General features: G+C 41.9%; 114 protein-coding genes and 2 tRNA genes (1 of these 116 running past the window's edge). 29 read left to right on the forward strand and 87 right to left on the reverse strand.

The features are described 5' to 3' along the window. Positions 1-516 precede the first annotated feature (516 nt). From ACIGBM_RS00005 to ACIGBM_RS00015, 3 genes are all read right to left on the reverse strand, one after another. Complete coding sequence (locus ACIGBM_RS00005; protein WP_397476370.1) at positions 517-3,666, reverse strand: ESPR-type extended signal peptide-containing protein; 3,150 nt, start codon at positions 3,664-3,666, stop codon at positions 517-519. 624 nt (positions 3,667-4,290) lie between these two features. Next, positions 4,291-5,205 carry a CDP-diacylglycerol--serine O-phosphatidyltransferase gene (pssA, locus tag ACIGBM_RS00010; RefSeq protein WP_397476371.1) on the reverse strand — a complete coding sequence of 305 codons (915 nt, stop codon included), beginning with the start codon at positions 5,203-5,205 and terminating at the stop codon, positions 4,291-4,293. 26 nt (positions 5,206-5,231) lie between these two features. Continuing rightward, complete coding sequence (locus ACIGBM_RS00015; protein ID WP_057758888.1) at positions 5,232-6,119, reverse strand: 23S rRNA (adenine(2030)-N(6))-methyltransferase RlmJ; 888 nt, start codon at positions 6,117-6,119, stop codon at positions 5,232-5,234. A gap of 141 nt (positions 6,120-6,260) precedes the next feature. Here ACIGBM_RS00015 and ACIGBM_RS00020 point away from each other — a divergent pair, with 141 nt between their 5' ends. Beyond that, positions 6,261-7,016 (forward strand): 2OG-Fe(II) oxygenase, encoded by a 756-nt coding sequence (locus ACIGBM_RS00020; RefSeq protein WP_397476372.1) that lies wholly within the window; start codon positions 6,261-6,263, stop codon positions 7,014-7,016. A 62-nt stretch (positions 7,017-7,078) separates the two neighbouring features. Continuing rightward, a complete protein-coding gene (dapE, locus tag ACIGBM_RS00025; protein ID WP_397476373.1) occupies positions 7,079-8,296 on the forward strand; it encodes a succinyl-diaminopimelate desuccinylase in 1,218 nt (405 codons plus the stop codon). 141 nt (positions 8,297-8,437) lie between these two features. On the opposite strand, the gene ACIGBM_RS00030 is transcribed toward dapE, so the two are convergent. From ACIGBM_RS00030 to ACIGBM_RS00055, 6 genes are all read right to left on the reverse strand, one after another. Continuing rightward, a complete protein-coding gene (locus ACIGBM_RS00030) occupies positions 8,438-8,941 on the reverse strand; it encodes a GyrI-like domain-containing protein (RefSeq protein WP_397476374.1) in 504 nt (167 codons plus the stop codon). A gap of 65 nt (positions 8,942-9,006) precedes the next feature. Then, on the reverse strand, positions 9,007-9,216 hold the full coding sequence (gene iscX, locus ACIGBM_RS00035) for a Fe-S cluster assembly protein IscX (RefSeq protein WP_021812734.1): 210 nt from the start codon (positions 9,214-9,216) through the stop codon (positions 9,007-9,009). Between the two features lie 162 nt (positions 9,217-9,378). Then, positions 9,379-9,915, reverse strand: coding sequence for an acyl-CoA thioesterase (locus ACIGBM_RS00040; protein ID WP_397476375.1), 537 nt, complete (start codon positions 9,913-9,915; stop codon positions 9,379-9,381). Between the two features lie 277 nt (positions 9,916-10,192). Then, a complete protein-coding gene (locus tag ACIGBM_RS00045; protein ID WP_397476376.1) occupies positions 10,193-11,593 on the reverse strand; it encodes an NAD(P)(+) transhydrogenase (Re/Si-specific) subunit beta in 1,401 nt (466 codons plus the stop codon). Then, positions 11,590-11,928 (reverse strand): proton-translocating transhydrogenase family protein, encoded by a 339-nt coding sequence (locus tag ACIGBM_RS00050; protein WP_197707696.1) that lies wholly within the window; start codon positions 11,926-11,928, stop codon positions 11,590-11,592. The genes ACIGBM_RS00045 and ACIGBM_RS00050 overlap by 4 nt, the downstream gene beginning before the upstream one ends. 115 nt (positions 11,929-12,043) lie before the next feature. Beyond that, complete coding sequence (locus tag ACIGBM_RS00055; protein ID WP_397476377.1) at positions 12,044-13,195, reverse strand: Re/Si-specific NAD(P)(+) transhydrogenase subunit alpha; 1,152 nt, start codon at positions 13,193-13,195, stop codon at positions 12,044-12,046. Between the two features lie 497 nt (positions 13,196-13,692). Between ACIGBM_RS00055 and yaaA the strand changes: the two genes are divergently transcribed. Further along, the gene (gene yaaA / locus ACIGBM_RS00060) at positions 13,693-14,505 is read left to right on the forward strand and encodes a peroxide stress protein YaaA (protein WP_397476378.1); all 813 of its coding nucleotides are present in this window, start codon (positions 13,693-13,695) and stop codon (positions 14,503-14,505) included. Between the two features lie 94 nt (positions 14,506-14,599). Here the strand turns inward: yaaA and ACIGBM_RS00065 are convergent, their stop codons facing one another. From ACIGBM_RS00065 to ACIGBM_RS00080, 4 genes are all read right to left on the reverse strand, one after another. Continuing rightward, on the reverse strand, positions 14,600-16,204 hold the full coding sequence (locus ACIGBM_RS00065; protein ID WP_397476379.1) for a hypothetical protein: 1,605 nt from the start codon (positions 16,202-16,204) through the stop codon (positions 14,600-14,602). 494 nt (positions 16,205-16,698) lie between these two features. Beyond that, a complete protein-coding gene (locus tag ACIGBM_RS00070; RefSeq protein ID WP_397476380.1) occupies positions 16,699-17,367 on the reverse strand; it encodes a glutathione S-transferase family protein in 669 nt (222 codons plus the stop codon). 25 nt (positions 17,368-17,392) lie between these two features. Beyond that, complete coding sequence (locus ACIGBM_RS00075) at positions 17,393-18,571, reverse strand: aromatic amino acid transaminase (RefSeq protein WP_397476381.1); 1,179 nt, start codon at positions 18,569-18,571, stop codon at positions 17,393-17,395. A gap of 18 nt (positions 18,572-18,589) precedes the next feature. Continuing rightward, the gene (locus tag ACIGBM_RS00080; protein WP_397476382.1) at positions 18,590-19,507 is read right to left on the reverse strand and encodes a DMT family transporter; all 918 of its coding nucleotides are present in this window, start codon (positions 19,505-19,507) and stop codon (positions 18,590-18,592) included. Positions 19,508-19,654: 147 nt separating this feature from the next. Here ACIGBM_RS00080 and ACIGBM_RS00085 point away from each other — a divergent pair, with 147 nt between their 5' ends. Next, a complete protein-coding gene (locus tag ACIGBM_RS00085) occupies positions 19,655-20,110 on the forward strand; it encodes an Lrp/AsnC family transcriptional regulator (RefSeq protein ID WP_397476383.1) in 456 nt (151 codons plus the stop codon). A 172-nt stretch (positions 20,111-20,282) separates the two neighbouring features. Here ACIGBM_RS00085 and ACIGBM_RS00090 read toward each other — a convergent pair whose 3' ends face one another. From ACIGBM_RS00090 to groES, 3 genes are all read right to left on the reverse strand, one after another. Continuing rightward, positions 20,283-20,975, reverse strand: a complete 693-nt coding sequence (locus tag ACIGBM_RS00090; protein WP_397476384.1) for a DUF6988 family protein — start codon at positions 20,973-20,975, stop codon at positions 20,283-20,285. 288 nt (positions 20,976-21,263) lie between these two features. Next, complete coding sequence (gene groL / locus ACIGBM_RS00095) at positions 21,264-22,913, reverse strand: chaperonin GroEL (RefSeq protein ID WP_101204842.1); 1,650 nt, start codon at positions 22,911-22,913, stop codon at positions 21,264-21,266. A 123-nt stretch (positions 22,914-23,036) separates the two neighbouring features. After that, on the reverse strand, positions 23,037-23,327 hold the full coding sequence (groES, locus tag ACIGBM_RS00100; RefSeq protein WP_057758860.1) for a co-chaperone GroES: 291 nt from the start codon (positions 23,325-23,327) through the stop codon (positions 23,037-23,039). A 478-nt stretch (positions 23,328-23,805) separates the two neighbouring features. On the opposite strand from groES, the gene ACIGBM_RS00105 reads away from it, so the two are divergent. Then, positions 23,806-24,585, forward strand: a complete 780-nt coding sequence (locus ACIGBM_RS00105) for a DUF3108 domain-containing protein (RefSeq protein WP_397476385.1) — start codon at positions 23,806-23,808, stop codon at positions 24,583-24,585. 109 nt (positions 24,586-24,694) lie between these two features. On the opposite strand, the gene ACIGBM_RS00110 is transcribed toward ACIGBM_RS00105, so the two are convergent. Then, complete coding sequence (locus ACIGBM_RS00110) at positions 24,695-25,144, reverse strand: hypothetical protein (protein WP_238052268.1); 450 nt, start codon at positions 25,142-25,144, stop codon at positions 24,695-24,697. Between the two features lie 157 nt (positions 25,145-25,301). Next, a complete protein-coding gene (gene wrbA / locus ACIGBM_RS00115) occupies positions 25,302-25,916 on the reverse strand; it encodes an NAD(P)H:quinone oxidoreductase (RefSeq protein ID WP_397476386.1) in 615 nt (204 codons plus the stop codon). A gap of 256 nt (positions 25,917-26,172) precedes the next feature. Between wrbA and ACIGBM_RS00120 the strand changes: the two genes are divergently transcribed. The 3 genes from ACIGBM_RS00120 to ACIGBM_RS00130 all read left to right on the forward strand — a co-directional run bounded on the left by ACIGBM_RS00120 (position 26,173) and on the right by ACIGBM_RS00130 (position 30,794). Beyond that, positions 26,173-27,756 (forward strand): YihY/virulence factor BrkB family protein, encoded by a 1,584-nt coding sequence (locus ACIGBM_RS00120; RefSeq protein ID WP_397476387.1) that lies wholly within the window; start codon positions 26,173-26,175, stop codon positions 27,754-27,756. After that, complete coding sequence (locus tag ACIGBM_RS00125) at positions 27,749-29,365, forward strand: DUF2254 domain-containing protein (RefSeq protein ID WP_397476388.1); 1,617 nt, start codon at positions 27,749-27,751, stop codon at positions 29,363-29,365. The genes ACIGBM_RS00120 and ACIGBM_RS00125 overlap by 8 nt, the downstream gene beginning before the upstream one ends. A 154-nt stretch (positions 29,366-29,519) precedes the next feature. Beyond that, positions 29,520-30,794, forward strand: a complete 1,275-nt coding sequence (locus ACIGBM_RS00130) for a sodium:proton antiporter (protein ID WP_101204848.1) — start codon at positions 29,520-29,522, stop codon at positions 30,792-30,794. Positions 30,795-30,872: 78 nt separating this feature from the next. On the opposite strand, the gene ACIGBM_RS00135 is transcribed toward ACIGBM_RS00130, so the two are convergent. Genes ACIGBM_RS00135 through ACIGBM_RS00145 form a run of 3 tightly spaced genes read right to left on the reverse strand, consistent with a single transcriptional unit; the run spans position 30,873 to position 33,757 of the window. Beyond that, positions 30,873-31,358 (reverse strand): DUF2127 domain-containing protein, encoded by a 486-nt coding sequence (locus ACIGBM_RS00135; RefSeq protein ID WP_397476765.1) that lies wholly within the window; start codon positions 31,356-31,358, stop codon positions 30,873-30,875. 55 nt (positions 31,359-31,413) lie between these two features. Further along, positions 31,414-32,625: a dihydroorotase gene (locus tag ACIGBM_RS00140; protein ID WP_397476389.1), complete on the reverse strand. Its 1,212-nt coding sequence runs from the start codon at positions 32,623-32,625 to the stop codon at positions 31,414-31,416. Positions 32,626-32,683: 58 nt separating this feature from the next. Then, the gene (locus ACIGBM_RS00145) at positions 32,684-33,757 is read right to left on the reverse strand and encodes an aspartate carbamoyltransferase catalytic subunit (protein ID WP_397476390.1); all 1,074 of its coding nucleotides are present in this window, start codon (positions 33,755-33,757) and stop codon (positions 32,684-32,686) included. A gap of 389 nt (positions 33,758-34,146) precedes the next feature. Between ACIGBM_RS00145 and ACIGBM_RS00150 the strand changes: the two genes are divergently transcribed. Together ACIGBM_RS00150 and ACIGBM_RS00155 are read left to right on the forward strand one after the other, a co-directional pair. Then, positions 34,147-35,127, forward strand: coding sequence for a class 1 fructose-bisphosphatase (locus tag ACIGBM_RS00150; RefSeq protein WP_397476391.1), 981 nt, complete (start codon positions 34,147-34,149; stop codon positions 35,125-35,127). A 109-nt stretch (positions 35,128-35,236) separates the two neighbouring features. Further along, positions 35,237-36,031 (forward strand): TrmH family RNA methyltransferase, encoded by a 795-nt coding sequence (locus ACIGBM_RS00155; protein WP_397476392.1) that lies wholly within the window; start codon positions 35,237-35,239, stop codon positions 36,029-36,031. A 211-nt stretch (positions 36,032-36,242) separates the two neighbouring features. On the opposite strand, the gene ACIGBM_RS00160 is transcribed toward ACIGBM_RS00155, so the two are convergent. From ACIGBM_RS00160 to ACIGBM_RS00195, 8 genes are all read right to left on the reverse strand, one after another. Then, positions 36,243-37,175 (reverse strand): electron transfer flavoprotein subunit alpha/FixB family protein, encoded by a 933-nt coding sequence (locus ACIGBM_RS00160; protein ID WP_201569465.1) that lies wholly within the window; start codon positions 37,173-37,175, stop codon positions 36,243-36,245. Positions 37,176-37,327: 152 nt separating this feature from the next. Next, the gene (locus tag ACIGBM_RS00165) at positions 37,328-38,077 is read right to left on the reverse strand and encodes an electron transfer flavoprotein subunit beta/FixA family protein (protein WP_057758837.1); all 750 of its coding nucleotides are present in this window, start codon (positions 38,075-38,077) and stop codon (positions 37,328-37,330) included. A 449-nt stretch (positions 38,078-38,526) separates the two neighbouring features. Then, positions 38,527-39,096: a DUF421 domain-containing protein gene (locus ACIGBM_RS00170; protein WP_397476393.1), complete on the reverse strand. Its 570-nt coding sequence runs from the start codon at positions 39,094-39,096 to the stop codon at positions 38,527-38,529. Positions 39,097-39,363: 267 nt separating this feature from the next. Next, on the reverse strand, positions 39,364-39,576 hold the full coding sequence (locus tag ACIGBM_RS00175; protein WP_057758834.1) for a cold-shock protein: 213 nt from the start codon (positions 39,574-39,576) through the stop codon (positions 39,364-39,366). 363 nt (positions 39,577-39,939) lie between these two features. Next, positions 39,940-40,371, reverse strand: a complete 432-nt coding sequence (locus ACIGBM_RS00180; RefSeq protein ID WP_101204855.1) for a hypothetical protein — start codon at positions 40,369-40,371, stop codon at positions 39,940-39,942. A gap of 297 nt (positions 40,372-40,668) precedes the next feature. Further along, a complete protein-coding gene (gene ilvC / locus ACIGBM_RS00185; protein ID WP_101204856.1) occupies positions 40,669-41,685 on the reverse strand; it encodes a ketol-acid reductoisomerase in 1,017 nt (338 codons plus the stop codon). A 134-nt stretch (positions 41,686-41,819) separates the two neighbouring features. Next, entirely contained in the window at positions 41,820-42,317 is a 498-nt protein-coding gene (gene ilvN / locus ACIGBM_RS00190; protein ID WP_057758828.1) for an acetolactate synthase small subunit, read from the reverse strand. After that, positions 42,317-44,029: an acetolactate synthase 3 large subunit gene (locus ACIGBM_RS00195; protein WP_197411831.1), complete on the reverse strand. Its 1,713-nt coding sequence runs from the start codon at positions 44,027-44,029 to the stop codon at positions 42,317-42,319. The genes ilvN and ACIGBM_RS00195 overlap by 1 nt, the downstream gene beginning before the upstream one ends. 990 nt (positions 44,030-45,019) lie before the next feature. Here ACIGBM_RS00195 and ACIGBM_RS00200 point away from each other — a divergent pair. Beyond that, positions 45,020-45,517, forward strand: a complete 498-nt coding sequence (locus tag ACIGBM_RS00200) for a DUF4124 domain-containing protein (protein WP_296207630.1) — start codon at positions 45,020-45,022, stop codon at positions 45,515-45,517. A gap of 21 nt (positions 45,518-45,538) precedes the next feature. Here ACIGBM_RS00200 and ACIGBM_RS00205 read toward each other — a convergent pair whose 3' ends face one another. Continuing rightward, positions 45,539-47,362: an NAD(P)H-hydrate dehydratase gene (locus ACIGBM_RS00205; protein ID WP_397476394.1), complete on the reverse strand. Its 1,824-nt coding sequence runs from the start codon at positions 47,360-47,362 to the stop codon at positions 45,539-45,541. Between the two features lie 245 nt (positions 47,363-47,607). On the opposite strand from ACIGBM_RS00205, the gene queG reads away from it, so the two are divergent. Beyond that, the gene (gene queG, locus ACIGBM_RS00210; protein WP_397476395.1) at positions 47,608-48,765 is read left to right on the forward strand and encodes a tRNA epoxyqueuosine(34) reductase QueG; all 1,158 of its coding nucleotides are present in this window, start codon (positions 47,608-47,610) and stop codon (positions 48,763-48,765) included. Positions 48,766-48,911: 146 nt separating this feature from the next. Here queG and lysM read toward each other — a convergent pair whose 3' ends face one another. The 6 genes from lysM to ACIGBM_RS00240 form a co-directional block, all read right to left on the reverse strand. Continuing rightward, positions 48,912-49,421 (reverse strand): peptidoglycan-binding protein LysM, encoded by a 510-nt coding sequence (lysM, locus tag ACIGBM_RS00215; RefSeq protein ID WP_057758817.1) that lies wholly within the window; start codon positions 49,419-49,421, stop codon positions 48,912-48,914. A gap of 282 nt (positions 49,422-49,703) precedes the next feature. Beyond that, positions 49,704-49,940 (reverse strand): acyl carrier protein, encoded by a 237-nt coding sequence (gene acpP / locus ACIGBM_RS00220; RefSeq protein ID WP_057758815.1) that lies wholly within the window; start codon positions 49,938-49,940, stop codon positions 49,704-49,706. Positions 49,941-50,210: 270 nt separating this feature from the next. After that, entirely contained in the window at positions 50,211-50,939 is a 729-nt protein-coding gene (gene fabG, locus ACIGBM_RS00225) for a 3-oxoacyl-ACP reductase FabG (RefSeq protein WP_057758813.1), read from the reverse strand. After that, positions 50,936-51,904 (reverse strand): ACP S-malonyltransferase, encoded by a 969-nt coding sequence (gene fabD, locus ACIGBM_RS00230; RefSeq protein ID WP_191114795.1) that lies wholly within the window; start codon positions 51,902-51,904, stop codon positions 50,936-50,938. Before fabD ends, fabG begins: the two co-directional genes overlap by 4 nt. A 425-nt stretch (positions 51,905-52,329) precedes the next feature. Further along, positions 52,330-52,512 carry a 50S ribosomal protein L32 gene (gene rpmF, locus ACIGBM_RS00235; protein WP_057758809.1) on the reverse strand — a complete coding sequence of 61 codons (183 nt, stop codon included), beginning with the start codon at positions 52,510-52,512 and terminating at the stop codon, positions 52,330-52,332. 318 nt (positions 52,513-52,830) lie between these two features. Next, positions 52,831-53,424: a YceD family protein gene (locus ACIGBM_RS00240; RefSeq protein ID WP_397476396.1), complete on the reverse strand. Its 594-nt coding sequence runs from the start codon at positions 53,422-53,424 to the stop codon at positions 52,831-52,833. 182 nt (positions 53,425-53,606) lie between these two features. Here ACIGBM_RS00240 and ACIGBM_RS00245 point away from each other — a divergent pair, with 182 nt between their 5' ends. Both ACIGBM_RS00245 and ACIGBM_RS00250 read left to right on the forward strand, forming a co-directional pair. Beyond that, complete coding sequence (locus ACIGBM_RS00245) at positions 53,607-54,350, forward strand: elongation factor P hydroxylase (RefSeq protein ID WP_397476397.1); 744 nt, start codon at positions 53,607-53,609, stop codon at positions 54,348-54,350. 232 nt (positions 54,351-54,582) lie between these two features. Next, a complete protein-coding gene (locus ACIGBM_RS00250) occupies positions 54,583-55,203 on the forward strand; it encodes an L-threonylcarbamoyladenylate synthase (RefSeq protein WP_397476398.1) in 621 nt (206 codons plus the stop codon). A 130-nt stretch (positions 55,204-55,333) separates the two neighbouring features. On the opposite strand, the gene rplQ is transcribed toward ACIGBM_RS00250, so the two are convergent. The 33 genes from rplQ to ACIGBM_RS00415 all read right to left on the reverse strand — a co-directional run bounded on the left by rplQ (position 55,334) and on the right by ACIGBM_RS00415 (position 75,191). Further along, positions 55,334-55,693, reverse strand: a complete 360-nt coding sequence (rplQ, locus tag ACIGBM_RS00255) for a 50S ribosomal protein L17 (RefSeq protein ID WP_021813387.1) — start codon at positions 55,691-55,693, stop codon at positions 55,334-55,336. A gap of 19 nt (positions 55,694-55,712) precedes the next feature. Then, positions 55,713-56,720 (reverse strand): DNA-directed RNA polymerase subunit alpha, encoded by a 1,008-nt coding sequence (locus ACIGBM_RS00260; RefSeq protein WP_021813386.1) that lies wholly within the window; start codon positions 56,718-56,720, stop codon positions 55,713-55,715. Between the two features lie 80 nt (positions 56,721-56,800). Then, positions 56,801-57,442, reverse strand: a complete 642-nt coding sequence (gene rpsD / locus ACIGBM_RS00265; protein WP_057758723.1) for a 30S ribosomal protein S4 — start codon at positions 57,440-57,442, stop codon at positions 56,801-56,803. Positions 57,443-57,490: 48 nt separating this feature from the next. Next, entirely contained in the window at positions 57,491-57,880 is a 390-nt protein-coding gene (gene rpsK, locus ACIGBM_RS00270; protein ID WP_010196728.1) for a 30S ribosomal protein S11, read from the reverse strand. Between the two features lie 20 nt (positions 57,881-57,900). After that, positions 57,901-58,257 (reverse strand): 30S ribosomal protein S13, encoded by a 357-nt coding sequence (rpsM, locus tag ACIGBM_RS00275; RefSeq protein WP_021813384.1) that lies wholly within the window; start codon positions 58,255-58,257, stop codon positions 57,901-57,903. A gap of 247 nt (positions 58,258-58,504) precedes the next feature. Beyond that, on the reverse strand, positions 58,505-58,621 hold the full coding sequence (rpmJ, locus tag ACIGBM_RS00280; RefSeq protein ID WP_010196721.1) for a 50S ribosomal protein L36: 117 nt from the start codon (positions 58,619-58,621) through the stop codon (positions 58,505-58,507). Between the two features lie 31 nt (positions 58,622-58,652). After that, the gene (secY, locus tag ACIGBM_RS00285) at positions 58,653-59,984 is read right to left on the reverse strand and encodes a preprotein translocase subunit SecY (protein ID WP_166739245.1); all 1,332 of its coding nucleotides are present in this window, start codon (positions 59,982-59,984) and stop codon (positions 58,653-58,655) included. A 19-nt stretch (positions 59,985-60,003) separates the two neighbouring features. Beyond that, on the reverse strand, positions 60,004-60,444 hold the full coding sequence (gene rplO / locus ACIGBM_RS00290; RefSeq protein ID WP_057758719.1) for a 50S ribosomal protein L15: 441 nt from the start codon (positions 60,442-60,444) through the stop codon (positions 60,004-60,006). Beyond that, on the reverse strand, positions 60,444-60,623 hold the full coding sequence (gene rpmD / locus ACIGBM_RS00295; protein ID WP_057758718.1) for a 50S ribosomal protein L30: 180 nt from the start codon (positions 60,621-60,623) through the stop codon (positions 60,444-60,446). The genes rplO and rpmD overlap by 1 nt, the downstream gene beginning before the upstream one ends. A gap of 20 nt (positions 60,624-60,643) precedes the next feature. Continuing rightward, complete coding sequence (gene rpsE, locus ACIGBM_RS00300) at positions 60,644-61,159, reverse strand: 30S ribosomal protein S5 (protein WP_057758716.1); 516 nt, start codon at positions 61,157-61,159, stop codon at positions 60,644-60,646. Positions 61,160-61,161: 2 nt separating this feature from the next. Continuing rightward, positions 61,162-61,512 carry a 50S ribosomal protein L18 gene (gene rplR / locus ACIGBM_RS00305; RefSeq protein WP_057758713.1) on the reverse strand — a complete coding sequence of 117 codons (351 nt, stop codon included), beginning with the start codon at positions 61,510-61,512 and terminating at the stop codon, positions 61,162-61,164. 11 nt (positions 61,513-61,523) lie between these two features. Then, complete coding sequence (gene rplF / locus ACIGBM_RS00310; RefSeq protein ID WP_057758710.1) at positions 61,524-62,057, reverse strand: 50S ribosomal protein L6; 534 nt, start codon at positions 62,055-62,057, stop codon at positions 61,524-61,526. A gap of 176 nt (positions 62,058-62,233) precedes the next feature. Next, a complete protein-coding gene (gene rpsH / locus ACIGBM_RS00315; RefSeq protein ID WP_101204864.1) occupies positions 62,234-62,632 on the reverse strand; it encodes a 30S ribosomal protein S8 in 399 nt (132 codons plus the stop codon). 11 nt (positions 62,633-62,643) lie between these two features. Beyond that, positions 62,644-62,949, reverse strand: coding sequence for a 30S ribosomal protein S14 (gene rpsN, locus ACIGBM_RS00320; protein WP_010196705.1), 306 nt, complete (start codon positions 62,947-62,949; stop codon positions 62,644-62,646). A gap of 12 nt (positions 62,950-62,961) precedes the next feature. After that, positions 62,962-63,498, reverse strand: a complete 537-nt coding sequence (rplE, locus tag ACIGBM_RS00325; protein ID WP_101204865.1) for a 50S ribosomal protein L5 — start codon at positions 63,496-63,498, stop codon at positions 62,962-62,964. 21 nt (positions 63,499-63,519) lie between these two features. Continuing rightward, positions 63,520-63,837: a 50S ribosomal protein L24 gene (rplX, locus tag ACIGBM_RS00330; RefSeq protein ID WP_101204866.1), complete on the reverse strand. Its 318-nt coding sequence runs from the start codon at positions 63,835-63,837 to the stop codon at positions 63,520-63,522. Positions 63,838-63,845: 8 nt separating this feature from the next. After that, complete coding sequence (gene rplN / locus ACIGBM_RS00335) at positions 63,846-64,214, reverse strand: 50S ribosomal protein L14 (RefSeq protein WP_010196702.1); 369 nt, start codon at positions 64,212-64,214, stop codon at positions 63,846-63,848. Positions 64,215-64,397: 183 nt separating this feature from the next. Beyond that, on the reverse strand, positions 64,398-64,673 hold the full coding sequence (gene rpsQ, locus ACIGBM_RS00340; protein ID WP_021813375.1) for a 30S ribosomal protein S17: 276 nt from the start codon (positions 64,671-64,673) through the stop codon (positions 64,398-64,400). Next, complete coding sequence (gene rpmC / locus ACIGBM_RS00345) at positions 64,670-64,867, reverse strand: 50S ribosomal protein L29 (RefSeq protein WP_025644397.1); 198 nt, start codon at positions 64,865-64,867, stop codon at positions 64,670-64,672. The genes rpsQ and rpmC overlap by 4 nt, the downstream gene beginning before the upstream one ends. Beyond that, the gene (gene rplP, locus ACIGBM_RS00350) at positions 64,867-65,280 is read right to left on the reverse strand and encodes a 50S ribosomal protein L16 (RefSeq protein ID WP_025644399.1); all 414 of its coding nucleotides are present in this window, start codon (positions 65,278-65,280) and stop codon (positions 64,867-64,869) included. The genes rpmC and rplP overlap by 1 nt, the downstream gene beginning before the upstream one ends. Positions 65,281-65,283: 3 nt before the next feature. Then, positions 65,284-66,006 carry a 30S ribosomal protein S3 gene (gene rpsC / locus ACIGBM_RS00355; protein WP_057758704.1) on the reverse strand — a complete coding sequence of 241 codons (723 nt, stop codon included), beginning with the start codon at positions 66,004-66,006 and terminating at the stop codon, positions 65,284-65,286. Positions 66,007-66,009: 3 nt separating this feature from the next. Beyond that, complete coding sequence (gene rplV, locus ACIGBM_RS00360; RefSeq protein WP_021813373.1) at positions 66,010-66,339, reverse strand: 50S ribosomal protein L22; 330 nt, start codon at positions 66,337-66,339, stop codon at positions 66,010-66,012. Between the two features lie 10 nt (positions 66,340-66,349). After that, positions 66,350-66,625, reverse strand: coding sequence for a 30S ribosomal protein S19 (gene rpsS / locus ACIGBM_RS00365; RefSeq protein ID WP_010196682.1), 276 nt, complete (start codon positions 66,623-66,625; stop codon positions 66,350-66,352). A gap of 12 nt (positions 66,626-66,637) precedes the next feature. Then, positions 66,638-67,465, reverse strand: coding sequence for a 50S ribosomal protein L2 (gene rplB, locus ACIGBM_RS00370; RefSeq protein ID WP_057758702.1), 828 nt, complete (start codon positions 67,463-67,465; stop codon positions 66,638-66,640). Between the two features lie 11 nt (positions 67,466-67,476). Beyond that, the gene (gene rplW / locus ACIGBM_RS00375) at positions 67,477-67,827 is read right to left on the reverse strand and encodes a 50S ribosomal protein L23 (RefSeq protein ID WP_057758700.1); all 351 of its coding nucleotides are present in this window, start codon (positions 67,825-67,827) and stop codon (positions 67,477-67,479) included. Continuing rightward, the gene (gene rplD, locus ACIGBM_RS00380) at positions 67,824-68,426 is read right to left on the reverse strand and encodes a 50S ribosomal protein L4 (RefSeq protein ID WP_057758698.1); all 603 of its coding nucleotides are present in this window, start codon (positions 68,424-68,426) and stop codon (positions 67,824-67,826) included. Before rplD ends, rplW begins: the two co-directional genes overlap by 4 nt. A 14-nt stretch (positions 68,427-68,440) precedes the next feature. Further along, a complete protein-coding gene (gene rplC, locus ACIGBM_RS00385; RefSeq protein WP_057758696.1) occupies positions 68,441-69,079 on the reverse strand; it encodes a 50S ribosomal protein L3 in 639 nt (212 codons plus the stop codon). A gap of 49 nt (positions 69,080-69,128) precedes the next feature. After that, positions 69,129-69,440 carry a 30S ribosomal protein S10 gene (gene rpsJ / locus ACIGBM_RS00390; protein ID WP_010196670.1) on the reverse strand — a complete coding sequence of 104 codons (312 nt, stop codon included), beginning with the start codon at positions 69,438-69,440 and terminating at the stop codon, positions 69,129-69,131. A 410-nt stretch (positions 69,441-69,850) separates the two neighbouring features. Further along, on the reverse strand, positions 69,851-71,452 hold the full coding sequence (locus ACIGBM_RS00395; protein ID WP_397476399.1) for a ribonuclease E/G: 1,602 nt from the start codon (positions 71,450-71,452) through the stop codon (positions 69,851-69,853). 120 nt (positions 71,453-71,572) lie between these two features. Continuing rightward, the gene (locus ACIGBM_RS00400; protein ID WP_397476400.1) at positions 71,573-72,256 is read right to left on the reverse strand and encodes a Maf family protein; all 684 of its coding nucleotides are present in this window, start codon (positions 72,254-72,256) and stop codon (positions 71,573-71,575) included. A gap of 105 nt (positions 72,257-72,361) precedes the next feature. Next, positions 72,362-72,847 (reverse strand): rod shape-determining protein MreD, encoded by a 486-nt coding sequence (gene mreD / locus ACIGBM_RS00405; protein ID WP_335731574.1) that lies wholly within the window; start codon positions 72,845-72,847, stop codon positions 72,362-72,364. A 141-nt stretch (positions 72,848-72,988) separates the two neighbouring features. Continuing rightward, the gene (gene mreC / locus ACIGBM_RS00410) at positions 72,989-73,849 is read right to left on the reverse strand and encodes a rod shape-determining protein MreC (protein WP_102077941.1); all 861 of its coding nucleotides are present in this window, start codon (positions 73,847-73,849) and stop codon (positions 72,989-72,991) included. A gap of 313 nt (positions 73,850-74,162) precedes the next feature. Beyond that, a complete protein-coding gene (locus tag ACIGBM_RS00415) occupies positions 74,163-75,191 on the reverse strand; it encodes a rod shape-determining protein (RefSeq protein ID WP_082624553.1) in 1,029 nt (342 codons plus the stop codon). A 691-nt stretch (positions 75,192-75,882) separates the two neighbouring features. Between ACIGBM_RS00415 and gatC the strand changes: the two genes are divergently transcribed. The 6 genes from gatC to ACIGBM_RS00445 all read left to right on the forward strand — a co-directional run bounded on the left by gatC (position 75,883) and on the right by ACIGBM_RS00445 (position 81,979). Beyond that, complete coding sequence (gatC, locus tag ACIGBM_RS00420; protein ID WP_057758683.1) at positions 75,883-76,197, forward strand: Asp-tRNA(Asn)/Glu-tRNA(Gln) amidotransferase subunit GatC; 315 nt, start codon at positions 75,883-75,885, stop codon at positions 76,195-76,197. 81 nt (positions 76,198-76,278) lie between these two features. Then, positions 76,279-77,775 (forward strand): Asp-tRNA(Asn)/Glu-tRNA(Gln) amidotransferase subunit GatA, encoded by a 1,497-nt coding sequence (gatA, locus tag ACIGBM_RS00425; RefSeq protein WP_397476401.1) that lies wholly within the window; start codon positions 76,279-76,281, stop codon positions 77,773-77,775. Next, positions 77,775-79,301 carry an Asp-tRNA(Asn)/Glu-tRNA(Gln) amidotransferase subunit GatB gene (gene gatB / locus ACIGBM_RS00430; protein WP_102092404.1) on the forward strand — a complete coding sequence of 509 codons (1,527 nt, stop codon included), beginning with the start codon at positions 77,775-77,777 and terminating at the stop codon, positions 79,299-79,301. The genes gatA and gatB overlap by 1 nt, the downstream gene beginning before the upstream one ends. A gap of 114 nt (positions 79,302-79,415) precedes the next feature. After that, positions 79,416-79,492 (forward strand) — tRNA-Pro (locus tag ACIGBM_RS00435). A 142-nt stretch (positions 79,493-79,634) separates the two neighbouring features. Continuing rightward, a complete protein-coding gene (locus tag ACIGBM_RS00440) occupies positions 79,635-80,189 on the forward strand; it encodes a hypothetical protein (RefSeq protein WP_397476402.1) in 555 nt (184 codons plus the stop codon). An 812-nt stretch (positions 80,190-81,001) separates the two neighbouring features. After that, positions 81,002-81,979 (forward strand): DUF1853 family protein, encoded by a 978-nt coding sequence (locus ACIGBM_RS00445; protein WP_397476403.1) that lies wholly within the window; start codon positions 81,002-81,004, stop codon positions 81,977-81,979. Positions 81,980-82,060: 81 nt separating this feature from the next. On the opposite strand, the gene ACIGBM_RS00450 is transcribed toward ACIGBM_RS00445, so the two are convergent. The 7 genes from ACIGBM_RS00450 to ACIGBM_RS00480 all read right to left on the reverse strand — a co-directional run bounded on the left by ACIGBM_RS00450 (position 82,061) and on the right by ACIGBM_RS00480 (position 90,311). Continuing rightward, positions 82,061-82,591, reverse strand: a complete 531-nt coding sequence (locus ACIGBM_RS00450) for a DUF2726 domain-containing protein (protein ID WP_101204933.1) — start codon at positions 82,589-82,591, stop codon at positions 82,061-82,063. A gap of 249 nt (positions 82,592-82,840) precedes the next feature. Continuing rightward, a complete protein-coding gene (locus tag ACIGBM_RS00455) occupies positions 82,841-84,046 on the reverse strand; it encodes a LysM peptidoglycan-binding domain-containing protein (RefSeq protein WP_397476404.1) in 1,206 nt (401 codons plus the stop codon). A 258-nt stretch (positions 84,047-84,304) separates the two neighbouring features. Continuing rightward, positions 84,305-85,678 (reverse strand): bifunctional tetrahydrofolate synthase/dihydrofolate synthase, encoded by a 1,374-nt coding sequence (gene folC, locus ACIGBM_RS00460; protein ID WP_397476405.1) that lies wholly within the window; start codon positions 85,676-85,678, stop codon positions 84,305-84,307. Between the two features lie 199 nt (positions 85,679-85,877). Next, positions 85,878-86,825, reverse strand: coding sequence for an acetyl-CoA carboxylase, carboxyltransferase subunit beta (accD, locus tag ACIGBM_RS00465; RefSeq protein ID WP_180952657.1), 948 nt, complete (start codon positions 86,823-86,825; stop codon positions 85,878-85,880). 382 nt (positions 86,826-87,207) lie between these two features. Continuing rightward, a complete protein-coding gene (gene trpA / locus ACIGBM_RS00470) occupies positions 87,208-88,032 on the reverse strand; it encodes a tryptophan synthase subunit alpha (protein ID WP_397476406.1) in 825 nt (274 codons plus the stop codon). A gap of 142 nt (positions 88,033-88,174) precedes the next feature. Further along, positions 88,175-89,449 carry a tryptophan synthase subunit beta gene (gene trpB / locus ACIGBM_RS00475; protein WP_057758619.1) on the reverse strand — a complete coding sequence of 425 codons (1,275 nt, stop codon included), beginning with the start codon at positions 89,447-89,449 and terminating at the stop codon, positions 88,175-88,177. A gap of 160 nt (positions 89,450-89,609) precedes the next feature. Beyond that, the gene (locus ACIGBM_RS00480; protein ID WP_397476766.1) at positions 89,610-90,311 is read right to left on the reverse strand and encodes a phosphoribosylanthranilate isomerase; all 702 of its coding nucleotides are present in this window, start codon (positions 90,309-90,311) and stop codon (positions 89,610-89,612) included. Between the two features lie 171 nt (positions 90,312-90,482). Here ACIGBM_RS00480 and ACIGBM_RS00485 point away from each other — a divergent pair, with 171 nt between their 5' ends. Continuing rightward, complete coding sequence (locus ACIGBM_RS00485; RefSeq protein ID WP_397476407.1) at positions 90,483-92,132, forward strand: cryptochrome/photolyase family protein; 1,650 nt, start codon at positions 90,483-90,485, stop codon at positions 92,130-92,132. A 7-nt stretch (positions 92,133-92,139) separates the two neighbouring features. On the opposite strand, the gene ACIGBM_RS00490 is transcribed toward ACIGBM_RS00485, so the two are convergent. Beyond that, on the reverse strand, positions 92,140-92,880 hold the full coding sequence (locus ACIGBM_RS00490) for a DUF4230 domain-containing protein (protein ID WP_397476408.1): 741 nt from the start codon (positions 92,878-92,880) through the stop codon (positions 92,140-92,142). Between the two features lie 593 nt (positions 92,881-93,473). Here ACIGBM_RS00490 and ACIGBM_RS00495 point away from each other — a divergent pair. After that, entirely contained in the window at positions 93,474-95,192 is a 1,719-nt protein-coding gene (locus tag ACIGBM_RS00495) for a proline--tRNA ligase (protein WP_397476409.1), read from the forward strand. A 98-nt stretch (positions 95,193-95,290) separates the two neighbouring features. On the opposite strand, the gene queF is transcribed toward ACIGBM_RS00495, so the two are convergent. From queF to ACIGBM_RS00515, 4 genes are all read right to left on the reverse strand, one after another. Further along, positions 95,291-96,178 (reverse strand): NADPH-dependent 7-cyano-7-deazaguanine reductase QueF, encoded by an 888-nt coding sequence (queF, locus tag ACIGBM_RS00500; protein WP_397476410.1) that lies wholly within the window; start codon positions 96,176-96,178, stop codon positions 95,291-95,293. Positions 96,179-96,246: 68 nt separating this feature from the next. Further along, positions 96,247-97,020, reverse strand: coding sequence for an ABC transporter permease (locus tag ACIGBM_RS00505; protein WP_397476767.1), 774 nt, complete (start codon positions 97,018-97,020; stop codon positions 96,247-96,249). Between the two features lie 29 nt (positions 97,021-97,049). After that, on the reverse strand, positions 97,050-98,012 hold the full coding sequence (locus ACIGBM_RS00510) for an ABC transporter ATP-binding protein (protein ID WP_397476411.1): 963 nt from the start codon (positions 98,010-98,012) through the stop codon (positions 97,050-97,052). A gap of 317 nt (positions 98,013-98,329) precedes the next feature. Then, the gene (locus tag ACIGBM_RS00515; RefSeq protein ID WP_057758606.1) at positions 98,330-98,986 is read right to left on the reverse strand and encodes a cytochrome c5 family protein; all 657 of its coding nucleotides are present in this window, start codon (positions 98,984-98,986) and stop codon (positions 98,330-98,332) included. A gap of 352 nt (positions 98,987-99,338) precedes the next feature. On the opposite strand from ACIGBM_RS00515, the gene ACIGBM_RS00520 reads away from it, so the two are divergent. Beyond that, positions 99,339-99,415 (forward strand) — tRNA-Arg (locus tag ACIGBM_RS00520). Positions 99,416-99,713: 298 nt separating this feature from the next. Here ACIGBM_RS00520 and ACIGBM_RS00525 read toward each other — a convergent pair. From ACIGBM_RS00525 to ACIGBM_RS00540, 4 genes are all read right to left on the reverse strand, one after another. Continuing rightward, on the reverse strand, positions 99,714-104,393 hold the full coding sequence (locus ACIGBM_RS00525) for a hypothetical protein (protein ID WP_397476412.1): 4,680 nt from the start codon (positions 104,391-104,393) through the stop codon (positions 99,714-99,716). Positions 104,394-104,530: 137 nt separating this feature from the next. Next, positions 104,531-104,851: a hypothetical protein gene (locus ACIGBM_RS00530; protein ID WP_397476413.1), complete on the reverse strand. Its 321-nt coding sequence runs from the start codon at positions 104,849-104,851 to the stop codon at positions 104,531-104,533. A gap of 31 nt (positions 104,852-104,882) precedes the next feature. Then, on the reverse strand, positions 104,883-105,161 hold the full coding sequence (locus ACIGBM_RS00535) for a hypothetical protein (protein ID WP_397476414.1): 279 nt from the start codon (positions 105,159-105,161) through the stop codon (positions 104,883-104,885). A gap of 225 nt (positions 105,162-105,386) precedes the next feature. Continuing rightward, complete coding sequence (locus ACIGBM_RS00540; RefSeq protein ID WP_397476415.1) at positions 105,387-105,596, reverse strand: helix-turn-helix domain-containing protein; 210 nt, start codon at positions 105,594-105,596, stop codon at positions 105,387-105,389. Positions 105,597-105,732: 136 nt separating this feature from the next. Between ACIGBM_RS00540 and ACIGBM_RS00545 the strand changes: the two genes are divergently transcribed. From ACIGBM_RS00545 to ACIGBM_RS00565, 5 genes are all read left to right on the forward strand, one after another. After that, positions 105,733-105,948 carry a hypothetical protein gene (locus ACIGBM_RS00545; protein ID WP_147221161.1) on the forward strand — a complete coding sequence of 72 codons (216 nt, stop codon included), beginning with the start codon at positions 105,733-105,735 and terminating at the stop codon, positions 105,946-105,948. Positions 105,949-105,950: 2 nt separating this feature from the next. Further along, complete coding sequence (locus ACIGBM_RS00550; protein WP_397476416.1) at positions 105,951-107,126, forward strand: Arm DNA-binding domain-containing protein; 1,176 nt, start codon at positions 105,951-105,953, stop codon at positions 107,124-107,126. Between the two features lie 118 nt (positions 107,127-107,244). Beyond that, on the forward strand, positions 107,245-109,782 hold the full coding sequence (locus ACIGBM_RS00555) for a hypothetical protein (RefSeq protein WP_397476417.1): 2,538 nt from the start codon (positions 107,245-107,247) through the stop codon (positions 109,780-109,782). Next, positions 109,782-112,847: a tyrosine-type recombinase/integrase gene (locus ACIGBM_RS00560; protein WP_397476418.1), complete on the forward strand. Its 3,066-nt coding sequence runs from the start codon at positions 109,782-109,784 to the stop codon at positions 112,845-112,847. Before ACIGBM_RS00555 ends, ACIGBM_RS00560 begins: the two co-directional genes overlap by 1 nt. Next, positions 112,844-113,437, forward strand: coding sequence for a hypothetical protein (locus ACIGBM_RS00565; protein WP_057758583.1), 594 nt, complete (start codon positions 112,844-112,846; stop codon positions 113,435-113,437). The genes ACIGBM_RS00560 and ACIGBM_RS00565 overlap by 4 nt, the downstream gene beginning before the upstream one ends. Before the next feature lie 209 nt (positions 113,438-113,646). Here ACIGBM_RS00565 and ACIGBM_RS00570 read toward each other — a convergent pair whose 3' ends face one another. Further along, positions 113,647-114,036 (reverse strand): DUF6122 family protein, encoded by a 390-nt coding sequence (locus ACIGBM_RS00570; RefSeq protein ID WP_025652669.1) that lies wholly within the window; start codon positions 114,034-114,036, stop codon positions 113,647-113,649. A gap of 411 nt (positions 114,037-114,447) precedes the next feature. Between ACIGBM_RS00570 and ACIGBM_RS00575 the strand changes: the two genes are divergently transcribed. Continuing rightward, positions 114,448-114,783: a hypothetical protein gene (locus ACIGBM_RS00575; protein WP_397476419.1), complete on the forward strand. Its 336-nt coding sequence runs from the start codon at positions 114,448-114,450 to the stop codon at positions 114,781-114,783. 40 nt (positions 114,784-114,823) lie between these two features. Here ACIGBM_RS00575 and ACIGBM_RS00580 read toward each other — a convergent pair whose 3' ends face one another. Continuing rightward, a protein-coding gene (locus ACIGBM_RS00580) for a hypothetical protein (protein ID WP_397476420.1) crosses the window boundary here: on the reverse strand, positions 114,824-115,343 show its 3' end. It continues 773 nt past the right edge of the window; only the last 520 of its 1,293 coding nucleotides appear in the window; its start codon lies off the right edge, out of view — the gene reads right to left on this strand; the stop codon is at positions 114,824-114,826.

Raw genomic sequence — 115,343 nt, forward strand, 5'->3', positions numbered from 1 at the left:
AAAGATAGTCAACTTTATTTTTTAGCATTCTGAATCAGCAAAAATCCACACAAGTTGTTCTTTAGTTATGCTTTTAAATAATGTCTGACACTGTCATCCAGTGCTAGTATTTCAAACTAAATAAGTCAGCCAATGTGGCTTATCCTATTTAGCGAGCTGACCATCATATCATGTTTTAATAGTCTGTCAACTTCTTTTTTTAATTTGTTTCAACAAGTTAACTGGGTTATTAATGTGTAATCTACACACTAGCTACTTCCAGCTCGTCTTGATGAGGTGCGTATTATAGACGCTATATTTATTTAGTCAAGAAGTATTTGCTATTTAATTTAAACAATTTGCATCGTCCAAATCAGTAATCCACTTCCCTTTCGACTGGGTGGCATTATACGGAGTTTTAGATAGAAAACAAGAAGAGTTTTCAAAAACATTTTAACTTGATGAATTGAATTGATTGAGCCTACTATTAAAGAAAATAGTAGGCTCAAGTATTTCTCTATTTCTTAGATCTACATATTAGTCGAAAGTATAGCTTACGCCAACATTGCCACCATTTTGGCTGCCACTACCACCAAAAGCACTACTGATAGAAAACTGTCCGTCAGATGTAGTGTAACCGACACCAAATGCGTACCCTGTCTCACCTTCCCATGTACCACCGCCCAGACCAACACTTACTTTACCTGGCGTGTTGGGATAACGTAGAGCACCGAAAGCAAGCGCACCCGCTACTGCTGAGTGAGTCTCACCTTCTAAATCATTTATTCTTCTATCTGTATAACCAAAGGCTTCGGCACGATTTTGGTTAAGCTGAGAAACGTTAACTGCATCATTTGAATTAATACCAGCGGCAACATTGGTAATTCGGCGCTGGTTGTTTGCACTGCCTACCGATACGGTATTATCTGCCGTTGATTGTGAGTTTGCTCCTAATGCTACCGCATTGCTATGAGTCGCACTGCTATTAGCACCGATAGATACTGCATTAGCTGCTTGGACGTTCACCGACTCACCGATAGCAACAGAGTTTGAGGCGTTAGTCTCGTTAGCAAAGGTTGGTGCACTATTAGCACCAATTGTAGCCGCTGTAGCACCAACTGTCGCATTACTACCTAACACTACTGAATTACTAGTAGTATCACCGATAATGTTGTCGTTGCCAACTGCATAATTAGCGCTGCCGCCGATAATATTCGGGTCTCCAAACGCACCTGAGCGATCACCTGAAACGATGTTGCCATTACCCACGCTGGTAGATTGATCGCCAGTCACCGTATTGTTAGTGCCCATAGCGATGCTGTCCTTACCTTTAGATTGAGCATTAACCCCAATTGCTATTGCACCGTCAGCAGTAGCGCCATTGCTGTTATAATTGCCTGCATCTTCACTGTCACTAGAGCCATTAACGCTAAAGAAGCGAGCTTGGCTGTCTTCGATTTTACTTTCTAATTCAATTTTAGCTGCTTCGCTAATACCTGAGTCGCCTTTATCACCTTTAGCACCGTCAATACCATCCTGACCTGCTGGACCTTGTTCACCCTGAGGACCTTGCGCGCCATCTTGACCATTGATGCCGTCAGATCCTGCTGGACCTTGCGGACCGATTGGACCCTGTAAACCATCAACACCATCTTTACCGTTAGTGCCATCAGTACCATTTAAACCGTCAACACCGTTTTGACCCGCTGGTCCTTGTTCACCCTGAGGACCTTGCGCACCATCTTGACCATTGATGCCGTCAGATCCTGCTGGACCTTGTGGACCGATTGGACCCTGTAAACCATCAACACCATCTTTACCGTTAGTGCCATCAGCACCATTTAAACCGTCAACACCGTTTTGACCCGCTGGTCCTTGTTCACCCTGAGGACCTTGCGCACCATCTTGACCATTGATGCCGTCAGATCCTGCTGGACCTTGTGGACCGATTGCTCCTGTATCACCTTGTTCGCCTTTAGGTCCGGGTGTTAGCTCAATCGTATTTATCTGTGTTTGCAAATCTGTCAGCTTGCCATCAACTGCAGCAAATGCAGCACCCACGTTATTGTAGTTCGCATTGCTTATTTTATATGTAGGTGCTTGGAACACACCTGTATTACTGAACTGTGCACCCCCACCTAAAGCGGTTGCTACATTACTGAAATAAGAAATACCTGTTGTTTCTAACTTTTTTAACTGAGCAATATTCACTGCATCAGTATCGGATGTGCCTGCTGCTACACCCGTAATTTGGCGGGTTTTCCAATTATTTGAGTCAACACTAGACGTATCGCCAACACTAAGTGCTGCCAAAGTAGATTGCCACGTTGAACTAGTATTACCGTCAGCTGAATAACCTGCTACACTTGCATCTACAGTAGTGACGCTTCGCTCTCCTAGAGCAATGCTGTTATCAATATTAGCGGTCGCGTTTGACCCTACGGATAAGCTATTGGCGCCTGATGCCCTACTAAAACTACCTATCGCTGAACTAGAAACACCTGATGCAATATTGTAGTTCCCCAATGCTGAACTTCTTTCTGCTAACGCTTGATTACTAAAACCCAATGAAGAGCTATCGTTAGCTGAGGCTGTATTATTGTAGCCTACTGCTGAACCACCTAAACCAGATGCTATATTGTTGTAGCCTACTGCTGAACTATTGTTACCTGATGCAGCATTATTGAAGCCTATTGCTGAACTGTTGTTGCTCAAAGCCTGATTATTGCGACCTAACGCTGAGCTACCCTCCTCAGAGGCATTATTATTAGAGCCTACTGCTGAACTATCGTTACTTGATGCAGTATTACCATACCCCACTGCTGAGCTACGTTCTCCCGAAGCAGTATTATTAGAACCTAGCGCTGAACTACGCAACTTAGAAGCTACGTTTAGACTACCAACTGCAGTACTACGCTCCTCAGCGGTTGAGTTGTCGCTACCTATTGCCAAGCTACGAACTCCGGAGGCTGTATTTTCGTTACCTATTGCGGAGCTGGCTTGACCAATTGCCTTATTACTAAAACCTACAGCCGTACCAACATAGCCTTCAACCTGATTAAGGCGACCTGCTGCCAATCCAAAACCTTCTGTTATTCTATTTTCGTTACCAAAGGCTGAGCTTCTAAAACCTTCCACATAATTTTCTGAACCTATAGCTGAACTGGAATTCCCTAATGCTCTATTGTAAGCACCTATCGCTGAGCTACTTTCACCAGAGGCAGTATTAGTGTTGCCTACCGCTGAGCTATATAGACTTAATGCCTCATTTCTATGGCCCATTGCTGAGCTAGAAGTACCTGAAGCAACATTGACATAACCTACTGCTGAGCTAGAAGTACCTGAAGCACTATTGATAAAACCTATTGCTGTTGAACTGGTATTCAAAGCTTGGTTTTGAAATCCACAAGCTATAGATGTATTTTGTGGGGCGGTACTGCCATTTGTTCCACTGGATTGCGTTATACACATTTCCGCTTGGCTACTCATTGCCGTCAATCCTAGCACGCCAGCAATAGCAACCCCTATAGCACTCCGGCGTAGTGAGTTGCCTAGTTTCGCAGCTGGCACTGTGCCCACTTGACCTGATCTATTATTAGACTTTCCACCCGACTTGCTGATTTCACTAACGGCAGTATAGCAACCCGTAGAACGATTAAAAACAACGCGGTAAACATGGTTTAACATGAGAGTATCCTGTATATATAAAGTCGCTATTAGGGCAACTATATGATGGCTATATAAATAGACTGATAGTTAAGCTATCACTATTAGACATAGACGTTAGTGTTGATAAATAGTTAAACAAGGAAGCTATTGGTTGAGTATTTCTATGAACGGCCTGTCCACTGGAAAATTGAAATATTATTCTTGAAGTTTTGAAAGCTAAAACTCTCATCTCTAGAAATATTTCTGTGTAATTTTGATATAAAAGGGAACATTACAGATACATAATGAAATATTATATGTTGATTGTAAAGTTCTTGTTTTGAATTTGTAACTTATAAATATATTCTTTAAAGAATATATTATGAGGCTGGAACAGAAAATACTGGCTAATATATATGTTTGACGAGTATTGGTTTGATGGAGTTATCTATCACATGTAAATGAGATTACTCATTAACCTATGTATGACAGTATGCAAGTCATTAAGAGAATTTTTTTATAAGACACAAAAAAGCCGCTTATCAATAGATAAGCGACTCTTGTAAGATATGTTTAGAGATGTTTTAGTATTAACTAACTTAAATGGTTAAAGTTTGAAAATAACTCATAGCAATCTAAAATAGCATATGGAAGACATCAAATTTAGTGTTTAAAATTTGCTTTAATCGTAGTCACGATACCTGATAACGCATAAATAATGCCGATTGCTAAGATACCAACAGGAATATCATAAAGCACAATGCTCATGACTAACACCCCAATGATAAGCACTACAAAAGGTACTTTCTTTTTATCGAATTCTTTAAAGCTATAGTATTTGACATTGCTGACCATCAGTAGACCGCAAGTCACGACCCAAGCTGCAAACAGTAGCATGACGGCTGTATCGTATTGACCAATCCACTCATTATGATCGACTGCGACCATCACAGCGGACGTTACCAATATAGCAGCCAGGGGACTTGCCAAGCCAACAAAGTACTTTTTATCGACGATGCCGACTTGAACATTAAAGCGTGCAAGGCGAAAAGCAGCACAAGCGGTAAAGACAAATGCACAGCCAATGCCGATACGACCCAATGGCTCTAAAGCGAAGCTATAAATCAAAATAGCAGGGGCAACACCAAACGCTAGCATATCTGCTAAAGAGTCGTATTGCTCACCAAATGGACTCTGCGCATTGAGCATACGTGCGACACGTCCATCTGCGCCATCAAGAATAGCGGATAAAAAGATAGCCAAAGCTGCCTTATAGAACTCGCCTTGGGTACTCGCCAAAATCGAGTAAAAGCCTGACAGTAGCGATAAGGTAGTGATCAGATTGGGTGCCAAATAGACGCCGCGACTGACCACTCGCTTACCTTCGGCTACTTCAGCTTCAATCACCTCAAATGTCAAACCATCATAGCTGTCGTTATCCGCTAAGCGGATATTAAACTCATGCTCATCAATAAACGGTGGCTGAGTCGCTGCATTATCTTGCAGCGAGCCCTCATTTAAGGACGCATTGTTCAAAGGTGCATTATTCGGCTGGCCGATAGGTGGCTGAGTCGTCATCTTAATATCCTTATTGGCCGTTATTGCTATTCGCCGACGAGCCAGCGCACATTGGTCGCACTATCAGGTGTCAAGTTTGGCGCGTCTTCTACTTTTAGTACTGGCTGTAAGAAACGTAATATCTCACGCGCATGATTATCAAACTGCCATGGCGGATTGATAACCAGTAGACCTGTACCGTTCAGACCAACCGCAACATCATTAGGATAAATGTTTAGCTCACAAACCAGCTGACGTCTCATTTCAGTACGTTTGAGCTTTTTATAGAAGAGCTCTACGGCTTCGATGTTTTTGATTGGGAACCAAAGCGCATAAGTACCCTGTGGCCATTTGTTATAAGCCGCGACTAATAAATCGATAAGGCGCGTAAAATCTTTGTGCTCTTGCTCATAAGGGGGATCAAGGAAAATCAAACCGCGCTTTTCTTTTGGTGGAATAACAGCGGTGATACCTTCAAAAGCATCACGATGCTGGATACCAATTGGCAACTTATGTAGCTGATAGTTCAACGCATCGTATTCAGTCGCTTTGGCTTCAAAAGCCTCAGCACGTACGCCAGCATCAGGCTTTTTAGCTGCGGTTTTTTCGACGTGATGGGCCACCCACCATGGCGAACCAGGGTAGACTTTATTATCATAAGTGAATTTGGCTTGCTTAATGCCTTCCATATAATCTTTGACAGCAGCTGGTGCCTTTTCGGTATCTGCTTTTAGAAAAGCTTGAATACCGCCTTTGGCCTCACCTGTTTTGCGCGCTTCTTCACTGCTTAGTGAATACAGTCCACGACCGCCATAAGCGTCAAGCACATAAAAAGGTTTGTTTTTCTGCCCCAGTTGATTAAGCAGTTGTACCAATAAAATGTGTTTAACCACATCAGCAAAGTTACCAGCGTGGTAGGCGTGTTTATAGTTCATAATCTCAAAAGTTTAAATAAGAAAAATTGCATCTATGGTAGCATAGGCAGAGTAAAAGATAATGTGGTTTTAGTAAGTGCTTTCAATAAAAACGTATTGAATGACGGTATATTGACAGCTGATTGATAATAATGAGATGAAATGACGCAGATTATTAGCAACCTTAACAAGACAGCGTTGGTCGTTGATCATCCGATAGGTCAGGGTAATCCACCATTACTGCTGCCAGATACTCATAATGATAGCCAAGAAATTCCTACTCAGCACGTATTGCAAATGACTGACTTTGCGGTTAACTGGGAAGATAAGCTAACGGATAAACAGCTCGATACCTTTGTCACTGACGGCTGGCTCATTATTGATGATGTATTCAATAGTACTGCCTTATTGGCACTACAAGCAGAAAGCGGTTTTATTGACTATCGTGATGCAGAGCTGACCGCGGGTGTTCGCATCAGTGATATTCGCGGTGATAGAATACGCTGGATTACTGAAGACTTTTTTGCAGGCTACTATTATCTACAAAGCATCAATGCTTTGGCCTCGCTATTCAATCGTAGTTTGTTCGCTGGTATTCGCCATAGTGAAGCGCATTATGCGTGCTATCCGACTGGCTTTGGCTATCAGTGGCACAGTGACAACCCTGCTGGACGTGATGAACGTGTTATCTCGGCAGTGTTTTATCTTAATGATGATTGGGAAACCACTGACGGCGGTGCGCTAGAAGTCGTTGATAAGCATGGCACGCACCATGAAGTGATGCCAGTTGCCAATAGACTAATCATTTTTGATAGCGATTTACGTCATCAAGTACAAATCGCGCATCGTCAACGCTACTCTATCGCTACTTGGATGCGCCGTGACGGTCTTGTACCCTTTGTCGAAGTAGCCGTTTAGCATTTATCCTCTAATCTTTATTTATATTTACCATTTCAATTTATTCTACAAAAGGCTTATCCATGTCTGACTCTCATAACCAATCAAGCGCATCTCAAAACACGACTCATCAGCAAGAAACCTTAGATTTAAGTATTGCACTGTTAGAGCGCCCTTCAGTGACGCCCGATGACGATGGTTGCCAAGATATGTTGTCAGCACGGTTAGAACAGGCAGGCTTTGATTGCGAGTTTATGTATTTTGGTGATAGAAAACAAAGCGGCGAACATGCCGAAGTTAAAAACTTATGGGCACGCCGCGGTACTACCGATCCAGTGATTTGCTTTGCTGGTCATACTGACGTCGTGCCAACAGGTGACGAAAAAAACTGGACCTACCCTCCGTTTACTCCAACTATCGCTGATGGGTATCTATGGGCACGCGGTGCCGCCGATATGAAAACTGGTATTGCAGCTTTTACTGTTGCAGCCGAACGCTTTGTTGCCAATCATCCTGAGCATAACGGCTCGATTGCTTTTTTAATCACTTCAGATGAAGAAGGCCCGTCAATTAATGGTACGGTCAAAGTGATCGAGACTTTAGAGGCACGTCAAGAAAAAATTACCTACTGTCTCGTTGGTGAGCCATCAAGTACCGATACGTTAGGTGATATTATCAAAAACGGTCGTCGTGGCTCATTGGGCGCAGAGCTTACTGTTACAGGTAAACAAGGCCATGTCGCCTATCCACATCTAGCATCTAATCCGATTCATGCGGCGATGTCTGCCCTTGCTGAACTGACGTCTACCGCATGGGACAATGGCAATGACTACTTCCCAGCCACGTCATTGCAAATATCAAATATTAACGGCGGCACTGGCGCAACCAATGTCATTCCTGAAACGCTAAACGTGGTTTTTAACTTCCGTTTCTCAACTGAAACGACTGAAGATGAACTAAAGGCAAAAACGCATGCTATCTTTGATAAGCACTTTGCCAACAGTAAAGCGAGCTACGATATTCATTGGAAATTATCTGGTCAGCCGTTTTTGACCCCTGAAGGAAAACTGGTTTCGGCATGTCACAATGCCATCAAAAAAGTTACTGATGTCGATACAACGCTATCTACTTCTGGTGGTACCTCCGATGGACGCTTTATCGCGCCAACTGGAGCCCAAGTGGTCGAACTGGGTGTGCGTAATGCAACGATTCACCAAGTAGATGAAAAAGTAGAAGTCGATGATTTAGGAAAGCTTGCGCAGATTTACGAAGGCATTTTGGAAAACCTACTGTTGGACTGATTGCAAGGTTATTTGCACCTGTCTAATTGATTACATAGGCCCAAAGAAAAAGCGCTACCTGATTTAGGTTAGCGCTTTTTCTGTCATTACTTTATCGAAAATGGCTTGATAAGCTTAAGTTATTTAAGCCAATTACTAGCTTTATTCGATACCAATATAAACATCAACTTGACCGTATTCTAAGTTACCACCGATATAATGCTCAAAGTCTACATTAAACGTTCGGGTATGCTCGCAATCGGGTGCATTGAAATATTCCCAAGCACTTTCCCATGCATTCATCACAGTGTTAGGCATATAACCTTCTTCAGAAAATACCAAGTACTTTCCTGCAGGAATATCAACCGTCACTACGTTACTAGTACTGGCTACACTGTCGCTTTCTGATTGTGCATCTTGCTCGCTGGCTACTTTCCAACTGGCCACAACGTCAAATGCTCCTGCCAGATCATCGCTTTCATAGTTGTGATAGACACCATAAATGTCTTCACCTTCAGGGAGTTCACCCGCGTGATTTTGATAAAACTTCTGCCATAATCTACCAAGTTTGGCAGTGTCATGGCTTATCTCAGCATTATTGGTGGTACGAACGCTGATACCGCTACAAGCTATCGCTTCTGGTAGCTCTTTAATTTGTGATGTCATGATGCGGCCTTTTCTATCTGTTTATTTAGTTTTCTGTTTATAGTAATGCTGGCAGACCGAATCGATTAATCAGCTTCATCAATCCAGTTCATTTGAATGGCTTCTAAGATGCCTTCATTTGATTTTTGTGGATCATCATCAAAGCCTTCAAGCTCAGTTACCCAGCGATGCAAATCAGTAAAGCGAATATACTGCGGATCTGTTTCTGGGAATTTCTCATAAAGCTCAATCGCGATATCTAAGCTGTCTGTCCATTTTAATTTTTGTGGGGTCATAACGGTACCTTTTTTTAGTCGTTTTGAGAATCATCATATTAAAAACGATGCCATCGTCCTAATACTGACGACTTGATGGGCTCTATCCTACCAAAATTCAGCAAATGATTATAGGCAAGTTATTTTACGATGTTGTCTTTCAATACTGTTTTGCGATGTGGATTAGGCTGACTTAGTCGATTTTACCGCGACTTGATGCTCATTCCATGTGTTAATGGTGTCTGTTAATTGCTCGCCCATCATGTCTAATACTTCTGGTGTGCGCATACCTTTACTATTTGTAAAAACAAACTTGGTCATACCAACGCCCATCAGCTGATTTTTGACAAAGAACCGATGTTCAAAATACACATACTTATGATCCCATCCTGCGACTGCACTGCTAAGCGTCATTTTATCCAAAAATTTAATTTGCTTCAGATAAATCATCTCTTGCATGGCAATCACCCAATTGAGCGGCTTAATGCCTTTTTCATGACAGCACGCCTTTACCCAGCGTGTCACGTTTAGCTCAATAAATGATAAATAACGATAATTGGGTAAATGATCGCGAAATCCCATATCGTGAGGCAAAATTCGATAATGACGAACGGTCGGTGCAGTCAACGTCTCTAGACTGATAGTCTCACTCGTCGATTGATGCTTGAGCTGTTGTTTAAGTAAACTGACCATAATAAAAAAACGCAGTAGCATATTCATAAATTTTCTCTTATTTCATCGTATTTATAATTGGTGATTGTCTATCGTTGAAGCAGTTCACATGGGTTAAAAGATTAATCAAGCGCAAATCGTATACTGAGTACATAAAGCACAGTTAATATTATGATCATTAAAAACTGACCGTAACTGGAAAAACCTCAGTCTATAGTCGGTTCATAAATGCCGCCCACTTTAACGCAAAAAAAGCCACCTCAGTGACTTTCTTCATCTAAAAAATTATCTGCAAATAATCATGGTTAAAAACATAGTTTAGAGATTAATGACCGCCGCCATTGATAGTACGTACCATCTCTTCTACCATTTTCTTAGCATCACCAAAGATCATCATCGTTTTATCCATGTAGAATAAGCTGTTATCCAGACCTGCATAACCAGTACTCATTGAACGCTTGATAACCATAACCGTCTGGGCTTTGCTGACTTCTAGAATCGGCATACCGAAGATTGGAGAAGTAGGATCGTCTTTCGCAGATGGGTTTACAACGTCGTTTGCGCCGATAACCAAGACCACATCTGTACTTGCGAAATCTGAGTTAATCTCGTCCATTTCTAAAATATCATCATAAGGTACATCAGCTTCAGCCAATAGGACGTTCATATGACCTGGCATACGACCAGCAACTGGATGAATGGCAAAGCGAACGTTAACGCCTTCTTCTTTTAATAGCTCATATAGCTCTTTTACTGCGTTCTGTGCACGGCCTTGTGCCATACCATAACCTGGCACAATGACCACGCTGCTAGCATTAGACATGAGGAACCCTGCGTCTTCTGCTGAGCCCGCTTTGTAGTTCTTCGGTGCTCCATCATCGCCGCCTGCTGCCACAGCTGATGTGCCCATACCACCGAACAAGACATTAAGTAGTGAGCGGTTCATGGCTTTACACATGATATAAGACAAGATCGCCCCTGATGAACCGACTAGCGAACCTGCGATAATCAGCATCGAGTTGCCAAGGGTAAAACCAATACCTGCTGCTGCCCAACCTGAGAACGAGTTCAGTAGTGATACAACCACCGGCATGTCACCGCCGCCAATTGGGGCAATCCACATCCAACCAAAGATAACGGCAATCACTGCCATCGCATAAAATGCGGGTAATGAATCAGTGACGAAATACACCCCACCGAAACCAATCATCGCAATGAATAGTAGCGCTTGAACTGGTTTTACCCAGCCGCCAACCAATGTTTTCGCCCAGCTTTTCGCTGCCAATTTACCAAAGGCAAAGACCGAGGCTGAGAACGTAATCGCACCGATGAAGCAACCGATAAATAGCTCTATGCGAGCAACGGCACCATGCTGTTGTTCAGTGTGTAATACCGTCGCAAGTGCAATCGCAACCGCTGCCAAACCGACGAATGAATGCATTAAAGCAACCGTTTCTGGCATCTGGGTCATTGCGACTGTTTTCGCTTTCCACATACCAACAAGGGCACCCAATATCATCGCACCGATGATCAACCAAAGCACAGGGCCTTCTGCTAAGAAGAACGTCGTGACGACAGCAATTGCCATCGCTGCCATACCAAAACGGTTACCGCGAATCGCGGTTTTTGGGCTAGACAAACCACGTAACGTTAAAACAAAGAGGATAGCGCCGACTAGATAGAACCAATCTGCATTTGCCGCAATCATTGTTGAGAAGTCGTTCATGCGTCACCTCCGGCATCAGTGGTCGCGACTGGTGCTTTTTTCACTTTCGGTTTGAACATCGCAAGCATACGCTCGGTCACGGCAAAGCCACCGAAAATATTGATACTGGCTAAAAATACCGCAAAGGCACCAAGCAAACTGGTCGGTGTAAACATTGAACCATCAATCGTGACGGTCTGTAGCATCGCACCCACGATGACGATACTTGATAAAGCGTTGGTTACCGCCATCAATGGCGTATGTAATGCAGGCGTCACGCCCCAAACCACGTAGTATCCAACAAAAATAGCGAGCACAAATACAGTGAAAATCGCTACAAATGGTGTGCTACTCATGGCCGCACCGGCTGGCGCTGCAGCTAAAATAGTGGCAATCATCTAATCCTCCTAAAAATTTATTCATTACTGGCAAATGTGTAGTGACAAAATATGTGGTAATAGACTGTTCAAACTATCGTTTGGCTAGTCGTACCTGACTGTCATGTGTCACTGCCAGTGCGCCCTGAATCTCGTCTTCCATGTCTAAGTTAAGTGCCAAGCTAGCCGATGCGTCATCGCCAGCAGGTGCAATCAATGTCGTAATAAAGTTAACAAGGTTATTGGCATACAAATCTGACGACTGTGCGGCGAGCTGTGAAGGGATATTGGCGGCACCAACGATACGTACGCCGTTGTCTGTGGTGATGGTTTCGTTAGGCACACTGCCTTCGACGTTACCACCGGTACCAGCAGCCATATCGATCAGTACAGAACCTGCCTTCATTTTGGCAAGCGTTGCGCCATGTACCAAGCGCGGAGCGTTACGACCAGGAATCTGCGCCGTAGTAATAACGATGTCAGCGTTGCTCAATGCTTTGTCCACGACAGCCGCTTGATCTTTGACATATTGCTCTGATGGCGTCCATGCATAACCACCGGTAGACTTAGCTGTTTCAGCCTCCTCTGCGCTCATCGGCACATCAAGCCATTTACCACCGAGTGACTCTACTTGCTCGCGAGCGGTTGGACGTAGGTCACTGGCTTCTACCACTGCACCCAAACGCTTTGCTGTCGCAATCGCCTGTAAACCTGCAACACCAACACCTAGGATAACGACTTTGGCTGGCTTAACCGTACCTGCCGACGTCATAAACATCGGAAAAGGACGTGAATACTCATTGGCCGCGAGCAATACGGCTTTATAACCAGCAAGGTTGGCTTGTGATGATAATACATCCATATTTTGTGCACGTGACAATGTGCGAGGCAATAACTCCATCGCAAAGACTGTTGCGCCTTTGGCTGCATAAGTGTCAAGCTGAGTGTTGCGATACGGGTCGAGCATGCCAATGACGATCTGACCAGACGATAAGCTTTCAGTGGCTTCCACTGGTAGGTCATTGACGGTGGTAATAATCTTAGACTGGGTAATCACCTCGGTGAGACTACTGGCAATGTCGGCACCCGCAGCCTGATACAACTCATCAGCATAGTATGCTGCTTGGCCTGCACCTGACTGAATGACGACTTCAAACCCAAGTTTACGCAATTTTTTGACTGCGTCTGGGGTTATGGCTACACGGCTCTCGCTCGTGATATCTGCACTGATTACACCGATTTTCATACCGTCTCCTTACTTACGTCCAATGACTATATTTACGTCTCACGACTACCTTTAATACCCTCAACGCACATCTAAAAAGCACAGGGGACAAAACCCATTGATCATGATTAATCCATTACAGCGATCAAAGGTTATCAATTTAATAAATGATAGCTACTTTACCATCATGCCTTTTTATTATAGAGATATCGTTCGTCAAGTTTCATTGTCTAATGATGACCCACAAGTAAAATAAAAATTTAGGTATTTACACCATTGGCATACTTTTTGTTGGTATATTAAAGCCTTTTATTTTTCTTAAAAACGCTTAGCCCTTATAGATACAGGCCTAACTCCATTTATTTCCTAATGTTAAATCCGTTCTTTTATTAAACAAATAACGTCAATAAACACAAAATAAGCAAGGTTGAGTCAAGTTCCACCCATGCATACCGTATAATAAGAATACTTGACACTCGAAAAAACCCGTCATCGATTCATTATAATAAGGAATAACCATGTATTTTTTACTCTCCCCTGCAAAATCCCTGAACGAAACAGACGCTATACCACTAAATTTAGGCAATTATTATAGTCAGCCCGAGCTAATCGAACGCTCACAAGAACTGATGAAAGTACTGAAGTCAAAAGAGCCTGTTGACCTACAAGAATTGATGAGCATATCTGACGATCTGGCTCAGCTTAATGCTACGCGCAATCAACAATGGCATTGGAGCGAAGAGCAGCCGTTTACTAACGATGCCTCCGATAATGCCGCTAAACCTGCAGGCTATTTGTTCGATGGCGATGTCTATACTGGACTTGATATGTATCATATGGACAAAGATACCGCTACTTATGTCAATGAGCACTTAGGTATTTTGTCTGGACTGTATGGAGTACTAAAGCCACTAGATCTGATCCAGCCATATCGTTTAGAGATGGGTACCAAGCTGAAAAATGAGCGCGGTGACAATCTTTATGAATTTTGGAGTGAGGAAGTGACTAACGTTATCAATGCGCGTATGGCTGACAGCGATGACAAAACATTGGTTAATTTGGCTTCTAATGAATACTTTAAGGCGGTAAAGAAAAAAGCACTGAAGGCAGACATCATTACGCCACGATTTGAAGACGAAAAAAATGGTCAATACAAAGTGATTAGCTTTTATGCCAAAAAAGCCCGTGGACTGATGGTGAAATATGCTGCTGATAATAAGCTGACCAATGCTGAGCAGCTAAAGCAGTTTGATTTGGCAGGATATTATTACTGTGAAGACGCGTCTGATGATAAGACGTGGACGTTTAGACGAGATGCGGCGCATCAGTAGCTTGATATAATTTGAGTCAAAATTATAAAAAACCCGTTATAAACCGAAACTTATGATGGGTTTTTCATTCTCCAACCACTAAACATTCTAGGTCCTATACTCTAAAGCGCAATTTATCCCTTGAAACATCCAGTACTACTGTTTCATTATAAATATTATAGGTATGGAGACGATCAATATCAGTCTCCCAATTCGGTTCAATATAACGTACAAAGGTTTCTTTATAAGAGGTCGGTGTCAACTCCTCTACTAGGTATAAAGCCACCCTACGCCCATATCTAAGAGTGCCATCCTGAGCAGTACGAAAGAGCTGACCGTTTTTCCGGAATAATGCGCCTGCTAATCGAGAACCACGCACGTCAATTTTTAGAGGCGCTGAGGGATGAATGGTCCAATTATCTGCTTGCAGCTTGTCAGAGGTATAAAGGTACAGCTCTAAATCCATAGTAAATGCTGAAATTGAACCATGAGTTGTGAAAAGATACCATAATCCATTATGCTCAATCACGGCGCTATCTACTGCCTGAACGCCTGAAACTAACTCATGAACTTTTTCCCACTTACACGGAAAATCTGTCGCTTTTAATAAGCTAATACAATTGGTTTTTGCAGCCTCTGGAATCATATAGACAGCATCCTCATACTCGAATACATTGGGAAAGCTTAAGTGCGTGCTAATACCCAAATCAGCTTGTCCTGAACTAATAACTTGATGGCTTTCATTCAGCTCTATCCACTCTATTCGACCAATATTCTCTTTGTAGTTCAAGCTTTCAAAAAATATGTAACGTCTTGAGTCGTGTTCAATATAAAAAGGATCGGCCCAAAAACATCCCTTTTCAGGTAGTATCTCCGTGTATGTTTGTATCGGCTGATCAGTAGAACCAATAAAGAGGCTCCACTGATTGAGATAAAAACTCTTATAAAAAGTTTTGACAGTATAATATTTTAAGAATCTAGGTAAGTGTTTGATGATCATTGATAAGTCAGGTTTATGATGAACCGTGTGTTCGTCAGTTGTCTTAATAGACTTTCCGGTATTAACTCCAACTCTATTCCTGTGGAAGTACCAATATAATACCGATGCTGCGATCCCATTTGACTTACGCTTAGTTAAGTTATAATCCCAATAAAATAGCGTGCCATAGCCTTCCCCTACTACTTTATCTACATTAAGATGTTCATTTAATAATTGCAAAGTAACGACGCTACTTTCCCATTGTTCAGCAAACTGCCAATATAACGTAGGCTTATCATGTTGTATTGCATTGTTGCCATAATGAAAAAAAAGCACGCCATTTTTTGTAATACTTAAAATTTTTCCTGTCAGCGCTCTGAAACCAATATTAAGCAGGTAATCTAAATCCGCAGCTTCGATTTTCTCAATCACTGAATCTTCAATTTCTTCAGTGTACTCACCCTGTTTCGGTATAGACATGATAGTAGGCATTGAGCCATTTTTTGATAAGTCGTGGATAGAATAATGCTTAGCATTACTCTTAGTTCGAGAAAGAGAAGAGAATATTTTTTGATTAATTAGGGGAATAGACTTTAGTACACTGCGTTTCTGTTTTATATTTCGTTGAATAGCAATACAAACCTCGACAACTCCTTCATCCACCAATGATTTAAGTGGTTCAAAGTTGTACCACGCCAAGGTCTTATCTTCTATAAGGATTCCAAGCCTAATCTTTTTCATCGTCATCACATTAAATGGCACACGATATTTTGCGCATTCTGATCCGCAACACGTGTCCAAACTCCTTTTAAGTAAAATGTTATTCCATTATATATTCAAATAATAGAATATATAGTAGTACATGTTAAAAGAAACTCACCATTAAAATTAGACACAAAAAAGTCCTGCTATCTTTCGATAACAGAACTTCTAATAGCTAAATAGACTTTATGACAAAATCATACTTTTAGCGAAACGCGATTCATCGAGAAAGGTGAGAAAATGGTCAATATAAAGTAAAAGGCTGAACAGCTAAAGCAGTTTGATTTGGCAGGATATTATTACTGCATCGAGGCGTCTGATGGATAAGACATGAACTTTTAGAAGGGATAAAGCAAGCCAGTAGCTTGATATAAAAACTATATTTACTACAATCGCTAGAAGTCACTAGAAGCATTGCATTCAGTGCTTCTAACTCACTCATTAGATATCCTTTAGTTGAACATATGAACAGGTTATAACAACCCTTCTTGTGCCATCATTTCTTTTATCGAGGCACGGTTTAGCATGGCTTGATAGTGTGCATTTAGGTGTGTCCAATCCTGTGCTCGACTCGCATATCGCTGACTCCAGTGAGCGATCATAAATAAATGAAAATCAGCCCCACTTAATTTATCGCCCAACAACCATGGACCATGACTGGCCAATCCCTTTTCAACAATACCCCAGCAGTGGGTTAGCACGTCATTCGCTTTATCTTTCACTTGTTGCAAATTGTGCTCGCCGCTAATGTACTGCTCGGGATGTGCCCAGTGATTAGCGGCTTCTTGCAGTGTAGAAGACATCCAAAACAAATACTGGTAATAGACACCGCGCCTAGGGCATCCTGTGTCAGGTGCTAGCCCAGACTCTGGGTACTGATCTAACACATACATTAAAATTGCCGCAGACTCATAAATAACCTGTCCCTGATGCACTAACGTAGGTACTTTGCCATTTGGATTGATGGCTAGATACTCAGCTGATTTTTGCATATTTTTAGACAGGTCTATTTCTATCATTTCATAGGACGCGCCTAGCTCCTCAAAGACAGCATGGGTGGCCATATTGGCACCACCCTTATCCCAATATAAAGTATAAATAGTCGTGTCCTTTTTGCTGTGGCGATTGGTGGATAAAACCATTGCACTGAGCGATAAGAATTATTCTCTAACGTGAAATAATCGATATGATAGCGTCCGCTAGTTGAGGGATTTCCGTCATTTTCAAACCTGCAATATTAATTCTACCATTTGGCATACCGTAAATCGCGAACTCATCTTGCAATATCAGCATTTGATTTTCTGTTAGCGGTAATAGAGAAAACATGCCTTTTTGGTGCGAAATGTCCAAAAACTCTGCAGGTGCACCCCTATCTTTTAATACTGCGCCCAATGCTCGGCGAATAGTATCTACCCTACTACGGTAGCTTGCCAACTCTACTAGCCAATCGTCTGGTTTGTCTAGTAAATAAGAAGCAACTGCAGCACCGTGATTGGGCGGCATAGAGTAGTTGGCGCGTGTGATGGTTTCTAAGAGTGTCTGTATATCTGCGTGACGCTCATGGTTCGTCGTCATCACCATAGCAATACCCGTACGCTCGTTGTACAGCCCCATATTTTTTGAACAGCTGGCGGCGATAAATGCAAAGTCAGCGTCTTCGATCATTAGACGAAGCCCTGCAGCATCGGTATCCGGATCATATCCAAAACCTTGATACGCCATATCAATAAACGGGACAATATTTTTCTGTTTACATTTATCAGAAAACAGTTGCCACTGCTCTAAAGAAGGATCTATACCCGTAGGATTGTGGCAGCACGCATGCAATAGCAGTACGTCTCCTTCTTTTGCTTTTTCTAACGCAGCAAAACACGCATCAATATCTAACTGGCCATTTTTATTTTGCCAAGGATACGTATTAACCGCTAACCCAGCACCTTCCATCAGCGGACGATGATTGATATAGCCAGGGTCACTGATCCAAACGGTTGAATCTGGAGAGAGCGTGGCGATCAAATCAGCAATGAGTCGTAATGCACCTGATGCCCCAACCGTCTGAATCGTGCACTGGTTTTTTAGACTTGGACTATCACCCAGTACAAATTTTGCCATTTGCTGATTAAAATTAGCGTTACCCGATAACATGCCATAAGCTTTTGAATGCGCTTGGTGAGCAAGATGTATCTCTGCGTTTTGCACGGTTTTCATTACAGGCGTATCGCCATGCTTATCTCGATAGACACCAACCAATAGATCTATTTTATGTTTACGTTGGTCAGCACGAAACCTACCTAATAATGCCCACAGTGGATCACCATTGATGATAGGCATATTGTTTAACATCATGATACTTCCTTAATTAGTTTATTTCGCTCGATTGGACAAGATGACGCCAATGGTACTGAGTACGATGCCGCATATCATAATGACTGATAGAGACTCATTGAGTATCAGCATGGCTAGTATAGCGGTTAATCCTGGTGACAAAGAGCCAAGTAATAAGGTACGAATGGAGCCCAGTTGTTTGACTGCATAAGAAAACGCAATGGTTGATACTACCCCTACACCAAGTCCTTGTACTAGGATAAACGGAAGCGCTTCATCAAAAGATACAGAACCTATATTCGTCTCCACGATACCAGACAGAACCATCATCAATGTCAGAAAAAACGAGGTATATGAGAGCACGATAGCAATAGCGATTGGACTCAATTTGGTGCTTTTTAACCCTAAGGTATAACCCGCCCAAATCAGGCTTGCCATCAACAATAACGCCACACCGTACAGAAGACTATTAGGTATTGACTGTGCACGCCCGCAAATCATAGTAGCGATACCAAAGAGAATAAGGATTAATGCGGCAAATTTTCTTAATGATATTCGTTGACGATAAAAAATAAAAGACAATATTGCGGCAAAGAAAACTGGCGTGCCTGTCAAAATAGTACCAACATAAGCTGCTGGTACCGTACTTGCGCCAAAAGCAGCCAATAAAAGAAAAGGCACGCCACCAAGTAAAACGAACATGATATCTGGCAGTCTTATATTTTTGACTTCATGCCAACTAGAGAGTACCCAAGGAGTCAATAAGACCAGCGGTACACTGAAGCGAATGAGCATGACATCCGCAATACTTAGCGACGATGCTCCAACCGCTCGTACAGTCAACGCAAAGCCTGACCAAATCAATAATACGACGCTCATCGCCACATAGCCTTTGGTTAGTGGCGACATTATAAACAAAGGATTTTTGCGCGATGAGGGATGGAATATCGTATTCATAGTCGTGTCTTATGCTGGTATACAAAGACCAATTATCGATTAAAATACGCGCTTTTATCTCTATTTATTCATTGCAATTTTGCAAATATTTGGTGGATAATGCTAACTAAATCAAAATTATTGGCTTAAAAATCCAAAAGGTAAATTATGGACAAAATCGACCGCCATATCTTGGAAGTGCTCCAGAAAGAAGCGCGTTTATCTACAGCCGAACTGTCCGAACGTATAGGGCTGTCGCCTTCTCCTTGCGCGCGACGCCTCAAACGTTTGGAGGACGAAGGCTATATAGAGAACTATCAAGCAAACGTAAACAAAGCCAAAGCGGGTATTGCGATGAGTTTCTTTGTGGAGGTCAGTCTCAACAGCCATCAAGAAGAATCTATCGCAACCTTCGAGCGTGCTCTGTCCAATATGGACGAGGTGATTAATGGACATGTGGTATCGGGTTCTTACGATTATTTGTTAGAAGTAGTCAGCCCCAATCTCGATGGTTATGAGCGGTTCACACGTAAACTACACAAGCTTGCTAGCGTAAAAGACATTCACACTCATTTATCGGTGAGAAAGGTAATCAATAAGACAACTTTACCCATTTTTGTTTGAGACTCTTTTATACCGATTAGGAGAACAATGTCTCACTCGATCATTCGTGAGTAGCAAGACCCATAATGAGTTCATTTGAATTTGATAGAATATGGCTATGATAAAGAAGTGTCTGATGATAAACGTAGGTCTTTATGCACAATGCAGCGGATCAATATTTTGATATAGAAACCTATTGATAACGCATATTGTAAAATTTCTCCATTATTTGAGGTATGTGCATCGGTAGGCTATCTATGTAAAGATACTGTAGAGCTAGTACCTTTTGTATCATGTCGGCAGAATTTACCACGGTAGCTAAAAGCATTGCATTTAATGCTTCTAACCCATTAGAGTTCTGTAATATCTGAATAATCAATGGCTCAGGAAAACCATCCTTCTTTCTTGAAAACGCATGCATACCTGTATGGACATATGAGTTTGCTGGTTTCATCGTTAACTCTTTAAACTCTCTCATCATTGCTACTGCTCTCTCAGGAACTATTCCCTCTTTCGCAGCACCTTCTAAATCATCCAAAATTATATTGATTTTAGGTATATGTCTCTCAGCCTGCGATGCATTTTGTTGAGTCAAAGGTTTATAGAATCTTTCAACGATATCATCTTTAGCAACCCAATATATCCATTGCGCTTTTATTAATGATTCAAATTGCAGGCGCAACAAGCTACTAGCCGAAATATTACACCCTTCTTTAGCTAATAAGTGTACAGCATGACCATGTTCAGATGAAATATCTGCCAAAATCAAAGTTGCTATCTCTCTATGATTAAAATCATCGATATTAGGAATTTTATTCGTTTCACTTAACAGAGATTTACGGAAATCCATTGATTGTGAATAAAACCTTTTGAAAGTAGCGCTCAATATACTTCCTCTTCAAAAAATACAAATCTAATTTAATGACAATCTATCATAACTCAAAGATTTTTCACATAAAAAAACCGTCATATTAGATTGCATAAAAAAGCCCTGCTATCTTTCGATAGCAGGGCTTTTGGTCGTTAAAACACTTTTACTACGGTAGTTATATTTATAGTGAAAAGTATTTTATGGGTTGACTGAAACAGTACGACTAGGCAGCCGAGTAAAGATTGTACTTATAGTACATCGAACGAGGTTAACAACGGCGTACAAATTCAGTCGAGGCATAAATTACATCATGCCGCCCATTCCACCCATACCGCCCATTCCAGCACCGCCGCCCATAGCAGCCATACCGTCATCACCTTGCGGTAAGTCAGTGATCATAACTTCAGTCGTTAGCATTAAGCCTGCAACAGATGCAGCGTTTTCTAATGCTGAACGAGCAACTTTAGCTGGATCAAGAATACCCATCTCTAGCATATCGCCATATTCGCCAGTCGCTGCGTTGTAACCGTAGTTACCACTGCCACTCTTCACTTCGTTGACCACAACTGAAGCTTCTTCGCCAGCGTTGGTTACGATTTGACGTAGTGGTGCTTCCATCGCACGACGTAGGATGTTCATACCAGCGTTTTGGTCGTCATTATCACCGCGTAGTTCAGACAATGCATTCATCGCACGAACTAAGGCAACACCGCCGCCAGGTACAACGCCTTCTTCGACCGCTGCACGAGTTGCATGTAGCGCATCGTCAACACGGTCTTTCTTCTCTTTCATTTCAGTTTCAGTTGCTGCGCCGACTTTAATAACTGCTACGCCGCCTGCTAGTTTAGCAACACGCTCTTGTAGCTTTTCTTTGTCATAGTCAGAAGTAGACTCTTCGATTTGACGGTTGATAGACTCAACACGGTTTTCGATGTCAGCTTTGTTGCCAGCGCCATCAACGATAACGGTGTTTTCTTTACCGACAGTCACTTTCTTAGCAGTACCAAGTTGCTCTAGAGTAGCAGTCTCTAAGCTTAGGCCAATCTCTTCAGAGATTACAGTACCGCCAGTTAGCGTTGCGATGTCTTCTAACATTGCTTTACGACGATCGCCGAAACCTGGTGCTTTAACAGCACAAGTTTTCAAGCCGCCACGCATGTTGTTTACAACTAGTGTTGCTAGTGCTTCGTTTTCTACATCTTCAGCGATGATTAGCAACGGCTTGCTCTGCTGCATTACTTGCTCAAGTAATGGAACGATCTCACGGATGTTGCTGATTTTTTTGTCAACTAATAAGATATATGGGTTTTCAAATTCAGCAGTGAGGCTGTCTTGCTTGTTAGCAAAATATGGGCTGATATAACCACGGTCAAACTGCATACCTTCTACAACTTCTAGGGTATCTTCAAAGCTTGAACCTTCTTCAACAGTGATAACGCCTTGCTTGCCTACTTTTTCCATCGCTTGCGAGATCAGTTCACCGATTTTGGTGTCTGAGTTTGCAGAGATAGAACCAACTTGAGCGATTGCTTTGTGATCGTCAGCTGGCGTTGATAGTTTATGGATTTCTTTAACCGCTTCACGTACCGCTTTGTCGATACCGCGCTTAAGATCCATTGGGTTCATGCCAGCAGCAACTGACTTCATGCCTTCTTGTAGGATTGACTGAGCCAATACAGTCGCAGTTGTTGTACCATCACCAGCGACATCGTTAGTGCGACTAGCCACTTCACGTACCAGCTGTGCACCCATGTTTTCAAATTTGTTTTCTAGCTCGATTTCTTTGGCAACGGATACACCATCTTTAGTGATGGTAGGTGCGCCAAATGATTTGTCGATAACAACGTTGCGACCTTTAGGGCCTAATGTTACACGTACTGCGTTTGCTAGAACGTTTACGCCGTCCATCATTTGTTTACGGGCATCAATGCCGAATTTTACGTCTTTTGCCATGTTAAATTACTCCACTATTATAAGTATGAGAATACAATTGATTGATTTGATAGTTGCTTATCAAAAGCGATCATTAGAAACTGCTATCAAAATATGCTGAGTATAAAATAATACTCAAAAGGACTAGCCTTCTAGCACACCCAATACATCAGACTCTTTCATAATCAATAGTTCTTCACCGTCAACCTTTACGGTTTGACCAGCATATTGACCGAACAAAACTTTGTCGCCAGCTTTTACATCTAACGCACGAGTTTCACCGTTGTCACGAACTTGGCCATTACCAACTGCAAGCACTTCACCTTGTGAAGGCTTCTCTTGTGCTGAACCAGGAAGCAAGATACCACCAGCTGTCTTTGTTTCTTCTTCTATGCGGCGGACGACAATACGGTCATGTAAAGGACGAATGTTCATCGATATGACTCCAAAAGTTGGTTAATAAAATTAAGGGTTTATTTGAATTAATGGTCTCAATACCAGTATCTATAGGGAACACTGCCAAAAACAATGCTTTATAGATAAGCCTTGAGCTTGTAACAAAAAGTGGGGGCAAGGTGAGTTCGGTTCAAGTGTAAAGCCCAAAAATTTACAAGATTATTTTGCAAAAATTGATCAACCAACATCTCATATCAATGCTTTGCGCTTAGTAAAGCCGATATGCTAGTTAGACAAAGGACAAGAAGTAGGAATATTTAAAAATATTAGCGAGCTGAATTTATATTTTGACCAATGCTAAATTAACTATAGAAACATTTGCTACAAGCTCTACACGAAGCGGTATGACACTACGCTTGAAAATGTAACAGCGTATGACCATTATAGGTCTGGTAGACATAATAAGAACGAACGAAAAAAATTGCTATATCGGCAATAAATTAATGAAGGGGTATCTATGAGTTTTTCATCAATGCACAAGAAGTCATCAAGCGACAATGTTGATAATGCTAATAACGCAAAACGCAGTCCATCTAAATTTCTATCTGCCTTGGTAACAGGCATCAGTATCTCTACCGTTGGAGCTTTGAGTATGACCGCACCTACCCTTGCCAGCGCAAAAACCGTCCAACCATCAACTGCCGATTATAGTTTTACTGTTGAGGACAAATACAAAGGCACAGCAACTCGTACGCTAAGCAAATCTGGTAATACGTGGAAATATAACGTTAAGGCTCGTGTCGCTGGTGTGGCGAGTGCCTCGCAAAACAGCACTTTTACGCTTAATAGCAACAATGTCAGTCCTACGCAGGCGAGCACCACGTACAAACTACTTGGCATGGGTCGCACGCACAAACTAGACTTTAACCCAAGCAGCAAAAAAGTCACTAGTAACTATAAGGGCAAGTCGACGACTATGAATATGTCGCAACAAGCCTTTGATGACTTGAGCCTTGAGGTACAGATTCGTCAGGATTTATTAAACGGTAAATTCTCTGGTAACTACTACATGGCGAAAAAAGACAAAATTGAGAAGACGCCATTTAAAAAGTCAGGCAGCACTAAGATTACCGTACCAGCGGGTACCTTTGATACGGTACGTGTTGACCGCGTCCACGATGACGATAGCCGCTCTACCAGTTTTTGGTTAGCCCCAAGCTTGGACTATATGCCAGTTAAAGTTAGCCAAATTAACGATGGTAAGAAGATGGATTTAGAATTAACTAAGATTAACTAATCTACTTGTCTTTAGAGTTATAAACAAAAAAGCGGCGCTCCAGATGGGGCGCCGCTTTTTTTAGTTTTAGATTGATAGGTATAATTTATTAGGCTTCAGATAAATTCAATTATTGACGAGGTTTCTTCACAACGTTGTTCATCGAAGGCAGGCGTTTGAGTAAAATAAATAGCCAAATATTGATAGCAAGCAATAGTAAAAAATCCGCTAAATACACAGCGATTTCAGCCCAACTACTGCCATATATACGAGTAAACAGCACTACGCCACTCGCACCCAAATATACTAGGGTAAACATACTGCTTATCAACAATGCATAAGGGGAACGACCGCGCAATATCCATGGCGTCAGAATCAATGCTGGCACTAGCCATAATGCCTGCCAAGCAATACCGCCAACGATATCAGGGCTACTAGGATTAAAGATACTAATAAATATAGGCAATCCGAGCAGTCTATAAACGAGCCAAATTAACCACGTAACCTTCAAGCGCTGTGCAATAGGTGCGATAGGCTTAACCGTTTTAAGAGGCTTTGTATTAGAGCGGGTTGTGGCCATTAGATATTTTGATTTCCTAAATGAATAATATACTGCTGAACATGAATAAGTAGCTCTTTATTATAACCACTTGTTTATAACCGAGTGGTTATAAGCACTCAATCATAGACTTTGAGACTCAGACGCTTTTAGACAGCAGGTTTATAAAAGTTGCTTATCAGCCCCAATTAGCCTGTGCTAATGCAGCTGCCGTAATCGCTAAACGGCGACCCTGCGCAATACCCAAATCTCGCTCGTCAGTAGATATAGGCTGATCATGCGATGCTCCGCTGACATGGCTAGCACCGTAAGGCGTACCACCGCGATGAGTGCGGTTCAATGCTGGCTCTGCATAGGGCACACCTACGATGACCATACCGTGATGCATCAGCGGCAACATCATCGTCAACAATGTCGTTTCTTGGCCACCATGCATAGAACCTGTCGCCGTAAATACTGAGGCTGGTTTGTTCTGTAGGTTCCCTGCCAGCCATAGGGTCACGGTATTATCCCAAAAATACTTCATGGGTGCGGCCATATTACCAAAGTGTGTTGGGCTACCAAGAGCAAGACCACTACAGTCTTTTAGATCATCCATCGTACAGTACAAGTCACCCTCATCAGGTATCGCAGGTTTGCTTGACGTGGTTTCAGGTGCCACTGTCGGTACCGTACGGATACGCGCAGTCATGCCAGCATCTTCAATACCTTGCGCGATAGCATATGCTAATGTCTTAGTCGTACCGTAATTAGAATAATAAAGCACCAAAACATAAGGGTCGGTCTGACTCATTAGCAAAGCTTCCTTATAAAATCGTTAGTCGTACTGGCCATTAAAAATGCGGCGAAATATACGACTAACTAGCATTGTAGAATATGTGCACATTATGCCCGAGTCATTCACTGTCATGCAAATAACCATGATTGATAACCTGACTTATATTGTATCTGATGTGCCACGCGGTGCATTTTGACACAATTAAACCGCAGATGATAACCGTTCATCTTTGTTACACTATTGTCACTCTTACTTTTGTTTAATGGTCGACATGGAAAAATTATCTCAAAAACTCCCGTTTTTACAACAGCGCTGGTTTCAGTTCTTACGGTTTTTGACTCGGCATTTTTTTGAAGATAATTGCCAGCAAAAGGCAGCTTCGCTGACGTACACCACTATGCTGTCGATCGTACCTGTCTTAACGGTATTACTGATGATTTTGTCATCTGTACCAGCACTCGCATCAGTTAGAGCGCAGATTTATGACGTCATTTATAGCAATCTATTGCCGCAATCGAGCATGCAAGTTAGTGAGTACATTAATAGCTTTGCCGAAAAGTCATCTAACCTAACCATCATCGGTGCCATGATTTTATTCTTTACGACTATCATGACCTTGACCACTATCGAGCGCGCGTTTAACCAAATCTGGCGAGTAGAAGATCGCTCTGGTGGCATCAAAAGCATGCTGCGTTATTGGACTATCGTTACCCTAGGGCCCTTAGTATTGGGCACCGCTTTTATCGCTTCAAGTACTGTACAGAGTCTGAGTTTTCTCAATCGTCAAATTGCAGGCTACGGTATCGACTGGAGCTTTTGGGTACAAATGGCATCGATTGGTATTACGATGGCGGGCTTTATCGGTATGTACTGGTTTATTCCAAAGGCGCGCGTACCAGCAAAGAACGCAGCCATCGCTGGCGTGTTTGTGGCTATTGTCTTTGAATTAATGAAGCATCTATTTGGTACAGTGATGGCTAACTTTACCAGCTACGAAGCGATTTACGGCGCTTTTGCCGCCTTGCCTATCTTCCTACTATGGATTTATCTGTCGTGGAATTTGATTTTATTAGGCGTTGAAATCAGCTATACCTTGACCATTTTTGAGACAGAAGAAGTCTACCCTCGTCACCCGTTACTCAGCTTGCTAGATATGTTGAATTTGGTCTATACCCACCACTTAAAAGGTGAAGCCGTTAGCGAACAAGCACTGCGCAATGTCTTAGGTCGCAAAGAGCTGCCGAAATGGTATACCTATATTAACTACCTACAAGACAGCAATCTGATTACCATGACAGATGATGATGACTATGTGCTCAAAAGAGACCTGAGTAGGATGACGTTATGGGACTTTTATCGTACCTTGCCCTATCCACTTCCTATCAAGGACGAGTTGGATGAGATGAAATTGGAAGGTCAAAAACCTTGGCTGAGTTTATTGGTAAAACGTTTTGAGCATACTGAAGCGTATGCCAAACAGCAACTGCATCTGCCGCTAAATGCTATCTTTGCCAATAGCGAACCGCGTAAACAATCTACTAGCAAGCATGGCGATGACCGTAAGTTATTTAGAAAAACCTCTGCCGCCACTGAAAATGTACAACGACATGATAATCTAGATAGACATAATGAGAATGCTTACAATGGTAATGGTCCACATTTAGAAGCAGCACCGCACCTAGAGCCTATGGCTTATGACAAAGACAGTGATATTGAATATGACGAGCACGACAATGAGGCCATCATACCTCTGGGAACTAGTGATAGTCATACTGAGACAGATATGACCAGACGTACGCATAAAAACGCTATTATTACAGAAGCAGATAACCCTAAGGCTCATCACAGTGAATAAAAATGATGGAGACAGCGTCTGGACACGTACGATCAATGCAGGTCAAAACAGGCTTAAGCAGTTCACTAAGTTGTGGTCAATACAAACGCTGACTGACTTACCTGATCGCTTAAATAATTTGTGGCAGTGGCTGATTGGCTCTTATTGGTTTATTCCAACCGCTTGTGTCATCGTCGGTATTTTGCTTGCTCCTTTACTAGTCGCGATTGACCAAAACTTTGATCGTGAAACGGTAAAAGAGATCTCCTTTGCTTTTACTGGTGATGACGAGGCGGCGCGCGCGATTATGACAGCCATCGCTGGTGCGGTATTGGGCGTGGCCGGTACGACATTTTCGATTACGATCGCCGTCCTGTCGATGGCATCCTCACAGTTTGGCCCAAGACTGCTACGTAACTTTTTGACTGATACCCCAAACCAGTTTGTCCTTGGCGCTTTTATCGGTACATTTAGCTATAGCTTACTGGTACTAAAGTCGATCCATAAGTCTGACGTAGCTTTTGGTGTACCGCAATTGGCAGTGACTTTTGCCATTATCATGGCGATTATCTGTGCGCTGCTCTTGGTTTATTTTGTACAGCATATGGTACATGCTATTCAGGCGTCACACGTCATTCAAAATGCTAGCAACGATGCAATTGCAAACATTTACTATTGGTATAACGATCAATGTGATATCCAACATCAACGCGATGCTGAGCATCATGATATCGAGCAGTTCCAAAACTGGCCTGCTATGCCTATTTATTCACCAAATTCAGGTTATCTACAGCAGATTTATCTTGAGTCATTGATTGCGCTGTCACAAGATTATGGTGGCGTGGTACAGATGCATGTCAACCTCGGTAATTACGTCACTGACAAAAACGTCATTGGTTACTTTTATCAACGGCCTACGTCTCATCCAAATAACCAACAGAAGACAGCGACCCCGCATCTAGCAGTAATACCTAGAGCACCTGATGGACTGTTTTGGCAACGTCTTGCAGGTTGCCTGCGACTTGAGCAACGATTGGCGCACTCTAACGACATTGCCTATAGCTTAGGTCAAATGACGGAGATTGCTGTACGTGCGTTATCCCCTGGTATCAATGATCCAAAGACTGCGGTCAATTGCGTTCAATCTCTAACCAGCTGCCTGAGTATCATGATGCGTCGTCAGCCACCGAGCCCTTATCACTTTCACATACCGCAGTCGGACACTAACGATAGCTCTGAAAATACTATTAAACAGAAGCGACTGGCCATATTGGCACTAGTCACTCATATCCCCAAAATTTCTGACTTTATCAATGTATCACTCGGTGAGATACGTCGTTATGCAGCTGCTGACCTAATGGTCTTAAAAGCATTATGTCAGGCAATGGTCAATCTGAACTATGCACGGGTAAACAGTGCACAGCAGCAAACGCTATTACATGAATTGCATCTAATTCAGCGCGCCGGTGAAGAGAATTTAAATTACCAAGAGCTGGTCGATGATTTGGTCGCTATGTGCGAACAAGCCAAACAATTCATCCTTGATAAGGATGCTCAGCACAAGCATTTTAATTACGTGAGTGAGTTTGAAGCCGATATTCGTCAAGCGTTACAGACACAGTCTAGTTAATGATATGACCAGTTAACTGTTTGAATAGATGGCAATATTAGCCTTTATAAACACATTACTTATAAGCACAATACCTATAGCTAGCAACACTTATAACGTCCCTATAAGCCCTGCGCTTTAGATACTTTTTATATTCATATGAGACCTACTTTTTATGGCATCTGCAACCAGCCTAACAATCCTAGAAATCAGCGCCATATTTTTGTCGATTACTGCTTCACTAACTTATATTAATCACCGTTTTATTGGTTTGCCGACCACTATCGGTGTCATGGTCATCTCTATCTTACTGTCAATCGGTGCGATATTTTTGGGCTTCTTAGGGTTTGATCAGCTGATTGATTACGAAGTCAGTTTATTGGAGCAACTTGATTTTACCGAAGTACTCTTAGACGGCATGCTATCAATGTTGCTATTCGCAGGCGCATTACACGTCAATATTGGTGACTTAAGACGCTACAAGCTACCTATCGGCATCCTTGCTGGTCTTGGTACGATCATATCGGCGATGCTCATTGCGACCGCGATTTACTTTATGTTGCCACTCTTCGGTTTCGGCCTACCGTTTCTCTGGTGCCTGTTATTTGGTGCGCTTATCTCCCCTACCGATCCTATTGCCGTCATGGGTATCCTGTCGTCAGCAGGCGCTCCAAAGAGTATTGAGACCGTCATCGCTGGCGAATCATTGTTCAATGATGGTATCGGCGTGGTTATTTTTGTCTTACTGCTAGGGATTTTATCTAGCGGTGATATTCCTACTGCCAACTACGTCGCTCATACATTGGCGGTTGAAGCTGGTGGTGGCGTTGTATTCGGACTGGTACTTGGTGCGATTTTGTACTACCTGCTTAAAAGTATTGATAGCTATCAAGAAGAAGTGCTATTAACATTAGCAGGCGTCATCGGTGGCTACGCGTTGGCCAGCCATTGGCATTTATCAGGGCCACTTGCTATGGTCATGATGGGTCTGATGGTTGGTAATCGTGGTCGCGAGCTAGCCATGAGTGATAAGACACGGCACTATATTGATTTATTTTGGGAATTGATTGATGAGATTTTAAATGCCATTTTGTTTGTGCTCATCGGTCTAGAAGTGGTGATGATTGCTTATTCAGGCAATTTATTTATTGCTAGTGGTTTGACGATTTTGATTGCGCTCGTTGCCAGATTTATCGTGGTAGGTATGACGACCAAGACCTTTCATCGTCAGCTTGATTTGCCTACAGGCGCATGGAAAGTTCTGACGTGGGGCGGCTTACGCGGTGGTATCTCAGTTGCGTTAGTATTACAGTTACCGATCGGGGCTGAACGCGAGATTCTATTGGCACTCACTTATGCGGTGGTGATTTTCTCTATCTTGGTACAAGGTCTAAGCGTCGGTAAAGTCGCTAAAAGCATTCGTACCGATGAAAAAACAGTAGACGTATAGACTAAAAATATAGCAGGCACAAAAAATCCAGCATAAGATACTTGTCTTATGCTGGATTTTTCAACTTAAATTTAAACGCTATATCAAGCCCTTTCGTTTCATATTGCGATAAACCACAATAATAATGAGCAGATTAGAAACCAATATTCCAAGCTTAAACCAGTCAAATGGGCTAACGATCAGATAATAAATTTCTATAGGAATAAATACCCCGTAGCCTAATACCCCAAACCAATACGCCCATGTTTTGTCGTGCCATAAGCCATAGGCTTCGAGGAAGCGCAAACTGGCATAAGCGAATATCAATAATAAAAACATCGGCCAGTTTTTACTTGCCTGCTGAGCAATACGTACGGCACTATCGATTTGCGGGGCAAGCATATGACCGAAGCTGCGCTGCCAAGTAACGGTTGCCGTCGTCAGCCAATGCTCAAGATTGCTATGCCACCACCATAATGCCCCTGCTCCTAGTAACGCACCAACACCTTTGACTACCTCATAAATGGCCACTGCTTTGATAGACTCACTCGCTGTACCGCGCGATTTTTCTTGCTGACCATTCATAGTAACCCCTTTATCCTTCAAGGATGGCGGCAGACGGTCATCCTGTCGGGGCAAATTAGCCAAAGAATGTCTCCACAACACGTCCTTGCAACTGCTGATTGAAAAACGGCGTGTTTTTACCACTCGATAGCATAGATTGCGCGGTTACTTGCCACTCAAGGTTAGGATCGACTAACACTGCACCGCCAATCGCTTCATACTGCTCACTAATACCAGCGATTTTTGCAGGATTCAGGCAGATTTTATCTACTAATTGCGAGAGTGTTAATACCTTATCATTTACCAGCTGACAAGCCAACGCCATAAACGTATCGAAGTTTGAGATACCTGGCGTACTTTCGGCAAACGGTGCTTTTTTGGCCGTACTATTCAGTGGTTCGTGATGACTACAGATGGCATCGATAGTGCCATCTTTTAAGCCACGGCGGATTGCCTGCTGATCCGTATTACTACGCAGTGGTGGTAACACATACGCCTGAGCATTAAAGCCCTCAAGATTGTCATCAGTTAAGTAAAGCTGATGCATCGCAACATCACAAGTAACAGGCAACCCTTTATCTTTTGCCCAGCGCATTAGCTCAATAGAGGACTTACAGGATAACTGGCTAAAATGAGCAGCTATTCCAGTCTCTTCCACCATCAATAGCTGCGTAGACAATGCAACAGTTTCTGCAATCCAAGGAATCCCTTGCAGACCATGATAAGAAGCAATATAGCCCTCATGTGCCACACCGTCTCCAGACAGACTTGGCTCATCAGGATAAAAGAATACTTTCATGCCAAAAGTCGCCGCGTATTCTAACGTGCGCAGTAATACTAAGTCATTGCGAAAAGGTCTACGCGCATTGGATACTGCGATACAGCCACCCTTCTTGAGCCCTGCAATGTTAGACGGTCGTTCGCCCTCTAACCCTGTGGTCAATGCACCCAAAATATGCAAGTAAATCCCGCCATCACTTAAGGCGCGCTCACGTAAACCTTTTAAGAGTGAGCCATTTTCTAAAATAGGATTGGTATCAGGTGGTGTGACTACATGTAAAAATCCATTACCACGGGCGGCGCTGCCTTCCGACTTTAGCGTACCGTGTTGCTGTTGGCCTGGCTCACGCAAGCGCGCGCATAGATCTACTAGTGGTGGTAATAACCACATCTCACGGCCAGAATCGAGTATAGACAATTTTTCTGTTGCGGCTTGCGGCAATGCATCTTTAAATGCTTTTGGTAAATGGTCAAGAATGGGTGCATCAGTATTAAGCATGGTAGACATAACGTTATTACCGTATCAATAAAATTAAATAAATGAGAATAAGTCGCTCGGCAGCCTATTACTTGCCAGCCGCTTGATGAGCACGCTGACCTTCCATCGCAAGTGATAAGACCGCCATGCGAATGGCAATGCCGTTATTTACCTGCTTTAAGATAACGGATTGCGCGCCATCAGCCACACTAGAGGCAATTTCAACACCGCGATTCATCGGCCCCGGATGCATCACTAATGCATCAGGCTTAGCGAGAGCTACCCGCTCTGGCGTGATCCCATAATGCTTATAGTATTCACTTGAGGATGCCAAAAGCGGCGAACCGATACGCTCATTTTGTATTCTTAATCCCATGATCACATCACAGTCGGTGACACACTCGTCCATGTTTTCATATACTTGCACGCCAAAACGCTCAATACCTTTAGGCAGTAAAGTACGCGGCGCACAAACACGGATGTCTGTCACACCTAGTGTTTGCAGTGCACTGATATCAGAGCGTGCCACGCGTGAGTGCTTAATATCACCAACGATCGCGATAGATAGCTCTTCAAATGGGCGCGGAGCTTCACGGTGAATGGTCAACATGTCGAGCATTCCTTGAGTAGGATGCGCATGCCAGCCATCGCCACCGTTAATGATTGCGATATCAGGCGTCACTTCTGTAGCCATAAAATGCGCGGCGCCTGATGCTGAATGGCGTACCACAAAGATATCCGCCGTCATTGCCTGTAGATTCCACAGCGTATCACGCAGACTCTCGCCTTTTTTGGTACTAGAACGTTCGATATCGATATTGAGTACATTGGCACCCAAGCGCTTTTCTGCCACCTCGAATGTCGTCCGGGTACGAGTCGATGGTTCAAAAAACAAATTCATTACTGTATAACCGTCTAACTCAGGACGATTGATTAGCTGTCCATTGTCATCAAAGAATGTCTCTGCTTTTGCGATAATAGCTTTGAGCTGTGCTTTATTAAGCCCTTCAACACCTAAGAAATGCCTGATACTGCCATCGGTATTGAGCTGCGGACGACTCAATGAGGTATTGAGCCTTTGATGAATCGTGTTGGGATCAAATTTTGCATAATCAGTCGGTGAGACTGGTTGTGTAGCGCTACTATCGATAGAATTTGACATAATGGCGAGTCTTTATTGTGGGTTTATATGAGTCTATAGTAATCACTTATTCATCTTTGTTCGATCATTTATCACTGATAGGCATAGATACAAAGGACATTTTGACGCTTATTTGCTACAATTTACCGTAATCAAATTCGACCAAAAAATAGCCTCAGCAGACAATCAGAAAGCGTGAGTAGACATGCTGTATTCTCATAGAGAATAATTCTGACAAAACTATAAATGAATAACAATAGATATAGTGTAGCCGATTTTGTGGTCGGGACAAAGATGCCGTATTAGCTATTTAAGAATTTACCTATTTCAGGTGTGCTAAATGCCACCTACTTCTTTACTTTGACACCTATCCGTTCTTTTACTTTCCATACCATTTATTAGGAAGCCTTATGACGACCTTAGCAGACTATCTAAACCAACATGCCACTAGCCCTGCACTTAACGACGTGATTACCACTGTCACTGATGTCGGTAAGACGATTTCACAGCTACTCAGAAAAGGCGCTCTGGCAGACATTTTGGGCGAAGCGGGTAATCAAAACGTCCAAGGCGAAGATCAGAAAAAACTAGACGTACTGGCCAATGACTTACTATTAGATGCATTGGCAAAAAATACACATTGTGCTGGTGTCGCTTCAGAAGAGCTCGATGACGCGACTCCTGCTAATGACGATGGTAGCCTATTAGTGTTATTTGACCCACTAGATGGCTCATCAAATATCGACATCAATATGGCAGTAGGTACGATTTTTTCTGTGTTACCGTATGAGCGTCAAGGTCGAACCAGTGAAAACAGCGACTATCTACAGGCAGGTAACAAACAGCTAGCAGCTGGTTATTTGCTATATGGCACCTCTACTGTCCTAGCGTTAACCATCGCTGATAAAGTCGTGATGTTTAGCCTAGACCCAGAGACGTCTGACTATGTGTTGATAGAAGACAACGTGCAAATCGATGCCGATACGAGCGAGTATGCTATCAATAGCTCAAATTATCGCTACTGGCGTGCGCCGATGCAGCAGTACATTGATGAGTTAATCGCTGGTGAAACAGGTGTACGTGGACGTGATTTCAATACGCGCTGGGTAGCAGCCATGGTTGGTGACGTCCATCGTATTTTATGTCGCGGTGGTCTGTTCACTTATCCGTTTGATACCAAATACGCTCATAAAGCGGGTAAACTACGCTTGATGTATGAAGCCAACCCAATGAGCTTATTGATTGAGCGCGCGGGTGGCGGCGCAACAGACGCCGTCAACCGTATCCTAGATATCGAACCGATTGATATCCACCAGCGTGTACCAGTAGTACTCGGTAGTAAAAACGAAGTCAATTATGTGAAAGACTTACACGTAAATTATTCTGAATAAATAATGGATTGACGCACCTGTTAAGAACAGCCAGCAGAATGCTAAATTAATCATAGATATTTTGCTGGTCGTTTAAATAACCCCCTTACTCTTCTCTAAGCGATCCACTATGGTATTAAATCCCACCGAGCTGATTACCTCAGATAAGAACACAACCGTGAAGCTTGTAAAGGCACTGTTGTCCCAAGCACGCCAGCGTAAAAAGAACGGTCAGACAGTCATAGAAGGCGTCCATTTGATAGATGCTGCGCTGCGTAGTGACTATCCTTTTGCCCAGATACTAATGTCTGAGTCAGCGCGTAACCACCCTGAAGTTCAGCAGGTATTGACTCGTCTGCCCACTTATACGCCTATTCTTACTTTGTCAGACTCACTCTATGAGAGTATTCGTAGCTTGGGTACTGGTATCGATATTATGGCCGTCATTAAAATACCAACGCCTAGCCTATCGATGATCGATGAAGACTGCTTAATCTTGAACGACGTGCAGGATAGCGGGAATGTTGGTACCCTACTACGCACAGCAGCAGCCGTCGGTATCCGCAATATTCTATGTACCAGTGCGACCGCTCAAGCTTGGTCTCCCAAGACGCTACGAGCAGGTATGGGTGCACAGTTTGCCCTGACTATCTATGAGGGCTTGAGCACGCAGGATATTTTGGATCACGTAAAGGCACCGCTTTTGGCGACTAGCTCACATACAGATACTATCATTTACGATCACGACTTATCTGCGCCTGTGGCTTGGATTATGGGTCATGAAGGCCAAGGCGTTAGCGACGATTTAATGCAATGTGCCACGCCGATAGCATTACCGCAGCCAAACGGGCAAGAGAGCTTAAATGTAGCGATTGCAGGGTCTTTATGTCTGTATGAGACCTTACGTCAAAGACAATACTCTTAACGTCCATTTATAACTGCTATTAGAACCTACCTAATCTATCAAACATAAAAAAACCCACTACCAATTGATAGTGGGTTTTTTTATTATCTGTCTATTACTGATATAGTAAAAGAAGTCTAAAACGGATACAAGGCAGCCGACTGCAGATTGTACAAGTAGTACATCTAAGGAGGGTAACGCCGTAGCCGTTTAGTAGTTCTGTGACTATACATTAAACCTTGCTAGTAAGCTCAGGTAGTGCTTCGAATAGATCAGCTTCTAAGAAGTAATCAGCAACGCTAGCGATAGGTGCTTCTGGGTCATTGTTGATAGCAACGATGACTTTAGAATCTTTCATACCAGCCAAATGCTGAATCGCGCCTGAGATACCAGCTGCGATATATAGCTGCGGTGCAACGATTTTACCCGTTTGACCGACCTGCATATCATTTGGTACATAGCCTGCGTCAACAGCGGCACGTGATGCACCAACAGCAGCGCCTAGCTTGTCAGCCAATGGCTCAATGTACTTGGTGAAGTTTTCACCGTTTGCCAATGCACGACCACCAGAAACAACGATACCAGCTGACGTCAATTCTGGACGATCAGACTTAGCCATTTCTTCGTTAACGAAGCTAGCTTTACCAGTTTCTTGTACGTTATCGATAGTTTCAACAGTAGCTGAACCACCTTCGCTTGCCACTGGGTCAAACGCAGTAGTACGTACGGTTAGTACCACTTTGTCTTCTGTCGTTTTCACTGTCGCCGTCGCATTACCTGCATAGATAGGACGCTCAAACGTTTGCGCATCTAACACACCTGAGATTTCAGACAGCATGCTTACGTCAAGTAACGCAGCAACGCGTGGCATAAAGTTTTTACCAGTCGTGGTCGCAGCCGCTAGGATATGGCTGTAATCACCAGCGATATCAGCAACCAATAGCGCCACGTTACCTGCCAATTGATGCTCATAAGCAGCATTGTCAGCCAATAGTACTTTAGTCACACCTTCTGCTTTTGCCGCTTCATCAGCGACAGCTTGGCTACCACTACCAGCAACCAATACGTGGATATCATCACCCATTTGTTTAGCAGCAGCGATGGTGTTTAAAGTTGCCTTTTTGAGACTGGCATTGTCATGTTCTGCATATACCAAAATTGCCATGGTTTTAGTCCTTTATATATTCGTATTATCTATTCATGCGGTTGTTTGTGTACAAAGCTATTTGAGAAACTATCATTTAATCTAAGATAAAGCAGTCAAATTCACAGCCTTGTACAGGATATGCCGTAGCGAAGTATCCAATCATTAAAACATTAAATGACTTTTGCTTCGTTTCTTAGCTTATCGACCAACTCATCAACTGACCCTACTGTAATACCAGCTTTACGGTCAGCAGGTGGCACGACTTTAATAATCTCTTGCTTAGATGTCATGTCAACACCGAAATCTGCTGGCGTTTTCTCATCAAGTGGCTTTTTCTTCGCTTTCATGATGTTAGGCAATTTAGCATAACGTGGCTCATTCAAACGTAGATCAGTCGTGATGACTGCTGGCAAATCAAGAGCAACAGTTTGTAGGCCGCCATCGATTTCACGCGTTACGTTTACTTTGTCGCCTTCAACTTTCACTTCTGATGCAAATGTACCCTGACCGATACCCATCAATGCTGCTAGCATTTGACCAGTCTGGTTGTTGTCATCATCAATCGCTTGCTTACCTAATAGGATAATATCAGTGCTTTCAGCTTCGGCGATACTTTTTAGAATCTTAGCAACTTGTAGTGGATATGGCTTTTCGTCACTTACGACTAACACACCACGGTCAGCACCTAGCGCTAGGGCTGCACGAATCTGCTCTTGTGACTCTTTTGGACCGATTGAAGCAACAATGATCTCATCAATGACGCCAGCTTCTTTTAGACGAACCGCTTCTTCTACTGCGATTTCATCAAAAGGGTTGATTGACATTTTAGTGTTTGATAAGTCAACGCCAGAGTTGTCGGCTTTTACACGAACTTTTACGTTATAATCAATGACACGCTTGACCGCTACTAATGCTTTCATACGTTCCTCGTTTATTAATGTTATGAGTTAAAAATTGTCAGTTAAGAACCAAAGGTTCGTTGTGGTTCAAATTGTCGTTCAAAATACTGCTCAAGGTTATTACTACATCAACAGAATATAGTTAACTAAGAAAGATGAGCCAATATCCAAGAGCATATTAGCATTGTATCTCTTACTAATGAAATCTGCTAAAGCTAAGCCAACCGTTATTATCAGACCTATGTATCTTGCGTCAGCAGGCAGATAAGGTCAAGACAACGCCGTGAATAATGCGTCATAAATTTGTCAACACTCTATAATAAATACTCTATAAGCGCATCGTTTCACGATTTTCATGGTTCAATAGCTCAAAATGCTTGTACCTTTATAGCATTCTAAGCCTTAGCTTTACTTAATATTTTGTTATTATTTATCTCTTCAAAGTTAACGGATAAGAATAGTTAATCGAGTCAGACCTGCGACTTATCATTCTTACTAGCACCAAGCAATAATTCGCTATCACGTATATCGTCAAATAAAGACCAGTCAGGTTCAACATCATTATTCTTGATAACACTCATATCACCTGTCGTCTCCATAATCACTGCAAACACTTCTGTTTTCGCTTTGATACCATTTTTACGTAACACTTCCTGAACATCACTAGTGCTAAGATTAGCCTCTTTTAAGTTATCTTCTAAATATTCACCATGAGCCATTAGGATAATAGCTTGATTGTCTATTAAAGCTTTGAGCGGTTTTATCTTACGTCTGATAACTGAGATAACGCCCTGAATTAAGAATAACACCGCAACAGCAAATAACCCTTGAAGTAGAGAAGGCTTATCTGACAATACCGTCGATGCCAATATACTACCAATACCAACGGTCATCGCAAAATCATGGCTTGATAACTTGGAAAAACTGCGTAAACCCATCAATCGAGTAAAAAACATCAGCCCTACATAAAAGCCTATAGCAGATAAAGAAATCCCAAGCACTTGTTGCCAGTCAATTGAAAGCCAGTTTTCCCACTTCATAATACAACCTTATCTATTACATCTTTATTAAATCATTGTCCGTTATTACCTGATGATGTTAACCGTCAAAATCAATAGCACCTTACATTAACAACACTTTGTCATACCAAAAAAGTCCCATAAAAAAAGCAACCTGATAAGAGGTTGCTTCTTTTTAAAGTCGATACAGTATTTTTATTGTTTTAACAAACAAAGTAATCAATGCATATTGATAATCTTATTGTCATTAAGTTTACTGACAAGCAGTTAACCTAATAATAAATGAGATTAGATAGCTTCGATTTGCTCAGCTTGTGGGCCTTTTTTGCCATCACCTAAGATGAAAGACACTTTTTGGCCTTCGGCTAGAGTTTTGAAACCGTTACCTTGGATAGCGCTGTAGTGAGCGAATACGTCTTGTCCGCCGTTGTCTTGAGCGATAAAACCAAAACCTTTAGCTTCATTAAACCACTTTACAGTGCCTTCAACTTTATCTGACATAAATTTTCCTGACTCTTTAACTGTTGGCGAGACTTGTGTCATCACCGATTAATTGATATATACCCTAATATTTTCTGCTAAATGCGGCGGCCAAAAATGCTAAATAATCTTAAAGAAAATTTGTATTTTTTGCCTCAAATATTTTGAGTACAGTCTGATTATAACAGTTTTCCATGGTAGGAACAGTCTAAATTGCTGATTTTTGTAAATAAATACTACACATTGTTGCAAGCTAATATAGATAACAATCTTATTCGTATCTTGTTGATATCAAATAATTTTTATTTATAGGTGTACTACAACTTTATTGGTAAACCACTAATTAAATAAATCAAAATAGATGATAATAAGTTGGAATATTAGTTACTGCAATGGCGATGTCGGTAGCCATGCTGAACTCAATACGAGCAAACATAACGCAAAAAACACCAATGAAAATGACTGACTATAGGCAATATACTTGGCTGGAATGACCAAGTCTTTAGGAGAGTCAGGGATGCCTTTGCGTTTCAGTAGCTTGGTACCATATATCCAACCAAAGGTCGTGTATATGCCATATGCAGCAGGCACTGCGATAGCTAACGGGGTCAAATCAATAACGTATAAAATCACCACTGATATGAAGAACCATAGAGTATCTAACAATGAACTGACTTTAAAAAATTTAGATTGAGGCAGTTTACCATCGGTCTGTTTGAGCATCTCTCCTTCTATCCAAATTAAAACTGCTACCACAGCGCTAAGAGTAATATATACGAATTGCGGCGTTAGCCAGTCTGAATAAGATATTTGCACAGCATACAACCTATTATCTATAGAAAGTGAGAATGAAGCATCCGCCCGATCCAATTACTTAGAAAAGGGTAAGAACAATGATGAATGTTAATCGCAAAGGCACTTTGGCCAATGTTAAGGTGCCTGCTTATATTGGGTAGCAATTAATGGTTTTCAACCGATAACCCAGATTCAAATTAAAGCGAAAAGTATCTATCAAATACTTTGCATAAAAAAACCCATGCTATCAAGTGATAACATGGGCTATTTAATCTAAATCAGATTATTATCTGAATAAGACTTTTATCTGTATAAAACTTAGTTTTTGTCTTTATCGATGATTTTGTTACCACCGATCCATGGCATCATGCCACGTAGCTTAGCACCAGTGATTTCGATTTGATGATCAGCGTTGTTACGACGACGCGCAGTCATTGATGGATAATTGGTTGCGCCTTCAGAGATGAACATCTTCGCGTATTCACCAGACTGGATGCGCTTTAATGCATTACGCATAGCTTCACGTGACTGCTCATTGATAACCTCAGGGCCAGTAACATATTCGCCGTATTCAGCGTTGTTACTGATTGAGTAGTTCATGTCAGCGATGCCGCCTTCATACATCAAGTCAACTATAAGCTTTAGCTCATGTAGACATTCGAAATAAGCCATTTCTGGTGCATAGCCGGCTTCTGTTAGTGTCTCAAAGCCCATTTTAACTAGCTCTACTGCACCACCACAAAGTACGGCTTGCTCACCGAATAGATCCGTTTCAGTCTCATCTTTGAACGTTGTTTCGATGATGCCTGAACGACCACCACCAACACCAGCAGCATACGACAATGCTAACTGTTTAGCTTGACCAGAAGCGTCTTGATAGATAGCGATAAGATCAGGGATACCGCCGCCTTTAGCGAACTCTGAACGTACAGTATGACCTGGTGCTTTTGGTGCAACCATGATGACATCAAGATCGCCACGTGGTACAACTTGGTTATAATGAATCGCAAAACCGTGAGCAAAAGCTAGTGTAGCGCCTTCTTTGATATTTGGCTCGATTACATCATTATAAAGCTCTTTTTGGAACTCATCAGGCGTCAAAATCATGATAACGTCAGCAGCTTTTACCGCTTCTTCTACTTCAGCAACTTTTAGTCCAGCATTTTCAGCTTTTTTCCATGAGCTTGAGTTTGCACGTAGACCAACAGTTACATCGACGTCTGAATCTTGTAGGTTAAGCGCGTGTGCATGGCCTTGTGAACCGTAACCGATAATGGCAACTTTTTTACCTTGGATAATAGATAGGTCACAATCTTTGTCATAATAAACGTTCATAAATAGAGTCCTTGTTCTCAATCATGGCTTGCCATGGATAGTAAGCGCTTATACTGTAGTCAATATAATAACTAAGATAAGCGCTTTGTTGATTAGATAAATAAATATTGGTTTAAACTGGTTTTGATAAATATTTAAATGCTTAGGGTTTTTTCACCGCGGGCAATACCGATCACACCTGAGCGAACCACTTCCATAATGCGCTCACGGCCAATCACATCGATAAAACCATCAAGTTTGGCTTTGTCGCCCACGATTTGAATCGTATATAAGTTCGAATTTACATCGACGATTTGTGCGCGGAAAATATCTGCGCTACGTTTGATCTCTTCACGAACACCGCCTGTTGCACGGACTTTAATGAGCATCAATTCACGCTCAACGTGTACGTTCTCCGTCAGATTAAGCACTTTAACCACTTCAATCAATTTATGCAATTGTTTGGTGATCTGCTCAATTCTTTCAGGTGACGTAATGGTCGTAACCGTTAGACGTGAGATACTTGGGTCATCAGTAGGCGCGACGTTCAAAGTTTCGATATTGTAGCCACGTTGTGAGAACAAGCCGACTAACCGCGACAACGAACCCGCTTCGTTTTCCATCAATACCGAAATCAGATGTTGTTGTTGCATTAGGTACGCTCCCCTTTTGTTAACCACATATCACGCATGGCCTGTCCAGCGATTTGCATTGGATATACATGCTCGTTACGATCGACGTAAACATCGATAAATACCAGTTTGTCTTTCATAGCCATTGCTTCAGCCAATTGTGCTTCCATGGTCGCAGGGTCAGTAATTTTGATACCGACATGACCATAGCTTTCAGCCAATTTGACAAAATCTGGTAAGGAGTTCATATAAGACTGGGCATGACGACCTTCATACAGCATATCTTGCCACTGCTTCACCATACCAAGCTGCGCATTGTTAATGTTCAGAATTTTAACTGGTAAGTTATATTGCAAGCAGGTCGATAGCTCTTGGATATTCATCTGAATAGAGCCTTCACCAGTAATACAAACCACATCACGCTCAGGATTGGCAAGTTTGGCAGCCATTGCATATGGCAGACCAACACCCATGGTACCAAGACCACCTGAATTCAGCCATTGACGTGGCTCATTGTAAGTATAGTAAAGTGCCGCAAACATCTGATGTTGACCGACGTCACTTGTGATAATAGCGTTACTGTTAGTCACTTTATCTAGAGCTTGTACGACACTTTGTGGCTTAATGCCATTGTCTGTGCTGGTGTCATAACGTAAGCCATGACGCTTACGCCACTCGTTAATTTGTGACCACCAATCGAGCAATGCGTGCTGCTCTAACTGCTTGTCTTGACCAACAATCTCTAGCATGTCCGTTAAGACAGATTTCACATCACCTACGATAGGAATGTGCGCAAGAATCGTTTTTGAGATCGAAGCAGGATCGATATCGATATGAATGATGGTTGCGTTAGGACAGAATTTTTTAACGTTGTTGGTCACACGATCATCAAAACGCGCGCCGACAGCCAAAATCACATCAGCATGATGCATGCTCATATTGGCTTCGTAAGTACCATGCATGCCAAGCATACCTAAGAACTGACGATCAGAGCCAGGGAATGTACCAAGACCCATCAAGGTATTGGTCACTGGTAAATTCAAACGATGTGCAAGATCTGTTAGCTCTTCATGCGCATTGCTCCAAATCACACCGCCGCCTGCATATACAACAGGACGCTGCGCTGCTAATAGCGTTTCAATGGCTTTTTTGATTTGACCGCTGTGACCTTTGAGTGAAGGCTGATACGAGCGTATAAATACTTCTTCTGGATATTCGTAAGCAAACTTTTCGCTAGGCGCCGTCATGTCTTTTGGCACATCAATGACGACAGGGCCTGGGCGACCAGTCTGGGCAATATAAAATGCCTTTTTTACAATCATTGGAATTTCGCTAGCATGGCGTACTTGGAAGCTATGCTTAACGATAGGACGTGATACGCCCACCATATCTGTTTCTTGGAAAGCATCTTCACCGATTAGGCTACTTGGTACCTGACCTGCGATCACAACCATCGGTACGGAGTCCATAAAGGCAGTAGCAATAGCCGTCACGGTATTGGTAGCACCAGGACCTGAGGTTGCTAATACAACACCCGTGTTGCCAGTCACTCGCGAATAAGCATCGGCCATGTGGCCCGCTGCTTGCTCGTGACGTACTAAGATGTGCTCAATATTTTCTTGCTGAAACAGCGCATCATAAATGTGTAAGACCGCGCCACCTGGATAGCCAAAGATGTATTCGACACCTTCGTCAGTCAGTGCTTGCACCAGCATTTCAGCGCCCGATAGCATCACAGGCTGTGCACTACCTTCTGCAAGACGTTGTTGCTTTTGTTCAAAATTTTTGGCGGCATTACCCGTTTGGGTATGTCCCGTCATGTTCGGACTTTGCGTGGTTTGCGTCACTGTCATCACCTTTTTTTGCGGCGAGAATTTGCGGGATTCTATGAGCAAAAATAATCACTTACCGTCGTTATTTCTACTTATTGAATGATCGCTAATTCTTGTCCATATCAAGAATATCTGCCCAATAGGTTTAATTAACACTGTCTGATAGGACAATACTAATCAAACATAGCAGTGTATTTTAGGTCAGCTTTGTGATGGATGTTTATCGATATACAGTGACAAGATGCGAGTGCATCTATAAAAGAAGAGGCTTATTATTGAGATACGATACTAGCAAGTACCTATTGTAACTTTATTTGTGTGATTTTATTTGTACAGATGCATCGATATACACAAGTAAAAAAACTTCATAGCCAATGCTAAATTATAAGATCTTTAGAACTTACAATAGGCTTTGGTGAAACCTCTTAACGGCATACTATATCGCTTTTGATACAACTGCTAAAAACACATTTAGCACATTTCAAATAATAAGTTTATCTTAGTCATTGTAGACAGATAAGTCCGGAGACAATGTATCGCTATCAATAGTGGGCGTTGTGCCACTATGCTTGCTATATCATTATCACAAAGGAAATAAAACTGCGTAAGCTACCGATAAGTAGCTCGTAGTTCTCATTCTCAAGTGCCACGGCAACATCGTAAAAGCCGCTCACTGACCAATCAACTGCTATTATATTCGATGGTTTACGAGTTATTGTCAAGAAAAACTTCTAAAGCCTATCCCAAACTATTAGTTATTAAATAATATACATTGATAAGTATTATTTGCTAGAATCAGAAGTAGATACATTATTACTACTAATTAAACGCTCAAGTGTTATATTTACACCTATATACATTTGATTTTTACCACATGAGAGGATTGCTATTATGGCATATGCGTCTAAGATAAATACCGCAGCCAAATTATTAACGAGTACCGCGTGTATGCTAATGTTGTCTATGAACGCCAGTCAGGCTATTCAGGTTTATAAGTCTATCGGAGCGCATGGCGAAGTTAAATATAGTCAACATGCCCCTCAGACCGGTAAAAATATCGAACTGATTGAATTTCGTAGTGACGGTAGACAAAGTAACGCAGGCCAAATGGCAGGAAAAACAGATCCCAACCAGAGTAATAATGCCCAAACTGCAGAAGAGCAAAGAATTGCACAATTGGAAGCACGTATTAAAGAGCAAGATGCAAAAGAAAATGCTCAGCGCTGCCAATCACTACGTAATAATCTAACTAACCTCAATGTCGGCGGCCGTATCTATGAAATGGATGCCAACGGTAAGCGTCAATATCTAGATGGTCGTGAAATTGAGCTTAAGCGCGAGCGTGTACAGCAGGCGATTGATCAATACTGTGCTAACTCTTCTACTTAACTCTCTATCTCAAGCAATACATCAAACTATCATAAGCTCCATGACGTGACGAATGGCTGCTGGCATATCCTGAGCTTGTAGCCCTCGTTGCCCTACTAGCAATGTATTGGTGTCGCTATTCGCTTGATTCACTAATGCATCTCCTGCAAACCCATGTATAAGAACCGCTTGATGTAAGCTCCGTGCCTCTGCTGATAAGTCTTGCTGTGCTAATAGTCCAGCGGTCACCCCAGATAACACATCACCCATGCCAGCGGTTGCCATGCCAGCATTACCCACATTACAGACATATACTCTTTCTTTTCCCTCTTCTTGTTCTAACACTAACGATCCTGCCCCTTTTAATACCCAGTCACCACCATATGTTTCGGCACACTGTTTTATAGCTTGCATTCTATCTGACTCAATTTTACTTACTTTTTGCTCAAGCAATCTAGCTGCTTCCCCACTATGCGGCGTCAAGCAAACCCGATGATCAGTACTGTATTCTCGTAACTCTGTTATTAGCTTGTGATTATCAATGTGCAGTGATGCTAAGTGATAAAGTCCATCAGCATCGATCACGATTGATTTTTCATTCTCTATAGCAGCCTGTACATAATTAATAAATAATGCTTTAGCTTTTTCGTCACGGCCAAGCCCCATCCCAATGGCAACGATACTAGCCTGCTTAATCAGACCTTCCACGCCGCTTATGTCATGTAAATCAATAGTCATCGCATCTGGTAATGAGGTCAATAGTGACCCGTGAAAAGCCTCATGACAGGCAACGGTTATTTTACCAGCACCTGTCGCCATCGTACTGGCCGCAGACAGTATGGCAGCACCGCCCATACCCTGAGAGCCATCAACGCGATTTCCGCCAATAACTAATACATGACCATAGCTGCCTTTATAGCTGTTTTGGCGACGCAGATTCATACTATGCGCAGCCGTCAGCAGCGTAGCAACTGGCTCAAATGCTTGAATGGCATTTTTCTCAGCTATCATATGATGACTAACTGTTTGCTGACATGCCTTTTGATAAGGTATTAACGGTATATCGACTACGTCTCCGCTATAGTCTGTACCGTCTTTAGTGTGTAGACCAAACTTGCGCGTAATCAAACATAGAGTCACGTCAGCTTGTATTGCTATGCGCTCAAACACCTCACCAGTAGAAGCCACTAACCCACTTGGAATATCGACTGCTATTGCTAAGGCGTTATTTTGTTGAGTAAAGTTATTAAAAGCTTTAATAGCTGCTTTATAGGCTCCCTCTGGTGCACGATCTAAGCCAATACCAAATAATGCATCGATATAGATATCAGCTGGCAAGTTTATTTTATCCGCATCATCGTGACCAATAACGTCCTCAAAACGTTGATAGTGACAGTTGCTCGCTAAAGCTATCTGTAATGCCTTTGTCGCGTCAGTAATATTGCTACTATCTCTGTCTCCATTGTTAGAGTTTTTAGAAGTTACTGATTGGTCATCGATAATAAAATCATCTTTACTAAAGCCAACTGTTATTACTTCTACTTGCCAGCCAGCTTGCTGTAAATAATGAGCGATAAGCCAACCATCACCGCCATTGTTACCTTTCCCTACCCAGATACTTGCCCGATGTGGATAAGCACTACGGTGATAAACGTTGGTATTGGTAGAATGGCTGGCACTGACGGTTTTTCGCTCATAAATCTGCTCTATTTGCTGTGTCATTTGCCAAGCGGCTTGTTTCATCAAACCAAAACTATTGTACCCCTCTGCAAACCAAGCCTGTTCCATCACATAAATCTGCTTACTACTATATAGCGCAATAGGTTTTGTATTTTTTATAGGTGACAAATTGGTATTATTTCTCATAACTTATCCTTGGTGTTTCTACTCATTTTTTATTTTGTCTAAATTTGGTTGCTCATTTCTCATATCAGCTTAGCAAAAGCTTATCTCGACTTATGTATCAATATGAATATGAGTTTATTTTCTTTTATACTTGCACTCATTGCTCACTGGCTTATCATAGCGGTATTTACATTATCTCTGATTGTCAGATATGAATAATCTGATTAAAACAAACGAGAAAACCATCTAATAAGCACCTACTATCTATGCCTACTGATAAAAACAAAATCACCATTACGAACCCAACTGTATTTGCAACCACAGCTGATGTTAAGCAGTGGATTACAGCACAAGCACAGGCACTAGGATTTGCTGATTGTGGTTTTTTATCTGTGCATCATCCTTTGTTTACTCAGCAGATTGAACAACTACAGAAGTGGCTAGATAAAGGCTATGAGGGCCAGCTGCAGTTTATGCACAATAATCATGACCTGCGCGCTCATCCTGATCAGTTAGTTGAGGGCGCAAAAACCATCATCAGCGTACGTATGGACTATCTAACTCAAGCACCCACACCGCGTGCTGTCACTGATAATGATCATCCCAATAAAGGCATCATCGCGCGTTATGCAAGAGGGCGCGACTACCATAAAACGATGCGTAGTCGTTTAAAGCAATTGGCTTTAAAGATAGAAACAATGCTCCCTGAATGGCAACATTTGGATATCGGTTCAGAGAAAGAATTTGTGTTTAGACCTTTTAGCGATTCGGCGCCTATCTTTGAGCGGCCAATTGCAGATGCAGCAGGTCTTGGTTGGACAGGTAAACATACACTACTTATAAATAAGCAAGCTGGCTCATTTTTTGTGCTCGGTGAGCTATTTTTGAGTCTTGATCTGCCCGATGATAAACCGGTCAAGGAGCATTGTGGTAGTTGTAGCGCTTGTATTGATATATGCCCTACTCAAGCAATCGTAGCGCCCCATGAGCTCAACGCCTCTGCTTGTATTTCTTATTTAACTATCGAGCATGATGGCGTCATCGATATCAAATATAGACGCGCAATTGGCAATCGGGTTTTTGGCTGTGATGATTGTCAGTTAATCTGTCCATGGAATCGCTATGCAAACCTTACGACCGTCGATGACTTCGCACCAAGGCATGGATTGGATAATAGTAGCTTGCTTGAACTATGGCAGTGGCAAGAAGCCGACTTTATGAAGAACACTCAAGGTAGCCCACTAAGACGCACCGGCTATGTGAATTTTTTACGTAATATCGCTATCGGACTTGGCAATGCTAATGCTAGCTTAGAAGTAGTCGAACAGCTAAAATCTAAATTAACCATACATAATGACATGCTAGATGAGCATATCGAATGGGCCTTAATTGAGCAGCACAACAAGCTAGACTCGACTAATTAACCAATCACTTTATAACTATCAAATATCCCTGAGATAAAATGGTTATTTGAAGTGTACAACATAAAAAAAGCCTCTTAATAATAAGAGGCTTTTTTTATTAGAATATCATATTTAAAGTATTATTTTTCTATACGCTTCTCTTAACATTATGGCTTAGGAATACGTAGTACTTGACCTGGATAGATTTTATCTGGATCAGATAACATTGGCTTGTTCGCTTCAAATATTTTCATATAGTCGCCAGATGAACCATAAACTTCTTTAGCAATCTTAGATAAGCTGTCACCAGACTTTACCGTATACATCGTAGATTCAGGTGCATCTTCTTCGATATCAATGTTATCAATAACTTTGGCAACGTTTTGCACGTTACCGATAGCGATAATTGCTTTTTCACGATCAGCTTGAGTTTTAGCATTACCACTGATTTCTGCAGTATCTGTAGAACCATTATATTTGATTTTTAGGTTACTGATATTGAGGTTTTGCTGCTGAATACGGCGCAACAAAATATTTGCCACTGATTGTGCACTCGGCTCACTGCTTTGTACTGGTGTATTGGCATCTGCTTTCGTTTCTGTCTTAGCATCATGCTTTTCGTCATCACGGTTAAAAATTTTATCACCGATATCTTTTGCAAAGCTAAACATACCCATATATCTACTCCTTGAAATATTATTATTTGTCATTCTTTTAATAAAACACGCAATCAAACAATATTTTAAATGTCTAACTGGCATCTTTTTCTACGACTTACTATTATGAGTATAGATAAAGTGAGTCGATGTAGATAGTAATAGTATGTTGAATAATGTTGAATTGACGTAGTCAATGTTAAATTCGATTGCTGTATTTAAAAATATCAGTCATACACCCATAAAAAAACCGCCTATCTAATCAGATAAGCGGCATTATAAATCTGCTAAATAAGTAGCAAATTATAGTTGGGCTTGTACGTAATCGATTGCTTTTTGAACAGTAGTCAATTCTGCAGAATCTTCATCAGGAATAGTGATACCAAAATCACTTTCAAATGACATAACCAATTCAACTAGGTCTAAAGAATCTGCACCTAGGTCTTCCATGAATGAAGCATCGTTGTTGATGTCTTCAACATTCATACCTAGTTGCTCAGCTACTGCTGCTTTTACTCTTAGCTCGATATCATTACTCATGTAGATCACTCCGTTATCATCTATTATTTTTAATAAACTGCTATATCGCCTTATTTAACGCTATAGCATGGTATATAAAATGCGTTTGCCAGACCAGCAATGCTGTCTGAGTACTCTATGACATGTTATACAGTTTGTCTGATGTCTAATAAAGCCCTGTTATCATACAGGGCTTTGACTCAAAAGTATCCGTCATTATAGCACCCTTTATTATAGTTTACACTCGTTCACACAGTTTTTTATTATAACTATGTAACGCTCGTATATTGACTACATATACATGCCACCATTGACAGGAATAACAGCACCTGTGATATAGCTGGCCTCATCACTAGCCAAGAAATGTACCGCTGCAGCGATGTCCTCTGGCTGACCAAGACGGCTGATAGGCACAGCATCTAACATAGAGTTCAATAGGCGCTCATCAAGCTCATCTGTCATATCCGTTTCGATCAAGCCTGGTGCCACGCAGTTGATGGTCACTTGGCGTGAGCCAATCTCACGTGCAAGCGTACGGCTAAACCCTTCTACGCCAGCTTTGGTCGCCGCATAGTTAGATTGACCTGCATTGCCCATTTGAGCGACGACAGAGGTAATATTGATAATACGGCCACGGCGTGCTTTCATCATACCGCGTACAGCACGTTTGCTCATGCGATATACTGAGGTCAAATTGGTATCAATGACATTTTCCCAATCTTCATCTTTCATGCGCATCAGTAGGCCATCTTGAGTGATACCTGCATTGTTAACCAATACTTGTACCGCACCATAGACGCTTTCAATCTCTTCAAACAGTTTGTCAATTTGAGCAGTATCACGTACGTCTAAAACACGACCAATACCACCAGTATCATGAAGGTAGTCATCGATAAGCTCAGCGCCTTTTTCAGTGGTCGCGGTTCCAATGACAAAATGTCCTTCTTTAGCAAAACGCTTGGCCACTGCTTTGCCAATACCTCGGCTAGCGCCAGTTACTAATGTAATCGTACGGCTCATGATAACACCTCCAATAATTTTTCTAGACGGGCAGGCTTGTCAGTAGGATAGCTGGCGATTGGCTGCGCCTGACGCTTCGCCAAATTGCTCAGTACATTACCACTGCCGCATTCGATTAAGATATTAATTTGCTTATCAGCCAGCTCTTGCATGGTTTTTGACCACAGTACTGGCTCGCTCAGCTGTTCGGTCAATGCTTGCTTGATACCGACCGCACTGGTTTCGACGCGCGCATAGCGATTTTGTATAACAGGAATGGTTGCCTGATCAAACTTGATACCCGCTAGTATCTCAGCCAATGCATTGCTGGCAGGTTCCATAAGTGCGCAATGAGACGGCACACTCACTTTTAGAGGAACAGATTTCTTGCCCGTGTTTTTGACTTTATCAATAACAGCATTAACACCAGCAGCGTTACCCGAGATAACCACTTGTCCTGGACTATTGAAATTGGCTGCACCGACTACTGCATCTTCGACATGTTCGGTTGCTTGCTCACACAGGTTTTCGACTCGGTTATCTTCTAGTCCTAATACTGCAGCCATAGCAGTATCGACACCTACAACGGCCTCTTGCATCAACTGACCGCGCTTATGTACTAAAGTGACGGCATCACCAAGCGATATCACATTGGCAGCACACAGGGCACTGTACTCGCCCAGAGAGTGACCAGCTAAATAACAAGGCGTCTCTTCTATTTTTTGTTGTAAGACACGCCAAATAGCAATACTAGCTGTCAAAAGCGCAGGCTGAGTATATTGGGTTTGATTGAGTTTTTCTTCGTCCTGACAGATTGCCCACAAATCCTCACCAAGCGCATCACTCGCTTCGGTAAATGTATCGCGTATCTCTGGATAGATTTCGGCAAGCTCGCTCGTCATCGCGACTGCTTGAGATCCTTGTCCAGGAAAAATGACCGCGATACGAGCGGGTTGCTTTTTTACCATATCGGGTACAGAAGCCATAACCAATATTCCTTATCTGATTAGAAATATCCCTAAAAACAATGGGGTGTATTATATTATTAGATGCTATACAAAGCCGCTACTTCAAGTATTTATGCAAAAAAACGGATTGTCAGTAAACTATACACTGACAGACACTATTATCATAGCGGATGCAAACCAAACAGCAAGAGTAACGCTGCTCAAATTAAAGGAGCAGATTATATCAGCACATTTTTAAATCTACTAAAAATAACAAGCGAATTAAGCAATAAGTCTAGTTATAAATAACAAAAAGCCAAGTTATCCAGCCACATAATATATGATAGCGAAATAACTTGGCTTTTTTTAGCTCAAAGCTTATTGACTAATAATAACTAGGCAAAAACAATAATAGTCACCAGTACTATTATTACCTTCGCCTAAGCTATCATAGAGCCAATGTCTTAGGCGTCTTGGCTGACTTTGAACAGTTGACGACCACGGTAGAAACCATCTTTAGTCATGTGATGACGACGATGTTTTTCACCAGTAGTAGCATCTACGCTTAGTTCAGCAATTTCCATACGGTGATGTGAACGGCGCATGTCACGACGAGAACGGCTTTTACGACTTTTTTGAACAGCCATGATATAGCTCCTATACTTAAAAGGGATAAGCTTGAAATTCAGCTTAAGTCGATACTGACAGAGGCTATATAATCACAACAACCTAAGTCTTAAGCATCATTAGTTAAATAGATTGCCACTCACATAAAGCACTGACCAAGGCTGAATTCTATAAAAAATTTACCCAGTCAGTTTCTATCAGCAAGCAACAGGTTGCTCGAATGCAATAAACCGGACATTATACGCATGTTTATTAAATTAATAAAGCCCTGCCTCGCACTCTTCTGTACAAAGCTGATAAAAGGCTTTTTAAATGCATCGAGTAGATAATTTTGGCGCTTATAGCTTGCCTTTTAGCGAGGCTAAAGCAGCAAAAGGATTTTCACCTTCCTCTTCTTCTGGTATTTCACCAAACTGCTCAACAGACATCTCGCAATCGTCATGCTTTGGTGCCATTGGGGTTTTGAGCAAGATCTCGTCTTCTACCAATTTCTTAAATGGTAACAGGCGCTCTGGCGACTGCTCGGTAACAATTTCATCCAATAATAAATAATCTTGTTCATCTTTGACTAGGCGAACCTGACTATCGTTTTCAAGTAGCGCGATGTCATAATCATCAGATAAATCTATAGCGATTGGTTGTAAACAGCGCTGACAAGTTAACCAAACATCACCTGTCAAAGTAAATGCTAAATGTAAAACATTATTGCGACGATACAAGTTAGCGTTGAGCTGTATGTCTGACTGCTCATGTTCAGTACTCAAAGTAGCAACAAGACGATCAAACGAGCTTGGCTTGACCTCTCCTGACCATTCATAACCAGTGTCTGCCCACTTATCTAAGGAGATGTGCTCAGGCATTCCAGTAGATACAGGCGCTTTTTTATTGTCAGCGTGAGGTGCTGACGGTTTAGTTTCTGGAGTGCTTGACATGCGCGGCCTCATTCATAAAAACGGTGTATAATATTGCCTGCCATACTAACGGAAAGTGCCATATTCTGCTAGCGCTAGTATGTTAAGATTTTTTGATAGTAAATTTGTTTAAGCTCTTTTACTACTTACCTTTTTACCTAAGGTTTTTTGTCTTTAGTATTTATTAAGTCAATGTCTTCTCTATGAATCTATCCGATAATAAAATGAATTTTTCTGACTTACTTCCTCCTGCTGAAGCAAGTTCGTTGCTAAAACAGCTTACTCAGTTGGGGAGTCATACTGAAAATTCAGCCAATAACAAACTGCATCTTGATAAAGATAAGTATTTAAACGAATGCAGAAGTCAGTGGCAAGAGTTGTCTATTACTCAATTTGACAATACTCACACAGCAGAATTGATAATTGATAGCGAACGATTAGCTACCGATTGGCTCATACAGCTATTTAATACTTTATTCGCTGATCAGCAAGTTATATTGGTTCGTAGTGATGGAGAACCCGAGTATTTTCCAGCTCAAAATGATAAACCTGCCAGAATTGAGTTCGCTCATGGCTTTTTTGCCAGTGCTTTACATGAAATTAGCCATTGGTGCGTAGCTGGTGACGCTCGTAGACAACTATCTGACTTTGGCTACTGGTATGCTCCAGATGGACGATCAGCGGCTCAGCAACAAGCATTTGAGCGTGTAGAAATCAAACCTCAAGCATTAGAGTGTCTATTTACCTTGGCGTGTGGACGAAATTTCCAAGTCTCACAAGATAACTTGTTTGCCGACTTCGATACCAGTAGTAGCACCTTTGCTATTGATGTCTATCAGCAAGTCCAAAGCTATATAGCCAAACCTCATACTCTGCCGCGTGACGCTAAGACTTTGCTAACTGCGTTACTTAGCGCTTGCATTTTTCCATCTAAAATCAACGCTTAATTCAAATTACTAAGCGTTTCTAATTATTAACGATTTTCTACGGTTGGTAACGCCTTGCCACTAAACTTATATCTACTTTGAGATATACTGATAACTGAAGTAGTATTTTAAAGATATCGATCTACTTTATTTCTAGAGTAGTTTTTCTAATATATCCAGTGATTGAACCACATCTAATTAATGAAAAATTTGTCTCAATTAAAAACCAATAATTATAAAATAAGGAACCACTATGGAAGTCTTCTATATCCATCCCGATAATCCGCAGCCACGCCTCATTGAGCAAGCCGCTGACCTATTGCGCAGAGATCAGTTAATTATTTACCCAACTGATACCAGTTATGCTTTTGGTTGCCGTTTGGGTGCAAAGGATGCCCTATCTAAGCTTAAGCAAATCCGTGAACTCGATGATAAGCATCAATTTACCTTACTATGCCGCGACCTAAGCGAAATTGCCAATTATGCAACAGTTGATAATGTGCAATTTAAACAGCTGAAAGCCCATACCCCTGCCCCAATTACTTTTATTCTTAATGCCACCAAAGACGTACCTAAAAAACTGGCGCATGCAAAGAAAAAAACCATTGGTATTCGTGTGCCTAGCAACCCCATTGCTCAAGCATTATTAGAAGCGATGGATGAACCTATCTTAACCAGCTCACTGATTTTGCCTAATCGGGACGATATTTTGGATGATCCGTTTGAGATTGAAGACTTACTAGGCAATCAAATCGACGGACTGATCAATGCAGGTATAAAGACGACCAAGCTTACTACTATCGTAGATATGACTAGCAGCGTTCCTGAAGTTATCAGGCAAGGTGCGGCTGATGTCGATTCGTTATTACTCTAAACAGCTAGTTATTGTTGTAAATAGCCAGTTATTGCCCTAAACAACTAATAGTATATTTAGTCAAATTTAAGACAAAAAAAAGCTCCAATTGCATTGGAGCTTTTTTATGGAATATGTCTTGGGTGTAAAACTAGTCACGATCAACCAATTCTACATAAGCCATTGGCGCATTGTCACCATCACGGTAACCGCATTTTACGATACGCAAATAACCACCTGGACGCGTCTGGTAACGAGGACCTAACGTGCCAAATAATTTGCCTACCATAGCTTTGCTACGCATACGGCTGAATGCTAAACGACGGTTAGCAACGCTGTCTTCTTTAGCCATAGTGATCAATGGCTCGGCAACGCGACGTAGTTCTTTAGCTTTTGGTAAAGTTGTTTTGATCAGTTCATGCTCAAATAATGAGTTAGTCATGTTCTGAAACATTGCCTTACGATGACTGCCGGTACGACCCAGCTTGACTCCACTCTTACGATGGCGCATAGTCAAAAATCCTTAAAGTTTAACGGCTACGATAAGAAAAGCGATCATCAACACGTAAATCAGCTGGTGGCCAGTTATCTAGGCGCATACCGAGCTCTAAATCTTTAGACGCTAATACGTCCTTGATTTCTGTTAATGATTTCTTACCAAGATTTGGGGTTTTTAGAAGTTCAGTCTCTGAACGCTGTACCAAATCACCGATATAGTAAATGTTTTCAGCTTTCAAGCAGTTGGCTGAGCGAACCGTTAGTTCAAGATCGTCCACAGGGCGTAATAGCACCGGATCAACCTCTTCTTTCTCTTTCACAGGCTCAGGCGCTTCTTCAGCTTCTAGGTCAACAAAGATAGAAATCTGTTGTTGTAAAATAGTGGCTGCTTTACGAATTGCTTCTTCTGGATCTATAGTGCCATTAGTTTCAAGCTCAATGATAAGACGATCAAGATCAGTACGCTGCTCTACACGAGCGTTCTCAACCTGATAAGCAACACGAAGCACAGGACTAAAACTTGCATCAAGCTTTAAACGTCCAATTGCTTTAGTATCACCATCTTCACGGCGCTGGTTTGCTGGCTCATATCCACGACCCATCACTACACGCAAACGCATCTTAAGATGACCACGATCGCTCAATGTACCCAAGACCAATTCTGGATTGATGATGTCAACATTGTGCGGCAACGCGATGTCTGCAGCAGTAATAGTGCCTGGACCTTGTTTATCCAAGGTCAAAAATACTTCATTTTGGTCATGAAGAGTAATTGCTAAGCCTTTTAGGTTCAAAAGCAAATCAAGTACGTCTTCTTGCAGGCCTTCAAGCGTTGAGTATTCATGGTCAACACCATCAATCTCAGCTTCAATGACTGCAGCACCAGGTAATGAAGATAACAAGATGCGGCGCAGAGCATTACCTAGGGTATGCCCAAAGCCGCGTTCTAACGGTTCGAGCGTGACTTTCGCAATCGTTTCGTTAACCGTATCCACATTAATGGCATTCGGCGTTAGAAACTCAGTTGCATTTAGCATCATGATGTCACCTCGATTTATTAAACTGGTTTAATTAACGTTAATTGCTCAATGCCATTTTCATAACATTGAGCATTACGTCATTACTTAGAGTATAGCTCAACGATCAAGCTTTCGTTGATTTCAGCAGGTAGATCAATACGATCAGGCGCATGTTTAAACGTGCCTTGTAATTTGCTGTGGTCAACATCAAGCCATTCTGGAATACCACGTTGTGTCGCTAATTCGATAGCGTTTTTAATACGTAGCTGTTCGCGAGATTTCTCTTGGATAGCGATGACATCACCATCTTGAAGCTGAATTGAAGGAATGTTCACACGAACAAACTCATCACGGCCAGCTTTTTTTACCATAACAGTACGATGACTGACTAGCTGACGTGCTTCTGCGCGAGTTGAGCCAAAGCCCATGCGATATACAACGTTATCTAGACGACTCTCAAGCATTGCTAGCAAGTTTTCACCAGTAGCGCCACGCTTACGAGCAGCTTCTTTATAGTAGTTCGCGAATTGACGCTCTAGTACACCATAAATACGCTTAACTTTTTGCTTTTCACGCAACTGTAGAGCATATTCTGAGGTCTTGTTACGGCTTACGCCATGCTGACCTGGTGGACGACCAGCTTTCTTCGTTTTTACGTCATACGGTTTAACGCCAGACTTAAGGCCTAAATCCGTACCTTCACGACGTGATAATTTCAGTTTTGGTCCAATATAGCGGGCCATTGTTATGTCTCCTATAAGCTTTTAGTATAAAAAGCTTCGTCTTTAATATTAGACGCGGCGCTTTTTCGGCGCACGGCAACCATTGTGTGGGATTGGGGTTACATCAGAGATGCTGTTAACTTTATAACCCAATGCACCTAGTGCTCTTACCGCAGACTCACGACCCGGTCCTGGTCCTTTGACCAAAACATCGATATTCTTAACACCATATTCTTGGGCCGCTTTACCAGCGACTTCAGCTGCAACCTGAGCTGCAAATGGTGTAGATTTACGTGAACCACGGAAGCCTTGTCCACCTGAAGTGGCCCAAGCCAATGCATTACCTTGACGATCGGTAATCGTAACAATGGTGTTATTAAAAGACGCATGGATATGGGCAATGCCCTCCGATACTGAACGACGAGCCACCTTTTTGCGACTGCGAGTGTCTTTTGCCATCTTTTAGCTTCCTAAGTTAATTATCTTTTGAGAGGGCGTGTCGGACCCTTACGAGTACGAGCGTTGTTCTTGGTGTTCTGACCTCTAACTGGTAGGTTACGACGATGACGGATGCCACGGTAACAACCAAGATCAACTAAACGCTTGATGTTCATTGAAACTTCACGACGAAGGTCACCTTCGGTCATGTAGTTTGCAACTTGTGCACGGATAGCATCTAACTGTGTATCATCTAACTGACTGACTTTAGTAGTAGGGGCGATGCCAACTGCTTCTAAGATTTTCTGAGCAGTGGTACGACCTACACCAAAGATGTAAGTTAGTGAAATAACAGCATGCTTATTATCCGGAATGTTTACGCCGGCAATACGAGCCATTGATTTCTCTCCATTAAAGAAAAATAAGCGTTATCTAGCGATAAGGCTTTACTCTTCAGATTTGTTGCTGTTAATACTAGAGCTTTTATAGTCATTATCGATGTTTTGACTATAAGTCTGCTCATCGATTCTATTATAAAAGATTTTGTATAAACACGGCAAGTGGCGGATGATATCGCATCCGCCGTTATTTTTCAAGTATTAATTTAATTAGCAGCGAAAACTAAATGTTTTCTAATACTAAAGATTAACCTTGACGTTGCTTGTGGCGAGGTTCTGCTGTACAAATAATATGTACACGGCCTTTACGGCGCACAACTTTACAGCTACCACAAATCTTTTTAACTGATGCTTGAACTTTCATAGCATGCTCCTTGAAATATCGTACCGCTCATTTAAGGTTGAGTGGGCGATTGAATTAACGTCTGATCATGATATTGATGGGTCATCAAATGCGCTTGAATCTGCGAGATGAAGTCCATTACCACAACCACCATAATCAGTAAAGACGTACCACCGAGTTGAAACGGCACACCAAACGATGACTGGACGACCATTGGCATTAAACAAATAACCGTCATATACATCGCGCCAATAAAGGTCAGTCGGTTTAATACATGATCGAGGTAACGCTGAGTTTGTTGTCCTGGGCGAATACCTGGGATATACGCACCACTACGTTTAAGGTTCTCTGCTACTTCACGCGGACTAAATACCAGCGCCGTATAAAAATAACAGAAGAAAATAATCATTGCGCCAAACAGTACTAAATATAGCGGCTGCCCTGGAGACAACACCAATGCCATATTTTGAAGTATTTTCTGTACAAAGGTAGGATCAGTCGATTGACCGACCCACTGCCCTAAACTTGCAGGAAACAATAATAAAGAACTGGCAAAAATAGCTGGGATAACCCCTGCCATATTTAGCTTAAGCGGCAAATGTGATTGCTGCTGAGCATAAATTTTGCGGCCTTGTTGCTGTTTTTGTGCATAGTTTACAGGAACACGGCGTTGAGCACGTTCAATATAAACGATACCCGCAGTAACCGCGATACCTAGCAGTACAAAAATAAATAGCACAATCAAGTTCATCTGACCTTGATTGACCTGTTCAATAGACTGCGAAATCATACCTGGCGTACCAGCCACAATACTCGCAAAAATGAGCATTGAAATACCATTACCTACGCCACGCTCTGTAATCTGCTCACCAAGCCACATTAAGAACATTGCGCCTGCTACTAAAGAAGTAACAGCTGGAATATAAAAGGTAAGACCAGTAGATAAAGTAAGGTTTTGGCTGATTAAGCCGGCACACATTCCTAATGACTGTACTAGGGCTAAAGCAAGCGTTCCCTGACGGGTATACTTGTTTAGCTTGCGTCGTCCCGCTTCACCTTCTTTTTTGAGGGCTTCAAGCGATGGCAATACTGCAGACATCATCTGTACGATAATCGATGCTGAGATATACGGCATAATGCCAAGTGCCATGATAGACATACGCTCTAGCGCACCACCTGAGAACATATTAAACATGCTCAAGATGGTGTTTTCGTTGCGCGAAAACAGATCAGCCAAGTTAACTGGGTTAATACCCGGAACTGGAATATGTGACCCTAAACGATAAACAATCAATGCGCCGATTAAAAATAATAAACGCGTCCATAGCTCATCATACTTACGTATAAATGCGAATGGATTAAGCGGTATACCAGCCGATGACATTGATTGTTTTGACACGTTACTACTCCTCGATGCTACCACCAGCAGCTTCGATAGCTTGCTTAGCACCTTTAGTCACTTTAATACCTTTGAAAGTATAAGCTTTAGTGACTTCGCCTGATAGCATTACACGAGCACGTTTCATATCGTGACGGATAAGGTTAGCAGCTTTAAGTGTTTCAAGGCTAACTACATCGCCTTCAATTTTATTCAGTTCAGAAAGACGTACTTCAGCAGTCTTCATAGCCAGTTTACTGGTAAAACCAAATTTTGGTAGACGGCGATATAGAGGCATCTGACCACCTTCAAATCCTGAGCGAATGCTAGAACCTGAACGAGATTTCTGACCTTTTACACCACGACCACCAGTCTTACCAAGACCTGAACCGATACCACGACCACGACGTTGGGCAGTTTTCTTTGCGCCAACACCTGGTGATAATTCATTTAATCTAAGACCCATTACGCTTCCTCCACTTTTACCATGTAGTTAACGCGATTGACCATACCACGAGTCGAAGGAGTATCTTCTACTACTACAGTATGATTAATACGACGTAAACCCAATCCTTTCAAGCTCGCTTTGTGGCTCTTTAGGCGATGGGCACCCGATTTAAATTGAGTGACTTTCATTTTTTTCATCGTAACTCACCTAGTCTAAGTTAACCCAAGATTTCGTCTACAGATTTACCACGTTTAGCTGCCATCTTCTCTGGAGTTGACATATCACGTAAACCGTTAAACGTTGCGCGAACAACGTTAGCAGTATTGGTAGAACCATAACATTTAGTCAAAACATCTTTGACACCAGCAACTTCTAATACAGCACGCATTGCGCCACCAGCGATTACGCCAGTACCTTCAGATGCAGGTTGCATATAGACTTTACTAGCACCATGACGTGCTTTGATTGGATGATGCAAAGTTGCATCATTTAGCTCAACAGTAATCATATTACGTTTGGCAGCTTCTAGTGCTTTTTGGATAGCAGCTGGCACTTCACGTGCTTTACCACGACCAAAACCTACACGACCATTGCCATCGCCCACTACAGTTAATGCAGTGAAAGAGAAAATACGACCACCTTTAACAACTTTCGCTACGCGATCAACGGTAACTAAGCGTTCTACTAGACCGTCAGTCTGTTCATTTTTATCATTTTTATCATTTCTAGCCATGATTAAAACTCCAATCCGTTTTCGCGAGCAGCTTCTGCTAAAGCTTTAACTCGACCATGATATTTGAAACCACTACGGTCAAAGGCAACTTTAGTAATGCCAGCTGCTTTTGCGCGTTCTGCGATCATTTGGCCTACAGACGTTGCTGAATCAGCATTACCAGTCGCGCCTGAACGCAAGCTGCTGTCTAAGGTAGATGCCTGAGCAATCACTTCACCACCATTTGGAGAGATAATTTGGGCATAAATATGTTTTGACGTGCGGTTAACCGTTAAGCGATGAACGCCTAAGAAACGGATATGCGCGCGTGTTTTCTTAGCTCGACGCAGACGAGCTGCTTTTTTATCAAACATTTCAACTCACCTTATTTTTTCTTAGCTTCTTTGCGAATCACATGCTCGTCACTATAACGAATACCTTTACCTTTATAAGGCTCAGGTGGGCGGAAACCACGGATGTTGGCGGCTGCTTGACCAAGCTGCTGTTTATTGTTTGATTTCAAAACAATTTCAGTTTGCGTTGGTGTTTCAGCTGATACACCTTCAGGTAACGTATACTCTACTGGATGAGAATAACCAACGTTCAAGGTTACCTTGTTACCAGTAACTTGCGCGCGATAACCAACACCAATCAACTGAAGACGTCTTTCAAAGCCTTCGTTCACGCCAGTAACATAGTTGTTAACAAGAGCGCGCATGGTGCCAGTGTGCATCATAGCTTCTTTTGAATCGACTGTAGGTGAGAAAATGATAGCATCATCTTCCTGTTTCAGCTCGACCAATTCATGCAGGCGTAAAGACATAGAACCGTTCTTGCCTTTAACTTCGACCTGCCGATCGTTCAAAGTAACGCTTACGCCGTTTGGCAGCGTCACTGGGGCTTTAGCCACACGAGACATAGGAATATTCCTTAAAAAATTTAACTTCTTTATATTAGCGAAAAAACTAACAGGCTAAAAAGCGTGTTAGTTTAGCATAGTTGACTGTGTTAGACATCTATCAATTCAAAATAATTTAATATTACTCAATCAATAGAAGCCTAACAACCATCAAATAGACTTCATCGTCGTATAGCTTACGCTACAAATGCGACGATTTCACCACCGATACCAGCAGCGCGTGCAGCACGATCGCTCATGATACCTTGGCTAGTAGATACGATAGCAACACCCATACCTTGCTTAACAGTAGGGATAGCGTCTTTACCGCGGAACTGGCGTAAACCAGGACGGCTATAACGTTGGATAGTTTCGATGACAGCACGGCCTTCGAAATATTTCAATTCAATAGTAAGGGTTGCTTTGTTGTTCTCTTCTTCAGCAACAACAGCGCTAGCCACATAACCTTCGCTAACTAGTAAATCAGCAATTGATTTACGTAATTTAGAGCTCGGCATTGCTACCGATACTTTGTTAGCCATTTGTGCGTTACGGATACGGGTTAGCATATCCCCAACGGTATCTTGCATACTCATATAGTTACTCCTTACCAGCTTGCTTTACGAACACCAGGCACATCGCCTTGCATGACACGCTCACGCAGCATATTGCGTGACAAGCCAAACTTGCGGAAGTAACCGTGAGGACGACCGGTGATAGCACAACGATTACGCAGACGTACTGGTGATGAGTTGCGTGGAAGAGCTTGTAGCTCTAACATCGCTTCCATACGAGTTTCGTCACTTGCAGTCATATCACTGATAGTTTCTTTTAGCTTGATACGCTTTTCAGCATATTTAGCAACCATTTTTTCGCGCTTTAATTCGCGGTTAATCATGCTCTTCTTTGCCATAACGTCTTTACCTTATTTAAATGGGAAGCCGAATGCTTTAAGCAACGCACGACCTTCTTCATCAGATTGAGCTGACGTGGTGATTGTCACATCCATACCACGGATACGATCAATCTTGTCAAAATCTACTTCTGGGAATACGATTTGTTCTTTGATACCCAATGAGTAGTTACCACGTCCGTCAAAGGCTTTAGGTGAAAAACCGCGGAAATCACGAATACGAGGAATTGCAATGGCAACGAGACGATCTAAAAATTCGTACATTTGCTCACCGCGTAGCGTTACTTTACAGCCAATTGGCCATTCTTCACGAATCTTAAAGCCAGCAACTGATTTACGCGCTTTGGTGACAACAGGTTTTTGACCAGCAATCGCGGTCATATCAGCTACAGCACCTTCCAACAATTTCTTGTCTTGAGACGCGCCGCCTACACCCATGTTAAGTGTGATTTTAGTGATTTTAGGCACTTGCATCACATTTGCCAAACCAAGCTCTTCTTTGATTTGCTGCTTTAGTTCATCGTTATATAAAGATTTTAATCTTGCCATTACCATTACACCCTTAGTGTCTTACGCAGTCGCCACTACTTCACCGCTTGAACGATAGACGCGTTGTTTCTTGCCGTCTTCGCCAAACTGATAAGTAATACGGTCTGCTTTTTGGGTTTGCGCATTTAAGATTGCGACATTTGAGATATGCAGAAAAGCTTCTTGCTTAAGGATGCCACCTTCAACGCCAGTTGCCTGATTTGGCTTCTGATGTTTAGTGACAATATTAATGCCTTCAACTTTAATACGATCGTTTTTTACAGCTTGTACAGTACCTTGCTTGCCTTTGTCTTTCCCAGCAATCACGATAACTGTATCGCCTTTACGTAATTTTGACATGGATTACCTCACAATACTTCTGGTGCTAGTGATACAATTTTCATAAACTGATCACCACGTAGTTCACGAGTTACCGGTCCAAAAATACGAGTTGCAATCGGCGCTTTGTTTTGGTTCAACAATACCGCAGCATTGTCATCAAAACGTAACACAGAACCATCTGGACGACGAACGCCTTTTTTGGTACGTACAACTACTGCATTCATCACGTCGCCTTTCTTAACACGACCACGAGGAATGGCTTCTTTAACCGTTACTTTAATAATGTCGCCAACTGATGCATAACGACGATGAGAACCACCCAGTACTTTAATGCACTGAACTCGCCTTGCACCGCTATTGTCTGCAACTTCCAGCATTGACTCAACCTGAATCATAGCGTTACTCCACACGTATGAGCAATAAAAACCAGTTGCTGCCGCTAGCACAGAATGAGTAGGACGGCATTTTAATATAAATAACCGCGACTTACTCTTAATGTGAGTGATATACGCTCGGCGCAATCAGCATCCTTAAAAAGGCGGCTATTTTAACAGCTTCTGGCTTTTAATGCAATTTACTTAGATTTTTTCTACTTTTTCAACCACATCAACTAAAGTCCAAGACTTAGTTTTTGAGATTGGACGCGTTTCTTTGATGCGGACAAGGTCGCCTTGTTGGCAAACGTTATTCTCATCATGAGCTTTGATTTTCGTAGAACGACGAAGCTGCTTGCCATACAAAGGATGACGAACCAGACGCTCAATCAAAACTGTGATGGACTTGTCCATCTTGTCGCTGACAACTCGTCCTGTCAATACGCTAGCATTGGTAGCTGTTTGATTGTTATCGCTCATGAGTCGCCTCGTTGTTTCTCGTTAATCAAAGTCTGAAGCTGGGCAATCGTGCGACGATTGGCTCTAACTTCATGGGTATTACCCAACTGACCAGTTGCTTTAGCCATACGAATACGGAAAGCATCAAGTTGCTTTTCATCAAGTAACTGGGTCAGTTCTTCTAATGATTTATCACGTAATTCACTGATCTTCATTACATTATCGTCCGCTTAACAATGGTAGTTTTAAAGGGCAATTTTGCTGCAGCGAGCGTTAATGCATCACGAGCAAGCTCTTCAGATACCCCTTCAATTTCATATAGCACTTTACCAGGTTTGATTTCGCATACCCAATATTCTACTGGACCTTTACCTTTACCCATACGTACTTCTAATGGTTTGTTGGTAATTGGTTTGTCAGGGAATACACGAATCCAAATCTTACCGCCACGCTTAATTTTACGAGTGATGGTACGACGTGCTGCTTCGATTTGACGAGCTGTCATACGACCACGCGTCAATGATTTTAGACCAATTTGTCCGAATGCAACGGTGCTTCCACGATGAGCTAGCCCAGTGTTACGACCTTTGTGCATTTTACGAAACTTGGTACGTTTTGGCTGTAACATAGTTTAACCTCTGTCTGAGTTTCGACGGTTTCCACGACCACGGCGTTTTGGCGCACGAGTCTGCTCTTCTTTGACGGGATTATATACACTGTTCATACCGTCAAGGATTTCGCCACGGAAAATCCAAACTTTAACACCGATGGTGCCGTAAGTTGTCTCTGCACGAATTGACGAGTAGTCAATATCAGCACGGAGTGTATGCAATGGCACACGACCTTCACGGTACCATTCACTACGAGCAATCTCAGCACCGCCTAGACGGCCAGACAGCTCAACCTTGATACCTTTAGCACCAGAACGCATGCTGTTCTGTACCGCGCGTTTCATCGCACGACGGAACATAACACGACGCTCAAGCTGGCTACCGATGCCGTCTGCTACCAAACGTGCATCAAGGTCAGGTGACGTGATTTCTTCAATGTTGACCTGAGCAGGTACGCCCATAATTTTGGTCAATTCTTTTTGAAGTCTCTCGATATCTTCGCCTTTCTTACCGATAACAATACCAGGACGCGCAGTGGCGATGGTAATCTTAGCAGCGCCAGTAGGACGCTCGATCATGATGTTGCTGATCATAGCGTTATCTAGCTTTTTGCGTAGATATTCACGAACTTGAATGTCGTTGATTAGGTATTCTGAGTATTGTTTAGGGTTAGCATACCAGTTTGCGTTATGCTTTTTTACAACACCAAGACGAATTCCGATTGGATGTACTTTTTGACCCATAACTTATTCTCCTACCTTTATAGTGATGTGACAAGTACGCTTGCTGATACGATCAGCACGGCCTTTGGCACGTGGTAGGATACGTTTTAGCGTAATGCCTTCATCAACATAGATAGTAGCGACTTTTAGGTCGTCAATATCTAAGCCGTGATTATGTTCGGCATTGGCGATGGCTGAGTTAAGGCATTTCTTAACAAACACAGCGCCTTTTTTATTGCTATACGTTAGGATATCCAAAGCACGCTCAATAGATTTGCCACGAACTTCATCAGCAACGAGTCTAACTTTTTGTGCCGATATGGCGGCACCGCGTAATTTTGCAGTTACTTCCATGGTAAGCACCTTATCTCTTAGCTTTTTTGTCAATGCCGTGACCACGATACGTACGAGTCGGGGCAAATTCACCTAGTTTATGACCAACCATCTGCTCGCTCACGATAACCGGTACATGAGTACGGCCGTTGTGAACAGATAAAGTTAGGCCAACCATTTGTGGCAGAATCATCGAGCGGCGCGACCAAGTCTTAATTGGCTTGCGTGAGTTGGTGTCTAATGCATTCTCAACTTTAGCAAACAAGTGCGCGTCTATGAATGGACCTTTTTTCAATGAACGAGGCATGAAATTCTTCCTTTATTTCTTCTTGGCGCGACGGCGGATGATCATGTTGTCAGTACGCTTATTGTGACGCGTTTTAAGTCCTTTAGACTTCTGACCCCAAGGGCTGGTTGGATGGCGACCTTTGTTACGACCTTCACCACCACCGTGTGGGTGATCAACCGGGTTCATAGCGACACCACGAACAGAAGGACGAACACCACGCCAACGTGAAGCACCGGCTTTACCAAGTGATTTCAAGTTGTTTTCAGTGTTAGAAACTTCACCAATAACAGCGCGGCAATTTACGTGTACACGGCGAGTTTCGCCAGAACGCATACGTAGAATAGCATAAACACCGTCACGACCTAGTAACTGAACGCTAGCACCCGCAGAACGAGCCATCTGTGCACCTTTACCGATTTTAAGTTCGATATTGTGAATCACAGTACCCAATGGGATATTTTTTAGCGGTAAGCAGTTACCTGGGCGAATTGGAGAAGTCTCGCCTGACATTACTGTATCACCAACTACTTGTTTCTTAGCAGCGATAATGTAACGACGTTCGCCATCAGCATACTTAAGTAGAGCAATATGAGCAGTACGGTTAGGATCGTATTCGATACGCTCTACCGTTGCTGGGATATTGTCTTTAGTACGTTTGAAATCGATAATGCGATAATGTTGCTTATGACCACCGCCAATGTGACGAGTAGTAATGCGGCCATTATTGTTACGACCACCTGACTTGCTTTTTGATTCTAGAAGTGCTGCAAACGGACGACCTTTGTACAGGTGTGGATGCACTACTTTTTCAACAAAACGACGGCCTGGTGATGTTGGCTTTGCTCTTACGATAGGCATGAGTGTAATCCTTATTCGTTATTCGCTGTTTCACTAGTAGAATCAGTAGTATTCGCTACTTCTTCACCAGCATCAGCCATTTGTACATCTTGACCAGCTTTTAAGGTAACATAGGCTTTTTTGTAGTCGTTACGACGGCCGATGCTTTTACCAAAACGCTTTGTCTTACCTTTAACATTCAAAGTGTTTACTTTAGTAACTTCAACACCTTCAAACATCAACTCAACTGCTTTCTTGACTTCAAGCTTAGTAGCATTAGAATCAATTTTAAATACCTGCACACCAAGTGAGTCGCCAAGCATTTGAGATTTTTCTGAGAATACAGGCCCTCTTAAGACCTGATAAAGTCTTGCGTTATTCATGCTAGTGCTTCCTCAAATTGTTTCGCAGCTTCAACTGACATGATCACTTTATCAAATGCGATCAAGCTCACTGGGTCCACTTCGTTTGTACCAAGTACATTGACATGTGGAATGTTGCGAGCAGCTAAGTATAAGTTTTCATCAACTTCTTTAGTAACGATTAGTGCACGAGGTGCATTCAAATCGTTTAACTTAGCAATCAGTTCTTTGGTTTTCGGCCCAGAAACGCTCAACTCTTCTACCAAAATCAGACGCTCTTGACGAATCAATTCTGCTAGGATGCACTGCATCGCACCGCGATACATTTTACGGTTTACTTTCTGTGACCAATCTTGTGGTTTTGCAGCGAATGCACGACCACCTGAACGCCAGATTGGGCTACGAATAGAACCCGCACGAGCGCGACCAGTACCTTTTTGGCGCCATGGCTTAATACCACCGCCAGAAACTTCGGCACGTGTTTTTTGTGCGCGTGTACCTTGGCGAGCACCAGCTAAATAAGCGGTGACGACTTGATGCACTAGTGCTTCGTTGAATTCACGACCAAATGCCGTATCAGAAAGCTCAACCGCCGCACCTGTAACTGTTTTTAAATCCACGTTAATCCCCTTGCTTAGGCTTTGACTGACGGACGTACGATAACATCGCCACCGGTGGCACCTGGGATAGCACCCTTGATGACAAGTAACCCTTTTTCGGCATCAACCGAAATCACTTCTAGGCCCTGAACGGTAACACGTTTGTTACCCATCTGACCCGCCATCTTCTTGCCTTTGAATACTTTACCTGGTGACTGGTTTTGACCAGTTGAACCATGCGCACGATGAGACACTGAGTTACCATGAGTAGCATCTTGCATACTAAAGTTGTGACGCTTAACAGGGCCCTGGAAACCTTTACCTTTGCTCTGTCCTGTCACATCAACCATCTGACCTTGTTCGAACAAGTCAGCTAGAATCTCGCCACCAATCTCACGACCTTCAAGATCGCTTTCGTTGGCACGGAATTCCCAAACACCACGGCCAGCTTTAACACCAGCTTTAGCGAAGTGACCCTTTTGTGCAGCTGTTACGCGGCTGTCACGACGAGTACCTGTGGTAATTTGGATGGCTTGATAACCATCTACATCAGTATTTTTTACTTGAGTAATGCGGTTTGCATCGACCTCAACAACTGTTACAGGGATAGATGCGCCTGTTTCAGTGAAGACACGGGTCATGCCGCACTTTTTACCGACTAAACCGATCGCCATTTTAGACCTCTTTATATCTTATATTAATGGGTTGGGTGTTTAATGTGCATTAACCCAAAGCAATTTGAACGTCAACACCCGCCGCTAAATCTAATTTCATTAGCGCATCCACAGTTTTGTCAGTTGGCTGAACGATATCAACCATACGCTTATGAGTACGGATTTCGTACTGGTCACGAGCGTCTTTGTTAACGTGTGGTGAGGTTAGAACGTTGAAGCGCTCAATGCGAGTCGGCAACGGTACAGGACCACAAACTTGCGCACCGGTGCGCTTTGCAGTATCAACAATCTCTTGTGCAGATTGATCAATCAGACGATGATCAAAAGACTTAAGACGGATACGGATTCTCTGGTTAGCCATGCCAGCAAGCTCCTAATATGTGCCTTTGTCATTCTTGCGTCGCAAGACCATGATCAAAAGCAGTTTGGTTAAATATTCACTTAAAGCGGCCTTCTGTTCTTAACCAGAATGAGTTCTTTATCCGAACTTATAGCGTGCCAAAAGCAAAATAGTTTAAAGCCCCGCCAACCCTCCTATTAATTGGAAAGTAGCAAAGGCATAATGAAATAGTGCTAGAAACGATGCTCTAGCTGTAATAGCGCCAGCTTTTTTTATTCAGCTGCGCATATATAATTCAGTGGTGTATATTATACATAGTATTTTAGGTATTGCAAGAGCAATCTCTAGTATCATTAGAGATGCTCCTTCTTATACTAGCCACTAATCACACAAATATTTTCATCTAAAATTATTATTTGTTTTGGATAATATTAATCTAAAACAATATCATACTGCTCTTGGGTATATAGATTCTCTACATCAAAAGTAATGACCCTACCCAGTAGATACTCTAAATCAGCCACTGTATCTGACTCTGTTGTAAGCAATAAATCAATGACTGCCGCATGAGCCACCACTGTGAACTTTTTGGGAGAATTATAAGTGCGGGCGCAGCGCATGATTTCGCGGAAAATCTCAAAGCAAACCGTCTCTGCGGTTTTGACAAACCCTCGACCTTGACAAGTCGAACACGGCTCACAAAGCTGCTGACCCAATGATTCACGCGTGCGTTTGCGTGTCATCTCTACTAAGCCAAGCTCACTAACCTGCGTAATCTTGGTTTTTGCATAATCTTGGGTAAGCTGCGCCTGTAAGCTCTCAAGCACGTCATCTTTATGCTGTTGCTCAAGCATATCGATAAAATCTAGAATAATAATGCCGCCTAGATTACGTAGTCTTAGCTGACGAGCGATAGCATGTGTGGCTTCTAAATTAGTCTTATAAACCGTATCCTCTAATGAGCGACCACCTACAAAAGAACCTGTATTGACATCAATCGTCGTCATGGCTTCGGTCTGATCGATAATCAGATAGCCGCCAGACTTGAGATCGACACGGCGCTTTAGTGCGTCACGTAAGTCATCCTCAACACGGTGTACGTCAAATAGCGACTGCTCTGCGGTGTAATGCACGATTCGGTCATAGACGAAGGGAACAAACTCTTTGGCAAAGTATCTGACTTGCTCATAAATCTGCGTATTATCAATGATGACTTTTTCGGTATCAGCGTGAACCAAGTCACGGATAGAACGTAATGGTAGTGACAGTTCTTGATAGATCAGCTCTGAGCTCTGATGATTGTTAATCTCTTGGCGACGAGCACAGATAGTACGCCACAGCTGCAATAGATAATAGATGTCCTCTTCTAGCTTATCGACGGGCACACGCTCAGCAGCGGTACGGGCAATCAGTCCACCCTTCAGATTAACCGTCTGCATCAGGCTACTAAGCTCAGTTTTTAATCGGCTACGCTCTTCCTCACCATCGATGCGCTGCGATATGCCAATATGATCACTCGATGGCAAATATACTAGATAACGTGATGGCAGCGAGATATTAGTTGTTAGACGAGCACCTTTACTTCCTAACTGGTCTTTGGTTACCTGTACCAGAATACGCTGACTTTCATGTAGGCGATGCTGAATCAAAGTTTTAGACACTGGTACGATCTCTGTGCTTTGCGCACTGACAATAGGCGGTGTCACAGCCAAGCTATCAGCAGAGGCATTGGTAGTCGCATCGTCCTCATTTATCTCGTGCTTCGTGGCCTTAGCCGCTTTGTTTTTTTCTGCAACGGGGCGTGGTTCACGCTGCATATCGTTGACATGTAGAAATGCGGTCCGTGACTGACCAATATCTACGAAGGCTGCCTGCATACCAGGAAGGACACGTACGACCGTCCCCAGATAGATATTGCCGACCAACCCCAGTTTGTGATGTCGTTCAATATAAATCTCGCCCAAAATACCATTGTCTAAAACCGCAACACGGGATTCCATTGGACTAATATTAATCAGCAGCTCTTCGGACATAGTTTTTTCTCTTATCTCTCAGCTTTCTTATTAGACGGTCATCGCCTATTAGATTGACAGTGTAACAAATGCGACTTGCTCTTGCCCATTACCCTACCGTGTCATTATGTGCATATCCCATTATAACGGGTTGACTGTGTCCACACTGTCTTCTGTCATTTCTTTGATTAGTGCCAGTGTTTGTGCCAGTGGCAGACCAACGACATTGGTGTAGCTACCATTAATACGACTGACCCATGCCGCACCCAGTCCTTGAATACCATACCCACCCGCTTTATCAGCAGGTTCGCCACTGTCCCAATAGTCGCTCATCATCTGTGTCGTCAGTGGTATAAAAGTCACTTCCGTACGCTCAGTAATTCGCTGCTGGTTAATAATTTGTAAGCACTGTGTAGGTTCTGATGGGCTTGGTTTTGCTTTAGGCAATAACTGTACTTGAGTCGCTTGAACGGCAGTCCATACTTCGTGGACGTTATCAGACATACGTTGCCACATACTATATGCGTGGTCGCGATCGATAGGTTTGACCAATACTGTCTTACCATCCGATAGCACGCCAATGGTGTCAGAGGTCAAAATCATAAATGGTGATGTGAGGCTATCGTAATCTGCTTGAGACGTGTCGCTTAACTGTTGTATCGCGGCATCAGCTTTGGTTGCGACCATGCGTTCGATATAGTCTGTCGGCGACTCATTATCTAACGGCGTCTCGTCGATATCTACACTTAAGATAGTAAAGTCAAGTTGCGCTCTTTCTAGTAGCTCACGACGACGCGGAGAGCCAGATGCCAAAACGATATCCATCGATATTCTCTTCATTTATCAATTTATGATGTGTGTGGTCATACAGTATTGTAGGCTGAGTAATCAAAGCTGTTAAACAAAGTAATCTTGATAGCTGATAATTTATCAACGCGAAAACTTGCGTAAAGCAAACAGCACGAGTGGCCAGCTGATGATACTCATAAACAGTGACAAAGCAGACTGGGCGACAAAGACGTTCTGAATAAACATCTGTAGTACCCATAGATTTAACTGAAAGACAATCAGCCCTAGACTAGCAATTAACCAAGCGCTAACGGTATTCAACTGTCTGACATAGATACTGGTAATTTTGATAACCAGTGCAACAACAACAGCGGCAAAAGCTTGTTGCCCTAAATGGGTATCCATCAATAAATCAGCAATCAGACCAACCGTAAACGCGGTAAAAATGCCGACATAGCGCGGCTGAAACAGCAACCAATAGATCAACACCATGATCATGACCATAGGACGCAGTGTGGCCATGCTTGGGCTTAATGGATAGACATTGAGTGATGATGCAGCGATGAAACTTAGAACAATCACAACGATCAATAGTACCGTGGCATTCTCAGAATCAGGATACGACATGGGTACTTACCTTAGCGAGTGTTTGGTGGTTGCTGTGATATTGTTGATTGGATATTGGCAAGGTGAATACCATAAATGGAAAGCTTTAAAACATCAATAAGCCAGCTAATTAGCCGTCAATACCATGGCTTACGTCATTATCTATGGAGCAATAGCAGCAGCATTGTTCTCATTTAGTAGCTTGTCTTGAAGTATTAGTACATAAGCATTATCGATAAAATTAGCCGCTGGAGTAACTTCGATCGTTCTAAAGTTGTCGGTTTGCTCGTCTTTGACATGCGCGATACGCCCTACTCGATAGCCTGCCGGAATACGTCCGCCCAGTCCTGACGACACTAGCTCATCACCTACTCGCACATCTGACGTCTTAAAGACGTAATTAAGACTTAATGAAGATGGAATACCTTGGCCTGTAACGATAGCACGCTGACCAGTACGCTTGACAGTAACCGCAACTGACTGCTGCTCATCTGTAATCAACAACAGACGGCTAGTATTCGGATAGACATTGATAATCTGTCCTAATACGCCGTCTTCATCGATGACCGTTTGCCCAACTTGTACGCCATCTTGCTCACCTTTATTAAGCACGACAATCTGTCTGAGCAAGTTGGTATCTGTGCCGATGACTTGCGCCAAATTAAGATCGAACTGCTCAGGCTTGGTGGTAGATAAGATACCTTGCAGACGTGCGTTCTGCGCCAAAATATAATCTTGCTGTTGTAGCTTGGCATGTGCGTGTATCAATTGCGATTTTAGCTGCATGTTTTCGCGACGCAGTGCTTCTTTAGATTGTAGACTACCACCTGCCCAATGCTTGGCATAGCTTGGCAATAGAGACAGCTCATAGATTGGCTGCATGGCGGCATGGCTGGTGCTACGTACTGGCTTAAACCAATCAGAGTTTTTGCTATCAAACCACATCAAAATTAAGGCTGCTATCAATACAATAACAGTCTTACGAAGTGATAACGGCTGGCGCGCAAAAATACTTGGAGTCATAAGTCGTCTGATTTAAGGATTCTAAAATGAACAATAGCACTTATTTACAGCATGAGTGTTTATCGAGGATATTGGGTTCTAGCACAAATGAATGCAATTAAAGGTAGCACAATCGGCTACCTTTAATTTTATATATAGTCAATTTTCTATAAATTGGGTACGGTGTCAGTCTCGCTCAGCCTACTATTTGTAGTACTTTCGCTCGGCTTTCTTTTATCCAAATTATATTGAACCGACTATATTTATAGTTTCATCATTCACATAAATTATCATATATTGCCAATACTATATGGCAATTAAGGATAAATATGAATTAAACAAAAATCATGTTTAAGCTTTTGTTATTGATGAAATCAAGCGCGATACCACCACCACGGCTAACGCAGGTTAATGGGTCTTCTGCTACCGTCACTGGCAAACCGGTCTCTTGTGAGATAAGTTTGTCTAAGTCACGTAATAGCGCGCCGCCGCCTGTCAATACGATGCCACGCTCAGCGATATCTGATGACAACTCTGGCGGAGTCTGCTCAAGTGCTACTTTTACAGCGCTAACAATACCGCTCAATGGATCAGTCAACGCCTTTTGCACTTCTTCTGAATTGACAGTAAAGGTCTTTGGCACACCTTCTGCCATGCTACGACCACGCACTTCTACTTCTAGTTGGCTGTCTTCATTCAATGCAGAACCGACTTCTTTTTTGATGCGCTCAGCGGTCGTCTCACCGATGACACAGCCATGCGTACGGCGTACATGAGTGATGATCGCTTCATCAAACATATCACCACCGATACGAATCGACTCAGCATATACGCAACCAGATAGCGCGATAACGGCAATCTCAGTCGTACCACCACCGATGTCCACCACCATAGAACCACTGGCTTCATGAACTGGCATACCAGCACCGATAGCCGCAGCCATCGGCTCTTCTAGCAATAGTACTTTGCTCGCACCTGCTGATGATACTGCCTCACGAATCGCCTTGCGCTCAACTAGAGTAGACTTACATGGTACACAAACCACAACATTAGGCTGTGCCATAAAACGCTTGGCTTTTACTTTAGCGATAAAGTGCTTAAGCATTTTTTGCGTCACTTCAAAATCAGCAATCACACCGTCTTTTAACGGGCGAATCGCTGTGATGTTCGCAGGCGTACGGCCTAGCATCTGCTTGGCATCGATACCAACAGCGGCGACGGTCGGGTTCTGAGTACGATTGCTTCGTAACGCGACCACCGTAGGCTCGTCAAGCACGACGCCTTTATTAGGAATAAAAATTAGGGTGTTCGCAGTACCGAGGTCGATAGCGATATTATTTGATAAAAATCCAAACAGGTTCATGACTAATATATCCAGCGTCTTACGAATGAGGCGAATGAGATTGACTGAGGTGTTACTCGTCAGTGTTGAGCAGGTCGTCGTTAAACATTACTTGTGGCAACAGTTAATCATCCCAACAAGTCAAAATTCAAACAATAATGATGAAATGAAAAAACTGAGCTAAATTATACCGATTTAGCTCAAAAAAAACATAGATATTTGCATCAGTAAGTAAGGATTTTTGTCTTAGACGCCAAAAGTTGTTACAAAGTTTGAAATAGTAGTGAATATCATTCAACTCAATGAAACATCATTTAATCTGATAACTAACAAGGCTCTACAGGCAGATGAATGTTTTGCTTAATAGCAGATGCATACTGTAACGTATTTTAGAAGCTAATTGGAGAGCAATTAAGGAACAATGATGAATTAGGGGGTCAGTTTTGCAATTCTCTGTAAATCATTGTGTCTTAATTGGCATTATAGCTCGGCTAGCACTATATCTTATTTAATATTACGTCTTTATCAATTCAGTCTCTTGGTTGAGATTGTGCATCAATCAAGCGTCATGCTCTGTAAACTTGAGTCAGATGCTTTATAATAAGCCCACTTACTATTTGTTTGTATTTTAGTTGTTTCTATTTTAGCGCTTACGTATTTGCGTTTTCGTAATCAACTACTCTAACAAAAACTGTCCTTAACTGGAGAAACTATGTCTCAGCAGCCAGCAACGTCTGACAGCAACGTCAGCCGTGAAGAAATCCTAGAAGTTGCCAACCTTGCCCGCTTAGGTGTCGATGAAAGTACAGCCGATAGCTATGCTGATGATATCAGTAAAGTATTAAAACTGATGAATACGCTATCTAACGTTGATACCACAGACATCAAGCCACTCGCCAATATCCATGAAGCTTGCCAAGAGTTGCGTGCTGATGTAGCAAAACACGATATCAATCGTGAGCGCAATCAGTCAGTTGCGCCTGCCGTAGAAGAAGGCTTATATCTAGTGCCTCAGGTGATTGAATAATAGTGACTGAATAATACAATCACGCATTTGCCATTATCTCATTTTATTTTATGCTATTAACATTTTGACGGACGACACCTTATGTCTGAACTTCATTTATTAAGTACTGAGCAGCTCATTACTGGCTTGCAAAACAAACAATTTAGCAGCGCAGAATTAACCGAACACTACATCAAGCGCATCGATGCGCTAGACAGCAAAATCAACAGCTTTATCACTCATACCTCTGAGACAGCACGCGCACAAGCAAAAGCGGCAGACGAGATGCGTGCTCAGGGCGATCAGCGTCCGCTACTTGGTGTACCGATGGCGCATAAAGACATCTTTTGTACCCAAGGCGTACTGACCACTTGTGGCTCAAAGATGCTACATAACTTTGTCTCACCATATGACGCGACCATCGTTTCTAACATCGACAAAGCTGGCATGATTAGCTTAGGTAAACTCAATATGGATGAGTTTGCGATGGGCTCAGACAACAGTAGCTCTTACTACGGTACGGTACAGAACCCTTGGAATCTAGAGCGCGTCCCCGGTGGCTCGTCAGGTGGTAGTGCTGCTGCTGTTGCCGCTGGTTTTGTCCCTGTTGCTACTGGTAGTGATACGGGTGGCTCTATTCGTCAGCCTGCCTCATTCTGTGGTCTAACGGGTATCAAACCTACTTATGGTCGTGTGTCACGCTTTGGTATGATTGCCTATGCCTCAAGTCTAGATCAAGCGGGTAGCATGGGACGCAGCGCTAAAGATTGCGCCTATCTGCTCCAGCCAATGATTGGTCACGATCCACGCGATGCCACTTCTATCAAATACGAGATGCCTGACTATGTACAAGACATCAATAATGCAGAAGCCGCTGCTGGTGATAAGCCATTTGCTGGCTTGCGTATTGGTGTGGCCAAAGAATACTTCGGTACAGGGCTTGATAGCGAAGTCGAGCAAGCAGCACGTGCTGCGCTCAAGAAATACGAAGAGCTGGGCGCAACGATCGTAGAAGTGAACATCACAGATCCTGAAATCACGCTTGCCACTTACTACATGCTAGCCCCTGCTGAAGCATCATCGAACCTATCACGCTTCGATGGCGTACGTTTTGGCTATCGCTGTGAGAATCCAACGGACCTTATCGATCTATATACACGTTCACGCTCTGAAGGCTTTGGCCCTGAAGTACAGCGCCGTATTTTGACAGGGACGTATGCGCTATCGGCTGGCTATTTCGATGCTTACTATACTAAAGCACAGAAGATTCGCCGATTAATTGTAAAAGACTTCGACGAAGCCTTTGCTAGCTGTGATGTGATTGCTAGCCCGACTGCACCGACTGCGGCTTATAAGCTTAGTGAAGACCTAGATCCTGCAACGATGTACTTAGGTGACGTCTATACCATCGCGGTCAACCTAGCGGGTCTGCCTGCACTCAGTCAGCCAGTTGGTTTGACGACAGAAGGTCTACCTATTGGCTTGCAATTAATCGGTAAGCATTGGCAAGAGAGTCAACTGCTCACGACTGCGCATCTGTTCCAGCAGCATACTGATCATCATCTACAACACTCTACCATCGCAAAGGAGACGGTATAATGAGTACAGCTACTACTGATAACAATGCCGTCCGTGAACACGCCGTGCGTAAAGAGCTATTCGTCGATGGCTATGAAGTGGTCATCGGTATCGAGATTCACTGCCAGCTAAATACGGAAAGTAAGATCTTCTCAAGTGCGCCGACTGACTTTGGTCATGAGCCAAACAGCCAAGCAAGTATCGTCGATTTGGGTTTGCCTGGTGTATTGCCAGTGCTAAATGCTGGTGTGGTCGATCGCGCGCTAAAATTCGGTATCGGTGTTAATGCTGAACTGGGTCTGTTTAATACGTTTGACCGTAAAAACTACTTTTACCCTGACTTGCCTAAAGGCTATCAAATCACCCAGATGGCTAATCCTATCGTTGGTGAAGGCTATATCGATGTCGTCGTCAACGAAGGCGAAAAGAACGAATATCCGAAACGTATGGGTATCACTCGCGCGCATCTAGAAGAAGATGCGGGTAAATCTGTACATGACGCAGTCGACGGTATGACTGGCGTGGATTTGAACCGTGCAGGTACACCACTAATCGAAATCGTCTCTGAGCCAGACATGCGCTCTGCTCACGAAGCACTTGCTTACATCAAAGCCATCCATCAGCTAGTCACGTGGCTAGGTATCTCAGATGCAGTGATGGCTGAAGGCTCGTTCCGCTGTGACTGTAACGTCTCTGTGCGCAAGCCAGGCGCTGATCTCGGTACACGTACTGAGCTAAAGAACCTAAACTCGTTCCGCTTTATCGAACGTGCTATTAATCGTGAAATCGAACGTCAAATCGATATCCTAGAAGATGGTGGCAAAGTTGTCCAAGCGACGATGCTATATGATCCAGAGCGTGATGAAACGCGTACCATGCGTACCAAAGAAGACGCCAATGACTATCGCTACTTCCCTGATCCTGACCTGCTACCTGTCCGTATCGAGCAGCATACGGTTGATGCGATCAAAGCAGCGATGCCAGAGCTACCAGTTGCTCGTCGCGCACGTTTTGAAGAAGCGCTTGGTCTGTCAGAATACGATGCTCGTATCTTGACTGGTAGTCGTCAAATTGCCGATTACTTCGAAGATGTAGTGGCTGAAATCGGTCAGCAAGATGCCAAAATGGCTGGCAACTGGGTCATGGGCGACTTGCTCGGTGCACTGAACAAAGATGACACCGACATCATCGATTCCCCTATCAGCGCTAAGCAATTGGCTGGCATGCTCAAGCGTATCAAAGATGACACGCTATCTGGCAAACTGGCTAAGAAAGTCTTTAGTGCTCTATATGAGCGCGAAGGCGGCGATGGCGATGATGCAGCAGATAAAATCATCAAAGACAAAGGCCTTAAGCAAGAAACCGATACTGGCGCTATCAAAGCGATGGTAGAAGAAGTCATCGCAAAAAATGAAGCGATGGTAGAAGAATATCGCGGCGGTAAAGAAAAAGCCTTTAACGGTCTGGTCGGTCAGGTCATGAAAGCCAGTCGCGGTAGTGCTAACCCACAGCAAGTGAACCAAATTCTAAAAGAATTATTGGGTTAACATTGGCTGCTAAGCGATTATACTGACTATGCTAGGCGGAATAATATTGTAGATTTTGGCTGCTATAAATAGCCCTTGCAATATGCATAATTTTGCGTAAAATAGTCAGTCACTCGGGGCGTAGCGCAGTCTGGTAGCGCACTACACTGGGGGTGTAGTGGTCGCAGGTTCAAATCCTGCCGTTCCGACCAAACATAGCAGTAATAGAGAAAAGCCAATCATTGTTTTCAATGGTTGGCTTTTTTTTGTGCTAAATTTGGTTGGTTAGTTTGTGGTGTACTAAATAGAAAGTGAGTTAGACTCGTTCAATCTAGAGATGTAGGAATATAAATCATGAGTTTAATGGATAAACCTAAAACAGACTTCTACAAAGAATATGTATCTATAAAAGATTTTCTTTTCTACGTTGCATTCACTCAAAAAGAAACAGTTAGCGACGTTGCTTCATGGTTACTTTACAACGCCTTTTCAAAGGATATTACATCTTATGAAATTGATCGGCACTACAGAGTCTTTAAAGGGAAGATAAAATCTGGAGCTGATAAAAACATAGAAAGATTTTTTGAACAGATTACCTTTGATGGTTACCATGCTTACTATGCGTATGTATGTTTCATTAGAGACAAAGAAGACGGTATAGATAGTAGCCATTGGAAAGATAGCTTTATAAACGAAGATTACTATAAATTAGTTTATTCCAACTTCTACCTAAATAAAGCAGAGCTTTACGAGTTAGATTACATAAAAGGCTTAAATCTCAATTTTGATCAAGCAAGTGACTATATTTATCATACTTATAGCTGTGATGGTATTGATGCTACGCTAGAGCCTGAGGGGTTTCTAGCGGTATGGGTTGGCGTCCTATCACTTTACAACAGAAAAAAATAAATTTAGATAAAGAGCGTGATAAAGATGTCCCACAACCTAAGCTGTCATTAGAGACATTAACCAAGGCTATAGATCTTATAGCATCACCGCTTGCCAAGTCCTGAACAATGACACCGCCCTACCGTGTTGAGAAATGTTGAAACGGTAGATGGTACAAGCTAATGCTTAGAACGCACATTGTGCTGTAAAATGGTCAAAACTTCTCATTGCAAGAACGGTAAAAACCGTTGCTCTAGAAGAACACGTAGTTGATAAAAAATAAGTACACCCCAACTATGAGAAAGGCTAAAGACAGCCGAGTTGGCGTCCACTTACCATAAGAATTATCTTTATTCCTTTTAGGCGCAACTAATATATTGATTAATATTATAGGTATGGCTAAAGCAAGCAAAAAATAAATAAAACCAATAATCAGCAATGTATTTCCCTAAAAAATATAATTTGATACTAATTTAACAGACCAATAAAGTAACTACTAGTATTTAGCAGTTTTTAAAAACGATTGTTGGTATCGTCAATATAAAAGTTATTAAAACCTATATATTCCAAAGCATATAGACTTTACTTTACTTTACTTTACTTCCTGCCATTCCGACCAAACATAGCAGTAAAGAGAAAAGCCAATCATTGTTTTCAATGGTTGGCTTTTTTTTGTGCTAAATTTTACTGATATCAACATTCATATTCATCACATTAATATCCTGTTTTAAAGCCAAAAAACCGAGCACTACCCTATCGGATACTTGTCATCTATAGACTTTTATAGAGCGAGCCGTTAGGGTAAATGCTACATCTTTACACTGGTTTACTCTATGATCGAGCCTGTCAATCAGCCCACATTTAATCGCCTCATGAATGACGCTCCTTGGGAACGTTACCGCCGACCCTATGTGCGCGATTTGGCTTATGTACTGGCATGTCCCAATGTTTTGACACAGTGGCTAGACTTTGCACCGCATCAGAACGCACATACCGTTGCTGTGCATAGCGCGCAATTTTGGCAGACGCAATTTGAGGCGTATGAGCAACGATTAACAGAGCTAGACACCACTGCCGCTTATCAAGATCTGACTCGCTATTTACTCAAACGCCCTAGCCCCAATCGACTGGGTTTTCACTTTGAGGGCTTACTGTCATTTTGGTTAGAGGATGGATTTGCGCGCAAGCTGCATCCGTATGAGACACTGGCTAGCAATGTGCAGCTCTATAATGGCAAGCAGACGACTGGTGAGCTTGATTTGATTTTGTATAACCATGCAGAACAGCTGGTTGAGCATTGGGAGCTAGCTATTAAGTTTTTTATGGGGTCAGCACCCTTTGAGCCTGTGAATTGGGTTGGGATTAACTCTAATGATAATCTACAGCGCAAAATGACACACATGCAAACCAAGCAGTTTCGAGCGGTGTGGGTAGATACAGAAAATCATGGACAGGTCAAAATTGATAAGCGTTATGGCGTGATTAAAGGGCGATTCTTTTTACCGATTAACACAGCTGGTTGCGGCGATTATGATTGGCCATACTGGCTAACGCCGAGCTTTCCGATGCATGAGTGGTGTGATAAGAGAGACATGGCAGGTCTTGCAACGATTGACAATACAGCTTTGCGAGCCGCGCATTATATTGAATGGTTCACCAAGCGCGACTTTTATGATGAGCGAAATGCTTATAATGGTCGCCAGCAGCCGATAGTTTGGGCAGATAGCGAGCTACCTAAGACAGGTTTATATTTTGAAGGTAATCGACCAATCGTTATTTATCCGAGACAGTCAGACCAACTCGATGAATAAATTTAGCTAACCTAAAATTTTAAAGTGAAACTGCTTATATAATGTTTTAGCCTTAACAATCGGACAGCTTTCACAGAATGCTTAATAACTCTCAATCACTTGCATTAGCTCATATCTAAGCATATCGGCACTCGGCATACGCTCAGCGTGGAAGCGCACCATCGCAATACCTGCACTGGCAAGCGCCTTATCCTTTTTATCATCCGCTTTTTGGCGGGCTTTGCTACTATGCGTCCAGTCATCAAGCTCGATAGCGACCAATGTAGTCTGAGCATCGACATCCACGATCACATAGTCAACGCTCTGGCGGCAAATACGATTGAACCAAAAGCTACGCTCTGATGTCTCACTACTATTAGCCTCAATGATCCGTGACAGCTGTACTTGGACAAATATGTGATACTCCGGCAGCGCATTTTTTAACTTATTAAAAAATATCACTTCCGTATCGGTCATGATTGGCATCGGCGCAAATGGCCAAATAGCCAACTCATCACCGCGCACAGGTTTTGGATCAGGCTCAACGACGGGGCGTTTTGCTAATAGCTTCGGTAACGTAATCAGCCCTAAAAAGCCAACGGCCAATATTAAAAATATAACACCAAACGACATGGTTCTACCTTATACAATATGAAAGTGATAAGCTAATTGTTATTATTAATAGCAATTAATAATGCGCCGACCACGACAAGGCAACCTATATAGGCTGACAGGTTATACAACAACAGATTATAAAAATGGCGCTCATCTTAACTAAGGTGGCGCCAATCAGCAATCTATAAAACAAAAAACACGACAGTATTTGTCGTGTTTTTATATAGAGTAGATAAAAGCCGAATCCAGACCGCTAGAAACTCTAGCTTAACGCCAGTAAAGCACCCAAGCGCTGGTCGTATTTACTTTGGGGTCACTATTAATTTTATCTTTTAGTGCCAATGCTGCGACTTTGCCGCGTTCAGGCCCAACTACAACACGGACACCGCGGCTAGTTGCACTCGTCTTAACTTGATAACCTGCTGCTCGGAACTTTTTCGCTAACTCATCCGCTTTGGCTTGGTCATTTGCTAGAGCCACTTGCACCCCGAAGCTACCCTTAGCGTCTGTTTCTTTGACTTCTTTACGCGCTTCACTCAGTTTTTGTTGCGCTTCACGTTTTGCATCGGCAGATTTCTTCGCCAGCGCTTCTTCTTGTTGGCGCTTCTTCTCACGCGCTTGTTCGGCGGCAGCCGCTTCACGCTCTAAACGCTGTACCTGTTTGCTCGATGGGATGGTGATGCTCTGACCCAGTTGTAGCGCTGCTGATGGAGATAGGTTGTTGGCTTGAGCCAATACTTCTACAGGCATATTGTATTGTCTTGCCAGTTTTATGAGTCCGTCACCTTTCTTAATTTGGTATTCAGAAGGCGATTTTGGTGGCTCTTTTTTTGCCGCTTCAGCTGCTTCTCTTTTTCTCTCAGCCGCTGCTTGGGCTTCCGCCTGCTTTTTTGCTTCGGCTAGTTTCTTTGCCTCCGCTTGTTTTTTGCTCTCAGCAAGTTTTTTGGCGGCCGCTTGCTCTTTGATAGCCGCTTGCCTTTGAGCTTCTTGTTGCTCTTGAACCGCTTTTTGCTTTTCGGCTTCGCTAGACTTTGTAGTATCAGTAGCAGACTGACTCTCAGTACGAGGCTGAACGGTTAGATCTGTAGTAACGTCTTTTGTAGACTCGGTACTGCTAGTTTCATCAGTAGCTGGCGCACTATTATCGACATATTGCTGGCTCTCAGCACGTGCCTTAGCCAACGCTTCTGCTTCAGCAACTTCCTGCTCTGTCAGAAACTCTTTTGCACGTTTTTCTTGCTCTGCAACGCGGGCTGCACGTTCTTTTTGCTTTTGTGCAAGGATACGTTTTTCTGTTTCGATATCAGTTGTGAGCGGCTGCGGAGACTCTTGCTCCGAGCTTAGTTTGTCAACCATCGCTGACATCGGCTCTGGTTGATCGCTATCACCAATCTGTTGCACCATGGCATATAGCATAACGCTACCGCCGATAATCATCCCAATGCCCAATAAGGCTTGTCTCGAAAAGTTCATCCGTTTACGTCTCTTAGTTGGTAATAAGGTTGATTGAGCGGCGCAGCGACTATCTCAAAGCAGTATATCAAATCGCTTTAATCATGATCTCTTACCGCCAGTTACTGTCAGTTAATGCCATCAGGGTTCAAAATTTGTGCCGACCATCTTCTACTAGTCTGGCAAATCATTTTGATTATAAAGCATATTTTTCATGCTGTCTGCTATCAGGCTACGACTAAGATTAACATTAAACAGGTACTACTTTAACTTAAATTGTCATACGCTAAGGGCACTTAACGCTTCCCCAATCGTATGAAACGAGCCACACACGACAATAAGGTCTTGCGGTTGGCTCGCCTCTATCACTGCATGGGTCGCTGTATGCAAACTATCGAACTCATATATATTGGTGCTATCGACATATTTAACCAAAACATCTTGCAGCTGCTCAGTAGTCGCGGCACGAGGGTAATCAATCTCAGCGATAGACCAGTCACTAACCGGTAAGCCTACTTGGGTTAAGCGCTGCACAACCTTATCAATATCTTTATCACCTAACATAGAAAATAGCATTTTTATCTTTGGTGTAGGGATATTCGCTGAGCTATTTTGATTACTTTGCTTGGCTACATGCTGCTGCCAAAACGGTAATAGCTGGGCTAATAAGAACTCAACGCCTTGCTCATTATGCGCCACATCAAACAACCAATGGCGGCTATGGCTCTCACGATAATCGAAACGACCTGCCAGTTTGACAGTTTGTAGTGCTTGCTCAATGGCATTGATATCAATATCTAATGGACTTGCTAATACTGCTGATAGTGCATTGGCGGTGTTAGTTAACGATAGCGCAGGACGTGGTAATTGCAAGGTAACCGCTGCATTACTGTATTGCCAAGTCGTTGCATCAATATCGCGGTAGCTAAAATCTTGTCCAATCTGATAACAAGTTGCCTGCTGGGTATCGATAGATTGTTGCACGCTAGCTGGCATCTCAGTAGCACCATAAATCAAAGGAATGCCGTTGCGCAAGATACCTGCTTTTTCGCGACCAATATCCTCGACATTATCACCCAGCCAGTCAACGTGATCGATACCGACATTGGTAATAACTGCCATGTCAGGATCAATAATATTGACCACATCTAGCCGTCCACCCAGTCCCACTTCTAATACCCACACGTCACAATCTGCCTCAGCGAATATCAATAGCGCTGCTAGTGTGGTCATCTCAAAAAACGATAACGTCAAATCGCACTGTAAGCGTGCTGCTTCTACTTTGCTAAAAGCCTCAATCAGCGTCTGGTCGCTGACCATCTCACCATTGATACGTACACGCTCGTTGAAGGCGCTAAGATGTGGCGACTGATATAGTGCCGTCTTATAACCTGCGGCTTTACACATTTCGGCAATGACAGCAGTTGTAGAGCCTTTGCCATTAGTACCTGCCACAGTAAATACATAAGCGTCATCTTTAGCTGACTGCACCACGCCTAACGCTTCTGCAACAGGCAATACACGTGACAACCCCATATCGATTGCAGATACATGAATCTGCTGCATATAATCAAGCCATTCAGTTAGGCTAGCACTTTCATTAGGACTATGGGCATTAGGGCTGCGAAGGTCAGATGCTAAAAGGTCAGACATGGATAAAACCTATATAAAATTTAATAAGAAATAAAAATATATGTGTTGGCTAAAACCAAAAATAGCACTTACCGTGCGATGACGATAAATGCTATTAGGGGTCTTGCACATGCAGTAGATGTTAGCACGCAGCTAAGTCATTATGCACTCAATAAATGATTCATTATACTGAGTCATTTACCTTATCGAGCATCTCATTTTACTGAGCATCTACATTTGGTACGCGGCATAGTTTTGCAAGTAGACGATAGATCGTATCGATTAGCTGATGACGATGTACCACTTCATCCACCACACCATGCTCTAATAAGAACTCAGCGCGCTGGAATGGCTCTTCTAACGTCTCGCGTACAGTCTGCTCGATCACACGCTTACCAGCAAAGCCAATCATCGCTTTTGGTTCTGCTAGATGGATATCACCCAACATCGCCAGTGATGCAGTTACACCGCCGTACACAGGATTGGTTAATACCACGATATAAGGAATCCCAGCGATTCTTAAACGCTCAATCGCTGCTGCCGTACGTGCCATTTGCATCAACGATAGCAGGCCTTCTTGCATACGTGCACCGCCAGAAGCAGCAAAGCAAACCAAAGGCACTTTTTGCTCTAGCGCTTTTTCAGCTGCTTGGACAAAACGATCGCCAACGACTGAACCCATTGACCCACCCATAAAGCGGAAGTCAAAAGCACAGGCGACGATATCAAGGTTACGCAGTTTGCCATACATAGCAACCAACGCCTCAGACTCACCTGTTTTTTCTTGTGCTTCACTCATACGCGCAGGATATGGCTTACTATCCACAAAGCTCAATGGATCTTTTGCCGTAAATTCTTGTCCTGTCTCGCCGTCTACTTGATCAAGTAACCAGTTCAGGCGCTCACGAGCACTCATCGGTAAATGATGATCACAATGCGGGCACACATAACAGTTAAAAATCAGCGCTGTGTTGGTAATCATCGAATGACAATTACTACACTTAGTTGACGGTTCAGTCTCTACCGCAGACAGTGGCGCAGTCAAATGCTGCTTGATACCTGGGATAGGGCGATTGAACCATGACTGCCTATCCGTATTGCTGTTTGGCGCGGCTTTAGCAGTATTGTTATCGGGTTTTGTTATTGTATCAGTCATATTATTTGCCATCATAAAAGGCTTATTGACAAGTTTGCTCATTCGCTTGTCATTGAGAGTTTAATGGTTGTCTAAAAAAAACGTCTAATACAGTCATAACATGAGCAGTCATGCGACATACTGATAAATAAATCTCGTATGTCGGTAATTTGATTATGCGCTTGTTGATAGATAATGTATTTGCCAATCAAAATGACTAATAAACCACTGCTATCAGACACCATATAATAGTGATGTTAGTTTACACTCGTAAACTAATTTTAGCAAAGTCATTTAGTATTGTCTTCACGTAAAGCATTTGAGTAAAGTTTTTAGGTAAACAATGGCTGCAATTTGACTTTGCCGTTTCAAGTAACTATCTCTTCAAGTAACAATAATATGGAAGCAATAGCTATTAGGCGCTTAAGCTGTCTAATGCTGCACGTAGCTCATCCATTTTTGCCATGATGCTTTGCTGTGCATTTGCAACCGCAGCGGTATCGTTGGCATCGATATCGGCAAAATTCTGTACCAAAGCACTACCGACGATAACGCCATCTGCATGAGTACCGATCGCTTTTGCAGAAGCACCATCACGGATACCAAAGCCGACGCATACTGGCAAGTCTGTTTCTGCTTTGATTGCTTGTACTTGGGTCGCTACATCATCAGTATCTAGCGTGGCTGAACCAGTCACGCCTTTTAGTGATACATAATAAATATAGCCGCCACAATGAGTCAATACTTGCTCACGGCGCTCGGGCAACGTCGTTGGCGATAGCAAGAAAATCTCATTCATCGAATGATCGGTCAAATGCTGAGTGAAGCTGCCCGCTTCTGCTGGTGGCAGATCTACCATCAATAAACCATCAACGCCTGACTGCTCGCATAGCGCCACAAATTTATCATAGCCGATGATTTCAACAGGATTTAGATAACCCATTAGGATAATTGGCGTTTGCATATCTGTTTGACGGAACTCTGCAACCATTTTTAGTGCATCACGAGTACTCGTACCTGCTGCTAATGCACGCTCGCCAGCCAAGGCAACGGTTGGACCATCGGCCATTGGATCAGAGAACGGCAGACCGACTTCGATCATATCGGCGCCGTGTTTCACTAAGTCGTGCAATAGGCCTACGGTGGTGGTCGGATTAGGATCGCCTGCCATTACATAAGGAATCAAGGCTTTTTTATTTTGTGATTTTAAGGTTTCAAAGGTACTTTCAATTCTGGTCATAGTGGTCTCTTAATTGTTATAAACTGGCTTGTTTGACCCTTTATCTAATAATGTATATCGAACAATAAAAGGTCAAACAATTTTTCTTATAAAGAAGAATCTAGTAACTTATAAATTTGATAACTTATAAAAATACTCGTTACTACAACTCAATCCCTTCTGCTTTCATCACTGAATGCAGATCCTTGTCACCGCGACCTGACATATTAACGATAATCGTCTGATCAGGCGTCATGGTTTTAGCCAGTTTCAATGCATAAGCGACGGCATGGGCAGTCTCAAGTGCAGGGATGATGCCTTCTTTGCGAGTTGCTTCATGGAAGCCTTCTAGCGCCTCTTTATCCGTACAGCCAACATACTCAACACGCTTCATGTCTTTTAGGAAGCTATGCTCTGGACCGACACCAGGATAATCAAGACCCGCTGAGATAGAATGCGTCTCTTGAATCTGACCATCATCATCTGCCATTAGGTAAGTACGGTTACCATGTAATACGCCAATACGACCAGCAGCCAATGGTGCTGAATGACGACCTGACTCGATACCATCACCCGTTGCCTCGACGCCATACATCTTAACTTCAGTATCGTTTAGGAAGTCAAAGAACAAACCGATAGCGTTCGAGCCACCACCGACACAGGCAACCAATGCATCAGGCATTTTACCTGTTTTCTCTAAATGCTGAATGCGTGCTTCTTTACCGATAATCGCTTGGAAGTCACGAACCAATAGCGGATAAGGATGCGGGCCTGCCACAGTACCGATAATGTAATAGGTGCTATCTACATTGGTCACCCAGTCACGCATGGCTTCGTTCATTGCGTCTTTGAGCGTGCGTGAGCCAGAAGTGACGGGCACAACTGTCGCGCCAAGCAAGCGCATACGATAGACGTTCATTTTTTGACGCTCGACATCGTCAGCACCCATATAGACGATACACTCTAGCCCTAAGCGTGCAGCAATCGTTGCCGTCGCGACGCCATGCTGTCCTGCACCCGTCTCAGCGATGATACGTTTCTTGCCGCACATCTTGGCAAGCAATGCCTGACCAATGGTGTTATTTACTTTATGTGCGCCTGTATGGTTTAGGTCTTCACGCTTAAAGTAAATTTGCGCACCGCCAATCTCATCACTCAAACGCTTAGCATGATACAGAGGCGTTGGACGACCGACATAATTGACCAAATCATTGTGATACTCTTCCCAGAATGCTGGGTCTGCTTTTACTTTGGTATAAAGCGTTTCTAGCTCTTCTAGAGCAGCCATTAGCGTCTCAGAGACAAAACGCCCCCCATGTACACCAAAATGACCGCGCGCATCAGGATACTGGTTGAAGTCCTGTACGTTTTCAGGATTGGTAAAAGTATTAACCGACTGTGCGGTAGCAGATAAATCTTTGTTCTCGACATGACTCATGATAATTCCTACTGTAATAAGTGGTATTTTTTAGATAACTTTAGATAAATAGAGAGAAAATAATAAAAGGGATAATAATCTAATAAGATTTAAACAGAAAAATCGGAATAACGATCAACTAAGCAGATTATGTATGACAAATAGCCTGATACAAACCCACTTAGATGGCGCCAGTGACCGTAGCGTTTTGCCATCGATCGCGCTTAACCGCTTTCATAAAGGCACGCATTTTGGCAGCGTCTTTTTTACCTTTATCAACCTCAATACCACCGCTCACATCGACGCCATAAATAGGTAAATCTAATGTAGCGGCAACATTGTCGGCATCGAGTCCACCAGCCAAAACGATCGGCAGTGCGCTGTCATGTGGAATGAGACTCCAGTCAAAACGTGCGCCTGTACCGCCATACTTATGCTGATGATAAGCATCCAATAAAATACTACTGGCACCTGCAGTCGCAAATTGATTAATTTGGGCGCGAACGCTATCGAGACTGTCTTGCTCTGTATTGATACGCAATGCTTTGATCCAGCGTTTATTGATCACGCCTGCCAGCTGTTGGCATTGCTCAGGTGTCTCATCACCATGGAACTGGATAATATCAAAAGAAACATTATTTGCTAATTTAATCAGCTCATCTTTGGACATATTGACGACCAGTGCCACTACGCTGACAAAAGCAGGTACGGCAGCGCTCAGGGTTTGCGCCTGCTCTATCGTGACCGCACGTGGACTTGGTGGATAAAACACCAAACCCACTGCATCTGCACCTAACTGTGCTGCAGTCTGTATATCACTAAGCTGAGTAAACCCGCAAAACTTAACGTGCATTTTGTGACCTTGCGTTTCATGGTACTGAATATGACACCGATTATAGCGGCATCAGATAGGTTCAAGCTAAAGATAAATCGTTAGATGTGATGAGGTTTTGTTAACCAAACGGCAAAGCCATTGCATCCAAAAACTTATCCTAGCATACTTTTATCCTTAGTTTTGTTTATGATTGCGATTGATTAATATAGGGATACTTTGATGTCTAAGACTGCACAGACAGCCGCTACTGATACTGATACTGATACTGATACTGATACTGATACTGATACTGACGACAATGCTACTAGCAAAAATCCACCGCATTACTTGATGTGGTTTCGTCGTGACCTACGCATACATGACAATACCGCTTTAGCAGCGCTTTGCGAACGTGCAAAAGAAGACAACGCCTCGGTAACTGCCGTATTTTTTTTGACGCCTGAGCAGTGGCAAGCGCACGATACTTCCCTTGTACAAGTCGATCATATTGCTCGCACGCTACCTATCCTAGCAAAGGACTTGCAATCGCAACTGAACATCGCCCTAACAGTACAGCTATGCTCAAGCTTTACTGACTGTATAGAGGCGCTCACGACTTTATGCAACGACAATGAAATCAGCTGCGTCATGGCCAATCACGAGTACGAAGGCAATGAGATTGATCGTGATGAACAATTAAGCAAACAACTTGCTGAAGACGATATCGAGTTCGTCCGCTGGCATGACCAATGCATTTTGCCACCGCAGAGCATTACGACCAATGATGGCGATAGTATGTATAAGGTCTTCACCCCATTTTATAAAAAATGGCGACATACGTTGGACGTCAGCACCATCCAAATGCATGAAGCATCCGCAGTGGATAGCGATTATAAAATCAAACTACCATCATCGCAAACGTTTGCCAATACAATCGACGATATCAAAGCACTAAGTGAAAAGATGCTGAGTGACTACCAGCAGACATTGGAAAAGAACGACTCCTTGCAGCATATCGATATGACAGCTCAGCTTGACCAAGCAAGAGACGCTTATCCTGCAGGTGAGTCGGCCGCTTGCCAGCGTCTAGAGGCATTCGTCGATGATGATATCAATGATTACGATGTGAGCCGTGATGTCCCCCATCTGCATGCAACCAGTCAGCTATCGGCTTATCTTACTATAGGCTCTATCAGTCCTAGATTCTGCTATCTACAGGCGAGCAAAGCACAAGAGAAGCTACACGGTAATGACGGTGATAATGAAGACATCAATCGCTGGATAAGCGAGCTTGCGTGGCGAGACTTTTATCGTCATGTGCTAGTAGAAAAACCAAACCTGATCCGTCATAAAGCTTATAAAGAGGATACTGACACTAAGGTCAATTGGTCATATAACAACGATGACTTTGAGACATGGTGCACTGGCAAAACAGGCGTGCCATTGGTCGATGCAGCAATGCGTTGCCTAAATGCGACAGGGTTTATGCACAATCGCCTACGGATGGTCACGGCGATGTTTTTGACCAAAGACTTGTTGATTGATTGGCGCTTGGGTGAACGCTACTTTACGCAGCAGCTGATAGATGGGGATTTTGCCTCCAATAACGGCGGCTGGCAATGGAGCGCGTCGACAGGTACGGACTCAGCGCCCTACTTCCGTATTATGAACCCCTTTAGCCAAGCCGATACGCACGATCCTAAAGCTCTGTTCATTAAAACTTGGCTACCAGAGTTAAAAGATATTCCTAACAGTATCTTGCACAACGAAGACAAGATGCGTAAAGAATTGGCAAAAGGTGGTAAGTTTGCCGATGTTGACTACCCTGCACCGATGGTCGAGCATAAATCAGTACGCAAGCTAGCTATTGCTGAGTTTAAAAAAGAATAGACACATATTAACTATTGGTAGTGACTGGCAATTGACATGCACCTGCACCCTGAGTGGTCACCGTCACTACCGCTCCTGTGAGTGCAAATAGCTGCTGCAATTGCGTTTGCGCATTTTGCAGTGCCATATTCATGACATCACCTCGGCAGGCACGCTCTAGCACTTCTTTTTTTGCCATGGTCTGTGCTTGTGCCAATATCTTAGGATCGACTTGCATCATACCAAAAGCCCCTGTCTGCCAGTCGTAAATCTCAATATCATCCAGATATACTGAAAATATCTCTGTGGGCGGCAAAGTAATATTGATTTGCGGCATAGTGGCAGCTGATGAGTTGGCATCAGCTACTTGCTCTTCATCCTCATTAGCTTGAACAGGTTGCACTACTTGTACCATCTCAGGTGTCAGTGCACTCAGATCAACGCCTGCCTCTACGCGACCATGAGCAATAAACAATGCCTTTTGCTCGTCTTGCCACAGTTTCATCCAGCTCCCAGGTCGCTCGCTCGTAATCACTGTATCGACACTAAATGCGACGGTATGTAAGCGATTTAACTGCTGAATTTGCGTAACCACACCTTCGCGAGTAATAGTTTCTATCAGCGCTTCTTCTGGTTTGTTTTGCGCGCTATAAATAGCAAAGACAATCGCTACTAAGCCAATGAGTAATATCACCCACGACATTGTCGCAATAGGACGTTTCTCAGGCTTTTGAGTGGCTTTAGCGTTATTCATATCAGGATTATCCATAGAAGCTACCTTTATAATGTTGCATCGTTTGGTAAGGCTAAAAGCGTTGTAAAAACGGAACAGATGCTTAGTCTATAAATGCGACTATTGTGCAGTAACTTCAAGTAATGGCTACCATTCCTCTACATAACTTTATGCATAAACCTCTACGCAATCATCTTAATAAACTGTCTCTAAAATAAGCAGTACTTTCGCTATAAAATCATATGAATAGTGCAATTATTTATCCCTTATTGAACCCTTTGCGTCACGTTCGGTCTGAAAAGACAAAAAGTCATTGCGTCTTAGGCGAACTTTACCTAACATAGTCAGATTGTATGAATAAAATGTCAGTCTTAAAGCATTTATCAGGGTTTTGACCTGAATATATTGCATTTTTGGCATATTGATACATCAAATCAAATTTGCCTCTCTTTTATGAGAGTGGTTTTTACTGATGTGCTTTGTATATAAGCAGGTTGGTAACTAGGAAATACCCTAGATTATTGCTAAGTGATAAAGGTAAGCTTGCGGCGGCAATGAAACGATTAGCCATACGCTCAACATCCTACTATTTCTTATTTTTTTATCGTTGATAAGGTTACGCTTTATTTATGAAAGCCAGTCAATTTTTATTTGCCACACTAAAAGAAACCCCAAGTGACGCCGACATCGCCTCAAGCCAATTGATGGTGCGTGCTGGTCTTATCCGCAAGATTGCTTCTGGATTATATATTTGGTTGCCTATGGGTCTGCGTGTCTTGCAAAAGGTCGAACGCATTGTTCGTGAAGAGATGCAAAACGTCGGTGCACAAGAAGTGCTTATGCCGATGACTCAGCCTGCTGAACTTTGGCAGACGACCGGACGTTTTGATGATTATGGTCCTGAGCTACTGCGCTTCAAAGACCGTCATGATCGCGACTTTGTACTTGGTCCAACGCACGAAGAAGTCATCACCAATCTAGCACAAGGTGAGCTACGTAGTTATAAACAACTACCGATTACCTTCTTTCAGATTCAAGGTAAATTCCGTGACGAGATTCGTCCACGCTTCGGTGTGATGCGCGCACGTGAATTCACCATGAAAGATGCTTACTCTTTCCATGTGGATCAAGCCTCATTGGCCAAAACTTACCATGACATGTATGACGCTTATACACGCATCTTTACCCGCTTGGGCTTAGATTTCCGTGCGGTACAAGCAGATACAGGCTCTATCGGTGGCTTTGCCTCACATGAGTTCCATGTATTGGCAGATAGCGGCGAAGACGATATTGCGTTTTCGGACTCATCTGACTATGCAGCCAACGTAGAGCTAGCAGAATCTGTCAGCACCGCTGAGCGTCAACCACCAAAAATGGAGCGTGAAGACGTTCTAACCGAAAGCATGACCAGCTGCAAAATGGTTGCTGAACACTTGGACATCCCGTTAGAAACGACGGTTAAAACCTTGATCGTTCATGGTCATACTGAGAATGATGAACCACAACTGATTGCTATCGTGTTGCGCGGCGATCATCAGCTCAATACTATCAAGGCTGAGAAAATCGAAGAAGCTAACGTACCATTGACGTTAGCGTCTGACGAAGAGCTAAAAGCGGCAGGTCTGCACAAAGGCTATATCGGCGTTAATTTAGATATGCCTGTATTCGTTGATCGTTCAGCAGCTGCGTTGTCAGATTTTGTTTGCGGTGCCAATGAAGTGAACAAACATACTATCGGTATGAACTGGGCGCGTGATACTCGTATTACTCGCATCGTTGATGTGCGCAATGTACAAGAAGGCGACCCGTCTCCTGATGGTAAAGGCAGCCTAAAAATCAAACGTGGCATCGAAGTCGGTCATATCTTCCAGTTGGGTGATAAATACTCACAAGCGATGAACTGTACGGTTTCTGGTGAAGATGGCAAACCTGTCACCTTGATGATGGGCTGTTATGGTATTGGCGTTAGCCGTATCATTGCCGCTGCTATTGAGCAGAACAATGATGAAAACGGCATCATGTGGCCAAAAACACCAACGGTTGATGATTCAATCGCTCCTTTTGAAGTCGCCATCATCCCGATGAAGTCTAAAGAAGAGACTGTCATGCAGACGGCAACCGCCCTGTATGAAGAGTTAAAGGCTAAAGGCATCAACGTACTACTGGACGATCGTAACGAGCGCCCAGGCGTTAAGTTTGCTGATCTTGAGTTGATTGGTATACCGCATCGTATCGTCGTGTCTGATCGCAACTTGGCGGAAGACAAGTATGAATACGTCAATCGCCGTGAAGCTGAAAAACAAATGCTGAGCCGCGAAGAAGTCATGGCAAAAGTAAGCGGTAAATAGCTTTACGAGTAAAGACTATATAACAAAAAGCGCCTATCTCATCACGTGAGATAGGCGCTTTTTTATTGGCTTAAGATTGATGTATTTTTAGCGAGAACTTACTGGCGAATCAAACGGCTTGGCGTAGGCAATAAACTGATATCACTAACACGGCAAGGATTGATATCAATACCACCGCGGCGCGTATACCATGCCCGTACCATTAGCTCACTTGGCTGATAGTATTGGCTCAAATCAGCAAATATCTGCTCGACACACTGCTCATGGAAGCCATTGTGCTGACGGAAGCTCAATATATAACGCAGCATATGTGCATTATTAAAAGGCTTATCAGTCGTGATCGATACGGCCAACGTACCCCAATCTGGTTGATTGGTCACTGGACAATTACTACGCAGTAGATTGGAATAAAAGGTATACTGCTGCGTACCATCATTTACCATGCTTTCACTACTCGCCTCTATTTCTTCGCTAGCACTTAGCAATGACGCATCAGGATGTTCAGTTAACGCAACTTTGTCCGTATTGCCTGCTAGTGCCTCATCAATACAAACACCCTCAGGCTGAGCAATCAATAACGCTGTTTCGTTACCATTTATGTCATCGTTTAAACCAAATAACGCTACCTGTACATCTGTTTGCAAACAAGCTGACAAGTCTTTCGCAATCAACGCTTGTACGGCATTCCAACTGGCAAACTCGGTAAAGTTAATGCTATTCAAATACAACTTAAGCGATTTTGACTCCACGATAAACGGTGAGCTAGCAGGAATACTAAAGCGCGCGATAGCTACTTGCGAGATACCTTGCGGATTTAACCAAGATATCTCAAAAGCCTGCCACCAATCGACACCGACGGCTAGTTTATCGTCTTGCCAACCAATCGCATCACGTCCCATGCTGCGCGCAATCGGATATAGCGTCTCTGGGCTATACTCAGTTGGATAGTCTGTGGTTTGCTCACCCAAGATACCGTGAATACTCATCTGTCTTCCTAATATTAAACCGTTTAAAATTTTCTCTAAATAATAATATACTTAGCGAATAATACGCACTATAGACGCACGCGCGAACCGTTACTTAGCAAGCGATAAGCGATAGTATAAAATATCGCACAGAACACGAAAATAGCCGCCATTGAATACCAAACATTGACATCAGAGTAGCCAAGAATACCGTAACGGAATGAGTTAACCATATAAACGATAGGATTCAGTAGCGAGATATTTTGCCAAAACGGAGATAAATTCTCCATCGAATAAAACACACCGCCAAGATAGGTCAATGGCGTCAGTACAAAGCTTGGGACAATAGAGATATCATCAAACGAGCGTGCAAATACCGCATTGATAAAACCGCCTAATGAAAACAGGATAGACGTGCCAAGTACTGTAAATACCGTCACAAATAAATGCTCGATACCAAGATCAGTAAAGAACAGCGCCACTATCGAGACAATCACACCGATAGCCAGTCCACGGAAGATACCACCACTGATATAACCCATCAAAATAGCATGCTTAGATACGGGCGAGACCAAAAGCTCTTCGATACTAGACGTAAACTTAGCACTAAAAAAACTTGAGACCACGTTAGAGTAACTGTTGGTAATAATCGACATCATAATCAAACCAGGCACGATAAACTGCATGTAAGGCACGCCGCCCATCTCACCCACACGCGAACCAATCATCTTACCAAAGATGACAAAATACAAACTCATCGTGATAACTGGCGGTAGTAACGTCTGCGGCCAGATACGTAAAATACGGCGTACTTCTTTGAACCAAATAGTACGAAACGCAATCCACTTCTTACTCAATGACATTGTTTTATTATGATCGACTAGTTCCTGACTCATAATCCCGCCTCCTTCATGCTATCTGCACTCTGAATGTTTTTGTCTACCAAGCGCATAAATAACTCTTCTAGTCGGTTGGCTTTATTGCGCATACTTGCCACACTGATACCTTTATCAGACAACTGATCAAAGACACCGTTTAGTGACTCACCTTCTGTCAAGGTAACTTCTAGCGTTTGCTCATCTGGTTGCGAGACCCCTGTGACTCCTGTCAGAGCCAACTGCTCAGTGAGTGCCGTATCTAAATCAAATACAAACGTCTCTACCGACAACTGCGCCAGTAGTTCTTTCATTTCTGTATTGATTCGAATCTCGCCGTGATCCAAGATCGCAATGCGTTTACACAATTGCTCAGCTTCTTCGAGATAATGAGTCGTCAGAATAATAGTGGTATTTTCTTCGATATTAATCTGCTGCATGAATTCCCACATTGAGCGGCGTAGCTCGATATCGACACCCGCTGTTGGCTCATCAAGAATCAATAATTTTGGCTTATGAATCAATGCTCGCGCAATCATCAGACGACGTTTCATACCGCCAGATAATTCGCGTGATTTGCTATCACGCTTATCCCACAGTCCCAATGCTGTGAGTAACCTTTTTGCCCTTGGTTTGGCTTCTTTTGCCGGAATACCAAAATACCCCGCTTGCGTAATCAGGATATCTTCGACTTTTTCGAACATATTAAAGTTAAATTCTTGCGGTACAACACCAAGGTATTGCTTGGCAATCGAAGGGTTCTCTAATAGGTCTGTGCCAAAAATATGGACGCTACCAGTGGTTGGCTTAAACAATGAGCTAATAATACCAATCATGGTAGATTTACCTGCGCCGTTTGGCCCAAGTAACGCAAAGAATCCACCTTGTGGTACCGTTAGATCAACCCCTTTTAATGCCGAAAACCCATTATCGTAGGTTTTGGATAGGTTTTTTATGGAGAGTGCTGGTGCATCAGACATGAAGACCTCTTTATTTGTTATCAATTTATATAAAATGCGATTTTAGAATAATAGGCCGTGTTGAACATTCGACTATCATTATCATATAGGCAAAAGCCGTATAAGAATGTTCAACACACTCTACTATCTAAAGGTGACAATGTACGGTAATAAACGAACTAATCTCATAAAATGAGGCTACTCATGGCGAATTTCAACTGTCTTATATTCGAAGTACCATATTAATAATACTCATCATGAAAAAGCGCCTATCTCATCACTGAAATAGGCGCTTTATAGATAACTATCGTAAAAGCTTGGAAGATCATCAACAAAGATTAGCTTGCTTCTGCGACCATATAATCTACGGCATTTTGAACTTCTTCATCAGGAATATCCGCACCACCTTTGGCAGGCATCGCATTGAAACCATTAATAGCATGGGTATATAGCGTGTCTTTACCTTTTGCGATACGTGGGCCCCAAGCGCCAGCATCACCAAAGATAGGAGAGCCTAGCAAACCTGCTGTATGACAAGTATGACATACAGCATTATATACCGCTTTACCGTCACGAGGACCGTCGCCAGCAGCTGGGCCAGATGAGCGTGCCGTTACATCACAAGCTTCACCATCTTCAAAACAGATATTGGCAACAGGCTGGATACGCGCAATCAGATTAGGATACAAAGCAATTAGCTTCTGTACTTGCGGCGTATCTTGTGGAATTGGCTCTTCATCAGCAGCAGGCGCTGCAGCGGCAGTTTCTTCGCCTTCTGCTGGAGCGGCTTCGTCAGTGGACGCAGCACCATCTGTCGTATCTGCAGCAGCTTGGGTATCGTCACCTAGCGTTTCAGGAGCAGCTTCTACGACCTCTTGGCCTTCTGCTACGTCTGACGCAGTTACAGGAGTGTCTACAACATCTTCAGCTTGGCTCACCGCGATACTAGCGATTCCTAGAATGGCAGCTGCCGATAACATAACTACTTTTCTCATTCGTCACGTTCTCTTATTACGTATACAAGGACTAGCACGGCTCGGACATTCTGTCTGTCCTCCTTTGACGACCTCTAAGTCTTCAATAGCAGACAGCCATCCCGCGTGCCAGCGCACTTGCAATCGGTGATTATAAATATGAATTCTCCCCAACATTATAAGGGAAAAGGCAGGTAAATTGCCATGCTTGTTTAATGACTTGGCTGTTTTTTCTTAAAAAACCTCAATCGCGACTGTCATTTATTGGCTTTATGCTTTTTATTTGTTAGACTAAGCGGTCTTTATTTCTAGACACCTTATGCTAATTATCATGCGCATCTAAGCGTGACAGTCAGACATATCGTTATCATATGCGCTCGTAGCTCAGTTGGATAGAGTATCGGTCTCCGAAGCCGAGGGTCGTGGGTTCGATTCCCGCCGAGCGCACCACTATTTGTAGCTTAAGTTTTGTTCAAATGTCACCTCAAGCATTATATTGTTTGAGGTTTTTTTATATCTGAAATTCTCCTTAAAGCCTTTATTAGTAAAGGTTAGTTACTCCGCTTTTATCAACTCCTAAAAAGTAGCCTACTCTTTAATGATGTATTTTCTATAAGGCAGAGTGCATGCACTCTGCCTTATAGAAATCGGTGACCAAGTGCTCGGTGACCAAACGGTGACCATTTTGTGACCAAGATTGCTGAAAGTTGGTGATGATCATCGAATCCATTGTCGAGGTATTTAATCACTAACTCAGCAACCCATTTTCAAGGTGCTTAGAAGCCTGTCTAACTGAATAGCCATCCGACTTTAATAAATTATCCCAAATATCTAAGCATACATTCAAAATATCTTCATCCTCATCATCAACCGCTTCATCATATATTCTTTGCAGTATCTTAGTTAGTCTATCCATTTCACTATGAACACTCTGTTTAGCTTCAGCAGATGAAGTAGCTGTAGCTATTTCAGAGAATAACTGTAATAACATACTTTTATAGCCTTCTAGATTTAAAACATGATTCTCTAAAGCATAAAACAAGTGATATATCTTTCTATGTGCTGTTTGGGAGTTCATGTAAATATCTAATAGTTCCTCGGTAACTCCTTTATTCCAAAAGTTCTTCTCTCTAATAGAAAATAGCAACTTATCTCTTACTTTCTGCGAGCTATCATTAATTAAGGATCTGTATACATCCACCAATTTGTGCTCTTGCTCTGCGTAATCGTCCACCGTTAGAAATTGAACTAAAACTTGAGCAACACCTAGCTTAGCTGATTCATCACCCTTTAAAACAAATTTTAATTCATTCTCAAATAAATCATTAAAAAAATAGCGTGCGAAAACTTGTGTGCCAGCCTGTTTACGAACTTCCTCATATCCAGAAGTAACCATGAGTTTAACTAATGCAACATACTGATCTCTAAACTCATCTGTAAAAGCTGAATTAAAAAAGTGGTAGGATTCATAAGCACAGCTCATTCTCAAATCGGATTTACATAAGTCTAGAAACCTTTGCAATGCATAGTTTATGTCGTAATTTAGGAAAGGAGTCAATAATCTGACAGCTACTATCCTTACAGCAGGATGAGGATCATTTATTGCAGAATCAATCAAACTCATATTATTCCGTGCATACTCTTCATCTTCCCAAAATATTTTGACAATACCACCGTATGCAATTCCTCTATAACAGTTTATAGAATTTTGCATTAGACTCTGAGCAGTAGTATGCTCAGCATCATCCCCTTCTTTAGGGTTATATACATTGAGCTTGTTATTATCAGGATTAGATGAATTAAGAGCAATATCGATAAGTTTATCCAACATATCAGAGTAATTTATAATTTTTGAAGTATCTGCTAATAATCTTGTCAGTGCTTGACTCTCATTAAAACCTTCAAAATGTCTAATAACTTTATAACGAAGGTCTAACGGGCAAGGTTGCCAGTTTTCCTTAAAACCTTCAGCTAAATTAGATGAATTGTTATCTGCTAATCCATAGCAAATACTTTCAATAAACTGCTCATTAATATCTTTTGGAAGCGCTAATGCTAGCTTTGCAAACCTCGTAGGTTCGTTTTTCACAGCTGTACTTAAACTAGTAGCAAAAGCTCGTATACTGGATTCTACTACGGTATTACTGCCTAAAGGTCGGGTATTCCAAGTGCTAAAACGTTCTTCATCTGTAAGTATAAGCTTTCTCCATGATCTGTCAGATAGAGTATTTGGTTGAGGCAAAGGCGAAACAACTACACCTCCATATGAAGAATCGTATGAATAAAAATAAGTGTCGTCATAACCTTCAAAGCGTCTTTGCAAAACTTGATGTAAACTGACCGATTTTGAGCTTACTCGAGTAAAATCTAGTTTCTCTAATAAGAAATATTGTGCTTCTCCCCAATAACTACTATTAAAATATCCACGCCGTCTAGACTCAAAATGATAACCGATACTCTCTATTTTTCTGCTAATCCCAATATTTATTATTCTGTTTTCAAGAACATTAAAAAGACTATCAGCGCATTGCGAAGAGAATTTTTCAATCAATTTGCCAGATAATATCCATTTTGGCTCTTCATAATCATTCCCACAGGCCAACCTAGTAGTCGGATTATTGAGTAGCCATGTAATAATTTGATCAGCATAACTGACAGGTAGATTGAGTAACAAACTTGCAATAATGTGCTCAACGACTGGATGCTTATAATCTAAATAGGGTGTTAGTAAATCAAATAGTTTGTTTGGTTCATCAGTGTATTGTTTACCTGCTGCAAAGAGGATACTAAATATACCTCTTACTAAAAAATCTCTGTGCTGATTAAATAGGAGTCTGTCTCTGTAGAGCCATATTCTTGTATAAGAGCTTTCATCGATTGAGCTGCTAATTATTTTGAAAACCTGAGGCATTAATTTTTCAAGAACGTCATGAGGTAAAGTTTCTGAGATATTTTCTAAGTCTTCGATCTGACCTTCTCTCCATACCTTTCGATGTAAATATTTATCTGACTCTTCAGATTCTTCTATTTCAAAATTCGAGTCCGTTAATTCTTCTTTATAGCCTTCTAAAATCAACTGTATCAATTCAATCGTCTTTTTCGGATAGTTTTTTGCTAACTCCTCCCAATTGATAAAGTTAACTGTACAACCTAGTTGTAAAAGCCTTTTCCGTACTGCAAACATCTCTTCTGAATCATCCTGAATGTTCCAATTCAAAGCGGAGTAGCACCTATTATTCCACTCCTCAGATACTCCAATGAATGGCTCAATCTCACTGATAACTACGTCGGGCGCTTTGCCTGCTACAGAACTTAATAATCGAATAGCTAGATCAATTTGTGAGTCAGATCCATTTAGCCATTCAGAAATAACATCTTGTTCTGAGAGTACCTCAACTATCTGCGGGTGTTCAAAACAAGCATGATTAATAAAGGGCAGACTTAGTTCTTCATTGTTTATTAGACTTATTATTAAATTGCGCATAGGCGCTTTAATAATTGCGACCTCACCAATCACATTGATAGCTAAGTACTTAATGTGGAAACGGATATCAGGACTATCAAGCAACGCTGAAATGTTTTGACAAAATACTGATTGTTTATATTGGGATAATAGTTTTAAAGCATATTTAATATGCTCCCTTCGAGTTAATGTCTGTTCAGACTTAGAACCGATTTCTTCAAGCAATGCTTCACTTGACTGTCTAGCAGTATCAAAGAGACGTTTTCCTAAGTGATAATCAAATAAAGCTTGATGCTGAAAGCTGATTTGGTTCTCATGCTTATGCAGTATACCTACAGAAATGAGTGCTTCTAATACACTGGGATTAGGATTGCTAAGTAAACTTATAGGTATAGAAAACTGCATGTTTTGACTTGCTTTTTCTACAAAATTATCAACGATAGAATTCGCTAAACTCGTATCCGTTAATATTTTATTCAACTGTCTTATTCTATCTTCCCAGTACAAGCGAATAAGGTCTATCTTACTGGTAAAGTCTGGATTGTCATGGTTATCTTTGATAATTCGCAAATATAAACTTAACCATATTGGAATTCTTAAAATAGACTGCTTAATAGGTGATAAAGAGTCATAGTTCTCGTAAGGGTTTAAAATTTCTTTGACTTGCTCAGCAGGTAACTCTGATAATTCTATATGAGCAACCTTATCATTGAGTTCTGATATCCAATGTTGCAACTGTGGATCTTCTTTTAGGTCAAAGTCTCTACAGGCAAGTACCAAACAGATATCATGATTATTTTCTCTTAATTGAATAATTTGTCTGGCAATCTCCTGACATACTTGCAAGGCATTACTAGAGTGATTCGCTGTCCAACGTATAGCATCTAACTGGTCTAAAATGATAACTGCTTTTGTATCACCTGCAAAAGTATTTAAGCAGAATACAGGTGAATGAGTTAATCCTAGATCAAGCCCAAATGCGTCTGCATTTTTTTCAGGACGATTCCTATCTAATCGTATAGGCAAAGATATGTATTCTTGTTCATTAAGATAATCACAAAGCTGTAGCAGAAAAGCACTTTTACCCATACCTGCTTCTGCTTTGATTAAGGTGATAGGATGGCTATTCATTAATTCAAAGCATTCTTCGAGTTCCGGACGTTTAATTAAGCTATCATCAATGAGGAAAGGTTTTATAGTGGATTGAAAGTCACAATTGATCCTTTTTATCTCGGAAAATACCCTTTCATCATTTTCATAAACCCTTAGATTAAATCCCCGCAGCTGCATGTCATTTAGTAATTGAGATGCTGTGATCGGCAAACGTAGTTTATTAGAGCTTATAGGATAATTTTCTAAAAAATCAATGATATCTTTAGGATTACTACTGAATTCTTTATTAACCTTGTCAATGATATCTCTTCGTGATTCAGAATTAGAAGAAAAATTAATAACTTCAAAATGCTTTAAAAACTTAATTGCATTTATGATATTGAAATTTTCGTCACTGTACAGTATTAATCGTGCGCACAAGTCGTCAAAGAACTTAAGGCGTTCTTTGCTTTGATTAATTTGATGTTCTATAAACTCTTCAGGACTATCTGTTGTATTATTGGCGCTCAAACTGAGCTGAGATAATTGTGTAAATGAGAACGGGGATACAATCTTAAAAATACAACCTGTTCTACAAATTTGTTTATATGCTTTTTCTAATACTCCAGCTTCATCAAGTCTGGATAAGCTCCACACATCGGCATACTTATGGCTAGATTTACATTGGTGAAACTCTCTCTGCCCATCTAAACCCTCGACAATTAAGTCAACACCTGTCTCATCTTCTCCTAAAGGCTCGATAGTGACAGAACGCACCTCTTCTTCAGCTAGCCTCAATAACTGCTTAGCAACCCAAACTGCTTCGTAGCTATTACCAAATTTATCTGCAAACCCACCGCCTTCTAGTGCCATAGCTGAATTACCTTCATTAATCTCAGTATATTAAAAATATTAGCATGAAAGGATGTTTAGAGAAGATAAATATAGAAATCCTTAATCAAAAAAACCAGAGAGCATTAGCAATCTGGTTATCGAGTACATTCAAATTGTTACCTGCCCATTGTAAGCTGACCACCCGCAAAGCTAATGCATGATTCGCAGAACCAAGATGATTGTTTTCTGATATAAGGTATATCCGCTGGTACATCAGGTTGATAAGGCCGCCCACAGTACTCACAGTGCACATCATCTAAGTAAGTTTGGCACTCAGCTAATACACCAAACAAAATATGATAATCAACACTATACTGTCTACAGAGCATTTCTATATGCTCTACATACCGTCCATCATGCCCGTATGCCCAATAGTCTTCACATAGTTGCATGTCGGACTGATCTGCATTGGCGCTAAAAATAAGTTTTAAGCTCATGGTTATCTCCAAACCAAATAGTTAACGTTGATCACAACGAATAAGGAATATCGTAGTGATTCATAATGTCCAAAAATTTGGTCTCAAGATTCGTTAATGTGTAATGATTTAGCGCTAACCCCTCATTGAGCTCACGTTGAACCCATATCCTAACCGCTTCATCATTGTAGAAAAGGGGGTTAACGCCTAGCATTCTTGCTAACTGCGAGCCCTGTTGTATTTGCAGGTTTACCATAAGCTTGGTAGATAGTGATATCGCTTCGGCGCTTAACCAGATTGAAGCATGCGGCGACTTAATAAATGTGTTCATGTATAATCTCCTGTAGATTAATATTACCTTCTGTTGGTCTTAATGACTCTCTACAGATTGAATTATACATACATTTTAAGCTGATGCAACTCAAAATAACCTTCTATAGAACTTTTTATTACTTAATAGAACATTTAACTCATTTGAGAAACTATATTGCTGCGTATTACTTGCTGTAATAACCGATAAACGCAGCACTATCTTGAATTTTAAAAGGAGGAAAGTTTATTCTTCTTCCTTAACTAGCTCATAAAGGTCGCCCACTTCAATATTCAAATATAAGCATAGCTTTTCTACTACCTCTAGATCCACTCTGGTCGCTTCTTCGTTATACATACGTGTGATTGTGCCTCTATTGATATCTGTATCTCTAGACACATCGGCAATCTTAAGTCTTTTTTCGCCCATAATTTTAGATAAATTGCACTTCACCATAACCTCCCCCATAATAAAATAATCTACTGTAGATAAAAATGTCTTGCAAAAGATGATTTTTAGTGTAAATTATGTTCTATAGCAGGTCATAAAGCTATTAGATAATAACACTTTAATCTTTAGTAAGGATTTTACTATGAGTTATACCTATTTAACAACCGAAGAGCTGTCACAACGTATTAAATATGACAGCAAGACAATACGCAATCAACTTAAGGATGCGGTATTCATTGAGGGCGTTCATTACATCAAACCATTTGGAGGTAGAAAAATCCTTTTCATATGGCAAAAGATCGAAGAGTTAATGCTGACAGGCTACGACGATACCATCCCATTTGTAGCGGGAGCGTAATCATGGCGAGTATCAATAGCCGTAATGGCAACCTATATGTAGATTTTCGATACATAGGCCAACGTTGTAGAGAGCAAACCTTGCTAGCAGACACTAAGCCTAATCGAAAGCGTCTAGAGAGTTTCGTTAGTAAAATGCAAGCAGAGATTCAATTAGGTAGTTTTCGATATGAAAACTATTTTCCGCAGAGTAAAAAGCTTGAGCAGTTTCAAAGCTTAGAGCTTATGAGGTCAACGAATAGCCATAAGGACTCAAGCTCAGGATTTGATTGCTTTAGCAAAGTTTGGTTAGAGGAAAAAAAACCGGAATGGCGGTGCTCTCAGATAACTAATGTAGAAAATATACTTAAGATTTATCTACTTCCCCATTTTGGCAATGTGCCACTAAATACCATTAACAAAGCTAAAATAATGGCTTTTCGGGGTAATCTAGTTAAGGAGGGTAATAATGGGCGACTTTTATCAGCATCTCGAATTAACCACATTATGACCCCATTGCGTATGGTGATTACCGAAGCATCTGAGCGTTTTGATTTTGAGAACCCTTGGAAGAATATAAAGCCACTAAGTGTACCTAAAAGTAATGTTAGTCCTTTTACCTTAGAAGAAGTCATGCTCATCATTGACAACGTTAGAGTAGACTATAAGCCATATTTTACAGTACGGTTTTTTACAGGCATGCGTACAGGTGAAATTGACGGTTTACCGTGGAAAAATATTGACTTTGAACGTAGGCAAATCGTTATTGATCAAGCAATTGTTGGAGGTGTTATAGGTGACACTAAAACTTCCGGCTCTAATCGTATTATCCACATGAATCAACTGGTATACGATGCATTAATTGAGCAGCAGAGCTTCACTAAACATCGAAGTGAGTTTGTATTTAGTACAAAAGCAGGTACTCCTTTGAGTCATCGCAATGTGACAAAGAGAGTTTGGTATCCGTTATTGCGATATCTAGAGCTTGATATACGTAATCCCTATCAAAGTAGACATACGGCTGCCACTCTTTGGCTTGCTGCAGGCGAGTCTCCTGAATGGATTGCTGCGCAAATGGGTCATAGCAGCACTACAATGTTGTTCACAGTGTATTCACGTTATGTGCCTAATCTAACTCGTCAGGATGGGAGTGCTTTAGATAAGTTACTGATAGAGCGAGGTATAATACAAAATCCATGAAAATACCTATGTTTAACAAAAAGACATCCAAATAGATGTCTTTTTTCGATTTTAATGCTGGATGCTTTACATTAATGAAGCTACAGTTGTTTGAATGGCTTGTAACGGTAGCAGCATAATGGTTAATAAAGATAGTAACTCTACAAATATTAAGGATTGGTTGAAGCTAAATCTCCTTGATTTTGCTAATGGCAATGATCTTGAAATATTACTTATCGAGCTAAAATTTTTAAAAGATACTTTACCTGAGCAATTTAGATCAGAGTTGAAAGATGAGTACCAAGCATTGGCGGAGTGGATAAAAACACTAGAGGTAGATAGTAGTTTAACGAAGTCAAATGAATTACAGATATACGAAAATGGAATTGCTCATAAAGTATTTTTAGAAAATATTAGAAAGCCTGATCTGCATTTAAAACAGCTCTATCTAATTACCTTTTTAATCCATCGAGCAGACTCGTCTAAAATAAATACTATCCGTGCTGTCTACTTTTTTCTATGTCTAAGGATGGTCGAGTTAACTGACTACGATAGTCGAATTGAGACTACGCTCGATGAATGCAGGTTTTTAACGAACAAAACTCGTGAATTTTTAGTTCCGTTTTTACCAGACGTCACTCAGTCGAAAAATTTGCAAGATATTAAAGAGCGTCTTATTCAAACGCAAGAAGATGATAACTACACTAGATGGCTAAATAGATCTCCAAAAACATTCGAATTAGAGGTGCGAAGATATAAGAATAAGCTATTAAGCGCAGGAGCTTCATTATTCTCTAGCGATGCTCAGTTTGAAATTAACAAACGTATAGCCAAATATCTGTATGAGTATATCCTACCACTCGAAAACTACTTCAGAAATGACTCAGGTATTACCCGAGTAACGACTGAGACTCATAAGATTATAACTATCTTACAAGATAAGGATGACATCACTGGTAATACCGTTAGCGATCTTACATACATATTAGAAAATACTAACGAAGAAAACGGATTTGAAGATCAAGAACGACAAGACGATGAAGAGCAATCATTTGAACAAGTCAGTTTCGAGCAGCCCACAAACTACTATTTAGATAAAATTAGAGCTGAACAACAAGTTAACTGTAGACATCAACGGACTTTAAGTCAGGTAACTGATGTAAATGTTGCACATGCCGATGAAATACAGGTTTTAGTCAAATACTTGCTGAGAAATCTGATGAGTTTAGATCTCAGAAGGATAAATGATAATGAGAACAGCGAAAAAAAACCTTCAAATATTGAATATGACCTGGACCATCAAGCTTCTTTGTATTTACTAATAGTTCTATTGACAGGTAGTCTTCAATCATTAATCTCCGAAGATTTAAAGAAGAGTTACCTGTGCTATCGGTATCCACTGGAATTCACACCTACTCGTAGTAAAGCTCAAGAAAGCTGGGACTCTAAACTATATGCAGAAAATAGTTCCATCCTTCATCTTATCTACCCTACCGTTATTGGTGACATACACTATTATCTATTACATGACATAAGCATAAAGGATCTAGAAGAAATTAAAAACAAGGCTAATGAAAATTTAAAAGCTCTAAATAAGCAAAGCAAAACCAGATTAACTATTAATAAAATTAAGAATTATTTAGAGCACTTCCTCATACAGAGTGGTCGAGATCACGCTTTAATCAATGTTCTAATCAGTAAACCAATACACCATTCTTCGGCACTTCCTTATTTCAATGTTAGCCAACTAGATTTATTCCTTTGCCAGAACGACTTTAATGAGCATTTGTATGAAATAACATTTAATAAGGTCAACGATGAATTAAAAAACAATCAAGAATATCTGTTTTTTAAATTACCTGATGATAGAGAAATAAATTACTGGGACAAGCAGATAGGTAGTGTTTTAGCTATACAAGAAGATCGTTTAAAATCTATAGTTAGCGATTTAATCACTCAGATCAATTCTGTATTACTAGTAAAAAATTTTCTAGACTCTGAGTATATCGTTTACCTGCATAATACTTTTACTGATTATTTATATATTTTGCTTTCGGTTTCAAGCGGTTATCGTCCTGTACGTGAACCTTTTGGTAGGCTTATAGATATAGATGTTAGAACCAAGAAGTATTTCATCAGCGATAAGGAAAATCGTCAACACACTAGAGGCAGATATATTTATCTACCTGATATAGCAAATCGACAGATTGAGCAGTACGTCAGGTATTTAAAGAGTAATGCCTTTATTTTAAATAGTCTGGGTAATAGTCTAGGTGATATTTACTCAAATATCCTTGATAGTAATATTGGCCTTATTACTTATCTAAAGCTGGATGAAAAAACTAACACTATTACTGAAGTTAGTCTTACCAAAACATTTATTCACGGAAGGCTGTCTAAAATTTTAGATCTCCCATCAAACTGGCATCGTCACTTTATACGCTCATATAAAAGCCTAGAAGTTGGAATCTTTTCTGCTAAGACTAGCTCATCATTTTCTAATAGCTTCGGTCACGATGTAATTGGCGCTTGGATGGGTCACGCTGATGAGCTTGGTTTTGATTACTACGATAAGTACAGTGGACTTAGAAGGAGTGAGTTGCGCCGATTCTCTGATGATCTTAATGAAATAATTAAATATAGCGGCTTTGAAGTCATCTGTTTGGAGAATAAGTAATGGCTCAGCGTAAATCAGCTATTGACCAGCGTTCAGAAAATAGACATAAGGAAACCTCGAAGCGTAAAAACTTATCCAAACGACTGGTCAAAGAGTCTATAGATTTTGACCAAATTATTGCCTCAAGTGATCCTCAAACAATATTTAATGCTATGTGGGAGCAGCTTGATAAGAGATTATCAGAAAACAAACACTTTCAGGGCTATCTTAGTTATGTAGAAGGATATAACGAAGCAGTAAACTGCTGTCAAAATTATATTGAAGATAAGGACATTGCTATTGGCTTTCCAAAGCTTATCGTTACCTCATACCGTCCAAAGTCCTTTAGAAATAAAGTGACCTTTTCTGAAAAAAAGCAAATATTAGATTTTTATTTATATTGGATGGATAGTATAGCTAGCAAAGCTTACGAGATTACTATCACAGATTTGATGCTATCACTGATTTTCCACAGTGCTATATTGAGAAAGCCAGTATTGCAAACGATTATATCTTGCATCAGTGACAAATCATTAACTATAGAAAGCATATTTGAACTGCCTGTAGTAACTCTCATTATTGACGACGATAGCTATCATACTAATACTTATAGCAATTCAAAAGCGGTGCATGAGGTAAAAGTCTTTTTATCGCCATTAACGAGCTATTTGATCAAGCTCTATGTCAAAGGGAATGAAACTAGAAAATTAAAGTCTAGTACTGATGTTCAAAATCTTTATCAAATGTTAAAGATGACAAAATCTCTTAGCCAAAATCACCTATCTATGACTTTAGAAGAGTTTTTGATAGGTGCGGTCTATGTTTTAGAAGATTATCTATTTTTAGATCTGCCAGAACATACTTGGTATCTACTACTTGGTTTGGAGACGACATATGGCCTGTCAATAGCTAACTGGCAGTCTTTAATCTTTAGCATATCTCATAAGCCCACTACTAAGATAGCTATTAACATTGAGTGTCACAAAGATGTCGCAGTGGAACCTAAAAAAGGCAATCCTACCATTACCGTTGAGATTGCAAAGCTATTGAAAACGACTAAAGATGGAAAAACCTCAATGGCTAGATTCACAATTGGTCTCAAGCAGCTATATGAACGTTTATTAACGAACAACGCTCCTTTGAGTGAGCTTGCAATCGTAGGTTGGTTACTGACGAAAACAGTGACTAGTAAAAAGGTAAGCAGCATGCGGACTCATAGCGGTGGTATTACGAATCGCTGGTTATCATTAACTCAAGGTGTTGCATTTGAGGATCATACTGAAGAGGATTATATTCAACTTTATAGCGAACTTATCGAACTTGGTAAGTCTAAAGACGCTCAAAATGCTATTGCCACTAATATTGATGAGATACATGCATATTTAGTTAATCATCATGGCATTGAACCTATTGCACCTTTTTCATCTACCAAGCGAGCGCATCATAGGACAGGCTATCTTTCAGAAACCATGTTTCAGGCTATTCTTAATAATGCTGACAATCTTGAAATGACTAAGGATGAAATAGAAGCGGTGAAGCTCGCTTTGATTTTAGGGCAGCGCTGTGGACTCAGGATAGGTGAAATAGTTAAGATTAGATTAAAAGATGTGGCTATAACTTCAGCTTATCTAGAAGTGCGTAATAATAAATATGGTAATAATAAAACGGGTTCTGCCTTAAGACGGACATTGTTAGAACAACTTTTAACAAATTCAGAAATGTCGTTTTTCAAGAGAGTCGAGCTTAGGCGTAGTAAAAGTAAAGGGGATACCTTAATCGCTAATCAAGCTGGTATGGCTTATCGTGCCAGTGATTTGTCAAAAATCATATCTCAGTTAATTAAAACTACAACAGGACTTTCTCATCTCACGACCCATCATTTAAGACATAGCTTCTTAACTAATTTTCAATTAATGTCATTTTTGTATGATAAAGCTAATGCTTTTAATGGGCATCAATGCTCTCAAACTTTAAAAGACTTATTACCTTATGACGAAGACAAGTCTTGTAAAATATTGGCTTATATTGAGACATCCCTACAATACAAAAAAATATATGCCTTAGCTGGAGTAGCTGGACATGCCAGTCCTAGCACTACTTTTGACTCTTATGTGCATTTGACTGACATTCAGATTGGATTGCTACTTTGGCACATGGATTACCAGTTGACGGCTAAACACTATAAATTACTAAGCGTTCCTAGACGTAGGGAAAAGCTGTTAGGTGCTACACCTACTGCAATTAATTATTATTTGCTTAACAAGCTCAAACTTAAACCACTGCCTAAACCAAAACATAGTGAACTACTAAAGACAGAAGATAAAACATCTACAAAGCCAAAAAGATATTCATTCGATGAAGTCCGTCAGACTCTTGAGGTACATGATAAGGAAGAAGATTTCAAGGAAAAAATGGATATTTATAAGCTTGATCAAAATACTTTTGAAATATGGCTTAATAACGCTCAGCAGTTGCAAGATCACCCTTCTTTTAAAACCATACATGGTAATTCAAGATTATTCGCGCCTGATGATAATATGAGCTTATTACCGGTATTCGACAGGTATGTCGAAGATAACAACATACTCATGCAGATGACCAATAAATTTCGTGACTTATATAAGATAGAAAAAAGACGAGAATCTATGCTTCAGTTTATAGCGCATACGCTTATGAACTCCCAATACCATAAAAATCATATTAGTTTTGATCAAGCATTAGATCTATATAGCTATATACAAGTATTAGGACAACTAGTCTTTAAAAAAAATATTAATTTAAAAATATACCATTATGCACAAGCTAGCGATGATGATAAAGAGCAATGGAAGCCTGTGATGAAATTACTTGCCTCATCTCAAATAAAAAAGTGCAATGTAGCTGATAAATTAAACGGCAAGATATACAAAAAGCAGATCCGTGCTGAATTATCACTATCTAGCCAAACTGAGCAGACTAGGCTTAATAATAGAGAGAAATCAAATCTCCCAATCAAGCAATGGACCGTTAGAACTTTACAAATTTTCTGTCATTACGCTTTCATTATGATAGGGCAAAGAATTAATTTAGGAGATCACAAGCCATGAATCTGTCAGCAAAGTCTATCAGCATTAATAGTAGCACTAAAATTAGTCTTCATCCGTTGGCTAGCCAACTAACTAAGCTAATAGTGAAAGCCTACTTAAGTGGTGGTCAAGAAGCCTATATTAAATCTATGCAGACTAAGTTTGATTGTTATAACAGTTTACCTATTCATAATGTATCGTTAGTAAATAAGGATGTGAATGAGTATTTACTCATTGGTGGTTGTTTTTCACCTGTATTTAACCTCAAAGATATTAATAACAACAATACTATTTTCTTAAGTTATAAAACCTCTAAAAAAGACTCTAAGCCTGAGCATAAGAAACAAGTTAAGAAAGAATTTGATCAGGATGTGATTGACTTTATATACATGGACTTTATCCGAGCAATATCAATACTCTCGTTAGCTAAACCTGGGCTTATGTATCCAAGCCTTAAAACAATAATGCAAGAGTATAAAAGTCAGATATGGAGTGAAATATTCAATAGGGAATCAAAAACCCCAAAAGATTACATTTTATTAAATAACGTCGCCGATCTGCTTGATACAACACGTGGCACATTGAATAGTCATACTAAACTAAAGAAGTAGCGGTTAATTCTTTCCGCTATGCCTGATTAGAAACAGAGCTATCTCACTAAGCTTAGAGTAACAAGCTAGACAACCTTAATCCTCGAATTGGAACACAAGCGATCTAATGCGAGGACTTATTCAGGATTGGATAGCGATATATCTACTTCTAGGAGTCATTAAAGAGATGATTTATGAGAGAGATACAAAGGGATGTAGTCACAACCGTATTAAAACTTAATAGCTCTGCCTAACCACGCTACCAACTCACGGGCAGGAGCCTGACTCAAACACTGTGGACAATTAATATAGGTCATTATACAGTCATTTAAATCAGTCAACATATGCAGTAATAACCCTAAACCAATTATCTTATAGGGCTTTGGTAGAAACAACATGCCCGCATATACTGCCATCGCATAATAAGTATGTAGCGGATGGAAATTAATACTACAACGATTGGGCGAAAAGATAGGTGTCGCTAGCAGATGATCTAAATCAACTAGCATGGTTGCTATTAGGATCAAATAAACTCGCTTATAGTCACTACGAAAAAACATATAGGCGATAATCAACGGCATGCCAAAATGTAGAAAATAATGGATAACGGTTTGACTCATCGCTTTTTCCGAACTAAGAGGGTGTTTTAAAAATTGTTCTAAGAGTATCATACACGATCTGAGGTATACCTTCACACCTGAAAGGCAAGCACGAATCCACCACCTGACGTACGGAAGTTAGTCACCTGACCTTAATAAACACGCGCAGCAAGTAACATACTAATCTGCCGTTGGGAGACGCCAGTAAGCGGCGTTTCGGTCTGGTAATAACGAACGAGTAAACATGGAACTGCATTTATTGCTATGGCTATTTTTGGAGGAATGATGACTCTTGCAAACCTATCCCGCCGAGCAGCGACATCAGCAGTGCTTGCCCTAATGATATGGAGCGTAAGTTTCTTTCTCCATTTTTTTTGGGAGATGGCACAGGTACCGTTCTTCTCCGGTATGGCCGAAGCGAGACACTGGGACGTGGTCTGGCTTTGTACGCGTGCGACCGTCGGTGATGCCAATATTGCTTTTGGCGCCTACGTGCTTGCGGCGTTATTTGTAAAAGATTGGCTCTGGATTGCAAAGCCGTGGCGTCTGTCGACTTTATCGATATACCTTGCCATTGGCGTGACGGTGACAATACTCTTTGAATACTGGGCCACTGGCGCTGGCCAAAGGTGGAATTATAGTGGGCTGATGCCTGATGTTCCGTTATTAAGCATAGGTGCGTTGCCGCTCGTTCAGTGGGTGGTCATTCCGATACTGTTAATCTACACTGTCAAGTGGATGTTCCTAGGTTGGCAGATATCCAATTAATAGAGGTTAGCATTAAGAGCAGTTGGTGCTATTTAGCTCATTACACCTGAAAGACGGGCGCAAACCCACCTCCTGGTGTACGGAAATTAGTCGTCTGACCTTGATACACACGCGCTGCAGATAGTAGCAGTTGTCCATCATACGTATAAAGACGTATATCCACTTTTCTCGTTGTGACAGTGTCATCAATTTTTATTGATCGCTCTCCTGCAGGAACAAAGGTCTGTGCGATATAATCCTCATCAAGAATGTTCTCAAAAACGCGTCGAGTCAGCTTGCTACCGCGATAGACCCCTTTGCTTCCATGACCAGCAACTGGCTTAAAAAACAGTTGTCGCCGAGTACGCCACAACTCTGCTGCCTCGTCTTTTGATACAAGCTTAGTCTTTGGTACAGACTTTTCAAGGTACCTCGCTGCAGCCTCATCTAGACCCCAAGCGCGCAATGTCTGCGAATCGGATAGCAAGGTCAGGTTTTGCTTATTGGCCAACATAGCATGTACATGGAGATTGGGTGTCACCACCACAGCACCCTCTAGATAAGCACTTTTAAGCACGGCG

It is taken from the genome of Psychrobacter sp. NPDC077938, from assembly GCF_044542635.1.
Classification (GTDB): Bacteria; Pseudomonadota; Gammaproteobacteria; order Pseudomonadales; family Moraxellaceae; genus Psychrobacter.

Coding starts and splice junctions, on each gene's coding strand:
- rplW (WP_057758700.1), bottom strand. CDS start 67,827: ATGAATAACGCAAGACTTTATCAGGTCTTAAGAGGGCCTGTATTCTCA.
- ACIGBM_RS00160 (WP_201569465.1), bottom strand. CDS start 37,175: ATGGCAATTTTGGTATATGCAGAACATGACAATGCCAGTCTCAAAAAG.
- lysM (WP_057758817.1), bottom strand. CDS start 49,421: ATGGGTATGTTTAGCTTTGCAAAAGATATCGGTGATAAAATTTTTAAC.
- ACIGBM_RS00175 (WP_057758834.1), bottom strand. CDS start 39,576: ATGTCAGATAAAGTTGAAGGCACTGTAAAGTGGTTTAATGAAGCTAAA.
- rplF (WP_057758710.1), bottom strand. CDS start 62,057: ATGTCTCGTGTGGCTAAAGCCCCAGTGACGCTGCCAAACGGCGTAAGC.
- ACIGBM_RS00545 (WP_147221161.1), top strand. CDS start 105,733: ATGAGTTATACCTATTTAACAACCGAAGAGCTGTCACAACGTATTAAA.
- pssA (WP_397476371.1), bottom strand. CDS start 5,205: ATGACGACTCAGCCACCTATCGGCCAGCCGAATAATGCACCTTTGAAC.
- ACIGBM_RS00200 (WP_296207630.1), top strand. CDS start 45,020: ATGGCATATGCGTCTAAGATAAATACCGCAGCCAAATTATTAACGAGT.
- ACIGBM_RS00570 (WP_025652669.1), bottom strand. CDS start 114,036: ATGAGTCAAACCGTTATCCATTATTTTCTACATTTTGGCATGCCGTTG.
- acpP (WP_057758815.1), bottom strand. CDS start 49,940: ATGAGTAATGATATCGAGCTAAGAGTAAAAGCAGCAGTAGCTGAGCAA.
- ACIGBM_RS00170 (WP_397476393.1), bottom strand. CDS start 39,096: ATGAAGTGGGAAAACTGGCTTTCAATTGACTGGCAACAAGTGCTTGGG.
- ACIGBM_RS00440 (WP_397476402.1), top strand. CDS start 79,635: ATGAGTTTAATGGATAAACCTAAAACAGACTTCTACAAAGAATATGTA.
- rplR (WP_057758713.1), bottom strand. CDS start 61,512: ATGTTTGATAAAAAAGCAGCTCGTCTGCGTCGAGCTAAGAAAACACGC.
- ACIGBM_RS00055 (WP_397476377.1), bottom strand. CDS start 13,195: ATGAAAATCGGTGTAATCAGTGCAGATATCACGAGCGAGAGCCGTGTA.
- gatC (WP_057758683.1), top strand. CDS start 75,883: ATGTCTCAGCAGCCAGCAACGTCTGACAGCAACGTCAGCCGTGAAGAA.
- rplV (WP_021813373.1), bottom strand. CDS start 66,339: ATGGAAGTAACTGCAAAATTACGCGGTGCCGCCATATCGGCACAAAAA.
- ACIGBM_RS00245 (WP_397476397.1), top strand. CDS start 53,607: ATGAATCTATCCGATAATAAAATGAATTTTTCTGACTTACTTCCTCCT.
- ACIGBM_RS00560 (WP_397476418.1), top strand. CDS start 109,782: ATGGCTCAGCGTAAATCAGCTATTGACCAGCGTTCAGAAAATAGACAT.
- queF (WP_397476410.1), bottom strand. CDS start 96,178: ATGAGTATTCACGGTATCTTGGGTGAGCAAACCACAGACTATCCAACT.
- gatA (WP_397476401.1), top strand. CDS start 76,279: ATGTCTGAACTTCATTTATTAAGTACTGAGCAGCTCATTACTGGCTTG.
- dapE (WP_397476373.1), top strand. CDS start 7,079: ATGTCTGACTCTCATAACCAATCAAGCGCATCTCAAAACACGACTCAT.
- folC (WP_397476405.1), bottom strand. CDS start 85,678: ATGTCTGACCTTTTAGCATCTGACCTTCGCAGCCCTAATGCCCATAGT.
- ACIGBM_RS00150 (WP_397476391.1), top strand. CDS start 34,147: ATGACGACCTTAGCAGACTATCTAAACCAACATGCCACTAGCCCTGCA.
- ACIGBM_RS00085 (WP_397476383.1), top strand. CDS start 19,655: ATGGACAAAATCGACCGCCATATCTTGGAAGTGCTCCAGAAAGAAGCG.
- rpsH (WP_101204864.1), bottom strand. CDS start 62,632: ATGAGTATGCAAGATACCGTTGGGGATATGCTAACCCGTATCCGTAAC.
- rpsQ (WP_021813375.1), bottom strand. CDS start 64,673: ATGAGCGATAACAATCAAACAGCTACCAATGCTAGCGTATTGACAGGA.
- ACIGBM_RS00555 (WP_397476417.1), top strand. CDS start 107,245: ATGGTTAATAAAGATAGTAACTCTACAAATATTAAGGATTGGTTGAAG.
- ACIGBM_RS00510 (WP_397476411.1), bottom strand. CDS start 98,012: ATGTCTGATGCACCAGCACTCTCCATAAAAAACCTATCCAAAACCTAC.
- rplB (WP_057758702.1), bottom strand. CDS start 67,465: ATGCCTATCGTAAGAGCAAAGCCAACATCACCAGGCCGTCGTTTTGTT.
- rpmC (WP_025644397.1), bottom strand. CDS start 64,867: ATGAAGATCAGTGAATTACGTGATAAATCATTAGAAGAACTGACCCAG.
- ACIGBM_RS00065 (WP_397476379.1), bottom strand. CDS start 16,204: ATGAAAAAGATTAGGCTTGGAATCCTTATAGAAGATAAGACCTTGGCG.
- ACIGBM_RS00205 (WP_397476394.1), bottom strand. CDS start 47,362: ATGAGAAATAATACCAATTTGTCACCTATAAAAAATACAAAACCTATT.
- rpmJ (WP_010196721.1), bottom strand. CDS start 58,621: ATGAAAGTTCAAGCATCAGTTAAAAAGATTTGTGGTAGCTGTAAAGTT.
- ACIGBM_RS00080 (WP_397476382.1), bottom strand. CDS start 19,507: ATGAATACGATATTCCATCCCTCATCGCGCAAAAATCCTTTGTTTATA.
- ACIGBM_RS00015 (WP_057758888.1), bottom strand. CDS start 6,119: ATGAACTATAAACACGCCTACCACGCTGGTAACTTTGCTGATGTGGTT.
- rplC (WP_057758696.1), bottom strand. CDS start 69,079: ATGGCGATCGGTTTAGTCGGTAAAAAGTGCGGCATGACCCGTGTCTTC.
- rplN (WP_010196702.1), bottom strand. CDS start 64,214: ATGATTCAGGTTGAGTCAATGCTGGAAGTTGCAGACAATAGCGGTGCA.
- ACIGBM_RS00450 (WP_101204933.1), bottom strand. CDS start 82,591: ATGTCGTTTGGTGTTATATTTTTAATATTGGCCGTTGGCTTTTTAGGG.
- ACIGBM_RS00105 (WP_397476385.1), top strand. CDS start 23,806: ATGAGTTTTTCATCAATGCACAAGAAGTCATCAAGCGACAATGTTGAT.
- ACIGBM_RS00260 (WP_021813386.1), bottom strand. CDS start 56,720: ATGATGCTAAATGCAACTGAGTTTCTAACGCCGAATGCCATTAATGTG.
- rplQ (WP_021813387.1), bottom strand. CDS start 55,693: ATGCGCCATCGTAAGAGTGGAGTCAAGCTGGGTCGTACCGGCAGTCAT.
- accD (WP_180952657.1), bottom strand. CDS start 86,825: ATGGCAAATAATATGACTGATACAATAACAAAACCCGATAACAATACT.
- wrbA (WP_397476386.1), bottom strand. CDS start 25,916: ATGAGTCAGACCGACCCTTATGTTTTGGTGCTTTATTATTCTAATTAC.
- groES (WP_057758860.1), bottom strand. CDS start 23,327: ATGAACATTCGTCCTTTACATGACCGTATTGTCGTCCGCCGCATAGAA.
- gatB (WP_102092404.1), top strand. CDS start 77,775: ATGAGTACAGCTACTACTGATAACAATGCCGTCCGTGAACACGCCGTG.
- ACIGBM_RS00490 (WP_397476408.1), bottom strand. CDS start 92,880: ATGGATAATCCTGATATGAATAACGCTAAAGCCACTCAAAAGCCTGAG.
- fabG (WP_057758813.1), bottom strand. CDS start 50,939: ATGAGCCGTACGATTACATTAGTAACTGGCGCTAGCCGAGGTATTGGC.
- ACIGBM_RS00445 (WP_397476403.1), top strand. CDS start 81,002: ATGATCGAGCCTGTCAATCAGCCCACATTTAATCGCCTCATGAATGAC.
- rpsD (WP_057758723.1), bottom strand. CDS start 57,442: ATGGCCCGCTATATTGGACCAAAACTGAAATTATCACGTCGTGAAGGT.
- ACIGBM_RS00515 (WP_057758606.1), bottom strand. CDS start 98,986: ATGAGAAAAGTAGTTATGTTATCGGCAGCTGCCATTCTAGGAATCGCT.
- ilvC (WP_101204856.1), bottom strand. CDS start 41,685: ATGAACGTTTATTATGACAAAGATTGTGACCTATCTATTATCCAAGGT.
- rplE (WP_101204865.1), bottom strand. CDS start 63,498: ATGGCAAGATTAAAATCTTTATATAACGATGAACTAAAGCAGCAAATC.
- ACIGBM_RS00455 (WP_397476404.1), bottom strand. CDS start 84,046: ATGAACTTTTCGAGACAAGCCTTATTGGGCATTGGGATGATTATCGGC.
- ACIGBM_RS00110 (WP_238052268.1), bottom strand. CDS start 25,144: ATGGCCACAACCCGCTCTAATACAAAGCCTCTTAAAACGGTTAAGCCT.
- ACIGBM_RS00005 (WP_397476370.1), bottom strand. CDS start 3,666: ATGTTAAACCATGTTTACCGCGTTGTTTTTAATCGTTCTACGGGTTGC.
- ACIGBM_RS00415 (WP_082624553.1), bottom strand. CDS start 75,191: ATGAACCTGTTTGGATTTTTATCAAATAATATCGCTATCGACCTCGGT.
- mreD (WP_335731574.1), bottom strand. CDS start 72,847: ATGTCGTATCCTGATTCTGAGAATGCCACGGTACTATTGATCGTTGTG.
- ACIGBM_RS00140 (WP_397476389.1), bottom strand. CDS start 32,625: ATGTCTACCATGCTTAATACTGATGCACCCATTCTTGACCATTTACCA.
- ACIGBM_RS00045 (WP_397476376.1), bottom strand. CDS start 11,593: ATGAACGACTTCTCAACAATGATTGCGGCAAATGCAGATTGGTTCTAT.
- rpsN (WP_010196705.1), bottom strand. CDS start 62,949: ATGGCAAAGAAGAGCATGATTAACCGCGAATTAAAGCGCGAAAAAATG.
- ACIGBM_RS00535 (WP_397476414.1), bottom strand. CDS start 105,161: ATGAACACATTTATTAAGTCGCCGCATGCTTCAATCTGGTTAAGCGCC.
- rpsM (WP_021813384.1), bottom strand. CDS start 58,257: ATGGCTCGTATTGCCGGCGTAAACATTCCGGATAATAAGCATGCTGTT.
- groL (WP_101204842.1), bottom strand. CDS start 22,913: ATGGCAAAAGACGTAAAATTCGGCATTGATGCCCGTAAACAAATGATG.
- ACIGBM_RS00040 (WP_397476375.1), bottom strand. CDS start 9,915: ATGAATATGCTACTGCGTTTTTTTATTATGGTCAGTTTACTTAAACAA.
- ACIGBM_RS00075 (WP_397476381.1), bottom strand. CDS start 18,571: ATGATGTTAAACAATATGCCTATCATCAATGGTGATCCACTGTGGGCA.
- ACIGBM_RS00165 (WP_057758837.1), bottom strand. CDS start 38,077: ATGAAAGCATTAGTAGCGGTCAAGCGTGTCATTGATTATAACGTAAAA.
- ACIGBM_RS00530 (WP_397476413.1), bottom strand. CDS start 104,851: ATGAGCTTAAAACTTATTTTTAGCGCCAATGCAGATCAGTCCGACATG.
- rpsE (WP_057758716.1), bottom strand. CDS start 61,159: ATGGCTAGAAATGATAAAAATGATAAAAATGAACAGACTGACGGTCTA.
- ACIGBM_RS00050 (WP_197707696.1), bottom strand. CDS start 11,928: ATGAGTAGCACACCATTTGTAGCGATTTTCACTGTATTTGTGCTCGCT.
- ACIGBM_RS00485 (WP_397476407.1), top strand. CDS start 90,483: ATGTCTAAGACTGCACAGACAGCCGCTACTGATACTGATACTGATACT.
- ACIGBM_RS00565 (WP_057758583.1), top strand. CDS start 112,844: ATGAATCTGTCAGCAAAGTCTATCAGCATTAATAGTAGCACTAAAATT.
- ACIGBM_RS00135 (WP_397476765.1), bottom strand. CDS start 31,358: ATGAATGGTCAGCAAGAAAAATCGCGCGGTACAGCGAGTGAGTCTATC.
- ACIGBM_RS00145 (WP_397476390.1), bottom strand. CDS start 33,757: ATGTCAAATTCTATCGATAGTAGCGCTACACAACCAGTCTCACCGACT.
- ACIGBM_RS00495 (WP_397476409.1), top strand. CDS start 93,474: ATGAAAGCCAGTCAATTTTTATTTGCCACACTAAAAGAAACCCCAAGT.
- mreC (WP_102077941.1), bottom strand. CDS start 73,849: ATGACTCCAAGTATTTTTGCGCGCCAGCCGTTATCACTTCGTAAGACT.
- trpB (WP_057758619.1), bottom strand. CDS start 89,449: ATGAGTCATGTCGAGAACAAAGATTTATCTGCTACCGCACAGTCGGTT.
- ACIGBM_RS00195 (WP_197411831.1), bottom strand. CDS start 44,029: ATGCTATCGGGCGCTGAAATGCTGGTGCAAGCACTGACTGACGAAGGT.
- ACIGBM_RS00505 (WP_397476767.1), bottom strand. CDS start 97,020: ATGTCATTGAGTAAGAAGTGGATTGCGTTTCGTACTATTTGGTTCAAA.
- ACIGBM_RS00120 (WP_397476387.1), top strand. CDS start 26,173: ATGGAAAAATTATCTCAAAAACTCCCGTTTTTACAACAGCGCTGGTTT.
- secY (WP_166739245.1), bottom strand. CDS start 59,984: ATGTCATCGGCTGGTATACCGCTTAATCCATTCGCATTTATACGTAAG.
- rplP (WP_025644399.1), bottom strand. CDS start 65,280: ATGTTACAGCCAAAACGTACCAAGTTTCGTAAAATGCACAAAGGTCGT.
- ACIGBM_RS00395 (WP_397476399.1), bottom strand. CDS start 71,452: ATGTCCGAAGAGCTGCTGATTAATATTAGTCCAATGGAATCCCGTGTT.
- ACIGBM_RS00250 (WP_397476398.1), top strand. CDS start 54,583: ATGGAAGTCTTCTATATCCATCCCGATAATCCGCAGCCACGCCTCATT.
- iscX (WP_021812734.1), bottom strand. CDS start 9,216: ATGACCCCACAAAAATTAAAATGGACAGACAGCTTAGATATCGCGATT.
- ACIGBM_RS00030 (WP_397476374.1), bottom strand. CDS start 8,941: ATGACATCACAAATTAAAGAGCTACCAGAAGCGATAGCTTGTAGCGGT.
- ACIGBM_RS00070 (WP_397476380.1), bottom strand. CDS start 17,367: ATGGTTTTATCCACCAATCGCCACAGCAAAAAGGACACGACTATTTAT.
- queG (WP_397476395.1), top strand. CDS start 47,608: ATGCCTACTGATAAAAACAAAATCACCATTACGAACCCAACTGTATTT.
- rpmD (WP_057758718.1), bottom strand. CDS start 60,623: ATGAAAAAAATGAAAGTCACTCAATTTAAATCGGGTGCCCATCGCCTA.
- ACIGBM_RS00240 (WP_397476396.1), bottom strand. CDS start 53,424: ATGTCAAGCACTCCAGAAACTAAACCGTCAGCACCTCACGCTGACAAT.
- trpA (WP_397476406.1), bottom strand. CDS start 88,032: ATGACCAGAATTGAAAGTACCTTTGAAACCTTAAAATCACAAAATAAA.
- ACIGBM_RS00550 (WP_397476416.1), top strand. CDS start 105,951: ATGGCGAGTATCAATAGCCGTAATGGCAACCTATATGTAGATTTTCGA.
- rpsK (WP_010196728.1), bottom strand. CDS start 57,880: ATGGCAAAAGACACTCGCAGTCGCAAAAAGGTGGCTCGTCGTTCAGTA.
- fabD (WP_191114795.1), bottom strand. CDS start 51,904: ATGGCTTCTGTACCCGATATGGTAAAAAAGCAACCCGCTCGTATCGCG.
- ACIGBM_RS00155 (WP_397476392.1), top strand. CDS start 35,237: ATGGTATTAAATCCCACCGAGCTGATTACCTCAGATAAGAACACAACC.
- ACIGBM_RS00130 (WP_101204848.1), top strand. CDS start 29,520: ATGGCATCTGCAACCAGCCTAACAATCCTAGAAATCAGCGCCATATTT.
- yaaA (WP_397476378.1), top strand. CDS start 13,693: ATGTATTTTTTACTCTCCCCTGCAAAATCCCTGAACGAAACAGACGCT.
- ACIGBM_RS00540 (WP_397476415.1), bottom strand. CDS start 105,596: ATGGTGAAGTGCAATTTATCTAAAATTATGGGCGAAAAAAGACTTAAG.
- rpsS (WP_010196682.1), bottom strand. CDS start 66,625: ATGCCTCGTTCATTGAAAAAAGGTCCATTCATAGACGCGCACTTGTTT.
- ACIGBM_RS00400 (WP_397476400.1), bottom strand. CDS start 72,256: ATGGATATCGTTTTGGCATCTGGCTCTCCGCGTCGTCGTGAGCTACTA.
- ilvN (WP_057758828.1), bottom strand. CDS start 42,317: ATGCAACAACAACATCTGATTTCGGTATTGATGGAAAACGAAGCGGGT.
- rpmF (WP_057758809.1), bottom strand. CDS start 52,512: ATGGCTGTTCAAAAAAGTCGTAAAAGCCGTTCTCGTCGTGACATGCGC.
- ACIGBM_RS00020 (WP_397476372.1), top strand. CDS start 6,261: ATGACGCAGATTATTAGCAACCTTAACAAGACAGCGTTGGTCGTTGAT.
- rplO (WP_057758719.1), bottom strand. CDS start 60,444: ATGGGTCTTAGATTAAATGAATTATCACCAGGTGTTGGCGCAAAGAAA.
- rpsC (WP_057758704.1), bottom strand. CDS start 66,006: ATGGGTCAAAAAGTACATCCAATCGGAATTCGTCTTGGTGTTGTAAAA.
- rplX (WP_101204866.1), bottom strand. CDS start 63,837: ATGTCAAAATTACGTAAAGGCGATACAGTTATCGTGATTGCTGGGAAA.
- ACIGBM_RS00525 (WP_397476412.1), bottom strand. CDS start 104,393: ATGGCACTAGAAGGCGGTGGGTTTGCAGATAAATTTGGTAATAGCTAC.
- rpsJ (WP_010196670.1), bottom strand. CDS start 69,440: ATGGCTAACCAGAGAATCCGTATCCGTCTTAAGTCTTTTGATCATCGT.